General features: G+C 66.9%; 95 protein-coding genes and 1 riboswitch (1 of these 96 running past the window's edge). Of the genes, 37 read left to right on the plus strand and 58 right to left on the minus strand.

From position 1 onward, the window contains the following. Positions 1–102: 102 nt before the first annotated feature. A complete protein-coding gene (locus tag ACF8O7_RS09500) occupies positions 103–2,727 on the minus strand; it encodes a DUF349 domain-containing protein (RefSeq protein ID WP_026062569.1) in 2,625 nt (874 codons plus the stop codon). Between the two features lie 154 nt (positions 2,728–2,881). Then, on the minus strand, positions 2,882–6,694 hold the full coding sequence (locus tag ACF8O7_RS09505; RefSeq protein WP_392443204.1) for a DUF748 domain-containing protein: 3,813 nt from the start codon (positions 6,692–6,694) through the stop codon (positions 2,882–2,884). A 767-nt stretch (positions 6,695–7,461) separates the two neighbouring features. Between ACF8O7_RS09505 and ACF8O7_RS09510 the strand changes: the two genes are divergently transcribed. The 3 genes from ACF8O7_RS09510 (at position 7,462) to nrdR (ending at position 10,454) form a co-directional block, all read left to right on the plus strand. Then, positions 7,462–8,382, plus strand: a complete 921-nt coding sequence (locus tag ACF8O7_RS09510; RefSeq protein WP_016447496.1) for a lytic transglycosylase domain-containing protein — start codon at positions 7,462–7,464, stop codon at positions 8,380–8,382. A gap of 136 nt (positions 8,383–8,518) precedes the next feature. Next, a riboswitch (ZMP/ZTP riboswitch) is annotated at positions 8,519–8,694 on the plus strand. Between the two features lie 34 nt (positions 8,695–8,728). Next, the gene (gene glyA, locus ACF8O7_RS09515) at positions 8,729–9,976 is read left to right on the plus strand and encodes a serine hydroxymethyltransferase (protein ID WP_016447497.1); all 1,248 of its coding nucleotides are present in this window, start codon (positions 8,729–8,731) and stop codon (positions 9,974–9,976) included. A gap of 22 nt (positions 9,977–9,998) precedes the next feature. Continuing rightward, positions 9,999–10,454 carry a transcriptional regulator NrdR gene (gene nrdR / locus ACF8O7_RS09520; RefSeq protein ID WP_012206755.1) on the plus strand — a complete coding sequence of 152 codons (456 nt, stop codon included), beginning with the start codon at positions 9,999–10,001 and terminating at the stop codon, positions 10,452–10,454. A gap of 66 nt (positions 10,455–10,520) precedes the next feature. Here the strand turns inward: nrdR and aroC are convergent, their stop codons facing one another. Beyond that, complete coding sequence (gene aroC, locus ACF8O7_RS09525; RefSeq protein WP_016447498.1) at positions 10,521–11,618, minus strand: chorismate synthase; 1,098 nt, start codon at positions 11,616–11,618, stop codon at positions 10,521–10,523. Between the two features lie 325 nt (positions 11,619–11,943). On the opposite strand from aroC, the gene ACF8O7_RS09530 reads away from it, so the two are divergent. Continuing rightward, positions 11,944–12,315, plus strand: coding sequence for a helix-turn-helix domain-containing protein (locus ACF8O7_RS09530; protein WP_231574343.1), 372 nt, complete (start codon positions 11,944–11,946; stop codon positions 12,313–12,315). A 101-nt stretch (positions 12,316–12,416) separates the two neighbouring features. On the opposite strand, the gene ACF8O7_RS09535 is transcribed toward ACF8O7_RS09530, so the two are convergent. Then, positions 12,417–12,869 carry a CBS domain-containing protein gene (locus tag ACF8O7_RS09535; protein ID WP_012206758.1) on the minus strand — a complete coding sequence of 151 codons (453 nt, stop codon included), beginning with the start codon at positions 12,867–12,869 and terminating at the stop codon, positions 12,417–12,419. A gap of 106 nt (positions 12,870–12,975) precedes the next feature. Here ACF8O7_RS09535 and ACF8O7_RS09540 point away from each other — a divergent pair, with 106 nt between their 5' ends. Next, a complete protein-coding gene (locus tag ACF8O7_RS09540) occupies positions 12,976–14,274 on the plus strand; it encodes an O-acetylhomoserine aminocarboxypropyltransferase (RefSeq protein WP_017406117.1) in 1,299 nt (432 codons plus the stop codon). A 22-nt stretch (positions 14,275–14,296) separates the two neighbouring features. Then, positions 14,297–15,106, plus strand: a complete 810-nt coding sequence (locus ACF8O7_RS09545) for an alpha/beta fold hydrolase (protein ID WP_047326721.1) — start codon at positions 14,297–14,299, stop codon at positions 15,104–15,106. Positions 15,107–15,154: 48 nt separating this feature from the next. Here the strand turns inward: ACF8O7_RS09545 and ACF8O7_RS09550 are convergent, their stop codons facing one another. Beyond that, positions 15,155–16,630, minus strand: a complete 1,476-nt coding sequence (locus ACF8O7_RS09550) for an acetamidase/formamidase family protein (protein ID WP_034367320.1) — start codon at positions 16,628–16,630, stop codon at positions 15,155–15,157. A gap of 160 nt (positions 16,631–16,790) precedes the next feature. Between ACF8O7_RS09550 and ACF8O7_RS09555 the strand changes: the two genes are divergently transcribed. Beyond that, a complete protein-coding gene (locus ACF8O7_RS09555) occupies positions 16,791–19,223 on the plus strand; it encodes an acetamidase/formamidase family protein (protein WP_047326720.1) in 2,433 nt (810 codons plus the stop codon). A 13-nt stretch (positions 19,224–19,236) separates the two neighbouring features. Here the strand turns inward: ACF8O7_RS09555 and ACF8O7_RS09560 are convergent, their stop codons facing one another. After that, positions 19,237–20,058, minus strand: a complete 822-nt coding sequence (locus tag ACF8O7_RS09560; RefSeq protein ID WP_016451331.1) for an alpha/beta fold hydrolase — start codon at positions 20,056–20,058, stop codon at positions 19,237–19,239. A 216-nt stretch (positions 20,059–20,274) separates the two neighbouring features. Here ACF8O7_RS09560 and ACF8O7_RS09565 point away from each other — a divergent pair, with 216 nt between their 5' ends. Then, positions 20,275–20,628 carry an Mpo1-like protein gene (locus ACF8O7_RS09565; protein ID WP_016447505.1) on the plus strand — a complete coding sequence of 118 codons (354 nt, stop codon included), beginning with the start codon at positions 20,275–20,277 and terminating at the stop codon, positions 20,626–20,628. Here the strand turns inward: ACF8O7_RS09565 and ACF8O7_RS09570 are convergent. After that, on the minus strand, positions 20,625–21,977 hold the full coding sequence (locus tag ACF8O7_RS09570; RefSeq protein ID WP_034367315.1) for a YihY family inner membrane protein: 1,353 nt from the start codon (positions 21,975–21,977) through the stop codon (positions 20,625–20,627). The genes ACF8O7_RS09565 and ACF8O7_RS09570 overlap by 4 nt on opposite strands. Before the next feature lie 101 nt (positions 21,978–22,078). On the opposite strand from ACF8O7_RS09570, the gene ACF8O7_RS09575 reads away from it, so the two are divergent. Together ACF8O7_RS09575 and ACF8O7_RS09580 are read left to right on the plus strand one after the other, a co-directional pair. Continuing rightward, positions 22,079–22,477, plus strand: a complete 399-nt coding sequence (locus tag ACF8O7_RS09575; protein ID WP_016451330.1) for a DUF2069 domain-containing protein — start codon at positions 22,079–22,081, stop codon at positions 22,475–22,477. A 44-nt stretch (positions 22,478–22,521) separates the two neighbouring features. Continuing rightward, positions 22,522–23,952 (plus strand): FAD-binding oxidoreductase, encoded by a 1,431-nt coding sequence (locus ACF8O7_RS09580; RefSeq protein WP_016447508.1) that lies wholly within the window; start codon positions 22,522–22,524, stop codon positions 23,950–23,952. Positions 23,953–24,030: 78 nt separating this feature from the next. Here the strand turns inward: ACF8O7_RS09580 and ACF8O7_RS09585 are convergent, their stop codons facing one another. Next, positions 24,031–24,612: a hypothetical protein gene (locus tag ACF8O7_RS09585; protein ID WP_016447509.1), complete on the minus strand. Its 582-nt coding sequence runs from the start codon at positions 24,610–24,612 to the stop codon at positions 24,031–24,033. Between the two features lie 176 nt (positions 24,613–24,788). On the opposite strand from ACF8O7_RS09585, the gene ACF8O7_RS09590 reads away from it, so the two are divergent. From ACF8O7_RS09590 to ACF8O7_RS09600, 3 genes are all read left to right on the plus strand, one after another. Next, complete coding sequence (locus ACF8O7_RS09590) at positions 24,789–25,613, plus strand: thymidylate synthase (RefSeq protein ID WP_034400291.1); 825 nt, start codon at positions 24,789–24,791, stop codon at positions 25,611–25,613. A gap of 21 nt (positions 25,614–25,634) precedes the next feature. Then, positions 25,635–26,135 (plus strand): dihydrofolate reductase, encoded by a 501-nt coding sequence (locus ACF8O7_RS09595; RefSeq protein WP_016447511.1) that lies wholly within the window; start codon positions 25,635–25,637, stop codon positions 26,133–26,135. A 95-nt stretch (positions 26,136–26,230) separates the two neighbouring features. Beyond that, positions 26,231–27,313: a metallophosphoesterase gene (locus tag ACF8O7_RS09600; protein ID WP_016447512.1), complete on the plus strand. Its 1,083-nt coding sequence runs from the start codon at positions 26,231–26,233 to the stop codon at positions 27,311–27,313. A 196-nt stretch (positions 27,314–27,509) separates the two neighbouring features. Here ACF8O7_RS09600 and ACF8O7_RS09605 read toward each other — a convergent pair whose 3' ends face one another. The 4 genes from ACF8O7_RS09605 to hxpB form a co-directional block, all read right to left on the minus strand. After that, positions 27,510–30,116 (minus strand): TonB-dependent siderophore receptor, encoded by a 2,607-nt coding sequence (locus ACF8O7_RS09605; protein WP_392443210.1) that lies wholly within the window; start codon positions 30,114–30,116, stop codon positions 27,510–27,512. 274 nt (positions 30,117–30,390) lie between these two features. Continuing rightward, positions 30,391–31,425, minus strand: coding sequence for a FecR family protein (locus tag ACF8O7_RS09610; protein WP_392443212.1), 1,035 nt, complete (start codon positions 31,423–31,425; stop codon positions 30,391–30,393). Then, positions 31,422–32,042, minus strand: a complete 621-nt coding sequence (locus ACF8O7_RS09615; RefSeq protein WP_034367296.1) for an RNA polymerase sigma factor — start codon at positions 32,040–32,042, stop codon at positions 31,422–31,424. The genes ACF8O7_RS09610 and ACF8O7_RS09615 overlap by 4 nt, the downstream gene beginning before the upstream one ends. A 162-nt stretch (positions 32,043–32,204) precedes the next feature. Further along, positions 32,205–32,900 carry a hexitol phosphatase HxpB gene (gene hxpB / locus ACF8O7_RS09620; protein ID WP_392443215.1) on the minus strand — a complete coding sequence of 232 codons (696 nt, stop codon included), beginning with the start codon at positions 32,898–32,900 and terminating at the stop codon, positions 32,205–32,207. Between the two features lie 116 nt (positions 32,901–33,016). On the opposite strand from hxpB, the gene ACF8O7_RS09625 reads away from it, so the two are divergent. Next, entirely contained in the window at positions 33,017–33,526 is a 510-nt protein-coding gene (locus tag ACF8O7_RS09625) for a DUF1993 family protein (protein ID WP_392443217.1), read from the plus strand. A 28-nt stretch (positions 33,527–33,554) separates the two neighbouring features. Here ACF8O7_RS09625 and ACF8O7_RS09630 read toward each other — a convergent pair whose 3' ends face one another. The 3 genes from ACF8O7_RS09630 to ACF8O7_RS09640 all read right to left on the minus strand — a co-directional run bounded on the left by ACF8O7_RS09630 (position 33,555) and on the right by ACF8O7_RS09640 (position 39,617). Continuing rightward, a complete protein-coding gene (locus ACF8O7_RS09630) occupies positions 33,555–34,844 on the minus strand; it encodes an MFS transporter (RefSeq protein WP_392443220.1) in 1,290 nt (429 codons plus the stop codon). A gap of 124 nt (positions 34,845–34,968) precedes the next feature. After that, positions 34,969–38,601, minus strand: a complete 3,633-nt coding sequence (locus ACF8O7_RS09635) for a hydantoinase B/oxoprolinase family protein (RefSeq protein ID WP_392443222.1) — start codon at positions 38,599–38,601, stop codon at positions 34,969–34,971. Between the two features lie 233 nt (positions 38,602–38,834). Further along, complete coding sequence (locus tag ACF8O7_RS09640; protein ID WP_016447519.1) at positions 38,835–39,617, minus strand: putative hydro-lyase; 783 nt, start codon at positions 39,615–39,617, stop codon at positions 38,835–38,837. A 126-nt stretch (positions 39,618–39,743) separates the two neighbouring features. Between ACF8O7_RS09640 and ACF8O7_RS09645 the strand changes: the two genes are divergently transcribed. Then, the gene (locus tag ACF8O7_RS09645) at positions 39,744–40,673 is read left to right on the plus strand and encodes a LysR family transcriptional regulator (RefSeq protein ID WP_392443225.1); all 930 of its coding nucleotides are present in this window, start codon (positions 39,744–39,746) and stop codon (positions 40,671–40,673) included. On the opposite strand, the gene ACF8O7_RS09650 is transcribed toward ACF8O7_RS09645, so the two are convergent. Continuing rightward, entirely contained in the window at positions 40,670–41,626 is a 957-nt protein-coding gene (locus ACF8O7_RS09650; RefSeq protein ID WP_392443227.1) for a LysR family transcriptional regulator, read from the minus strand. The two genes, ACF8O7_RS09645 and ACF8O7_RS09650, sit on opposite strands and share 4 nt — an antisense overlap. Before the next feature lie 115 nt (positions 41,627–41,741). Between ACF8O7_RS09650 and ACF8O7_RS09655 the strand changes: the two genes are divergently transcribed. From ACF8O7_RS09655 to ACF8O7_RS09680, 6 genes are all read left to right on the plus strand, one after another. Continuing rightward, entirely contained in the window at positions 41,742–42,707 is a 966-nt protein-coding gene (locus ACF8O7_RS09655; protein ID WP_392443230.1) for a Bug family tripartite tricarboxylate transporter substrate binding protein, read from the plus strand. Positions 42,708–42,714: 7 nt separating this feature from the next. After that, positions 42,715–43,743, plus strand: a complete 1,029-nt coding sequence (locus tag ACF8O7_RS09660) for a 4-hydroxythreonine-4-phosphate dehydrogenase PdxA (RefSeq protein WP_392443231.1) — start codon at positions 42,715–42,717, stop codon at positions 43,741–43,743. 28 nt (positions 43,744–43,771) lie between these two features. Then, positions 43,772–44,944: an L-rhamnonate dehydratase gene (locus tag ACF8O7_RS09665; RefSeq protein WP_123690827.1), complete on the plus strand. Its 1,173-nt coding sequence runs from the start codon at positions 43,772–43,774 to the stop codon at positions 44,942–44,944. A gap of 11 nt (positions 44,945–44,955) precedes the next feature. Continuing rightward, positions 44,956–45,885, plus strand: coding sequence for a dihydrodipicolinate synthase family protein (locus tag ACF8O7_RS09670; RefSeq protein WP_392443233.1), 930 nt, complete (start codon positions 44,956–44,958; stop codon positions 45,883–45,885). Positions 45,886–45,979: 94 nt separating this feature from the next. Then, entirely contained in the window at positions 45,980–46,339 is a 360-nt protein-coding gene (locus ACF8O7_RS09675) for a DUF6916 family protein (RefSeq protein WP_392443236.1), read from the plus strand. Next, positions 46,329–46,853, plus strand: coding sequence for a GNAT family N-acetyltransferase (locus ACF8O7_RS09680; RefSeq protein ID WP_016447527.1), 525 nt, complete (start codon positions 46,329–46,331; stop codon positions 46,851–46,853). Before ACF8O7_RS09675 ends, ACF8O7_RS09680 begins: the two co-directional genes overlap by 11 nt. Here the strand turns inward: ACF8O7_RS09680 and ACF8O7_RS09685 are convergent. After that, positions 46,840–47,211, minus strand: a complete 372-nt coding sequence (locus ACF8O7_RS09685; protein ID WP_026062123.1) for a DUF6916 family protein — start codon at positions 47,209–47,211, stop codon at positions 46,840–46,842. The genes ACF8O7_RS09680 and ACF8O7_RS09685 overlap by 14 nt on opposite strands. A gap of 137 nt (positions 47,212–47,348) precedes the next feature. On the opposite strand from ACF8O7_RS09685, the gene ACF8O7_RS09690 reads away from it, so the two are divergent. Genes ACF8O7_RS09690 through ACF8O7_RS09705 form a run of 4 tightly spaced genes read left to right on the plus strand, consistent with a single transcriptional unit; the run spans position 47,349 to position 53,447 of the window. Further along, positions 47,349–47,822 carry a phage tail protein gene (locus tag ACF8O7_RS09690; protein ID WP_016447529.1) on the plus strand — a complete coding sequence of 158 codons (474 nt, stop codon included), beginning with the start codon at positions 47,349–47,351 and terminating at the stop codon, positions 47,820–47,822. Next, entirely contained in the window at positions 47,822–48,313 is a 492-nt protein-coding gene (locus ACF8O7_RS09695; protein ID WP_034367277.1) for a phage tail protein, read from the plus strand. Before ACF8O7_RS09690 ends, ACF8O7_RS09695 begins: the two co-directional genes overlap by 1 nt. Before the next feature lie 5 nt (positions 48,314–48,318). Continuing rightward, entirely contained in the window at positions 48,319–48,840 is a 522-nt protein-coding gene (locus tag ACF8O7_RS09700; protein ID WP_392443239.1) for a phage tail protein, read from the plus strand. Positions 48,841–48,848: 8 nt separating this feature from the next. After that, a complete protein-coding gene (locus ACF8O7_RS09705) occupies positions 48,849–53,447 on the plus strand; it encodes an IPTL-CTERM sorting domain-containing protein (protein WP_392443242.1) in 4,599 nt (1,532 codons plus the stop codon). 47 nt (positions 53,448–53,494) lie between these two features. Here ACF8O7_RS09705 and ACF8O7_RS09710 read toward each other — a convergent pair whose 3' ends face one another. After that, on the minus strand, positions 53,495–54,787 hold the full coding sequence (locus tag ACF8O7_RS09710; protein ID WP_279494716.1) for a hypothetical protein: 1,293 nt from the start codon (positions 54,785–54,787) through the stop codon (positions 53,495–53,497). Beyond that, positions 54,784–55,785 carry a tripartite tricarboxylate transporter substrate binding protein gene (locus ACF8O7_RS09715; protein ID WP_279494714.1) on the minus strand — a complete coding sequence of 334 codons (1,002 nt, stop codon included), beginning with the start codon at positions 55,783–55,785 and terminating at the stop codon, positions 54,784–54,786. Before ACF8O7_RS09715 ends, ACF8O7_RS09710 begins: the two co-directional genes overlap by 4 nt. A 151-nt stretch (positions 55,786–55,936) precedes the next feature. Here ACF8O7_RS09715 and ACF8O7_RS09720 point away from each other — a divergent pair, with 151 nt between their 5' ends. Both ACF8O7_RS09720 and ACF8O7_RS09725 read left to right on the plus strand, forming a co-directional pair. Beyond that, positions 55,937–56,848: a LysR family transcriptional regulator gene (locus ACF8O7_RS09720; RefSeq protein WP_012206792.1), complete on the plus strand. Its 912-nt coding sequence runs from the start codon at positions 55,937–55,939 to the stop codon at positions 56,846–56,848. Between the two features lie 51 nt (positions 56,849–56,899). Then, positions 56,900–57,619 (plus strand): Crp/Fnr family transcriptional regulator, encoded by a 720-nt coding sequence (locus tag ACF8O7_RS09725; protein ID WP_392443460.1) that lies wholly within the window; start codon positions 56,900–56,902, stop codon positions 57,617–57,619. Positions 57,620–57,632: 13 nt separating this feature from the next. Here ACF8O7_RS09725 and ACF8O7_RS09730 read toward each other — a convergent pair whose 3' ends face one another. The 3 genes from ACF8O7_RS09730 to ACF8O7_RS09740 all read right to left on the minus strand — a co-directional run bounded on the left by ACF8O7_RS09730 (position 57,633) and on the right by ACF8O7_RS09740 (position 63,193). After that, the gene (locus tag ACF8O7_RS09730) at positions 57,633–58,904 is read right to left on the minus strand and encodes an amidohydrolase family protein (RefSeq protein WP_034364142.1); all 1,272 of its coding nucleotides are present in this window, start codon (positions 58,902–58,904) and stop codon (positions 57,633–57,635) included. Positions 58,905–59,004: 100 nt separating this feature from the next. Further along, entirely contained in the window at positions 59,005–60,090 is a 1,086-nt protein-coding gene (locus tag ACF8O7_RS09735) for a fimbrial protein (protein WP_392443247.1), read from the minus strand. Between the two features lie 256 nt (positions 60,091–60,346). Then, positions 60,347–63,193 carry a site-2 protease family protein gene (locus tag ACF8O7_RS09740; protein ID WP_392443249.1) on the minus strand — a complete coding sequence of 949 codons (2,847 nt, stop codon included), beginning with the start codon at positions 63,191–63,193 and terminating at the stop codon, positions 60,347–60,349. A gap of 132 nt (positions 63,194–63,325) precedes the next feature. Between ACF8O7_RS09740 and xth the strand changes: the two genes are divergently transcribed. Further along, positions 63,326–64,102, plus strand: coding sequence for an exodeoxyribonuclease III (gene xth, locus ACF8O7_RS09745; RefSeq protein ID WP_016451300.1), 777 nt, complete (start codon positions 63,326–63,328; stop codon positions 64,100–64,102). A 15-nt stretch (positions 64,103–64,117) separates the two neighbouring features. Here xth and ACF8O7_RS09750 read toward each other — a convergent pair whose 3' ends face one another. The 32 genes from ACF8O7_RS09750 to surE all read right to left on the minus strand — a co-directional run bounded on the left by ACF8O7_RS09750 (position 64,118) and on the right by surE (position 98,109). Further along, complete coding sequence (locus tag ACF8O7_RS09750; protein WP_227472451.1) at positions 64,118–64,930, minus strand: hypothetical protein; 813 nt, start codon at positions 64,928–64,930, stop codon at positions 64,118–64,120. A 143-nt stretch (positions 64,931–65,073) separates the two neighbouring features. Continuing rightward, positions 65,074–66,642: a nitrogen regulation protein NR(I) gene (gene ntrC / locus ACF8O7_RS09755; RefSeq protein ID WP_016447542.1), complete on the minus strand. Its 1,569-nt coding sequence runs from the start codon at positions 66,640–66,642 to the stop codon at positions 65,074–65,076. Positions 66,643–66,687: 45 nt separating this feature from the next. Beyond that, a complete protein-coding gene (glnL, locus tag ACF8O7_RS09760; RefSeq protein ID WP_016447543.1) occupies positions 66,688–67,764 on the minus strand; it encodes a nitrogen regulation protein NR(II) in 1,077 nt (358 codons plus the stop codon). A 30-nt stretch (positions 67,765–67,794) separates the two neighbouring features. Continuing rightward, positions 67,795–68,298: a hypothetical protein gene (locus tag ACF8O7_RS09765; protein ID WP_017404153.1), complete on the minus strand. Its 504-nt coding sequence runs from the start codon at positions 68,296–68,298 to the stop codon at positions 67,795–67,797. A 180-nt stretch (positions 68,299–68,478) separates the two neighbouring features. Next, positions 68,479–69,894 (minus strand): type I glutamate--ammonia ligase, encoded by a 1,416-nt coding sequence (gene glnA / locus ACF8O7_RS09770; RefSeq protein WP_016447544.1) that lies wholly within the window; start codon positions 69,892–69,894, stop codon positions 68,479–68,481. Between the two features lie 225 nt (positions 69,895–70,119). Further along, positions 70,120–70,938, minus strand: a complete 819-nt coding sequence (locus ACF8O7_RS09775; RefSeq protein WP_212646520.1) for a molybdopterin-binding protein — start codon at positions 70,936–70,938, stop codon at positions 70,120–70,122. Beyond that, positions 70,935–71,834: an EI24 domain-containing protein gene (locus tag ACF8O7_RS09780; RefSeq protein WP_212646519.1), complete on the minus strand. Its 900-nt coding sequence runs from the start codon at positions 71,832–71,834 to the stop codon at positions 70,935–70,937. The genes ACF8O7_RS09775 and ACF8O7_RS09780 overlap by 4 nt, the downstream gene beginning before the upstream one ends. Before the next feature lie 15 nt (positions 71,835–71,849). Further along, complete coding sequence (locus ACF8O7_RS09785) at positions 71,850–72,830, minus strand: sterol desaturase family protein (RefSeq protein ID WP_013801177.1); 981 nt, start codon at positions 72,828–72,830, stop codon at positions 71,850–71,852. A 39-nt stretch (positions 72,831–72,869) separates the two neighbouring features. Continuing rightward, positions 72,870–73,688, minus strand: a complete 819-nt coding sequence (locus ACF8O7_RS09790) for a polysaccharide deacetylase family protein (RefSeq protein ID WP_017404151.1) — start codon at positions 73,686–73,688, stop codon at positions 72,870–72,872. Continuing rightward, entirely contained in the window at positions 73,688–74,959 is a 1,272-nt protein-coding gene (locus ACF8O7_RS09795) for a beta-propeller fold lactonase family protein (protein WP_212646518.1), read from the minus strand. Before ACF8O7_RS09795 ends, ACF8O7_RS09790 begins: the two co-directional genes overlap by 1 nt. Before the next feature lie 152 nt (positions 74,960–75,111). Beyond that, positions 75,112–75,636 (minus strand): phosphoribosyltransferase, encoded by a 525-nt coding sequence (locus ACF8O7_RS09800; RefSeq protein ID WP_012206807.1) that lies wholly within the window; start codon positions 75,634–75,636, stop codon positions 75,112–75,114. Positions 75,637–75,679: 43 nt separating this feature from the next. Beyond that, entirely contained in the window at positions 75,680–77,056 is a 1,377-nt protein-coding gene (locus ACF8O7_RS09805; protein WP_016451293.1) for an adenylosuccinate synthase, read from the minus strand. Between the two features lie 39 nt (positions 77,057–77,095). Then, positions 77,096–78,244, minus strand: a complete 1,149-nt coding sequence (locus ACF8O7_RS09810) for an ATP phosphoribosyltransferase regulatory subunit (RefSeq protein WP_212646517.1) — start codon at positions 78,242–78,244, stop codon at positions 77,096–77,098. 201 nt (positions 78,245–78,445) lie between these two features. Continuing rightward, on the minus strand, positions 78,446–79,336 hold the full coding sequence (gene hflC / locus ACF8O7_RS09815) for a protease modulator HflC (protein ID WP_016447552.1): 891 nt from the start codon (positions 79,334–79,336) through the stop codon (positions 78,446–78,448). Positions 79,337–79,348: 12 nt separating this feature from the next. Beyond that, on the minus strand, positions 79,349–80,743 hold the full coding sequence (gene hflK / locus ACF8O7_RS09820) for an FtsH protease activity modulator HflK (protein WP_392414698.1): 1,395 nt from the start codon (positions 80,741–80,743) through the stop codon (positions 79,349–79,351). A 71-nt stretch (positions 80,744–80,814) separates the two neighbouring features. Further along, positions 80,815–82,029 carry a GTPase HflX gene (gene hflX / locus ACF8O7_RS09825; RefSeq protein ID WP_016447554.1) on the minus strand — a complete coding sequence of 405 codons (1,215 nt, stop codon included), beginning with the start codon at positions 82,027–82,029 and terminating at the stop codon, positions 80,815–80,817. 67 nt (positions 82,030–82,096) lie between these two features. Next, the gene (hfq, locus tag ACF8O7_RS09830; protein WP_012206813.1) at positions 82,097–82,348 is read right to left on the minus strand and encodes an RNA chaperone Hfq; all 252 of its coding nucleotides are present in this window, start codon (positions 82,346–82,348) and stop codon (positions 82,097–82,099) included. Positions 82,349–82,450: 102 nt separating this feature from the next. Next, the gene (gene der, locus ACF8O7_RS09835; RefSeq protein ID WP_016447555.1) at positions 82,451–83,797 is read right to left on the minus strand and encodes a ribosome biogenesis GTPase Der; all 1,347 of its coding nucleotides are present in this window, start codon (positions 83,795–83,797) and stop codon (positions 82,451–82,453) included. A 15-nt stretch (positions 83,798–83,812) separates the two neighbouring features. Further along, positions 83,813–84,970: an outer membrane protein assembly factor BamB gene (bamB, locus tag ACF8O7_RS09840; RefSeq protein ID WP_016447556.1), complete on the minus strand. Its 1,158-nt coding sequence runs from the start codon at positions 84,968–84,970 to the stop codon at positions 83,813–83,815. A 20-nt stretch (positions 84,971–84,990) separates the two neighbouring features. After that, on the minus strand, positions 84,991–85,674 hold the full coding sequence (locus tag ACF8O7_RS09845; protein ID WP_016447557.1) for a tetratricopeptide repeat protein: 684 nt from the start codon (positions 85,672–85,674) through the stop codon (positions 84,991–84,993). Positions 85,675–85,744: 70 nt separating this feature from the next. Next, on the minus strand, positions 85,745–87,004 hold the full coding sequence (gene hisS, locus ACF8O7_RS09850) for a histidine--tRNA ligase (RefSeq protein WP_227472469.1): 1,260 nt from the start codon (positions 87,002–87,004) through the stop codon (positions 85,745–85,747). A gap of 184 nt (positions 87,005–87,188) precedes the next feature. Further along, the gene (ispG, locus tag ACF8O7_RS09855; protein WP_026062068.1) at positions 87,189–88,472 is read right to left on the minus strand and encodes a flavodoxin-dependent (E)-4-hydroxy-3-methylbut-2-enyl-diphosphate synthase; all 1,284 of its coding nucleotides are present in this window, start codon (positions 88,470–88,472) and stop codon (positions 87,189–87,191) included. Between the two features lie 2 nt (positions 88,473–88,474). Further along, a complete protein-coding gene (locus ACF8O7_RS09860) occupies positions 88,475–89,446 on the minus strand; it encodes a RodZ domain-containing protein (RefSeq protein WP_047472010.1) in 972 nt (323 codons plus the stop codon). Continuing rightward, positions 89,439–90,299, minus strand: coding sequence for a type IV pilus biogenesis/stability protein PilW (gene pilW / locus ACF8O7_RS09865; protein WP_174538864.1), 861 nt, complete (start codon positions 90,297–90,299; stop codon positions 89,439–89,441). The genes ACF8O7_RS09860 and pilW overlap by 8 nt, the downstream gene beginning before the upstream one ends. A 28-nt stretch (positions 90,300–90,327) precedes the next feature. Then, entirely contained in the window at positions 90,328–91,452 is a 1,125-nt protein-coding gene (gene rlmN, locus ACF8O7_RS09870) for a 23S rRNA (adenine(2503)-C(2))-methyltransferase RlmN (protein ID WP_392414699.1), read from the minus strand. A gap of 92 nt (positions 91,453–91,544) precedes the next feature. Then, positions 91,545–91,970, minus strand: a complete 426-nt coding sequence (gene ndk, locus ACF8O7_RS09875; RefSeq protein WP_016447563.1) for a nucleoside-diphosphate kinase — start codon at positions 91,968–91,970, stop codon at positions 91,545–91,547. A gap of 124 nt (positions 91,971–92,094) precedes the next feature. After that, on the minus strand, positions 92,095–93,492 hold the full coding sequence (locus tag ACF8O7_RS09880; RefSeq protein WP_392414700.1) for a pseudouridine synthase: 1,398 nt from the start codon (positions 93,490–93,492) through the stop codon (positions 92,095–92,097). After that, on the minus strand, positions 93,489–94,397 hold the full coding sequence (gene scpB / locus ACF8O7_RS09885) for an SMC-Scp complex subunit ScpB (RefSeq protein ID WP_392443252.1): 909 nt from the start codon (positions 94,395–94,397) through the stop codon (positions 93,489–93,491). The genes ACF8O7_RS09880 and scpB overlap by 4 nt, the downstream gene beginning before the upstream one ends. Positions 94,398–94,507: 110 nt before the next feature. Beyond that, positions 94,508–95,590, minus strand: coding sequence for an RluA family pseudouridine synthase (locus ACF8O7_RS09890; protein WP_046238192.1), 1,083 nt, complete (start codon positions 95,588–95,590; stop codon positions 94,508–94,510). Further along, positions 95,590–96,507: a peptidoglycan DD-metalloendopeptidase family protein gene (locus ACF8O7_RS09895; RefSeq protein ID WP_046984217.1), complete on the minus strand. Its 918-nt coding sequence runs from the start codon at positions 96,505–96,507 to the stop codon at positions 95,590–95,592. The genes ACF8O7_RS09890 and ACF8O7_RS09895 overlap by 1 nt, the downstream gene beginning before the upstream one ends. Positions 96,508–96,520: 13 nt before the next feature. Beyond that, on the minus strand, positions 96,521–97,309 hold the full coding sequence (locus ACF8O7_RS09900; RefSeq protein ID WP_016447568.1) for a protein-L-isoaspartate(D-aspartate) O-methyltransferase: 789 nt from the start codon (positions 97,307–97,309) through the stop codon (positions 96,521–96,523). After that, a complete protein-coding gene (gene surE, locus ACF8O7_RS09905) occupies positions 97,306–98,109 on the minus strand; it encodes a 5'/3'-nucleotidase SurE (RefSeq protein WP_016447569.1) in 804 nt (267 codons plus the stop codon). Before surE ends, ACF8O7_RS09900 begins: the two co-directional genes overlap by 4 nt. Before the next feature lie 117 nt (positions 98,110–98,226). Here surE and ACF8O7_RS09910 point away from each other — a divergent pair, with 117 nt between their 5' ends. From ACF8O7_RS09910 to ACF8O7_RS09930, 5 genes are all read left to right on the plus strand, one after another. Next, entirely contained in the window at positions 98,227–99,207 is a 981-nt protein-coding gene (locus ACF8O7_RS09910; protein ID WP_392414702.1) for an NADPH:quinone oxidoreductase family protein, read from the plus strand. Positions 99,208–99,265: 58 nt separating this feature from the next. Beyond that, entirely contained in the window at positions 99,266–100,864 is a 1,599-nt protein-coding gene (locus ACF8O7_RS09915; protein ID WP_043790780.1) for a GGDEF domain-containing protein, read from the plus strand. 60 nt (positions 100,865–100,924) lie between these two features. Beyond that, entirely contained in the window at positions 100,925–102,559 is a 1,635-nt protein-coding gene (locus tag ACF8O7_RS09920; RefSeq protein WP_392414703.1) for an alkaline phosphatase D family protein, read from the plus strand. Between the two features lie 137 nt (positions 102,560–102,696). Continuing rightward, positions 102,697–103,926, plus strand: a complete 1,230-nt coding sequence (gene gltS, locus ACF8O7_RS09925) for a sodium/glutamate symporter (RefSeq protein WP_392414704.1) — start codon at positions 102,697–102,699, stop codon at positions 103,924–103,926. 23 nt (positions 103,927–103,949) lie between these two features. Continuing rightward, positions 103,950–105,563, plus strand: coding sequence for a phospholipase D family protein (locus tag ACF8O7_RS09930; protein WP_392414705.1), 1,614 nt, complete (start codon positions 103,950–103,952; stop codon positions 105,561–105,563). Positions 105,564–105,579: 16 nt separating this feature from the next. On the opposite strand, the gene ACF8O7_RS09935 is transcribed toward ACF8O7_RS09930, so the two are convergent. Then, entirely contained in the window at positions 105,580–106,902 is a 1,323-nt protein-coding gene (locus ACF8O7_RS09935) for an NAD(P)/FAD-dependent oxidoreductase (protein WP_043790781.1), read from the minus strand. A 397-nt stretch (positions 106,903–107,299) separates the two neighbouring features. Between ACF8O7_RS09935 and ACF8O7_RS09940 the strand changes: the two genes are divergently transcribed. The 3 genes from ACF8O7_RS09940 to ACF8O7_RS09950 are packed head-to-tail and all read left to right on the plus strand — an operon-like array spanning position 107,300 to position 108,716. After that, complete coding sequence (locus ACF8O7_RS09940) at positions 107,300–107,575, plus strand: ParD-like family protein (protein ID WP_016447576.1); 276 nt, start codon at positions 107,300–107,302, stop codon at positions 107,573–107,575. After that, complete coding sequence (gene map, locus ACF8O7_RS09945) at positions 107,572–108,378, plus strand: type I methionyl aminopeptidase (RefSeq protein ID WP_016447577.1); 807 nt, start codon at positions 107,572–107,574, stop codon at positions 108,376–108,378. The genes ACF8O7_RS09940 and map overlap by 4 nt, the downstream gene beginning before the upstream one ends. Before the next feature lie 2 nt (positions 108,379–108,380). Further along, complete coding sequence (locus ACF8O7_RS09950) at positions 108,381–108,716, plus strand: SMR family transporter (protein ID WP_012206837.1); 336 nt, start codon at positions 108,381–108,383, stop codon at positions 108,714–108,716. A gap of 27 nt (positions 108,717–108,743) precedes the next feature. Here the strand turns inward: ACF8O7_RS09950 and ACF8O7_RS09955 are convergent, their stop codons facing one another. From ACF8O7_RS09955 to ACF8O7_RS09965, 3 genes are all read right to left on the minus strand, one after another. After that, positions 108,744–110,390, minus strand: a complete 1,647-nt coding sequence (locus ACF8O7_RS09955; protein WP_392414706.1) for an acyl-CoA synthetase — start codon at positions 110,388–110,390, stop codon at positions 108,744–108,746. Positions 110,391–110,861: 471 nt separating this feature from the next. Further along, positions 110,862–112,334, minus strand: a complete 1,473-nt coding sequence (locus tag ACF8O7_RS09960) for a hypothetical protein (protein WP_392414707.1) — start codon at positions 112,332–112,334, stop codon at positions 110,862–110,864. A 3-nt stretch (positions 112,335–112,337) separates the two neighbouring features. Further along, positions 112,338–113,675: an SPFH domain-containing protein gene (locus tag ACF8O7_RS09965; RefSeq protein ID WP_016451278.1), complete on the minus strand. Its 1,338-nt coding sequence runs from the start codon at positions 113,673–113,675 to the stop codon at positions 112,338–112,340. Positions 113,676–113,940: 265 nt separating this feature from the next. On the opposite strand from ACF8O7_RS09965, the gene ACF8O7_RS09970 reads away from it, so the two are divergent. After that, positions 113,941–114,029, plus strand: partial view of a response regulator transcription factor gene (locus ACF8O7_RS09970; RefSeq protein WP_016447581.1) — the start only. 637 nt of this gene lie beyond the right edge of the window; the window shows 89 of its 726 coding nt (coding positions 1–89); its start codon is at positions 113,941–113,943; its stop codon lies beyond the right edge, outside the window.

Below are 114,029 nucleotides of genomic sequence, written 5' to 3' on the forward strand. Positions count from 1 at the left end.
CTTGGGTGCCTCCATCCCAAGCACCATCAGGTATCGGCAGGGCCAAAAAAAAGGGAGCCGACGGCTCCCTTTCTTGACGATGAAGGTATCAACCCCACCCCGTCACTTGCGCAGCAGTTGCTTGAGCACGTTCTGCAGGCGGCGTGCGGTGGCGTCATCGCGTGCCGATGCCAGCACCCGCGCGGCATCGCTACCCCAGGTTTCCTGCGGGGCCGGATCGTTGCGGCGCGTCAGCAGTTGCAGCTGCAGGGCACGGCGGGCGCTCAGATGCTCTGCAGGCGTGGGCACGTCGGCAGCCATTTCAAGGCGCAGCAGGGCTTCACCCGCATCACCCTTGGGCGCCTGGGCCAGTGCCTGCGACCAGGCGCTGCGCACTTGCGCAGACACGCGACCGCCGAGCTGCTGGGCCGCCGGAATCTGCGTAGCGTCACGCGATTCCCAGGCTGCCATCAGCTGGGTCAGCGCTTCGCCATGGGCCTGGGCCGCGAGCTTGCGCAGAGCGTCCTGCGCATGCTCCATGGCTTCACGCTGGGCACGGAAGGCCGGATCGGCCAGGCGCGGACCGCGCTCTTCACGCGGTTCGCGGCCAAAGCGGCCATTGTCACGGTTGTCGCGTCCGTCCCTTCCATCGCGGCCACGGCCACCGTCGCGGCGGTCGCCAGGACGGGCAGCGCGCGCACCACCCTCTTCCTTCTTCATGCCGGGACGATCATCCCCGCGCACGGCAACCACGGGGCGCACCGGCGCCGGCTTCGCTTGCGATTCTTCCGAGCCGGCCGCAGCCACTGGCGCCTGTTCCGGCTGGGCAGCGTTGACGGAGGCATCGGCACGGCCGCGCAGCGCCTGCTCCAGAGCCTCCACCGCAGCGCGGATTTGCTGCACGTCACCCGATGTGTTGGCAGCTTCCACGGCCTGCGAAGCCTCCAGTACGCGGCGGTCGTGGTCGCTGAGCTGCACGGCTGCGGCCCGGGAACCACGCTCGCTGCCCTTGCGGTTGAAAGCCTCGTCCAGGGGCTTGCGGAAGGCGTCCCACAGCTTTTGCTCGTGCTTGCGATCCAGCGGCACGGCCTGTGCCTCGGCCTGCCAGCGCTGCTGCAGTGCCTTGACGGCATCGATGCGCAGGCTGGGTGCGGCGCCCAGCGCCGTGGCCTCGTCGATCATGGCGTGGCGGCGCTGCAGGCTGGCCTTTTGCGCAGCATGCAGCGGAGCCTCGGCCAGGGCCATGGCCTGCTTGAACTGGGGCTGCAGCTCGGCAAACAGTTTTTCACCGATATGACCGCTCTCGCGCCAGCGTTCAGCGAACTGGCGCAATGCGCGGGCCGCACCCTTGAGATCTTCGCTGGCGGCCTGCTGCGCTGCCCAGGCCTTGATCTCTTCGATCAGCGCCAGGCGCTGTGCCTTGGACTGGGTGGTTTCCGTGCGCAGCTTGTCGTGCCAGGACTCGACCACCTTGTGGGCCGCGTTGCAGGCTTCGTCAAACTTCTTCCAGAGAGCGTGGTTGGCCGCGCTGCCCTGGTCGGCCAGCTTCCACTGCTCACGCAGGCTGCGCAGGGATTCCTGGATCTTGCGACCGCCCAGCGCCTGGCCTTCAGGACGGTTCAGCAGAGCTTCCGCCTTGGCAACCAGCTCCTCACGCAGCTTGTCTGCGTTCTGGCGCGGCCAGCCTTCGGCTTCGCCTGCTGCCAAGAGGGCCTCGTGCACCTTGGTGACCAGTGCGTCGTCCACCAGACGACCATGGGCCTTGATGGCGGCACGCACGGCTTGCACGGCAGCGGAGCCAGCCTTGCTTTCGCCAGCAGCCGTCTCGGCCTGGAGCTGTTCCAGCGCCTGGGTCAGGGCAGCGCTGGCGGCAGCCACCTGCTCAGGCGACGTCTTGGCCTTGGGCTGCGCTGCGCTGCGGCCGGCAGGCGCTGGCTTGGACGGCTCGGCGGCCGCTGCCTCGGGAGGCAGGCCACGCGCCACACGCAGTTCATCGGCCCACACGGGCACGGTGGGCAGCGGGGCTGCTTCGTCCGCTGCGGCGGCCTCGGTCAGCGCAAGGGCAGACTGGAAGGCATCCCAGACAAGGATCAGCTGTGCGCTGGCGGCTTCCAACTGGGGCGGGAAGCGTCCATCCACGCTGGCCCAGTTGGCATCGCCGGTGAGCTCGCCGGCCTGCTCCTGCCAGCGGGCCACGTCGGCGCGCAGGTTGTCGAGCACAGCCTGGGCGTCGCGCCATGGCTTGGTGGACAGGACTTCGATGCGCTGGGCCAGCAAGACAGCCACTTCGCGCTGGACCTGCACGCGATGCTGCAGTTCCTCGATGGCCTTGACGCGCTCGGCCAGTTGGGCCTTGTACTGCGACAGCGGCTCACGCGACAGCGGGGCGCCTGCCTTGGCGGCGTCGCGCTGCCAGGCGATGGCGTCGGCGGCATTGAAGGGCGATGCGACCAGCAGTGCCTGGGCCTTTTCAGCCCATTCCACTGCGATCTTTTCCTGGTCCTTGGTGCGGCGGATTTCATCCAGACGCTCACGCACGGCGCGGGCCGCGCTCTTGTCGCGCGCGCTCAGCTCCTTGAGGACGTCCTGCAATTGCTCGACCGAAGGCTGGGTTGCCAGCCAGTCGCGGATGCGCGAGGCGCGATCACCCGAGGTTTCGGCGGAGAAGGCACCGCCCGTGAGCACATCCAAGGGGTGTTGTTCAGGATTCTTGGCAGAAGCAGGGCTCACTTCAGGTGCATCGGACATGGTGCTGCGGGGGGAAAGAGAAGACATGAATCAATCGTTGAATGCCTGGCTGCCGCGGGCCGCCAGACGCGGCCGGCCGGGCTGCATGCAGGCATGCTAGCCGGGCCGGGAAAACCATATTCTCGCCGTTATTTGAAGCGGAGCCAAAACCGGGCTACTGTGCGGACAGGCTGAGCTGGGCGCGCGGGCTCCATTCCTGGTCGTCGGAATCCAGTTTCGGGGCCCCGAGAAACAGGCGCTCGAGCGGCAACTGCTGCTGCGCCAGATAGTCGCGAACGGCCACGCCGCGCGCCAGCGCCAGCTCGCGCATGGCATCGTCGGGCACGGTGATCTGCTCCAGCAGCAGGCTGCGCATCTGGTCGGTGGGCAAGTCCTTGGCCATGCCGATGACATTGCGCGGCTTGGCAAAGTCGGCACGGCTGTAAAGCGCCTTGGTCAAAGCCGGCACTTCGGCAGCAGACAACTCGGTCACCGATTCTGCCGATTTGCCCTCGCGCAGCACCTGGCGGCGCTTCTGGGCCAGCAACAGGCGATCGAGTTCGGCCTGCTTCCAGGCCTCCTTGTCCTGGGCCTCGCGCGCCTCGCCGATCACGGTGAGCCTGAGGGCCGGGCGCTCCTTGAGGGAGGCGACCACCTTGCCCAGGCTTTCGCGGGCCTTGGCATCGATCTGGGATCGGCCCGGCGCAAAGGCCACCACGCCCGACTCACCGCTGCCGCCAAATGCGCCCGACAGCAGCGAGAACGGCGAGGTGACGGCCTTCATGATCAGGTTGCCGATGATCTTGAAGATGACTGGCGCCAACCTGAATTGCGGGTCGTTGAGCGAGCCGCTGACCGGCAGGTCCAGGTCGATGACGCCGTTGCGGTCGGCCAGCAATGCCACGGCCAGGCGCACGGGCAGCGAGGCCGGCGCACCTTCGACGGCTTCGCCGAAGGTGAGCTGGTGCAGCACCAGCTTGTTGCGCGCCGTGAGCTGGCCATCGGGCTCGATCTTGTAGCTGACATCCATGCTGAGCTTGCCGCGCTCGATGCCATGGCCCGCGTACTTGATGGAGTACGGCGACAGCGGCGGCAGCTCCAGATCGCGCATCTGGGCGCGTATGTCCAGGGCCAGCGGCTTGGCCAGCGGATTGACCTGCCCGGTAATCTCCAGCGAAGCCGTGCCCTGGGCGCGGCCGCGCAGCTCCACATCCGCCAGTTGCGGCCCCTGCTCCCCGGCCGGCTGTTCGGACGAGAAGGCGCTCAGGCGGCCGGCCAGCTCGCTGAGGTCAGCCGAGTAGTTGGGCTGGATGAAGTAGTCGGAGAACTGCACCTTGCCGCCCGTCAGCACGATAGGGCCGATCTTGATGACCGGTGCAGGCCCGGAAGCGGCCTTCGGCGAGACCGGCTCGGCAGGAGCCGCCGCGCCATCCGCAGCCGGCGCGGTGTTTTGCTCCAGTGACTGCTGAGACTGGGCCGACTTGACGATGTCCTGCAGATTGATGCGGCCATTGCGCTGCACGATCACGCGTGCGAAGAAGTCGCTGAGCGCCGTCTCGCGCACGCTCAGGCGCAGCGGCTGGGCGGGCTGCATCTGCAGGTCCAGGCCACGCACGGCCAAGGTTTTCCAGGCGACGAGTTCATCGCGCAGGCCCAGGCCCAAGGCAGCCGATCGAGCCTTGGCCCGGTCGGCCGTGGATTCGCTGAGCACGGCTGCCACGGCGCCTGCGGCCGTGCTGGGTGCGCCCTGCCCCGCAGCCTCACCCCCGGCTTGCACGGGCGAGGCCAGCGCGGAACGCATGCGCAGATCCACCAGTTCGACATCGCCCTGCACCATCAGCTCGGGGCCGGCAGGCTGGCTGGCAAAGCGCAGCTGACCCAGGAAATTGCCATCGGCGCGCACCAGCTCCACATTGAGCATGTCGGCAAAGTAGGGCTCCAGCGCGTGCAGCGGCAGGCTGCGCGCCTGCAGCCTGCCCTGAAGCGACAGTGGCGCCAGTCCCAGATCGCCGCGCAGGCTCAGCGATCCTGCCTGGACGCGCCGGCCCGAGCCGACCTGGGCGGACAGCTCCAGCGGCGTGGGAGCGGACTTGGCCGCCAGCGGCTCGATGGCGCCCAGGCGCAGGCGCAGCGAACTCAGATCCAGGGACACGGTGCGCGCCGAATCGGCGTTGCGCACGGGCGCTTCGTCACGCAGCGCAACGGCGCCACCGTCCACTTCCACGGCCTGCAGCCTCAGACCCCAGGGCCTGGGCTTGTCCTTGGCGGGGTCCGGCGTCGCAGGTGCCGAGGTTGCGGGTGGCAGCCATTGCTCATACATCCACCGGCTCTGGGCGTCGCGCGACACGCCCAGCTGCGGCTTTTGCAGCGCCAGGCGCCCCACGGAAACCTGCTGGCTGGCCAGATTGACCTGTACCTGCTCCAGCTGCAGGCGCGCGATGTCGACCGGCGCGGCCTTGTCCTTGAGGCTCAACTGCTCCACGCCCAGCTCGGCCACCTGCACCACCATGGCGGAGCCGCTCCAGCCCAGGCCGGCGTCGGTGCTCAGCAGGCCGGTCAGCTCCGGCTTGAGATGGGCAGACAGATACGGCGCCGCCAGTTGCAGAGGCAACTGGCGCGCGGAGACGGCCAGTTGCCCCTGCCTGTCGGTCATGGCGCCGCTCAGCCTCAGTTCGGCGGGTTTTGCGCCCTCTCCTGCCGCTGCAGACTGCACCTGCATGCCGGCATCAAATTGCAAAGGCTGCTCCAGCGGCCAGCGGACATCGCGCACTTCCAATGACAGCTGGCGCGCCTGAAGCGCCGCACCCGACTGGCCTGCGCCGGGCGACGCATCGCGCCAATGCACCGTGGCATCGGCAATGGCCAGCCTGTCCAGGCTCACCTTCCAGGGCTGAGGCGCATCGGAGGCAGGCTTTTCCACTGCCGGCCTGGAATCGGAGGCAGAGCGACTGCCCATCGCCATCCAGTTGATGCGGCCTTGCGCATCACGGGCCGCGAAAATCTCTGGAGCGCTCCACTGCACGGACTCCAGCTCCACCACCGACTGCAGGGGCTGCACGTTCTTGAGCACGGCCGCCAGGCGCTCGAAACGCAGCAGGGGCGCCTCATCGCGGTCAAGCAACTCGGCACCGGACAGGCTGACCTCGCCGGTGATCCGCACCACGGCCTGCTCGGCCTGCTCAAAGGAGATGTGCAGATTGGTATCCAGCACGCCGGAGCGCGGCTTGACGGGAGCATTGGCGGGCACATAGCCCAGGTAAGGCGTCAGGTCCACGCCCTGCCAGCTCAGATCGACGGCCGTCTGGCGCTGGTCGGTGAAAGGCGTGCTCTGGGCACTGGATTCAAAGCGGCTGCCGTTGAGTGCGAAGGACAGGTGCGGCAGCACCTTGATCTCGCGCTTGGACTCCAGATTGCTGATGAACGGCAGCTTCAGCTGCAGCTGATCCAGCATGTGCTCACGCTGCTGGACATCGTCCTGCAATTGCACGCGGCCGTCGCGCAGCGCAATGTTGTACAGCGCAAAGCCCAAGGGCTTGGCCGGCGGCGTATCGCTGGGCTCGGCCAACCGGGCCAGCACATCATCCACATCGAAGTGCCCCAGGCTCTGCTGCGTGAGGCGCAGCACCGGCGCATCGACTTCGATGGCATCCAGGACAGGTGCCAGCCTGAAGAGGGACTGGATACTGGCATTCACATAGATGCGGTCGACCTGCAGCTGTGGCGACGACGGCGCGGGTTCTGCCTGCCCTGCGCCCGCCGGCTGGCTTTTGGCAATGCGCAGATCACGCAGGGTCAGCTCCAGCGACCAGGGCCGGAACTCCACTGCCCCCACATGGACCTGGCGACCCAGCTTGACCGATGCCTGCTTTTCCAGCTGGCTTTTGGCGACAACGGGCACCAGCGCCCACAGCAGCAGCCACAGCAAAAGAAACGCTGCAAAGGCGATGGCCAGCCTGCGCAGCCAGCGGTGCTTGAAGAGAAATTGCATGGGGCTCTAATAACTAATACGGCGCCATCCTGGACAGAGGACGCAGCGGTGGCTGCATTGCATCAGAAATTGGGCTGGCAGCAAGACCTCAACCCGCATCACCGCACATTTCTTGACGTTGCAGTCACCCTGGAACGACAAAGCCCGGAAGCCTTGAACCGGCTTCCGGGCTTTACGGCAGGCACAAGTCCTGGCCGTTTTCCGCAGTCAAGGAGAGGATGGTCCTTGCTGCTCGGAAGCAAGAGATTGCTTCCAGGAAGGCCGCGGAAGAAGACTTGAACGACTGTGCCCGAACCATCGAACACCACTTTTACCCGTCTTCCACCTTGGCGAGACGACTGCAGGAGCAGTCGCCTCCAATATAGAAGGATGCAGGCCAGGCCTGCCAGTGCTTTTGCATTTCATTGCAATTTCATGAAGCCCTGTACAACCGCCGCAAGCGCCCCACATCGGTAGCACGCAACCTGCTCTCAAACACTCAGAAACTGTGTTTGCATCCATGGTTTGTTATTATTCATCGATCTAACAAACGCACTTCATAGTGTTGACCGTGTATTTGGTGAACTCCTAGAATCCGCCAGCGCTCGAATAGAGCGTTTTTTGTTTCTGCTGCCTCACGACTGAGCAGATCCCGCAGGCCTACAACGCAATGGTGCACCAAGCGCCAGCCTCCCGGATCCGCAGCACCCAATCCAGGGTGTCAGCCTCACCGGCCTTCGCTTCGGCGAAGGCCGTTTCGGGTTGGTGCCCCTAGAAAGGAAAAAGCTATGCCAGCGTCAGGAAAATTTTTCGCCGCCGCGCGAACGTTCGCCATCGATGTGGCCAACGGTTTTCTTGCCATCATCCACAACAGCTTCGCCCTTCTGGGCCTGGCTGTGGCCTTCCTGGCCATTACCTTGTTCGCCCGTCCCGACCTGCGCGATGCCGGAGAGAGCCAGCTGCGCTCCTGGCTGACCGCTCGCCAGATGGCCGAGCTGGGTGCGCCCGTCGAACTCGCGGCCAGCGACCGCGCGACGGCGACCAACCCGAAGAACCTGCCCAAGGATCAGGCGGCCGTGGCCTTCTGGCTCAGCAAGAAGTACCGCGTGGCGCCCGAGCCCATCGCGGCACTGGTCAGCGAGGCCTACGACCTGGGCAAGGTCAACCGCCTGGACCCGACGCTGATCCTGGCCATCATGGCCATCGAGTCCAGCTTCAATCCGTTCGCGCAAAGTGCTGTCGGCGCGCAGGGCCTGATGCAGGTGATGACCACGGTGCATACCGACAAGTACGAGAACTTCGGCGGCCAGAACGCCGCGTTCGACCCCGTCAGCAATCTGCGCGTGGGCGTGCGCGTGCTCAAGGAGTGCATTGAGCGCGCCGGCTCCATCGAAGGTGGCCTGCGCTACTACGTGGGCGCGGCCAACCTGCCCACCGACGGCGGCTATGCCGCCAAGGTGCTGGCCGAGCACCAGCGCCTGCGCATGGCCGCCGGCCTGCGTGCCGTGCCGCTGATGACCGCCAAGATCGAGCAGCCCAAGCAGGCCGTCCAGATCGCAGCCACCAAGCCGGCCACATCCACGGCCGAGGCAGCCGGACCTGCGGCCTCGGCTGCGTCCGCTGGCACCCCGGCAGTGCCGGTCAGCTCGAGCAGCATGTCCGCGCGCACCGAACAGGTGGCCCTGCAGACACAGGAGCCGGCGCTGTAACCGGAACCACCGACATGGCGCACGAAGCTGGCTAAGGCCAGCTTTTTTCATGCCTGCCTGCACCCGCTGATCTGCCAGGCAGGCGGCTTCGCCAACGCCCCTCGCCTGTCTTCGGCTCCATCAGCTCAGCTACACTAGCGGGGTACGCAACTGGCGATAGGCGCAGCCGCTTCACGCACCGCTGCCGCTGACGTGGAAACCAGCAGAAGGCCTGAAAAGAACCACCTTCTGTGAACCACCGGGGAGCGTACCGCCCAGCCTCCATGCGCACGCGGGATCTGGAGTGTTCCGCCGTTCGCCTGGGCAGCCCTTGGCCTCAAGGGAATTTCAAGTTCACAGGACTGCCATGTTTCAACGCACCAATACCGTCGAGAAGGTCGACGCCGAAGTCTTTGCCGCCATCCAGGCCGAGAACCTGCGTCAACAAGAACATATCGAGCTGATCGCCAGCGAGAACTACTGCTCGCCCGCCGTGATGGAAGCCCAGGGCTCCCAGCTCACCAACAAGTACGCAGAAGGCTATCCAGGCAAGCGCTACTACGGCGGCTGCGAGAACGTCGATGTGGTCGAGCAGCTTGCCATCGACCGCGTCAAGAAGCTGTTCGGCGCCGAGGCCGCCAACGTTCAGCCCAACTCCGGCTCCCAGGCCAACCAGGCCGTGCTCATGGCCTTTGCCAAGCCCGGCGACACCATCATGGGCATGAGCCTGGCCGAAGGCGGCCACCTGACGCACGGCATGCCGCTGAACATGTCGGGCAAGTGGTTCAACGTGGTCTCCTACGGCCTGAACGCCGAAGAAGCCATCGACTACGACAAGATGGAAGCGCTGGCGCGCGAGCACAAGCCCCGCATCATCGTGGCCGGCGCATCGGCCTACGCCCTGGCCATCGACTTCGAGCGCTTCGCCAAGATCGCAAAGGAAGTCGGCGCCATCTTCTGGGTGGACATGGCCCACTACGCCGGCCTGATCGCCGCGGGCGTGTACCCCAACCCCGTGCCCCACGCCGACGTGGTCACCACCACCACGCACAAGAGCCTGCGCGGCCCGCGCGGCGGCGTGATCCTGATGAAGGCCGAGCATGAGAAGGCCATCAACAGCGCCATCTTCCCCGGCCTGCAAGGCGGCCCGCTCATGCACGTCATCGCCGGCAAGGCCGTGGCCTTCAAGGAAGCACTGTCTCCCGAGTTCAAGGCCTACCAGGAGCAGGTCGTGAAGAATGCCAAGGTCGTCGCCGAAACGCTGACGGCCCGCGGCCTGCGCATCGTCTCCGGCCGCACGGAAAGCCACGTCATGCTGGTGGACCTGCGCGCCAAGGGCATTACCGGCAAGGCGGCAGAAGCCGCACTGGGTGCCGCCCACATGACGATCAACAAGAACTCCATCCCCAACGACCCCGAAAAGCCGATGGTGACCAGCGGCATCCGCGTGGGCACGCCCGCCATGACCACGCGCGGCTTCAAGGAAGAGGAAGCCCGCCTGACGGCCAACCTGCTGGCCGACGTGCTGGAGAACCCCAGCGACGAAGCCAACCTGGCTCGCGTGCGCGCCCAGGTGGCCGAGCTGACGGCCCGCTTCCCGGTCTACGGCGCCTGATTTGAGCGCATAGAGGCCTGCCATGAAGTGCCCGTTCTGCAGCCACCCGGACACCCAGGTCGTGGAGACCCGTGAGGCCGAGGATGGGGGCTTCATCCGCCGCCGCCGCCAATGCGGCGGCTGCGACAAGCGCTTCACCACCTATGAGCGGCCCGAGGTCAGCTTCCCCGCCATCGTCAAGAAGGACGGGCGGCGCATCGAGTACGAGCGCGCCAAGCTGCTGGGTTCGTTCAAGATTGCGCTGCGCAAGCGTCCCGTGAGCACGGAGCAGATCGATGCCGCCATCGAGCGCATCGAGGAACGGCTGCGCAACCTGGGCGAGCGCGAAGTGCTCTCCAGCCGCCTGGGCGAGATGGTGATGCGCGAGCTCAAGCTGCTCGACAAGGTCGGCTACATCCGCTACGCCAGCGTCTACCGCAGCTTCGAGGACGTGGACGACTTCAAGAACGTCATGGATGAAGTCCGCAATCCCGGCTGATCAGGCCGGCAGGACACAAGAAAGCCGCCCTTGGGCGGCTTTCTCTTTGGCGTCCTGGCAGCGCTTTCAGGGCGCCGCGGCAGGAATCGGCGCCAGGCCTGAATCGACGTCGCCGCACTGGGCGCGGTGGCGCAGGGCGTGGTCCATCACCACCAGGGCCAGCAACGCTTCGGCGATGGGCGCGGCGCGGATGCCCACGCAGGGGTCATGGCGACCCTTGGTGATGACTTCGGTGCTCTGGCCCTGGGTGTCGATGGACTCGCGCGGCGTGATGATGGAACTGGTGGGCTTGATGGCGATGCGCACCTCCAGATCCTGGCCCGTGCTGATGCCGCCCACGATGCCACCGGCGTTGTTGCTGCGAAAACCTTCAGGACTCAGCGAGTCGCCGTGCGTGGTGCCGCGCTGGACCACGCTGTCGAAGCCCGCGCCGATCTCCACGGCCTTGACGGCGTTCAGGCCCATCATGGCGTAGGCGACGTCGGCATCGAGGCGGTCATACAGCGGCTGGCCCAGGCCCACCGGCATGCCACTGGCCTGCACGCGCAGCGCGGCGCCGCAGGAGTCGCCCGACTTGCGCAGCGCATCCATGTATTCCTCGTAGCGGGACACATCGGCCACCGGCGCAAAGAAGGGATTGTTGCGCACATGCTCCCAGCTCTCGAAGGGCAGCGACAGCTCGCCCACCTGGGTCATGCAGGCGCGGAACTCGGTGCCGAATTTTTCCTTGAGCCACTTCTTGGCCACGGCGCCGGCCGCCACCGTGGGCGCCGTCAGCCGTGCGGAGGAGCGGCCGCCGCCGCGCGGATCACGGATGCCGTACTTCTGGAAGTAGGCGTAGTCGGCATGGCCGGGACGAAAGCTTTGCGCAATGTTGGAGTAGTCCTTGCTGCGCTGGTCGGTATTGCGGATCAGCAAAGCGATCGGCGTGCCCGTGGTACGGCCTTCGTAGACGCCCGAGAGGATTTCCACCGCGTCCGGCTCGTTGCGCTGCGTCACGAACTTGCTGGTGCCGGGGCGGCGGCGGTCCAGGTCGTGCTGGATGTCCGCCTCGCTCAGTGCCATGCCAGGCGGGCAACCGTCGATGACGCAGCCGATGGCCGGGCCATGCGATTCGCCGAAGTTGGTGACAGTGAATAGGGTTCCGAAGGTGTTGCCGCTCATAGGCCGATGATTATGCCCGGGTCGCCCCCAGGCGCCGCTCCCGCTGCAGCGGTGCATTGCGCAGGCAGCCATCTCCTGCAAAGAAACAATAAAACTATCAAATTACAAATATTGATAGCTAGAATTACAGAACATTGTTCTTCAACCGCCTGCGGACCATCCCTCAGGCACCAGCCGCAACTTGCGGGAGATTCGTGAAATGCAGACCTCTTCCGGCTCAACGCAACGCCAGGATCGCAGCGATCCTGCGAGCAGCACTCCACCGCCCTCACCCATCCTTCAACAGGATGCCGGTGACCAGAATCTTCACCCCACCCTGATGACCATGCTGCTGGTCTCAGCCAGGCCCGATGATTTCAGAACCCGCAACCGGCTTGCCCAGGCCAAGCAGTACATGCGGGCCCGGCTGGATGACCCCGAGCTCAAGCCGCTGCAGGTGGCCCAGGGCCTGGGCATGTCGCTGCGCAGCCTGGCGCGCCTGTTCGCCACCGAGGGACTGACTCCCAGCCGCTGGCTCTGGAACGAGCGCCTGGCCCAGGCCCACCTGCTGCTGCAGGCCGACAATGCGCGGCGCGTGACCGATGTGGCGATGGCCTGCGGCTTCACCAGTTTCTCGCACTTCAGCCGCGTCTTCAGGCAGGCCTATGCCGTGCCGCCCAGCGCATTGCTCAAGCCCCGGCGCAGCAGCGTGCATTGAACGGGCTTGCGCCCGGCCGTAAAAAAACCAAGGCCTGCGCCGCGTTCTGCGGTCGCAGGCCTTGCTGCATGGGCAGGGACGGTCTTGCCGCGACCGGATGATCAGTCCGCGCCCTGGCGCTCGCCTTCGGGCCAGTCGCGGATATAGGCCTTGAGCATGCGGTTCTCGAAGTTCTGGCTGTCCACCACGGCCTTGGCCACGTCGTACAGGCTGATCACGCCCATCAGCATGCGCTTGTCCATCACCGGCATGTAGCGCGCATGGCGGTCCAGCATCATGCGGCGCACCTCGTCCATGTCGGTTTCCATGGTGCAGGTCATGGGAGCGTCGTCCATGGCCGAGCGCACCAGCGTCTCGCCCACGCCGCCGTGCTTGACAAAGCCCTGGATCACTTCGCGGAAGGTCAGCATGCCGACCACGTCGCCGTGCTCCATGACCACGAGGGAGCCGATATCGCGCTCGGACATCACCTGCACCGCGCTGGCCAGGCTTTCGTCCGGCGACACCGTGTAGAGGGTGTTGCCCTTGACGCGCAGGATGTCACTTACTTTCATGCCGTATCTCCAAGATTGTCTGTGTCGCCGTGGTTGCGGCAAGCCCATGTCTGCCGGGAAATATAGCCCACAATGCCCGCTTGCCTTGACAACCATGGAGACAGGAATGCCCGGCTACTCGGATCCCGGCTTTGACACTCTGGCGCTGCACGCGGGCGCACAGCCCGACCCCGCCACCGGTGCGCGCGCGACGCCCATCCACCTCACGACCTCGTTCGTGTTCGAGTCCAGCGACCATGCGGCCTCGCTGTTCAACCTGGAGCGCCCAGGCCACGTCTACAGCCGCATCTCCAATCCCACGAATGCTGTGCTGGAGCAGCGCGTCTCGGCCCTGGAAGGCGGCGTGGGCGCCATCGCCGTGGCCAGCGGCCAGGCGGCGCTGCACCTGTCGGTGGCCACGCTCATGGGCGCGGGCAGCCACATCGTGGCCAGCACGGCGCTGTACGGCGGCTCGCAGAACCTGCTGCACTACACGCTGGCGCGCTTCGGCATAGAAACCACCTTCGTCAAGCCCGGCGACATCGACGGCTGGCGCGCCGCGGTGCGCCCCAACACCAAGCTGTTCTTCGGCGAGACGGTGGGCAACCCGGGCCTGGATGTGCTGGACATCCCCACCATCAGCGCCATCGCGCATGAGGCCGGCGTGCCGCTGCTGGTGGACTCCACGCTGACCTCGCCCTGGCTGATGAAGCCGTTGGAGCATGGCGCGGACATCGTCTACCACTCGGCCACCAAGTTCCTGTCGGGCCACGGCACCGTGGTCGGGGGCATCGTGGTGGATGGCGGCAGCTTCGACTGGGAAAAGTCGGGACGCTTCCCGGAGCTGACCGAGCCCTACGACGGCTTCCACAACATGGTGTTCAGCGAGGAAAGCAGCACTGGCGCCTTCCTTCTGCGCGCACGCCGCGAAGGCCTGCGCGACTTCGGCGCCTGCATGAGCCCGCACACGGCCTGGCTGATCCTGCAGGGCATAGAGACGCTGCCGCTGCGCATGGAGCGCCATATCCGCAACACCGAGAAGGTGGTGCAATTCCTGGCCAGCCATCCGCTGGTGGGCCGCGTGGGCCACCCGCTGCTCGATACCCATCCCTCGCACCAACTCGCCAAGAAGCTGCTGCCGCGCGGCGCAGGCTCGGTGTTCAGCTTCGACATCAAGGGCAACCGCAACCAGGGCCGCAAGTTCATCGAGACGCTCAAGGTCTTCAGCCACCTGGCCAACGTGGGCGACTGCCGCAGCCTGGTCATCCACCCTGCCAGCACCACGCACTTCCGCATGAGCGACGAGGCGCTGGCCCAGGCCGGCATCGGCCAGGGCACGATCCGCCTGTCCATCGGGCTGGAAGACGCAGACGACCTGATCGACGACCTCAAGCGCGCCCTCAAGGCGGCCGAGAAGGCCGCGTGAATCGGCAAGGGAGACACCAACAATGAAGATCGATGTTCACGGCCACGCCATCTACGCCTATACCGGCGGCAAGGCCTTCAATCCCGCACAGCCGACGGCCATCCTCATCCACGGCGTGCTGTGCGACCACAGCGTCTGGGCACTGCAAAGCCGTTACCTGGCCAACCACGGCTGGAACGTGCTGGCCATAGACCTGCCGGGCCACTGCCGCAGCGCAGGCGATGCGCCGGCCAGCGTGGAGGCGGCGGCGGATTTCATCGGCCAGCTCATGGATGCGGCAGGCATCGAGAAGGCCGCGCTGGTCGGCCACAGCTGGGGCAGCCTGATCGCCATGGAAGCGGCCGCGCGGCTGGGCGCGCGCGTCAGCCACCTGGTGCTGGTGGGCACGGCCTACCCGATGAAGGTCTCGCCCGCCCTGCTGGACTCCGCGCTCAGCACGCCAGAGCAGGCCATCCGCATGGTCAATGTGTTCTCGCGCGCCACGCTGGCGCCACCCAGCGGCGCAGGCAGCTGGGTGTTCGGCGCCGGCATGGCGCTGGGCCGGCGCGTGCTGGCCAGCAATGACCGCACCAACCTGCTGCACACCGGCTTCAAGGCCTGCGACAGCTACGCGGGCGGCGAGGCGGCCATGGCGGCGCTGCAATGCCCGGTCCTGTTCGCCCTGGGCGAGCAGGACCAGATGACGCCGCCCAAGGCCGCCAAGGGCCTGATCGAGGCGGCCCGGGGCGCGCAGCGCCAGGTCAGCATCGTGCACCTGCCCAGCGGCCACAACCAGATGACCGAGGCGCCCGACCAGACGCTGTTCGCCATCCGGGATTTCCTGGCGCGCTGAGACCGGCCGGGTCCTGCCCGCAGGGCAGGCACGCACTCACTCACGCACTCACGCCCCGCGCGCGGGGAAGATGCTCTTTTTCACGAGCGCGTGCACGCCCCAGTTGCCATCCACCACCTGGGTGATGCCGAAGTCCACGGCGATCGACATCAGCGAGATGGCCTCGTCCTCTCCCAGCCCCTGGGTGGTCATGAGGAAGTGGCGCATCTTGTGATAGGCGTCGCGCAGAGCCAGGTCCACGGAAGACTTCTTGAAGATCTGGTTTTGCGCATCCGGCCCCAGCTCCGCCAGGTAGTTGGCGTAGCTGAAGCCGTGCAGCAGCCATTCGTCCTGGGTTTCGAGCAGCGGATAGGCCAGTTCGGCCAGCGGCGTTCCAGGCAGGTCCGCCTTCTTGTGCAGGATCAACTGGAAGGTGCCGGTCAGCGAGCACTCGATGGCCGTGCCGCACAGCTCGGAGTCCCCCTGCGAGGCATGCGGATCGCCCACGGTGAAGTTGGCCCCTGGCACGGCCACGGGGAAATACATGGTCGCCCCCTTGCCGATGCGCCAGTTGTCGATGTTGCCGCCCGTGTGGTTGGGCGGAATGGAGCTGGCCATCTCCACCTCGGCCGGCGCCACGCCGATGGTGCCGAAATGCGGGCGCACGGGAACGCGGATATTGCGCAGCACGTTTTCGTTCTTGCTGATCGTGCGGTGGTCCACGGGCACGCCCGGATAGTCGATGGTCGGGTGGACCACGCCGAAGGGGTCGGTCTGCGGCGTCCAGCGGTAGTTGTAGACGGCGCGGGCCCAGTTGCGCTCGCCGGTCGCATCCACCTCGTAGATGGTGACCACCTCGCGCTTTCGGGGCTCGGTGAGCGTGTCGCCATAGTGAAAGCCCCAGTTCGCCGCCGCATTGCTGCCGAAGGTCCGGCCCTTGAACTGCGGGTTGCCCGAGGGGCGCGGCACCACATCAATGATGCGTACTTCCAGCACATCGCCGGGCTGGGCGCCCTTGATGCGTACCGGCCCCGTGCAGATGTGCACGCCCTGGCCCCCACCTGCGCCGTTCTTGGCATCCATGGGACCGGCACCCCGGCGATCGACGTTCTTGCGCTGGCTGTCCCAGTGGAACACGCTCTCGGCGCCCGGGTCGCCCCGGACCATGCGTTCGGCATCGTCATTGGCGTGGTGGGTCAGCGTCTCCATGGTCACGTAGTCACCCGATTCGACTTCGACCACCGGCTTGGCCGATCTGCTGAAGTAGCCCCAGAGCACGGTACTGGCAGAGGCGGGAATGTAGTAGTGGCTGGCCATGCCCTGGCCGGCCCGGGCGCCGGGCGCGCCCTGGGCAAAGGCCCGGGACGGTGCCATCGCACCGCTGATGGCGCCGGCCGAGACCGCGCCGCCACCGACCACCATGGCGTCGCGCAGGAAGGAACGGCGTGCAACCTGGAATTCCTCGCGGATCAGCGTCTCATCGGCTGGCGAAGCACCGTGCTGGCAGCCCGGGCCGCAGATATGTTCTTGGTGGGGGATGGTCATCGAAAATACTCCTGCTGTTGTGGATCGGTGCCGGCAGCGCCAGTGTCCAGGCGAGCATGTCCAGGCCGGTTGTTCCTGCGCGCACAAAAACTTGTCGCGGCTGCCATCCGGTGCGCCGGGCTTGGACAGGCAGTACGCGGCAGTTCATAGTTCGCCCCTGATGCACGACGATCCAAGACGCTTTTCCACCCACGCATTTCCCGATGCCTTGCGGCAGGCTGCGCTCAATGAGGCGCTGTCCAGGGCAGACATCCATGGCGAAGCGCCCACGCCACCGGCCACCCACCTGGCGCTGCGCAGCTCGCCACTGGGATCGGTATTCATTACGCTGGCCACCTCGCCACTGACGCTGCGGGCCGTGGCCAAGCGGCCGCGCGGCCCGGGCCTGCTGCTGTGCGCCTTGCTGCAAGGCAGCGCCGATGCGGTGGTCGAGGACGCCGCGTTCCCGCTCAAGGCCGGCTCCGCGCTGCTGCTGGAGTCAGACCGGGACTGGCAGCTGCAGTTGCCCGGCGACGGCCGCCTGCTGCTTGCGCGGCTGGAGTCCTCGAGCTTTCTGCTCCGCCTTCTGCGCTCGTGCCCGCCCGAGGCCAGGCACATCGGCGGGACAGGCGGTGTGGGGGCCATGTGCATGGCAATGGCGGCCTCACTGGCAGAGCAGATCGACACACTGGCACAGGACGATCTGCTGTCGGTGGAGGCCACGCTCACCGACATGCTGGTCACCTGCCTGACACCGCGCGCCGGCAATCCCGACCAGGAGCAGGCCGAGGCGACCGAGCCGCCCAGCGCCGTGCAGCTTGGCCATCTGCGCCGCATCTGCCGCGCCATCGAAACCCGGCTGGGCGATGCCGAGCTGTCCATCGATGCCATCGCCGAAGCCGAGGGGCTGTCCACGCGCTATCTGCAAAAGCTGTTCAAGGGAGCGGCCACCAGCTTCAGCACCTACCTGCGCGAACGCCGGCTGGAGCGCTGCCGCATGGACCTGAGCAACCGCTCGCTGCAGCATTGCTCCATTGCCGAGCTGTGCTTTCGCTGGGGCTTTGGCGATGCCGCCAACTTCAGCCGTGCCTTCACGGCCCGCTATGGCCTGTCCCCCAAGGCCTATCGCGCCAGTCCGGCGCGCGTGCAGGATGCGCCGCCCGGCCAGCGCGGACGCCCCTCGCCCGCCGAGAGCGCTGCGCAGGGTGCAGAACCGGCCGCAGCGCGCCTGGCACACAGCCCGTTCCAGGCCCTGCTGCGCGACCATGCACGCTACGCCCAGGCGCTGGCCCTTGTGCCCAAGCGCTCGGCGCACGCAGACAATGGTGGTGCGTCGCCCCAGCACTACTACCTTCCGGTCTCCGACAAGACCGTGCACTGGGGCTACCTGAGCCGTTCACTCAAGCCCGTGCTTTCGGTGCGCTCGGGTGACGTGGTGACCATGGAGACGCTGACCCAGCATGCCTCGGACGACTGGGAACGCATGATCGAAGGCGATCCGGGCGCCGAAAGCGTGTTCCACTGGACCGCAGCCCAGAAGGCCGTGGACCGGCGCGGCGCGGGCCCGATGGATGCCTCGATCTACGGCCGCGGCGCAGGCGAGGGCTTCGGCGTGCACATCTGCACCGGCCCCGTCTATGTGCATGAGGCCGAACCTGGCGACCTGCTGGAGATACGCATCCTCGACGTGCAGCCACGCCCCAGCTGCAGCCCCGCCCACCACGGCCGTGTCTTCGGCAGCAACGCCGCCGCCTGGTGGGGCTTTCACTACCGCGACCAGATCACGGAGCCCCGCCAGCGCGAAGTGGTCACCATCTACGAAATCGACCACGCACTGCCCGAGGAGCCCACGGCCCGCGCCGTCTACAACTACCGCTGGACGCCGCAGACCGACCCCTTCGGCGTGGTCCATCCGACCATCGACTACCCGGGCGTGCCCGTGGACCCCGCCAGCATCACCCGGCGCTTTGGTGTGCTGGACAAGGCACGCGTGCCGCTGCGTCCGCATTTCGGCATGCTGGCCGTGGCACCGCGAGAGGCCGGCCTGATCGACTCCATACCGCCGAGCTACTTCGGCGGCAACCTGGACAATTGGCGCGCGGGCAAGGGAGCCACCCTCTTCCTGCCCGTATCGGTGCCAGGCGCACTGTTTTCGGTGGGAGACCCTCATGCATCCCAAGGCGACTCGGAACTGTGCGGCACGGCCATCGAATGCTCGCTGACCGGCAGCTTCGAGCTGCGGGTGCACAAGCGCGCCGCGCTGGACAACCGCTTCCTTGCAGAGCTGGACCACCCTTTCCTGGAGACCGGCTCCGAGTGGGTGATACAGGGCTTCAGCTTCACCGACCACCTGGCCGAACTGGGCAGCCAGGCGCAGTCCCAGGTCTATCGCAAGTCATCGCTGGAAGGCGCCATGCGTGACGCCTTCCACAAGGCAAGGCGCTATCTGATGCTGGCCCACGGGCTGGACGAGGACGAGGCCGTATCGCTGATCTCCGTGGCCGTGGACTTCGCCGTGACGCAGGTGGTGGACGGCAACTGGGGCGTGCACGCCGTGATCAAGAAGAAGCTGTTTCCGCCGGAGCTCTCGGCGTCCGCCCAGGCCGGCCCATGAAGCCCACCCGGGATCAGACCCGTGCCAGGAAACGGGCGATGCGCTGGGCGATGCGCTCGGGCTGTTCGCGGTGGGGGACGTGGCCGCCACCGGCCACGATCTCCACCTCCACAGGGCCGCGCGCCCGGTCGCGGATGCGCTCGGGGTGGACCAGGGAGCCGAACTCGTCATGCTCGCCGTGGATGGCCAGCACCGGGCAGCGCACGCGCTCCAGCGCCTCGTCCAGCCGGTAGTCGGCAAACGGCTGCGACAGCCAGGTATCGACCCAGGCAGACAGCACCCAGGCGGCCTTGTCGCCGTGGTATTTCTCCAGGCGCGCCAGCTGGCCGGGCCGGGCGAAATCCTGTTGGGCCGCACGAATGCCCTGCAAGGTGCGATCTTCCACGAAGGCCTGGGCGGACTCCGTGACCACCGCCTTGCACTGCGCGCCGTATCGGGCCGCCACCATGGCGGCCATGCCGCCGCCCACGCTGTGGCCCAGCACGATGAAATCCCCAAGGCCCAGCCCCTGGTGCACTGCCGGAAACACGGTCTCTGCCTCCCGGGCCACAAAGCCCGGCCCCAGCGTGCCCGGATAGGGGTCGGACTGGCCAAAGCCCAGCCGGTCGTAGGCCAGCACATCGCGGCGCGTGGCCTCGGCCAGTTGCTGCGGGAAATCACGCCACAGCGCCACCGAACCCAGCGAGTCGTGCAGCAGCACGATGGGCGCGCGGGCCAGGGACTCTTCGCCGGCCGCCGGCGCCTGCCAGCGCCTGACGTAGATGCTGCCCTGGGGCGTGGAAATGCGGGTTTCGCTCAGGGATGCGGGGATGTCGGTCATGCAGGAGGAAGGCATCGAAAAACTCCATGCCGGTCAGCGCCGGCCCGGCAGACATCATGCGCCCGCATGCCGCCAGAGGGCGACACCGTGGCGACGCGCAGGGCGGAATGCGGCAGCTTTTGTCTCTCTCGGGGCAGCTTTTGCGAATCTGGGCGCGCGGGTTCCTCCGATGGTGAGCGGCAAGGCAGCAGCGTATAAGTTGACCCTACCCCATGCTTGCGAAGGCCTGCCATGTCACACGCTTCCGCTCCCCTGCCCGGCGCCGCACAGGCTGCCGTGGACCCGCGCCAGTTCAAGAGCTTTGCCGAGTTCTATCCGTTCTACCTGCAGGAGCACAGCAACCGCACCTGCCGGCGCCTGCACTTCGTGGGCTCCACGCTGGCGCTGCTGTGCCTGTTCGCGCTGTTCCTGACCGGCAATTTCTGGTTCCTGCTGGGCGGCCTGCTGTTTGGCTACGGCTTTGCCTGGATAGGGCATTTCGGCTTCGAGAAGAACCGGCCCGCCAGCTTCAAGCGCCCGCTCTACAGCTTTCGCGGCGACTGGGTGATGTGGCGCGACATCCTGACGGGCCGCATCCCGCTCTAGACCGGAGCCTGCGGCCTTTGCTCCAGCAGATCGGCCAGCGTCATGCCTGCCAGCCCCGTGCGATCCCACAGCGGCTGCACGGCCGGCGACGGCGCCAGCAGCAGACGCTGCACCAGCGGCTGCAGCGGCGTGCGATGGGGCTCCACCAGCAGCATGTAGCGGGGCTCGGGGCCTTCGCTGGCCGCCACAGTGCCGGGGGCCTGCACCGTGCCCACCCAGTCCAGCACCGACAGCGCCTGCAGCACCGGATCGATCTGCTGCCAGTCCACACGCAGGCGCCGCGCCAGATCACTGGCGTACAAGCCCTTGGCGGGCGACTCGCGCTCCTGTGCGAGGTACTGCAGGATCTCCACGGCCATCTCGAACTGCCAGCCCTGCTGGCCCGGCATGCGCTGCACGCCCGCCATCACGATGGGCAGGTAGGCCGTGACCACGGCGCCCAGCAGCACGATGACCCAGGCCATGTAGATCCAGATCAGCAGGATGGGCAGCGTGGCGAAGGTGCCGTAGATGACCGAATAGGTAGGCACCGAGGCCAGGTACAGGCCCAGCGCCTTCTTCGCCAGCTCCATGCAGGTGGCCACGAACAGGCCGCCCACCCAGGCATGGCGCCAGCGCACCGCCGTGTTGGGCACGTAGTGGTACAGGCCCGCCATGCCAGCGGCCAGCGCCAGGTACTCGATGGAATCGAAGATGAAGCGCAAGCCTTCGGGCAGCGCATTGACCAGCCCGCGCGAGGCCGACATCACATAGGACGACAGCACCAGGCTCAGGCCCAGCACCAGGGGGCCCAGCGTGATCGCCGCCCAGTAGATCAGCACGCGCTGGCCCAGCGGCCGCAACTGGCGCACGCGCCAGATGTTGTTGAGCGTGCGGTCAATGGTGAGGATCAGCGCGACCGCCGTGATCACCAGAATGGAAAAACCGGCCATGCCCAGCTGGCTGGCCTTGGAGGCGAACTGCGTCAGATAGCCCAGCACCTGGCGCGCGATGGTCTCGGGGATCAGGCTGTCGATCAGCCAGCGCTCCAGCACGATCTGCACGCGGGAGAAGATGGGAAAGGCCGTGAACAGCGCCAGCGCCACCGTGAAGAACGGCACCAGGGCCAGCACCGTGGTGAAGGTCAGGCTGCTGGCGGTCACGCCCAGCCGGTCCTCGCGAAAGCGTTCGCGCAGCGTGTGTGCGGTATTGCGCCATGGAAAGCAGCGCCAGCGTTCGCGCCACGATCTCGGCACCGCAGGCTCGGGCGGCTCGGCCAGGGACAGGCCGCGCTCCCGGGCAGGAACGGGCAGCGCCAGGGAGCCATCCTCCAGGCCATCGACGGGCTCCTTTTCGGGGCCGCCGCTCATCGCCCCATCTCCGCCGCAAGGCGCATGTCTGCAGCGGGCGCGGCCATCCAAGCAATCACATGTTCAAAGGTCAAGACCATGGCCGATATGATGCCACCCCGATGACTGATTCCATTTCTCGCCCCGGCGCCGATGTCGCCGCCACCCGCTGGCTGGCGGTCTCCAGCCTCATGGGCCTGATAGTGCTGAGCCTGGCCTGGGAACTGTGGCTGGCGCCCATGCGGCCCGGGGGCTCCTGGCTTGTGCTCAAGGCCCTGCCGCTGGCGATTCCGCTGATCGGCCTGCTCAAGCACCGCATGTATACCTACCGCTGGGTCAGCCTGCTGGTGTGGATCTATTTCACCGAGGGCGTGGTGCGCGCCTGGAGCGACCCCGCGCCCGGGCGCTGGCTGGCGCTGCTCGAAGTTTTCCTGTGCCTGATGCTGTTCACCGCCTGCGCCCTGCATGTGCGCTGGCGCCAGCGCAGCGCGCGCCGCGCGGCCCAGGCGGCCGGCGGCTGAGCCCCCCGTTTTCATGCCTTCACGTCTTTGAAAGAAGTTGCAACATGACTGCACTGCTTGAACGCCTGCGCCAGATCGTCGGCGAAGCCCATGTCCTCACCGAGGGCGACCTTGTGGCCTACGAACAGGATTGGCGCCGCCGCGTGCGCGGCAAGTCCCTGGCCGTGGTACGCCCGGCCAGCACGGCCGAGGTGGCCGCCGTGGTGCGCGAATGCGCGGCCGCAGGCACCAGCATCATCCCGCAGGGCGGAAACACCGGCCTGTCGGTGGGCTCCACGCCGGACGACAGCGGCACGCAGGTCGTGCTCAGCCTCACGCGCATGAATGCCGTGCGCCACATCGACCGCGACAACCTGAGCTTCACCGTCGAGGCCGGCTGCATCCTGCAAAGCCTGCAGGAGCTTGCCGAGAAAGAGGGCCTGCTGTTCCCGCTGTCGCTGGCCGCCGAAGGCAGCTGCACCATTGGCGGCAACCTGGGCACGAACGCGGGCGGCACCCAGGTGGTGCGCTACGGCAACACGCGCGAACTGTGCCTGGGCCTGGAAGTGGTCACCCCGCAGGGCGAGATCTGGGACGGCCTCAAGGGCCTGCGCAAGGACAACACCGGCTACGACCTGCGCGACCTGTTCATCGGCAGCGAAGGCACGCTGGGCATCATCACCGCCGCCACCATGAAGCTGTTCCCCCAGCCTGCGGCCCAGCTCACGGCCTTCGCCGCCGTGCCCTCCATGGAAGCGGCCGTGCGCCTGCTGGGCATGGCGCACCAGTACCTGGGCGCGGGCCTGACGGGCTTCGAGGTCATGGGCCAGTTCGCTCTGTCGCTGGTGATCAAGCACATGCCCCAGCTGCGCGTGCCCTTTGCCGGGCTGATCGGCGCGCCGCCCTACTACGTGCTGGTCGAGAATTCGGACAGCGAGTCCGAGCAGCATGCGCGCGAGCGTTTCGAGGCGCTGCTGGAGCTGGCCTTCGAGGACGGCTGCGTGCTCGACGCCGTGGTGGCCGAAAGCCTGTCGCAGGCCCATGAGCTGTGGCACATCCGCGAAAGCATTCCGCTGGCCCAGGCCGAGGAAGGCCTGAACATCAAGCACGACATCTCCATCGCCGCATCGCGCATCCCCGCCTTCGTCGAGCACACCGATGCCGTGCTGCAGCGCGAGATCCCTGGCGTGCGCCTGGTCAACTTCGGCCACCTGGGCGACGGCAACCTGCACTACAACGTGCAGGCGCCCGAGGGCGGTGACGCCAAGGCCTTCCTCAACGAGCGAGAGCACCTGGTCAACCACCTCGTCTATGAAGCCGTGGCCGAATTCGGCGGCTCGTTCTCGGCCGAGCACGGCGTGGGTGCGCTCAAGGTGGACAAGCTGCAGAAGTACCAGTCCCCCGTGGCGCTGGGCATGATGCGCGCCATCAAGCAGGCGCTGGACCCGCAGGGACTGATGAACCCGGGCTGCATCCTGCCAAGGCAAGCCTCCTGAGCGCAACGCCGCCCCTTCTGGGGCAGCGCCGGGTTTGCACGCGCCGTCCTGAGCCAGGAGCGGCCCGTGCCTGCCTTGTCAGGAAACCGGTTTGGCCTCGATATTGGCCATCGTCTTGTTGACCTGTTCGGGCCAGGCGATATCGGCGCCGGCCGCATCGGAGAAGTCGGACTGTTTGCCGCCGGTGAGCAGCCACACGCGCAGGGCATTGCGGGCGGGATCGATCACGATGGCGCCCATTTCCTCGCCGCCCTGGTGCGGGCGCAGGCCGACGATGCTCCAGACATCTCCTTCCTTGGTCAGCGGGCCCACGGTACGCATATTGCTCAGCAGGGTCGGGTAGCTGGTGCCCAGCAGCGCCTTGAGCCGGTCGGCCAGCACACCCTGCTCCAGGTAGTTGGTGCCGTCGTAGGGATACTTGCCCACGTACTCGGCCAGGCTGTCCAGGCCGGGCTCCCCCGCCTTGGCGGTGGAGGGCATGCGCGTGCGCGCGGGAAACGCCAGCACCAATTCCGGAGCTGGCGCAGCCACATCGAGTGCGACGGACTGCGCGGCCTTGGGAGTCGGGACGGAGGGAGAACGCGGATCGCAGGCTGTCAGCGCCAGCATGGCGACACCCAATGCAACGGCGGCCTGCCAGGGGGAGAGCATGGAAGACATGCGCAAGCTCCTTGTCAAAGCGGATGCGAAAAAAGCGGTGACGCCGGTGCGAAAGCCTGGGCAATGCACCGGCACCAGTCTGCGGGCATTTTCGCACCCGGGGCGCAAGACCTTGTTTCAAGGGGCATGGATACCGTCGGACAAGGCGCCGTATTCATCAAGGGATAATCCGGAAGATGAACACGACTCCTGCGCCCCGCCCAGCCCGCTCCCAGTACGAAGATTTCATGCGCCATGTGTACGAGCACGGCGTGTCCAAGACCGACCGTACCGGCACGGGCACGCGCAGCGTGTTCGGCCACCAGATGCGCTTCGACCTGTCCGAAGGCTTTCCGCTGGTCACCACCAAGAAGGTGCACCTCAAGTCCATCATCCTGGAACTGCTGTGGTTCCTGCGCGGCGACAGCAATGTGCGCTGGCTGCAGGAGCGCGGCTGCACCATCTGGGACGAATGGGCCCGTGAGGACGGCGACCTGGGCCCGGTCTATGGCGTGCAATGGCGCAACTGGCCGACGCCGGACGGCGGCCACATCGACCAGATCGCCGAAGTGGTCAAGCAGCTCAAGAGCAACCCGGACAGCCGCCGCATCATCGTCAGCGCCTGGAACGTGGCCGACCTGCCGCAGATGGCGCTCATGCCCTGCCACGCCTTCTTCCAGTTCTACGTGGCCGACGGCAAGCTCAGCTGCCAGCTGTACCAGCGCAGCGCGGACATCTTCCTGGGCGTTCCCTTCAACATCGCCAGCTACGCGCTGCTGACCCACATGCTGGCCCAGCAATGCGACCTGGAGGTGGGCGACTTCGTCTGGACCGGTGGCGACTGCCACATCTACAACAACCACTTCACCCAGGTCGAGACCCAGCTGGCGCGCCAGCCCTTCGCCTACCCGACGCTGCAGATCAAGCGCCGGCCCGACTCCATCTTCGGCTACGAGTACGAGGACTTCGAGGTCGTCGGCTACCAGCACCACGAGCCCATCAAGGCCCCCGTGGCCGTCTGAGGCAGCAGAAAGACCCGCCCGATGGCCATCCATCTCATCTACGCACGCGCCGCCAACGGCGTCATCGGCAAGGACAATGCCATGCCCTGGCACCTGCCCGAGGACCTGGCGCACTTCAAGCAATTGACCCAGGGCTCGGCCGTGGTCATGGGCCGCAAGACCTGGGACTCGCTGCCGGCCCGCTTCAGGCCGCTGCCCGGGCGCACCAACATCGTGGTCACGCGCCAGGCGGACTGGGCACCCGAGCCAGCCGCCCCCGGCGTGCTGCATGCCACCAGCCTGGAGCAGGCCCTGGCGCTGGGCCGCCAGGCATCCGCCGACGTGTGGGTCATGGGCGGTGCCCAGATCTACGCCCAGGCCCTGCCGCTGGCCGACAGCATCGAGGTGACTGAAATCGAACGCGACTACGAAGGCGACGCCTTCGCACCCACGCCGGGCCCCGAGTGGCAGGAAGTCTCGCGCAGCCGCCATGTGGCAGCCAATGGCCTGCCCTACAGCTTTGTGCGCCTGCAACGGCGCTGACACGGTCCTGTCGCAAACGGGGCTGGCGGGCACGGCGGGTCTGTGCAAATAATGTCGGTTTTCCAAGCCTGCGCCGTCTTTTGCATCTTTCCGCCATGAGCCTCGTCCAGCCCCTGCCCCCCGGTCCGCTCGACATCGTCGGCGACATCCATGGCGAAGCCGAAGCGCTGGAGCATCTGCTGGGGCATCTGGGCTACGACGCGCTGGGCCGCCATCCCCAGGGCAGGCGTCTGGTCTTCGTGGGCGACTTCTGCGACCGGGGTCCAGACAGCCCGGGCGTGCTGGCCCGCGTGGTGCCCATGCTGGAGTCGGGCCATGCGCTGGCCGTGCTCGGCAACCACGAAATCAACCTGCTGCGCGAGGATGCCAAGGACGGCTCCGGCTGGTTCTTCGACAGCCGCGTGGCCTCCGACACACCCAAGTACGCCCCGTTCGCACGCATGCCGCTGTGCGATATCCCCGACACCCTGGCCCTGCTGGAACGCCTGCCGATCGCCATGGAGCGCGAGGACCTGCGCGTGGTCCATGCGGCCTGGCGCCCGCAGCAGATCGCCATGGCGCGCGAGCTGCCACCGGGCAGCGCGCGCAGCGCCTATGACCACTTCGAGGCCGTGGCCGCCCAGCAGGCCCAGGTCAACAAGGTGGCCGAGCGCATGCGCGCCGAGCGCCGGCAATGGCCGCACGACCTGGAAGACCGCAACTGGCTGCCGCCCTTCCTGCCCGCACACAGCGAAAGCGAACTGGCCAAGGCCATGGTCAATCCGCTGAAGGTGCTGACCTCGGGCGTGGAGCGCGAATGCCGCAATCCCTTCTACGCGGGTGGCAAGTGGCGCTTCGTCGAGCGCGTGGCCTGGTGGAACGAATACGAGGATGCCCAGGCCGTGGTCGTGGGCCACTACTGGCGGCGCCTGAATCGCGGCGGCCCGTCCTTCCACGGCGCCCAGGCCGAGAACCTGTTCGGCCAGACCGGTCCGCTGTCCTGGCATGGCCGGCGCGGCAATGTGTTCTGCGTGGACTACTCGGTCGGTGGCCGCTGGAATGCCCGCCTGGCGGGCGAGGACCCGCAGCAGCGCTTCAAGCTTGCCGCCATGCGCTGGCCTGAGCGCCGCCTGGTGTTCGACGACGGTGCCCAGGCGGACAGCGAGGAGTTCGGCGTTGCGGCGGCCGCTGCCGCATAGCACGCGCCAGATACGCGGCGCTTAGCGTCAGCAGCAGCGAGCGCGGTGCGCCGTAGCAGTTGTTGCCCGACACCGTGTTGAACGAAGGCACGTAGCAGCGCCTGTCCAGCAGGTTGCTGGCGTTGGGCGCCACGCCCAGAGGGTGTCCGCCCCCCTCCGAAGAGAGGGGGAAGCGGCGCAGCCGCTCAGGGGTGCCTCAGAACGTTCCGCGCAGCGTCAGCATCACATTGCGTGGCTCGCCATACCAGTTGTTGCCGCCGCTGGTGCCCACTGTGCGGTAGTAGACCTTGTCGAACAGGTTGTTCAGGTTGAGCACGGCCTGCCAGTTGCGGTTGATGCGGTACTGCACGCTGGCATTCCACACGGCATAGCCGCCCTGGCTGAACTTGAAGGGCACGGCCGCGCCGTCGAACTTGCCCGTGTCAGGATTGAAGGCATTGGCCGAGCCGCTGACGAAATGCGCGCTCTGGATATTGGCGCCGCCGCCAATCGTCCATTGCGACAGCTCGCCCGGCAGGCGGTAGGTGCTCCACAGCTTGAACAGATGCTTGGGCGTGACGGAGTGGTAGATGCCTTCGATGCCCGGCGTCTTGTTGTGGTTGCGGTTGAAGGTGTAGCCGGCAAACAGCTGCCAGCCGCGCGCCAGCTCGCCCGAGATCTCGCCTTCCACGCCCTGGCTGACCACCTTGCCCTTGCTCAGCCAGCAGCAGTTCAGGCCCGCGTCCCCGATGTCGGTGTTGGGGTAGGAGGGATCGGCCACGGCCTCGCCATTGCGCTCTATGCGGTACAGGGCCATGGAGGCCATCAGCCGGCCCTCGTTGAACTCGCCCTTGGCGCCCAGCTCGAAATTGCGGCCCTTGATGGGGTCCAGCGGCGTGCCTGGCAAGGGCCCACCCAGCTTGTCGGCCTGGGACTTGTGGATCTCGGCGACGCTGCCGTAGGCCGTCCAGCGGTCGTCAATGTCGTAGACCAGGCCGCCATAGGGCGTGAAGATACCGCTCTCGCTATTGGACGACACGATGCGGCTGGTGAGATTGCCGGCCTGGTCGAAGCGCAGCCAGGGTGTCTGCGTTGCATAGCTGGCGCGGCGCGCGCCGACGATGGCGGTCAGGCGGTCCGTCAGGCTCAGGTTGAGCCGGCCGTACAGGCCCTTCTGCGTGGCGCCATAGCCCGCGAAGCTGCGCGTCTTCCAGACGAAGCTGGGCAGGGGAATGGCGCCCGGGTCGAAGCCGAACACGTTGATGCCCCCCGGCATGTCCACCTCGGACAGAAAGGTGTCCTGCGTGTCACGGATCTTGGCCCAGTCCGCGCCCAGCAGCAGCCGGTGCCTGCGCCCCAGCAGGGAGAACGTTCCGCTGACGTTGGCATCCAGCGCCTTCTTGGTGGAATAGAAGTCGTTGGAGAAGCCGTTGAGCGTGGCTCCCAGGCCCGTCGTCGGATCGACCGCGCCGGTGACGTCGGCCAACCGGCTGTCGCTGTCCACCTTGACATAGTTGGCATGGGCGCGGACTCGCCAGTCGCCCTCCAGCTTCTGTTCCAGCTGGGCAAACAGCTCCTTGTTGGTCCTGTCGTAATGGCCCCAGCCCGCCATGAGTGCCGTATGGCGCGGCAGGTGCAGATCGTCGCCATTGGCCGCGCGCGGCAGGCCACCGCGCCAAGGCAGGCTGGCCGACTTGTCGTAGCTGCCGCCCAGGGTCAGCTTGGTCGCAGGCGTGAGATCGGCTTCCACGATGCCGTAGAGCAAGGTGTTGCGCGCATCGGCGTAGTCATAGAAGAACTCGCGGTCGCTGTGCGCCAGCACGGCGCGGCCGCGCACCCGGCCATCGGCAGCCAGGGGGCCCGCCACATCAAGTTCTGCACGGCGCTGGTTCCAGCTGCCCACCGAGGCCGAGGCCAGCACCTGCGGCTGTGCCGTGGGGCGCTTTCTCACCAGGTTGATGGAGCCGCCGGGCTCGCCATTGCCGCTGTACAGGCCGTCCGCGCCGCGGATCACCTGCACGCTGTCGTACATGGCCATGTTGGGGTCGAAGGTGCCCTGGCTGAAGGCGTCCACCGCCGCTCCGTCGATCTGGACATTGCTGATCTGGAAGCCCCGCGCGTAGAAGCTGTTGGCCGTGCCGCCCAGGCCGCCCGAGCCCGCGTAGTCCACCGTCACGCCCGTGGTCTGCTGCATCACGTCGCCCACGGAGACCAAGCCCTGGTCCTCAATGCGCTGGCGTGTGACCACGGAGATGGACTGCGGCGTCTCGCGCACGCTCTGCCCCTTGCCCAGCGACACGCGCGAGGCCGCATAGGAGCCCGAACCCTCCGTGGTATCGCCAGCGTGTGCCTGGGCCGTGACCAGCACCGTGCCCAGCGCAGCATCGGCTGCCGGCGACGGCTCCCTGAGCGGCGCCTTCAGCGTGTAGGCGCCCGGTACGGCGTCGATCACGGTCACGCCCGTGCCGGCCAGCAGCCGGTCCAGCGCCTGGCGCGGCGTGAAGCGGCCCTGCAAGGCCGGCGAAGTGCGGCCTGCAACGATCTGCGGATCGAACAGCACCTGGTGCTGGGCCTGCTGCGTGAACTGGCGCAGCGCGCCGGCCAGCGGCTGGGGCGCGATGCTGAAGGCCAGCTCCCCTGCCTGCCCCGCCTGCACGGACGATGGCTGCTGCGCCTGCACCGCAGGCTGCGCCAGCGCAACCAGGGCTGCGGCCACCAGCGACGGCATCCTTGCCCGCCGCCATGGCCTGCCACTGTGCTGAAACTCTCCTCCCCAAATGCCCGCGCCCATGGCGGCGCTGCCGTGTTCTTTTCCTGCTTGCATCCCTGCTCCTGCTGCACTGTGTCCATTGCCCGCTGTCGCGGTGTGCGCGGTGGGTGGCAGGCAGACAGTTGAGCGTCCACCCGCCACGCGCGTGCGCGGCCGTCGCGGTTGTTGGCTGAGCTGTGCACTGGGCAGCGGCCTGGCTGGCAACCATGGAGGCGAGAAAGCCCGCTCTCCATGAAGGTAAAACCCGCCTTCGCGCCAAAGTGGGAATGTGGCGAAACCAGGAAAACGGGTAATTTACATTTATTTACAAAAAGAAGAGAAAGAGCACTCAGTTCGCCGAGATCCGCCAGCCGCCTTGCGCATCGCCCTGCACACGCACCGGCAACAAGTGCGGCAGCGAGCGCAGAAACACCTCGGGCTTGCCGGTCAGCGCCACGCCGGACACGGACAGCGCGGCCAGCCGCGCATCGCCATCCACCCGTACGGGCTGGCCCAGGTAGCGCGACAGATCGGCGGCGACCTCGGCCAGCGTTGCCTGCTGGAACACCATCTGGCCGCTGCGCCAGTCGCCCACCGTGTCCGCGCCGGCCGCCAGCGGATGCTGCGTGCCGTCGCGGGCATCGACGGACATGCCGGCACCCGCGCCCAGCAGCAGGCGCCTGCCGTCCGCCGCATGGCGGTCGGGACGCAGTTCCACCTTGCCCTCCAGCACCTTCACCACCAGCGCGGGCGGCCCGGCGCGCACATTGAAGGCCGTGCCCACCACGCGGACCTGGCTGGCGCCGCTGTCCACGGTGAAGGGCCGCGAGCGGTCGGCGGCGACCTGGAAGAAGGCCTCGCCCTGGTCCAGCACCGTCTCGCGGCGGCGCGGGTAGTAGCGCACCTGCAGCCTGGAGGAAAAATTCAGCGTGACCCGCGTGCCATCGGGCAGTTCGGCCTCGCGCACCTCGCCGGGGCCGGTGGACATCTCGATCACATGGCTTGCGTGGTTGTCCCAGGCATACCAGCCGCCGCCCAGGGCCAGCGTCGTGACCAGAGCCACCGACAGCAACGCCGGCATCAGGCCGCGGCGTGTGCGCTGACGTGCCGGCGCGGGCAAGTGGGCCTGTGTCTGCGCACGCGGCCCGCTCGCCCTGGCTTGCGGCGCAGCAGCCGCGTCGCAGGCCAGCACCGGCCTGGGCAACTGCTGCAGGTCCAGCACCGTGCGCCCCAGGCTCTCGAAGATGCTGCGGTGCTGCGGGTCGGCGGCCAGCCAGGCGTCGAGTTCGCGCTCGTCGGCGCCGGTCCAGTCGGCTTCACGGCGGCGGGCGAAGTAGTCGGCGGCGCGGGCGTGCAGTTGCAGGCGTTGCGGGGTCAGCGTCATTCCCGGCCCTCCCCGTCCGTCGCGGCCTGCGCCAGCAGGCCCTGCATCAGGCGCATGTCTTCGGCGCTGCCGTACTGCACGCGCAGCTCGCAATAGGCCATGGCCAGCGTCACATGGTTGTGCACCATGCGGCGCGAAATGCCCATGCGCTGCGCCACCTCGGTCTGCGTGAGCCCGTCGATGCTGTGCAGCACGAAGGCCTCGCGGCGACGCTCGGGCAGCTCGGCCATGGCCTGCTCCAGCCGGCACAGGCGCTCGCGGTGGTGCGCCGCCTGAAGGGGGTCCGACCCCTCGCCGGCCGGCAGTTGCTGCGCCAGTTCCATGTGTTCATCCAGCGAGACCGATTCGCGCCCCGGCGCGCCCGCCGAGCGGCGCCAGGCATCGTGCGAGACATGGCGGGCGATCACGCGCAGATAGGGCTCCTGCTCCTCGGGCGGCAGGGCCTTGCCCGAGGCCGCATAGCGCACGAAGACCTCCTGCACCGCATCCTCGGCATCCTCGCGGTTGCGCATCTGCCGGCCCAGCAGGCGGCGCAGAGGCTGGTGCCAGCGCGCATACACGCGGGCCAGCAGCGAGGGGGCGGCATCATCGTCCGCGCCTGGCACGCGCGCGCTCACGGGCAGGCTCCCGGCACAGCGGTCAGGACGCAGGCAGGCACGCCAGCATGGGAAACGGACAGGACGAAGAAGAACGGCACGGGCGGCGATTGTACTGAGAATGGTTCTCATCAACACCCTTGCGGCCGACACGCGCCATGCGATGCGGGTGCTGCGGATGCCTTACCGGCCCGCTGCCCCATGCAGCGCCACCAGCGTGGGCACCACCCAGTTTGGCGCAGGCTGCGCCCCGTCGAAGCACTGGTCCTCGGACGGCACGGCGATGACGGTCATGCCGGCCTGCCGCGCCGCATGTGTTCCCGAGACCGAGTCCTCGAACACCAGGCAGCGCCCGGCCGGCACGCCCAGGCGTTGCGCCGCGAAGTAATAGATGTCGGGCGCGGGCTTGCCGCGCACCACCTGCTCGGCCGAGACGATGGCGTCGAACGCCGGCCGCAGGCCCAGCGCATCCAGGGTGTGGTGGCACAAAGACAAAGGAGAGTTCGAAGCCAGCGCCACGCGCCAGCCCAGGGCGCGGCAGGCGCTCAGTGTTTCGCGCACGCCGGGCAGGGCCTGTCCATGCGCGCTGACCAGGGCCGCCACGCGCGCGACCACGCGGCTCTCCAGCTCGCGCTGGCTGGGCCTCTGCCAGGGCCGGTGGGCATACCAGTGCGCGGCAACCTGCGCCGTGGTCATGGGCGCCGTCACGCGGGACATCTCGGCCGTGATGTCGATGCCGACCTCGGCAAAGGACTCGCGCTCGGCACGCTTCCAGAAGGGCTCGGAGTCTATGAGCAGGCCGTCCATGTCGAAGATGGCGGCGCCGAATCCGGCCTGGCCAAGGCCCGCGAACGAGGGAGCGGCTTCAGGGATTTGCATGGCGCGCATGCTAGCGCAGGCGGCAAGTGAAAGCAGTTGCTGTTAGCCTGTGCCGGCTGGCGACGGATGCAGGTGCATGCGATTGCCAGCCCTTCACAATCCTTAGCGAGCCCGCAATGACCAGCCCCCTGTACACCGCCTCCATTCCCGTCCTGCAGCAGATGCTGAAGGCCCTGTCCGACGTGCTCAAAAAGGCCGAGGAACACGCCGCGCAGAAGAACATCGATCCCGACGCCCTGCTGCAGGCCCGCCTGTTCCCCGACATGTTCCCGCTGGTGCGCCAGGTGCAGATTGCTGCGGACTTCGCCAAGGGCATCGCCTCGCGCCTGGCCGGCGCCGAGGTACCTTCGTGGCCCGACACGCAGACCAGCTTTGCCGAACTGCAGGCGCTGATCGCCAAGGCGCTGGACCATGTGGGCTCGTTCGCACCCGAGCAGTTCGCGCAAAGCGAGTCCCGCGAGATCGTGCTGCGCCCCGGCACGCCCAAGGAAAAGACGCTGACCGCCAGCGCCTACCTGCTGCACTACGGCCTGCCGCAGTTCTTCTTCCATGTGACCACCGCCTATGCCCTGTTGCGCCACAACGGTGTCGAGGTCGGCAAGCGCGACTACATGGGCAGCTACTGAGCGTGCCGTGGCCGGTCTGGCCAGCGCTTCACTGCGCGGCCAGGTCCCGGCCTCGCGTCTCCGGCAGGCACATGGCGAACATCACCACCATCACGTAGCCGGCCGTGGCGCAGATGCCGATGGCCGTGCCCAGCGACAGTCCCAGCCGGTCGCTGAACACACCCACCAGCGCGGGGAAGGTGGCCCCGATGCCGCGGCCGAAGTTGTAGCAAAAGCCCTGGCCGGAGCCTCGCAGTTCGTTAGGGAACAGCTCGGCCAGGAAGGCTCCGGCGCCGCTGAAGATGCCCGACATGAAAAAGCCCAGCGGAAAGCCCAGCACCAGCATCCAGGCATCGGTGATGGGCAGCAGCGTATAGGCATAGGCCAGGCTGCCGGCGCCGATGGCGAACAGCGTGAAGGCCAGGCGCCGGCCCAGCCGGTCGGAGGCGTAGGCACCGCACAGGTAGCCTGCAAAGGCGCCGAAGATGAACATGAACTGGTAGCCGCCCGAGCCCAGCACCGTCAGGTGGCGCTCGTTCTTCAGGAAGGTGGGCAGCCACACGGCAATGGCGTAGTAGCCGCCCTGCATGCCGGTGAACATCAGGCTGGCCAGCACCGTGGTCTTGAGCATGCCGCCCTTGAAGATGTCCAGGAAGTGCCCGCTGCGCTCGCCCCGGCCCACGGCGGCGCGGGTCTTCAGGTAGACCTCGGGGTCCTTGACGGTGCGGCGTATGTACAGGATCAGCAGGGCCGGCAGCAGGCCCAGCAGGAACATGGCCCGCCATGAGATCTCGGGCGGCAGAAACGAGAACAGCGCCATGGACACCAGCACGGCCGCGCCCCAGCCTATGGACCAGCTGCTTTGCACCAGGCCCACCGCCTTGCCCCTGAAGGCCGGCCGTATGGTCTCGGCGATCAGCACCGAGCCCACGGCCCACTCGCCGCCAAAGCCCAGGCCCTGCAGCGTGCGGGCCAGCAGCAGTTGGCCCGGTGTCTGCGCCAGGCCGCAGGCGAAGGTGAAAAGAGCGAATACGAGGATGGTCCACTGCAGCACACGCACGCGCCCGTAGCGGTCCGCCAGGATGCCGGCCATCCATCCGCCGATGGCCGAGGCCACCAGAGTCGAGGTGCCGATCAGGCCGACCTCGGTCTTGCTCATGCCCCACAGCGACAGCAGGATGGGGGTGACCAGGGGCAGCGTGTAGTAGTCGAAGGCGTCCACGGCATAGCCGCCGAACGAGGCCGTCAGCGCCCGCTTTTCCTTGGGCTCGAGCTGGCCCAGCCAGTGGCCCCGGGGCTGCTCGGCGGCCAGGGTCCTTGCGTTGTCAAGGCTTGTCATTTGTTGTCTCCTTGCACTTCGGCTGCGCGAAGCGTCTTGCATTCAATGGCACTCCATCGGTTGTGATCCGGGCCTGGCCGGGCGGCCCTCCCCCGCCCGCGCCATGCCCCCTGCTGGCGGCGTGTCAGGCCGCCGTTCCGTAGCCGCCGCCCCCCGGCGTGCAGACTTCGAAGATGTCGCCCGGCTGCATGTGCACGGCGCCGATGTGGTCCAGTTCCTCGACCTGGCCATCGGCACGCAGCACACGGTTGATGCCCGGCTGCCCCGGCTGGCCACCTGCCATGCCGAAGGCCGGATTCAGGCGCCCGTTGGACAGGATGCTGGCCGTCATGGGCTCCAGGAAGCGCACGCGCCGCACGCCGCCGTTGCCGCCGTGCCAGCGCCCGCCGCCGCCCGAGCCGTCGCGGATCTCATAGCTGTCCAGCATCACGGGGAAGCGGAACTCCAGCACCTCCGGATCGGTCAGGCGCGAATTGGTCATGTGCGTCTGGACGACGCTGGTGCCGTTGAAGCCGCGCTCCACCCGGCCCTCGGCGTCCAGCACCGCGCCCGCGCCGCTGCCGCCGGCAATGGTTTCGTAGTACTGGTGGTGCGCATTGCCGAAGGTGAAGTTGTTCATGGTGGGCTGGCTGCCCGCCATCACGCCCAGCGCGCCGAACAGCGCGTTGGTGATGCAGGTGGAGGTCTCCACATTGCCCGCGACCACCGAAGCGGGCGGGTTGGGGTTGAGCATGCAGCCTTGGGGGATGATGACTTTCAAAGGCTTGAGGCAGCCCGCGTTGAGCGGGATGTCGTCGTCCACCAGCGTGCGGAACACATAGAGCACGGCCGCCATGCACACGGCGCGCGGCGCATTGAAGTTGTTGGTCTGCTGGACGCTGGTGCCCGAGAAATCGATGACGGCACTGCGCTCGGCCGTATCGACGGTGACGGCCACGCGGATCTGCGCGCCGTTGTCCAGCTCCAGCGTGAACTGCCCGTCCCTGAGCCGCGTGATGACGCGGCGCACCGACTCCTCTGCGTTGTCCTGCACATGGCCCATGTAGGCCTGCACCACGGGCAGGCCGAACTGCGCCACCATCTTGTGCAGCTCCTGCACGCCTTTTTCATTGGCCGCGATCTGGGCCTTCAGGTCGGCCAGGTTCTGCTGCGGGTTGCGGCTTGGGTACTCGCCGCTTTGCAGCAGCTCGACCATCTCCTGGGCGCGCAGCACGCCGCGATCGACCAGCTTGAAGTTGTCGATCTGCACGCCCTCTTCCTCGATGCGCGTGGAAAACGGCGGCATGGAGCCCGGCGTGATGCCGCCCACATCGGCATGGTGGCCCCGGCTGCCGACGTAGAAGGTCGGAGATGCCTCGCCGGCGATATGGACCGGCGTGATGACGGTGATGTCCGGCAGATGGGTGCCACCCTGGTAGGGGTCGTTGAGCACGTAGACATCGCCCTGGGCCATGCGCCCGGCGTTCCTGCGGATCACCGTCTGGATGCTTTCGCCCATGGAGCCCAGGTGCACAGGCATGTGCGGCGCGTTGGCGATGAGATGGCCCCGGGCATCGAACAGCGCGCAGCTGAAATCCAGCCGCTCCTTGATGTTCACCGAATAGGCGGTGTTCTGCAGCTGCAGGCCCATCTGCTCGGCGATGTTCATGAACAGGTTGTTGAAGACCTCCAGCAGCACAGGGTCCACCGTCGTGCCGGCCGCGTACTCGACCTTGCGCGGCACCACCCGGTCCAGCACCAGGTGATCCAGCCCGGTGAGCCTGGCCGACCAGCCAGGCTCGATCACGGTGGTGGCGTTGCGCTCGGCGATGATGGCCGGGCCGGCAATGACGTCGCCGGGCCGCAGGTCCTCGCGCACCACCAGGGCCGCGCCATGCCAGGCGCCGCCGGAGTACATGCGCACGGTTTCGCGGCGCGGATGCTCGCGCGGCGGATGCTCCGGCTGCAGCGGCTCGCCGGGCGCATCGCCCGCAATCACGGCTTCGACCGACACGGCTTCCACCACCAGCCCCTTGCCCGCCATCAGAAAGGCGAAACGCTGGCGGTAGGCCGACTCGAAAGCCGACTGAATGCCCGGCAGGGAGCCAAAGGGCACGACCAAGGCGGAATCGGAGCCCTCGTAGCGCACATGCACGTTGTGCCGCACCTGCACAGGGCCTGCGCCGACCTGCCGGCGCTCCAGCTCCGCCTGCGCACCCGTGCCCAGCGCATCCAGGCATTCGGCGATCAGCGGCAGGGCCTCGGCAGTCAGCGCCAGCTCCATGGCCTGCTCGCGGATCACGGTCTGGTCCGCCAGGCCCATGCCATAGGCGCTGAGCACGCCGGCCAGCGGATGCACGAACACGCGGGACATGCCCAGCGCATCGGCCACCAGGCAGGCATGCTGGCCGCCCGCGCCGCCGAAGCACTGCAGCGTATAGCGCGTGACGTCATAGCCGCGCGCCACGCTGATCTTCTTGATGGCGTTGGCCATCTGCTGCACGGCGATGCGGATGAAACCCTCGGCCACGTCCTCGGGAGTGCGCCCCGTCTGCCGCGCCAGTTCCTCGAAGCGGGCACGCACGGCCTCGCCGTCCAGTCGCTCGTTGGCGGCAGGCCCGAACACGCTGGGAAAGTAGCGCGGCTGGACCTTGCCGACCATCACGTTCGCATCGGTCACGGCCAGGGGGCCGCCGCGGCGATAGCTCGCCGGGCCGGGATGGGCACCCGCGCTCTCGGGTCCCACGCGAAAGCGCGAGCCGTCATAGGCCAGCACCGAGCCGCCGCCGGCGGCCACGGTGTGGATGCTCATCATCGGCGCGCGCATGCGCACGCCGGCCACCTGGGTCTCGAACTCGCGCTCGAAGGCGCCTGCATAGTGGCTGACGTCGGTGGATGTGCCACCCATGTCGAAACCGATGACCCTGTCGTGCCCGGCCAGGCCCGCCGTGCGCGCCATGCCCACGATGCCTCCGGCCGGCCCGCTCAGGATGGCGTCCTTGCCCTGAAAACTGCCCGCGTCGGACAGCCCTCCGCAAGACTGCATGAAGAACAGCCGCACTCCCGGCATCTCTGCAGCCACCTGCTGCACATAGCGGCGCAGGATGGGAGACAGGTAGGCATCGACCACCGTGGTATCGCCCCGGCTCACGAACTTCATCAGCGGACTGGTCTCGTGCGAAGTGCTGACCTGCGTGAAACCCAACTGCCGCGCAATGCGCGCCGCCATCTGCTCATGCCGCGTATGGCGGTAGCCATGCATGAAGACGATGGCCACGCTGCGCAAGCCGCGCGCATGGGCTGCGGCCAACGCCGTGTGCAGGTGCAGCCCGTCCAGCTCGCGCAGCACCTTCCCATGGGCATCCACACGTTCCACGGCCTCGACCACCTCGCTGTAGAGCAGTTCGGGCAACTGGATATGGCGGTCGAACAGGCGCGGACGGTTCTGGTAGGCGATGCGCAGCGCATCGCGAAAGCCCCGCGTGGTCACCAGCAGCGTGGGCTCGCCCTTGCGCTCCAGCAGCGCATTGGTGGCCACCGTGGTGCCCATCTTCACGCACTCCACCTGATCGGCGGGGACCGGCTCGCCCGGCGCCAGCCCCAGCAGGTGGCGGATGCCGGCCACGGCCGCGTCCCGGTACTGCTCGGGGTTCTCCGACAGCAGCTTGTGCGTGACCAGGCTGCCATCGGGCCGCTTGCCCACCACATCGGTGAACGTACCGCCACGGTCTATCCAGAATTGCCAGCGCCTGTCATGGGGAATGGAGCGTTCTTGCATGGTGTCGGAACCCGTTTGTCTCGAAGTTGAAGTCAGGAAAACCGTGGCCTGGAGCACGGCCCTCCGCCGGTGCCCACCACTGGCGTCCAATCTAAAAGTGCCCCTGGACCGCGTCCATCGAGAAGTTTTCGCCCCCTCTGTTCACGAAAACTGAACAGGAGCGGCCCCTTGCCGGCCAGCGACGCAAAGAAAAAGGCCCGCCGAAGCGGGCCCCAAGCCAGGCAGGCAGGCCGTCAGAACGCGGCCAGATGGCTGTTGCGCAACTCCGTCACCAGCATGTGGCCCGGCTCGTGCGTGATGGCGAATGGCAGGGCCGCCGAGCGTATGGCCTGCTGGGGCGTCACGCCGCAGGCCCAGAACACGGGAATCTCTCCCGGCCTGAGCGCCATGGGCTCGCCGAAGTCCGGCCTGTCGATGTCGGCAATGCCTATCTGCGCGGGATCGCCCAGGTGCACGGGCGCCCCATGCACGCTGGGAAAGCGCGAAGTGACCTGGATGGCGCGGATGGCGTGGGCCGCCGTCATGGGCCGCATGCTGACCACCATGCTGCCGCCGAAGCGGCCGGCCCGGCCGTTGGGAATACTGGAGATGAACATGGGCGCGCCCCGGCCTTCATCGATGTGGCGCACCGGCACGCCCGCCTCGCGCAGCGCATCCTCGAAGGAGTAGGAGCAGCCGATGACGAAGCCCACCAGGTCGTCGCGCCACAAATCCGTGAGGTCATTCACCTGCTCGGCCCTGTGACCATCGCGAAACACCCAGTACGAGGGCAGGTCGGTCTTCAGATCGATATCGCCCAGTTCGGGCACGCGGCTGCTGCCGGGCTCGGTCACGCCGATCAGCGGGCAGGACTTGGGGTTGAGGCGAGCAAAGCGCAGGAACTCCTCGCTGCACTCGCGCGGCAATATCGCCAGGTTGCCCTGGGTGTAGCCGGGGCACTGCCCTGCCGTCTGCCCGCGAAAGCGGCCGGCGCGCACCTCCTGTCGGAACTCGGTCGGATGGGTCCAGTGCGTCATGGGTGAGCCTCTATTGAGTGGAGATGCCTCCCAATGTAAAAAGCAGCAGGCCACCGGTCCACTCAGGAATTGTGCGCAGCCTCTCCCAGAAAAACTGAACAGCCACCGCAGCCCGCGCAGACACCCATGAACATCCGCTTTCTGGAAACCTTCGTGCTGCTGGCACGCATCGGCAGCGTGCGCCGCGTGGCCGAACTGGTCCACGCCAGCCCCGGTGCCGTCTCCATGCGCATACGCGGGCTGGAGTCGGACCTGGGCGTGACCCTGTTCCACTGGGACCGCAAGACGCTGCAGATCACCGATGCCGGCGCCCGCTTGCTGCGGCATGCGGAAGCCGTCATCGAAGCCACACGCACCCTGGAGCGTGCCGCCAGGTCCGACGACGCCATCGGCTGCCGCCTGCGGGTCGGCGTGCTGGAGACGGCGGTACACACCTTCCTGCCCGAATTCGTCAAGGCGATGGGCACCAGCCTGCCGCACATCGAGCTGGACCTGACCGTCGATCTGAGCACCCACCTGTCGGAGCAGATGATGCGGCGCGACCTGGACCTGATCGTGCGCACCGGCAGCGGCGTGGACCCCCAGTTCGCCGTGGTCGAGAACCTGCTGGAGGTGCCCGTGCACTGGATTGCCAGGCGGGGCCTGGTACCCAGGAAGGATGGACTGCACAAGGCGCTGGGCAAGCAATTGCTGACCCAGATGCGCGGCACCGGCCCCTACGAGCAGGCCGTGGCCATGGCACAGCAGCTGGCCGTGCAAAGCGGCATGGTCTCCAGCGACCTGCGCATCTCGGGATCGCCCTCGCTCGCGGCCCTGGTCTCGCTGGTGCGCGAGGGCCTGGGCGTCGCCATCATGCACGGCATGCTGGTGGCGCCGCAGCTCGAAAGCGGGGAGCTGGTGGAGCTGGAGCTGCCCACGCCGCCTTCCTTTCGCATCACCACCTGGTACCCCAAGAGCCCGTCGCCCGGCGTCACCGACACCGCCCAGGTGCTGCGCCGCGTCTGCAAGAGCTACTGCAAGCGGGTCAGCCCGCATCTGGCGCGGTACATCGGCTAGGGCGCGGATGCCGGCGGCGGCTCCTGCCCATGCAGCAGCGCCAGAAAGCTGGCGGCCGCCTGGCTCAGCGGCCGGTCGCGGCGCACCAGGCTGCCGTAGGCCTGCAGGTTGCGGCGCATGCGATAGGGCAGGATGCGGACCATGCCGTGCGCGGCGCTGTCCCGGGCCACGGCCTGCGGAATCACGGCGATCAGGTCGGAGTTGCGCACCAGGTTCATGGTGGTGAGGATGGAGCCCGTCTCGATCAGGCCGCGCGGCAGCGGCAGGCCGTGGGCCTGGAATTCCTGGTCGATCAGTGCGCGCATGGGACTGCCGGGCGGCTGCAGCACCCAGCCATGGGCCTGCAGCTGCGCAAAGCCCACGCTGCGGGCACGCGCCAGCGGGTGGCCGCAGCCCACGATGATGGACAGGGCCTCGTCATCTATGGTGCGGAACAGATGGGCGGGATCGGCCTGCCCGGTCTGCCGGCCCACCACCACCTCCAGCACGCCGTCCTGCAACTGCGCCAGCAGCCGGTCGCTGGTGTCCACGGCCACCTCGATGGACAGCAGCGGCCACTGGCGCTTGAGCGCCAGCAGCGCCTGTGTCAGCCGCCCCGGCGAGGCCGCCATGATGCTGCCCACGGCCAGCCGCCCCGCGCTGCCCTCGCGCAGTTCCTGCAGCTCGCGGTTCAGCGCCTCCATGCCGCCGCGCAGGTGGCGGAAGTAGCCCGTCACGCGCTCGCCCGCCGCGTTCAGCTGCAGGCCGCGCCCCACGCGGTCGAACAGGGGCAGGCCCAGCGCGCTTTCCAGCTCATGCAGCATCTTGGTGGCGGCCGGCTGGCTCAGTCCCAGCTCGGCTGCGGCGCCGCGCAGCGTGCTCTTCTGGTCGATGGCCAGCATCAGCGCCACCTGCCGCATGCGCAGGCGGTTGAGCAGTTGCGGCGTGCTGTCCCTGCGGTCGATGGAGCCCATAGGAATATCCCGCGAATTGATTACCCAAGGTTATTGATTCATCAGCAACTTTCAGTTTACGGCAATCAATCATCTGCCTAGCATGGGTCCACAACAAAAGCACCGGAGACAAGACATGCAACGCCGCCCCCTGCTGCTGGCCGCAGCTGCCCTGCTGCCCGCCATCGCCCTGGCCCAAACCCCACCGGACTGGCCCACGCGGCCTGTGCGCATGCTTGTGGGCTCGGCCCCGGGCGGCGGCACCGACGCCATGGCCCGCGCCGTGGCCGACCGGCTGGCGCCGCTGCTGCGCCAGCCGGTGATCGTGGAAAACCGCCCCGGCGTCTCCAACACCCTGGCCGTGGACATGACGGCCAAGTCCACGGACGGGCACACCATGGTGATGGGAGTGGTCACGGCCCATGCCATTGCCCCGCACCTGCTCAAGCTGGGCTACGACAGCAACCGCGACCTGGTGCCGGTGGCCTATGTGGGCGCAGTGCCCAATGTGCTGGTGGTGGGCAACAATCTGCCCGCCAACTCGGTGCAGGAACTGGTCGCCCTGGCCCGCAAGGAGCCCGGCAGGATCAACTTCGCCAGCAGCGGCACGGGCAGCACCCAGCACATCGCGGCCGAGATGTTCAAGGACGCGGCCGGCATTGAACTGACCCACGTGCCCTACAAGGGCAGCGCCGCCGCCCTGGTGGACCTGGTCAGCGGCCAGGTGCAGATGAGCTTCGACACCATGCCTTCGGTGATCGGCCAGATCAAGGCCGGCAAGCTGCGCGCCCTGGGCGTGACATCGGCCCGGCGCAACGCCCAACTGCCCCAGGTGCCCACGCTGGCCGAGGCCGGCCTGCCCGGCGTGGAGATAGGTGCCTGGTACGGCATCTACATGCCAGCGGCCACACCCCGCGCCGTGCAGGCCCGGGTGCACGACGAGGTCAACAAGGTGCTGGCCCTGCCCGAGACGCGCACGCGCCTGGAGGCCGTGGGCGCCGAGCTGCAGCCCATGGGCCAGGCGGAGTTCATCGCCTTGCACAACGCCGAGTACCAGCGCTTTGGCGAAATCATCCGCAAGAACCACATCAAGATCGACTGAGCCGCACATGCCCGCATCCGAACTTCCCGTCGTCGCCCTGACCCTGGGCGATCCCGCCGGCATAGGCGCCGAACTGATCGCACGCCTGCTGGCGCGGCCCGAGGCCATGCAAAAGGCCAACATCGTGCTGGCCGGCGACCCCTGGCTGTGGCAGCAGGGCCAGCGCATCGCGGGCCTGCAGGTGGCCACCACACCCATCGCCAGCATGGCCCATGCACGTGGCCGCACCGATACCGCCCTGCCCGCCTTCCTGGCCCTGGACACGGTGGCCGCCGATGCCGTGCACCCAGGCCGTGCCGAAGCCGCAGGCGGGCGCTCGGTGCTGCAGGTGCTGGACCGGTGCATGGACGCGGCCCAGGCCGGCCAGATCGACGCCATCTGCTTTGCGCCGCTCAACAAGCAGGCCATGAAGCTGGGCGGCCTGCGCCATGAGGACGAGCTGCACCACTTTGCCGAGTACCTGGGTGTGAGCGGCTATTTCTGCGAATTCAACACGCTGGGCGATCTGTGGACCTCGCGCATTTCGTCCCATGTGCCGCTCAGGGACGTGGCCGGCTATCTGAGCCAGGAGCGCATCGCGCAGGCGGCCGAGCTGATCTACCGCGCGCTGCTGGCCAGCGGCATGGCGGCCCCCAAGGTGGCGATTGCGGGCTTCAACCCGCACAACGGCGACGGCGGCACCTGCGGGCGCGAGGAGATCGACATCATCGCGCCGGCCGTGCGCGCGCTGCAGGCCCGCGACTGGCCCACGCCCGACCCGTTCCACGGCCCCTTCCCGGCCGACACCATCTTCCTGAAGGCCCAGGCCGGCGAGTACCAGGCCATCGTGACCATGTACCACGACCAGGGCCAGATCGCCATCAAGCTGCTGGGCTTCTCGCGCGGCGTGACCGTGCAGGGCGGCCTGCCGATCCCCATCACCACGCCGGCCCACGGCACGGCCTATGACATCGCGGGCCAGGGCCGGGCCAGCGTGGAGGCCACCTGGCAGGCCTTCCTGATCGCCTGCCGCATGGGCGCCGCGCGCCTGTGCTGACTGACTTCACTCCCTCGCCATCACCATCATGAAAATCAAATCCGTCCGCGCCCGCGTCTACGAATGGCAAGGCAAGACCGTGCCGCCCCAGGGCAACTTCTGCTCCAACGCCATGGACCTGCTCTATGCGCCGCAGGAGACCATGTCCACCTTCCGCTTCCATTCCTGGACGGTGGTGGAGATCGAGACCGACGACGGCATCGTCGGCCTGGGCAACGTGGCGCTGGCGCCGCGCATCGCCAAGGCCATCATCGACGAGTACCTGGCGCCCCTGGTCATCGGCCAGGACCCCTGGGACTACGAATACCTGTGGCAGCGCATGTACCGCGCCACACACGCCTGGGGCCGCAAGGGCGTGACCATGGCCGCCATCTCGGCCGTGGACCTGGCCATCTGGGACATCCTGGGCAAGAGCGTGAACAAGCCTGTGTTCAAGCTGCTGGGCGGGCGCACCAAGGAAAGGATTCCCTGCTACTACAGCAAGCTCTACCGCACCGACCTCAAGGCCATGCAGGAAGAGGCGCAAAAATTCCTGGACCAGGGCTTCAAGGCATTCAAGATGCGCTTCGGCTACGGTCCGGCCCATCTGCAGGAAGGCGTGCGCGAGAACCTGCGCTCGGTCGAGGCCGTGCGCGAGGTCATAGGCTACGACTGCGACCTGATGCTGGAGTGCTACATGGGCTGGAACCTGGAGTACGCCAGGCGCATGCTCCCCAAGCTGGAGAAGTTCGAGCCGCGCTGGCTGGAGGAGCCCGTGATCGCCGACGACATCGACGGCTATGCCGAACTCAGCCGGCTCACCAGCATTCCGATCTCGGGCGGCGAGCACGAGTTCAGCCTCTACGGCTTCAAGCAGCTGCTGGACAAAAAGGCCGTCAGCGTCGTGCAGTACGACACCAACCGCGTGGGCGGCATCACGGCGGCGCACAAGATCAATGCGCTGTGCGAGGCGTTCAGCGTGCCCGTGATCCCGCATGCGGGCCAGATGCACAACTACCACCTGACCATGAGCACGCTGGCCTCGCCCATGGCCGAGTACTTCCCCATCTTCGACGTGGAGGTGGGCAACGAGCTGTTCTGGTACATCTTCGACGGCGAGCCCGTGGCCGAGAACGGCTTCCTGCAGCTCAGGGACGATGTGCCGGGCCTGGGCCTCACGCTCAAGACCGAGTACCTGGACCAGTTCCGCATCGTCGAATGAGGGAGCACGCCATGCCCGGAATTTCTCGGCCGCGCTACAGCGGCATCTTCCCCGTGGTCCCCACCACCTTCCACGAGGACGGCACGCTGGACCTGGCCAGCCAGAAGCGCTGCCTGGATTTCATGATCGACTCGGGCGTGGATGGCCTGTGCATCCTGGCCAACTTCTCCGAGCAGTTCCTGCTGGCCGATGACGAGCGCGAGGTCCTCACGCGCACGGCGCTGGAGCATGTGGCGGGCCGCGTTCCCGTGATCGTCACCACCACGCACACCTCATCGCGCGTGTGCACCGAGCGAAGCCGCCGCGCGCAGGACATGGGCGCGGCCATGGTGATGGTCATGCCGCCCTACCACGGCGCCACCTTCCGCTTCGGCGAGGCCCAGATCCAGGGCTTCTTCCAGGCCGTGTCCGATGCCATCGCCATTCCCATCATGGTGCAGGACGCGCCCGCCGCAGGCACGCCGCTGTCCCCCGCCTTCCTCGCGCGCATGGCCCGCGAGATCGAGCAGGTCTGCTACTTCAAGATGGAAACCGCAGGCGCCGCCGGCAAGCTGCGCGAACTCATCGCCCTGGGCGGCGAGGCCATCGAAGGCCCCTGGGATGGAGAGGAAGCCATCACCCTGCTGGCCGACCTGCAGGCCGGCGCGACGGGATCGATGACGGGCGGCGGCTTTGCCGACGGCATACGCCCCATCATCGAAGCCCACAGAAACGGCGACCCCGACACCGCATTCACCCTCTACCAGCGCTGGCTGCCCCTGATCAACCACGAAAACCGCCAGGCCGGCTTCCTGGCCGCCAAGGCGCTGATGAAGGCCGGCGGCGTGATCGCCTGCGACGCGCCGCGCGCGCCCTGGCCGCCCATGCACCCCGAGGTGCGCCGCCAGCTGCTGGACATTGCGCGGCGGCTCGATCCGCTGGTGCTGCGCTGGGGGGGTTGAGGCAGTTGAGGTCTCAGCAGAAGGAAACCGCCGCCTGTGCATGGGCTATGCTGCCGCTCTGTGCCTGCCAGCCCCACCGATCAGACTGCCGCCCATGTCCGCAACCTCTTTGTCCCCGTCCAACGTCGAACTGGACGACGCGCTGTATGCCAGAGTCCTGTCCTGGAACGACGCCCAGCCCCTGGCCCAGCAGACCATGAGCTTCTTCATGCGCGAAGGCGAGCACACCATCGGCATCGACATGCAAGTGCTCAGCGCAACGCAGACATCGGCCGACACGCCCGGCATGCTGCAGTTCTCCCTGGTGTTTCGCGGTCCGCGCCAGCCGCAGCTGCCGCAGCGCACTTACCGCGTGCGCCATGCGCAGCTCGGTGACTACGCCATCTTCATCACGCCCATTGCGCAGTCGGCAGGCCATGTCGATTACGAGGCCTGCTTTTCCCATGCCGTCTGAGCCGTTCGTGCCCGAGCTGCCGCCGCTGTATCTGGAGGATGTGCGGCTGCGCCTGGCCGAAGAAGCCGACTACGCTTTTCTCCGCGCCCTGTACCGCCAGGTACGCGCTGCCGAACTGGCGCCCGTGCCCTGGAGCGAAGCCGAAAAGCATGCCTTCTGCGATTCGCAGTTCGCTTTGCAGGACCAGCACTACCGCAAGCACTACGCACACGGCGCGTTTTTCGTGATCGAGAGGGCAGGTCTGCCTATAGGCCGGCTCTACCTCAATCTCGCACCCGGGCCGTTGGGAGTGATGGACATCTCGCTCGACGCCGCTGTTCAAGGCCAGGGACTGGGCACGGCCCTCATGCAATGGCTGGCCGGCTGGGCAGATCAAGAAGGGCGCGACATGCAGCTGTTCGTGGAAGCCAACAATCCAGCCCGGCGCCTGTATAAGCGCCTGGGCTTTGTCGAGCAGGACCAGGAAGGCATCTACCTGCGCATGCGCAGGACCGCGGCGCTCAGCCGCGGTTGAACACGGCTTCCAGCAGACCGCCTCGCGCGTCGCTGGGGCTCAGGAAGACGGCGTGGCTTCCCAGAGCCGGATGAGAGATTTCCCAGGTGTCCTGCAGCAACGCGCCAGGGCGGGACAACTCGAACAGTGCGCTGAAAGAGCGGTCGCCATGCAGTGTGTGCGGCAGCGCCGCCAACGAAACCAAACGTAACTCGGAAACTTCTCCTGCTATCGAGAAGCTATGGCCCAGCAGCGGCTGAAAGTGGCTGCGGCGCAACTCCATGCCAGCCGCACAGGCGATCACTGGAATCCCGGAAACGGCCGCTGCAGCGGGAAAGGCCCCTGCAACCTGCATGAAAGCACGGCGTCCTGTCTTCATCGTGGCCCTTCCTGCCCAAGCAACAGAAGCAAAATATTTTTGCTGCGAAACAGGTTGCCATACTAAACTATTTTGCAATTATTAACGTTTACTAACCCCACCCTGTCATGGCTCAACCCTTTGTTGGGGAAATCCGCATGTTTGCCGGCAACTTCGCGCCGGCAGGCTGGATGTTCTGCGAAGGGCAGCAAATGCCCATCTCGGAATACGAAACCCTTTTCACTCTGATCGGCACGACATACGGCGGTGATGGCCAAAGCACCTTCGCCCTGCCAGACATGCGTGGCCGCATCCCCCTGCACGCAGGCAACGGATTCCCGCTGGCTCAGGCCGCTGGAGTCGAAGACGTCACGCTGACCGTCAATCAGATTCCAGCCCACACGCACGGCGTTCCCGCGTCCTCGGGCACAGGCTTTCTGGCCTCGCCCGCCGACGCAGTGTTTGCCAAGCACAGGGATCACAAGGCCTTTGTGAACGGCGTCCCCGCCACGCCCATGGCTGCATCGATGGTGAGTTCGGTAGGAGGGTCGCAGCCGCATACCAATATGCCGCCCTTCCTTTGCGTGAACTTCATCATCTCGCTGTTCGGCATCTATCCCTCCCCCACCTGATGTCTACCCCCTTTCTCGGAGAGGTTCGCGTCTTCTCCTTCAACTTCGCCCCCAAAGGCTGGGCTCTTTGCAATGGGCAGTTGCTGCCCATCAACCAGAACCAGGCACTGTTCTCGCTGCTGGGCACCACCTACGGTGGCGACGGGCAGACCAACTTTGCACTGCCCGACCTGCGCGGCCGCATGCCCATGCACATGGGAGCCGGCCATACGCTGGGAGAGAGAGCAGGCGAGCAAACCCACACCCTGACCCTGCCAGAGATACCGCAGCACAGCCACGCCATGGCCGCTTCCGGCACCACGGGCCAGGCGACATCGGGCAACGGCAACCTGCCTGCAGCGGCGCGCGGCCACTATGCGCAAAGCGGCAATACGACCATGCCCGCCCTGTTGGCCAATGTGGGCGGCAGCCAGCCACACCTCAATATGCCGCCCTATCTGGCACTGAGCTTTTGCATGGCCATGCAAGGCCTCTTTCCTTCTCCGACCTGAAGACCATGTCCGATCCCTTCGTCGCCGAAATCCGCCTTGGCGGGTTCAACTTCGCACCCAAGGGCTGGGCCTTTTGCAATGGTCAGCTCATACCGCTTTCTCAGAACACGGCGCTGTTTTCCCTGCTGGGAACGGCATATGGTGGAGATGGCAAGTCCAACTTCGCGCTTCCCGACTTGCAGGGCCGCATGCCCATGCACCCGGGCCAAGGACCTGGACTGTCACTGCGCGATCTGGGCGAATCCGGCGGTGTTGAAACCGTGACGCTGCAGGCATCGGAAATTCCCGTCCACAGCCATCTGGCCCGAGCGGGCACGCCTGCGGATCCCGCTGTAGCAAGCCCGGCAGGCGCCGTCCTGGGCACCGCACCGACGCGCCCCTACATCGCGCCAGCCTCCAACACCTCTGCGGTCACCATGGCTCCCCCTCAACCTGCGGGCGGCAGCCAGCCACACAACAATCTTCCGCCCTACCTGGTCATGAACTCCATCATCGCCTTGCAGGGCATCTTCCCCGCACGGAGCTGAGTACACCTATGCGCAGTTCCATTGCGGCCCTGACCATGTTGGCCCTGATCACGGGGGTCCAGGCCGATCCCCTGGTCCAACGCGAATTCTCCGGCAGGGACAACCGCTTCATAGAGATACCCGGTGCCGGCTTTCGCGCCATGGCCGCAGGCAAGCGCATCAGTTTCGATGCGCAAGGCATGAGCATCGACCTGCCCGGCCAGATCAACGGCGTGCAAGGCCGGTCGGTGGCCGCATCCGGCGTGGCCCGGAGCCTGAGCCTGCGCCCGGATTCGCGCCTGCGCTACAGCTTCGAGAACGCATCGATGTCGGCCCCGCAGGGCCTGCACCCTTCGCCCACGCTCTACCACTGGCTGGTCGGCGAAGCCGCGCAATGGCGCACGGGCCTGCGCAGCTTCGGTGCCTTGGGCTACCGCAGTGTCTGGCCCGGCATTGATGCCGTTTTCCAGGGCGAGCCCGGCGGTCTGAAGTACCAGTTTGAACTGGCTCCTGGTGCCGATGCCGCACAGGTCTGGCTGCGCGTGGAAGGTGCGACGGATGCACGCATCCTGCCCACGGGAGCGCTGCAGTGGAGCATAGGCAACGACCTTTTCACCGACGATGCACCGCTGGTCTACCAACCCCGGGGCAATGGCCGCGTGGACGTGCCCGCCCGCTATCGGCTGGAGCAGGTGGACGCCACCACCTGGCGCGTGGGCTTTGAGCTGGGCAGCCATGACAAAGGCCTGCCGCTGGTCATCGATCCGGCCTGGACCGGCTACTCGGGCCTGGTCGGAGGCAACTCGGCCGACCAGGTCAACGCCGTGGCGCGAGACAGCGACGGCAACACCTACGCCTGTGGCGTGACGCAATCGTCCGACCTGCCCAACGCGGGCAGCAGCAAAGGTGGCGAGGATGCCTTCGTCGTCAGATTCGATCCCAAGGGTGTCCCCATGAGCGTCACTTATGTGGGCGGATCGGAAGACGACGCCTGCAACGGCCTGGCCGTGGACATACAAAACCGCATCCACCTGGCGGGCAGCACGGAATCCACCGGCTTCCCCCTGCTTGGCACAGATGCCAACCAACGCTTTCGGCGCAGCAAGAGCACGACGGATAGGGATGCCTTCGTCATGCGCCTGGCACCAGACGGTGCCGGCATTCTGTATTCGGGCCTGATTGGTGGAACGGGTGACGATCAGGCCAATGCCCTGGCTCTGGACACCCTTGGCCGGGTCTATGTGACCGGATTCACGGAAGGCAAAGGCTTTCCTGCCGTGAACGGGCCGCAGCTCAACCACGGCTCCGGCCCTGCGCAGTCAGAAATGCGGGATGCCTTCGTGGCCCGCATCGACGCTTCAGGCAGCGGGCTGGAGTACGCCGGATACATCGGCGGCGACGGCGGTGCCGACATCGGATATGCCATTGCCGTGGACAGCACCGGCGCGGCCTATGTGGCAGGCGCTACCGACTCTGTCTCGGGACTGCCGGGCGCCACGGGCCTCAGGACACAAATCAATTCGCGCGCCATCGATGGATCAGACGGCTTCGTCGCCAAGATCCGGGCCGACGGCAGCGCCTTCGACTACTTCACGCTGCTGACAGGCTCGGGGGCCGGTGCGGACCGTGCACTGGCACTGAACCTGATGTATGACGGCTCACTGCTCGTGGGCGGGGAGACCGGGTCAGACAACTTTCCTGCCGACAACGGCGGACTGCGCAAGGGCCTAGGGCCGCAGACCGCGCGCAGCACCGGCATGGACGGCTTTGTGCTGCGTCTGAATGCATCAGGAGACCAGGTGCTGGACGCCACCTACCTGGGTGGCAATGGCTACGACAGCGTGGAAGGGCTGGCCGGCGACGGCGTGCAGTGGTTCGCCACGGGCAGCACCAGCAATGGCGCAGGCTTTCCCGTCAAGGCACAAAGCGGCCTGTCCACCACTCCAGGAGGCAAGCAGGACGGCTTCCTGGTCAGCATCGCAACCAGCGATCCGAACAACTGGAACTATGCAGGGTTCCTGGGCACCTCGGAAAACGAGGCCATGCGCAGCCTGGCCGCAACCAATGTGCAGGGCAGGACCCTTCTTTCCGTGGGCGGCGCCACCACCACATCGGGCACCAACGGCCTGACCAACCCTGCGAACAGCGCCCTCAGCGCAAACGAGAGCCTTTCGAATGGTCTGGTATTTCGCATCGATCCTTTCGGCCCACCTGCGGCCATGGCGGTGCTCACTGGCTCTCAACAGTCCACCCGCATCCAGCAGCCTTTTGCCACGCCGTTGTCGGTCAAGGTCACCGACATCGACGACCAGCCGCTTGCCGGCATCATGGTGGACTTCAATGCGCCTGCCGCATCGGGGCCATCCACCACCTTTGCCACAAGAACCTCGGTCACGACCAACGACCAGGGCATCGCATCGCTGAGTGCCACAGCCAACCTGTTCGCCGGCAGCTATACCGTGACGGCGCAGGCAGGGGCGGCCAGCACCTCGTTCTCGCTGACCAATGACAAGAGCCCGCAGGCTGCACTGACGGCAAGTGCAGCACTGCAGACCCTGCCCTATGCCGGCACCACCACGCTGAGCGCCAACGGCGGCTCTGGCGCAGGCGCCATCAGCTACGCCGTAACTGCAGGCGCGGCCTATTGCACCCTGACAGGCAACACGGTCACAGCCACGGCTGTGGGCGATTGCACCGTGACGGCGACCAAGGCGGGAGACGCCAGCTACCTGGCCGCCACGACCACCGTGGACATCTCGGTGATCAAGGCCCAGCAGCCTGCGCTGACGGCGACGGCAACACCCAGCACGCTGGCGGCCTTCAGCACGGCCGCGCTGTCAACCAGTGGCGGCGCAGGGTCCGGCGCCGTGGGCTTTTCCATCACGGATGGAGCCGCCTTTTGCTCCGTCAACGGCAACACGCTCACTGCGGAAGGCACGGGCTCCTGCACAGTGACCGCCACCAAGCTGGGCGATGCCAACTACCAGGACACGCTGGCCACCACCGTGGTGACCGTGACCCCTGCAGCCCAGGTCACCCTGAGCGTGCAGTCCACGCCTTCGACCCTGACCTTCGGCGCCACGGCAACCCTGGCGACCACTGGGGGTTCGGGCAGCGGCGCCGTCACCTACGCCGTGACGGGTGGTGCCCAGTTCTGCGCGGTGACGGGCAACCAGTTGAGTGCCATTGGCGCCGGCAGTTGCACCATCACGGCCACCAAGGCTGGCGACATCAACCACCAGGCCATCAGCGCCAGCACCACCGTCATCGTGGCCAAGGCTGGACAGACAGCACTGTCGGTGCAGGCCAGTCCTGCAGCCATCAGCTTTGGCGGCATTTCGCAACTGAGCACCACGGGCGGCTCGGGCACCGGCGCCATCGGCTTGAGCGTCGCGGGCCCCTGCAGCATCGCGGGCTCCACGCTCACCGGCCTGGGTGTCGGAACCTGTACGGTCACGGCCACCAAGGCAGCGGATGCCGACCATGAAGAGGCCACGGCCAGCACTTCGGTGACGGTGTCACAGGCAAGCCAGGTGGCCCTGTCCGTGGTGGCATCACCCGCCAGCATTCCCAAAGGCGACTCCAGCACGGTCACCGTCACTGGCGGCAGCGGCAGCGGTGTGCTCACGCTGGCGCTGACGGCAGGCGCTGGCAACTGCACGCTGTTCGGCAACACCGTCACCGGCACGGCCGTAGGCAGCTGCACGGTGACGGCGACCAAGGCGGCCGATGCCAACCATGCACAGGCCACCGGCTCGGTACAGATTGCAGTCGGCAAGGCAATCCAGAACATCACCTTCGATTTCTCGTCCCTGCGTTATCTGAGCCCCCAGGCCCTGTCGCTGGCAAACGCCGCCGCAACCAACTCCAACCTGCCGATCAGCTTCAGCAGCCTCACTCCTCAGACCTGTGTGGTCACGGGCACCTCGCTGCGGCTGATGCGCACGGGAGATTGCACGCTGCAGGCCAGCCAGGCCGGCGATGCCGAGTACGCCGCGGCAACGCCCGTGAACCAGACCTTCACGATCACCCTGCCCCCCCACTCTCTGAGCACCATCACCGGTACCGTGGGCGGAACGACGGTCTCAGCAGAGATTGCTGCGGGAAGCCCATGGGTCTTCACACCCATGGGAACAGGCCCGGCGCAGACTGCGGGCTTCATCCCGCTGCAGGGGCACATCAGGTCACCTGCCGACGCACCGCCTGCCAATCTTCAGTTCCCGCTGGGCCTGTTCGATTTCGCTGTCCACAACGGTGCGCCGGGATCCACGGTGAGCATCAAGCTCACGTTCCCGAACAATCTGCCCCGCAATGCACAGTACTGGAAGTACGGCCCCACGTCCGACAACGCAACGCCGCACTGGTATCACTTCACCGGCGCGCAGTTCAACGCCAGCGACAACAGCGTGACGCTGACGATTGAGGACGGCAGGAACGGCGATGACGACCTGGATGTGAACGCCTTCATCAGTGACCCGGGTGGCGTGGCCGTGCTGGCCGCCGCTGCCGGCGGCAGCCCCGCGGCCATTCCCACGCTTTCGCAATGGGGCCAGTGGACGCTGGCAGCGCTGATGCTGGGCGTCGCAGCCCTGGCCGGACGCCGCACGCGAATGCGCAAGCCGCGCTGAGTCGTACGCTGTAGCCGGGGCTGCTCACGCGCCCCCGACTACCCGAGTCAAGCCTCCACGATCCCCGACACATCCAGCACATACATCTGCCGCTGGTGCTCGTGCACGGAGTCGATGCAGACCTGGCGCCCGTCACGGCTCCAGCGCGGGTGCAGGTCGCAGCGGTTTTCCTTGCTGAGATCGGGCGAGGCGTAGAAGCTGCCCAGGTCGTGGCGCTCGCCCGTGTGCATGTCGTACAGGAAAAGGAAGCGCTCGTGCGTTCGGTCGTCGGGATAGGTGTCGCTGAGCAGCCAGCGCGTGTCCACGGGCGAGAAGCTCATGTGGCCGTTCTCCACCAGCACGCCTGCGCCCACCACCTGCACGTCACCGCCGTCCACATCGTCATAGAGGTGATAGTGGATCTCCCCGGCATGCGGGCCCCACACAATGATGTGGCTGTCGTCCTGCCATAGCGGATGCGAGATCTGGTATTCGGACTTTTCGTAGTCGAACGTGCCCACGGCCATCGGGTCGAAGTCGTCGGCCAGCTGGGGCAGCGGATGGTCCGAGCATTCGAGCAGGCGCATGTCGGACCCATCAGGCGCCATGGTGATGAGGCGGTGCAGAAAGCAGGTTTCGTCCTTGACGCGTTCGGTCCAGCGGTGCAGGAAAAGAATGCGCGAGGAAGACGGGTTGACCTCGATATGGCTGACCCAGTGGATGGCCTTGTCCATCGATGTGCGGTGATGAAATGCCTTGAGGCGCGCATAGCTGGCCAGCAGCCTTGCCTCGCCCGTCGCGACCTCCATGCGCCAGATGCCGTCGTCCTCGGGCGCCAAGGGCAACGCGAAAGGACCACCCTCTTCGCTGTAGCCAATGGTTTCGTGCGTGATGTAAAGGCGCCGGTAGTCCACGCACAGCGCCCAGGCACTGCTGGGCGCCACCACATACACAGGCATGGGCAGGGTGCGCCGCTCGCCGCTGTCCACATCGATGACCACGGAGCCGAACCCCGGATAGCGCCCCCCGGAATCTGCCGTCCTGTCGTTGTGGATCAGCTGGCGGCCCGCCAGCCCGTCAAGCCACTGCAGTTGGCTGCCCATCTGCCAGTTCCAGGCGCCGGTCTCGCCCACGGCGTGGAAGCGGTCGCCGTTTTCGGTATCGAAGTAGCCGATGGACGCCCGCGCCTGGGGCGTGAGGTACTGGTCCATCCACGGCGTTTGCTGCGCCAGCACCAGGCGATTGCTGCGGTCCCAGCTGGACTTGTTGTAGTAGCCGAAAAAGTGGTGCTGGCGGCCATCGCCCAGGCGGCGGCAGGGGACGAAGGATGCGGGGGTTTTCGAAGTCATGGAGCGTTTCATTGGGCGGAGATGTGGCCTTCGGCGATCACGCGGTCCCAGCGCTGCTTTTCGCGGGCAACGAAGGATTGCGCCTCAGGCAGGCTGTTGGCGACGGCGCTCATGCCCTGCTCTTGCAGGCCCTTGCGGAACTCGGGTGTGGCCACGACCTTTCGGATGTCGTCATTGAGCTTTTTGACGATGGCCTCGGGCACCTTGGAGGAGACGGCCACAGTGGTCCAGGAGGTGGCCACAAAGTCCTTGAGCCCGGACTCGGCCGCCGTGGGCACGTCCGGCAGGGCCGGCAGTCGCTGGCTGCCCGTGACGGCCAGCGCCTTGAGCTTGCCGCCGCGTATGTGCGACAGCACCGTGGGCGGGTTCTCGAACATGAGCTGGATCTGGCCGCCCAGCAGGTCGTTGATCGCGGCCGAGCTGCCGCGATAAGGCACGTGCACGATGGGCGCGCCCGCCTGCAGCTTGTACAGCTCACCCATCATGTGCACCGACGAGCCCACGCCGGCCGAGCCGAAGTTGACCGTGCCAGGCGCCTTTTTGGCCAGCGCCGTCAGCTCGGCCAGGTTGCTGGCGGCAAGGCTGGGCGTGGCCACCACCACATGCGGCATCTCGGCCAGCACGGTCACCACGCGCAGATCCTTTGCGGGGTCATAGGCCAGCTTGCTGTATACGCCATAGGCGGCATGCAGGCCGATGGAGCCCACCATCAGCGTGTAGCCGTCGGCCGGCTGATCGGCCACATATCGGCCTCCCAGATGACCGCCCGCGCCGGGCTTGTTTTCCACCACCACCGGCTGGCCCCAGAGCCGGCTCAGGCGGTCGGCCAGCATGCGTGCCTGCACGTCAGAGCTGCCGCCTGCAGTGAACGGCACGATGATGCGCAGCTGGCGCCCCGGCTGGGGAAAGCCATCCTGCGCGATGGCGGCGACTGGTGCCGTGCCAGCCAACGAGGCGGAGATGGCCGCAGCGAGCATGGCGGCTTTGCGGCCTGCGCTTGTCTTGATCATGGAATCCTTTCGATGGCGCTGCCGCGCCTGGGCAAACGATGCAATGAGGCCAGTGTAGAAAGCGGGGCATCTTTGGAAAAATGCATTTTTCCGTGGCCTCTATACAGAAAAGATATACATTGCCAGCCACCCCGAGCAGGACCGAACCGCCATGTCCAGACCCCTGAGCTCCCGAGAGATCGAGGCCTTCCGCGCCGTCATGCAGACCGGCACCACCACGGCCGCCGCGCGGCTGCTGCACACCACGCAGCCTTCGGTCAGCCGGCTGCTGGCCCAGATGCAGGCGGCCGCAGGGCTCAAGCTGTTCGACATGCACAAGGGCCGGCTGCGCCCCACGGCCGAGGCCGTGGAACTGTTCGCCACCGTGCAGCAGCATTTCCTGGGGCGCGAACGCATAGAGCGCGACCTGGCCGCACTGCGCCAGTCCGGCGCCGGCACGCTGCGCATAGGCTGCACGCCGGCCCTGGGCCTGAGCGTGATCCCGGCCGTGGTGCGCAGCTTTGCACAGCGCTACCCGGGCACCCACATCAGCCTGCAGACCCTGGGCTCCACGCCCTTGCGTGAGGGCCTGCTGCATGGCCACTTCGACCTGGTGGTCAGCACCATGGCGCTGAGCACGCCTGAGCTGGACGCCACCGTGCTGCACCGCAGCCGCGCCGTCTGCGTCATGCACCCGGACCATGCGCTGGCCACGCGCACGCGGCTGCATGTGCGCGATCTGCAGGGCCAGCTGCTGCTGACGCTCAACGCCGATGACGACATCTACCTGCAACTGCGCAGCACCATGCAGGAGCAGGGCATAGAAGCCGGCTCCACCATGGAGACCACCTACTCCTCCACCATCTGCAGCCTGGCTGCACAGGGACTGGGGCTGGGCGTGGTCAACCCCTACGTGGCCTCGGTGTTCGCGCGCGACCTGCGTGTGCTGCCACTGCTTCCAGCCTGCGCGGTGGAGGTGGTGCTGGCCCTGCCGCCCCAATACGCGCCCACCGAAAGGGCTGACTGCTTCGTGCAGTTGCTGCGCGAGCAATTGCACGCCTATCCGCAGGCCCGCACGCCCTAAAATTGCGGCCGATTGGAGACAAGCGGTTTGCAAACGAGTACCCACGAGCCCATGCTCACCCCCGCCGAGCGCGAGGCCATCAATTCCGGCCAGTGGTTCTGCAGCCTTTCGCCCTCGCTGCGCCATGACATCCTGCGCCAGACCACGGTCCGGCGGCTCAAGGACGGGGCACTGATCTATGCACGCGGCGATGTGCCGCACAGGTGGTATGCCTGTGCGCAGGGCGCCGTGCGCATGAGCTCGACCAGCCTGTCGGGTCGGCAGACCACGCTGGCCTATGTGGAGCCGGGCGCCTGGTTCGGCGCCATGTCCACCTTTCTTGACGAGCCGCGCACGCGCGATGCCTATGCCCACGGCGACATCACGCTGCTGTGCGTGGACAAGGAGAGCTTCCACGCCATCCTGGCCACGCATGTGGAGTTCTACGACGCCCTGCTGCGCCTGCAGGCCCACCGCATACGCCAGACCTACGGGCTGGTGGAAGACCTCAACACCCTGCCCCTGCGCGCACGCCTGGCCAAGCAGCTGCTGCACCTGTCGCGCAGCTACGGCACACAGGTGCTGGACGACCCGCGCGAGCTGCGCATAGGCCTGCAACTGGTGCAGGAGGAGCTGGCCCAGTTGCTGGGCGCCTCGCGCCAGCGCGTGAACCAGGAGCTCAAGCGCATGGAGCGCGACGCCTGCATTCGCGTGGAAGCCCAGGGCCTGGTGGTCAGGGACCTGGTGGCCCTGCAGACCATCGTGCGTGAGGCCAGCCTGGCCGGCGCCTGAGGCCGGCGCCGGTTCAGCGCCGCCAGTCGATTCTTGCCGGGCGGCCCGGCAGATGCAGCGCAGCCGTTGCAGCAGGCGCCTCGGCCAGCAACCGGCCCTTGCGGAACACCTTCAGGCGCGTGGCGCGCAGCCGTATCGCCTCGGCCGCATCGCGCGCCTGCAGCAGCACGAAGCTGGCATCGCAGCCGGCCTCGATGCCATAGCAGTCAAGGTGCATCACACGCGCCGCGCGCGTGGTCACGGCGTCGAAGCAGTCGCGCATGCCGTCCTGGCCGGTCATCTGCGCCACATGCAGGCCCATGTGGGCGACCTCCAGCATGTCGCCCGAGCCCATGCCGTACCACGGGTCCATCACGCAGTCATGGCCGAAGGCCACGTTGACGCCTGCGGCCAGCAGCTCGGGCACGCGCGTCATGCCGCGGCGCTTGGGATAGCTGTCCTGGCGGCCCTGCAGCGTGATGTTGATCAGCGGATTGGCAATCACGGCCACGCCGCTTTCGGCGATCAGCGGCAGCAGCTTGCTCACGTAGTAGTTGTCCATGCTGTGCATGGAGGTGCAGTGCGAGCCCGTGACGCGGCCCTGCAGGCCCAGGCGCTGCGCCTCGAAGGCCAGGGTTTCGATGTGGCGCGACAGCGGGTCGTCGGACTCGTCGCAGTGCATGTCCACCAGCAGGCCGCGCTCGGCCGCCAGCTCGCACAGCAGCCTGACGCTGTCGGCACCCTCGGCCATGGTGCGCTCGAAGTGGGGAATGCCACCCACCACGTCCACGCCTTTGTCCAGCGCCCGCCGCAGGTTGGCGACGCCGCCGGGCGAGCGCAGCACGCCGTCCTGCGGAAACGCCACCAGCTGCAGGTCGATATAGGGAGCCACCTGGCGCTTGACCTCCAGCAACGCATCGACGGCCAGCAGGCGGGCATCGCTGGTATCCACATGGCTGCGGATGGCCTGCAGCCCCTTGGCCGCCGCCCAGTCGCAATACTCCAGCGCGCGCGAGATCAGCGCCTCGGCCGTGAGCAGCGGCTTGAGCTCGCCCCACAGCGCTATGCCCTCCAGCAGCGTGCCGCTGCGGTTGACGCGCGGCAGGCCGTGGCTCAGCGTGGCATCCATGTGGAAATGCGGATCGACGAAGGGAGGCGACACCAGCTGGTGCTGTGCATCGACCACCTGGTGGGCAGGCGCTGAAAGGCCCGCCGCGACCTCGACGATGCGCCCGCCCTGCACGGCGATGGACATGTCCTGGCGGCCGTCGGGCAGCGTGGCGTGAATGACGAGTAGATCAAGCATCTGCGTATTCTGCGGGCATGGCCGCACACCCGCAGACTTGCCTGACCACGCTGAATGGCCTGCCAGCGGTCAGACCGAAAGCGCAAGGGATCAGGGGGAACTACTGGTAGCTGATGGTGAAGGTCGCCGCCGCATTGGCACTGCCTATGGTCACTTTCTCTTCGGTCTTGACATAGCGCGCCGTCAGCGGGATATCCAACCGCTCCTGCCCGTAGGCAACAGACCCTGCAAACCATTGATTCCTGTTGCCGGCGGCATTGGAGTCCGGGCCAAAGCCCAGTATCTGGTCATCCTTGCGGATCTGCACACCCACACCTTTTGCCACCGAGGTTTTCGACAGGGTCAAAACATTCCCGATATTTCCAGGATTTGCCACATCCGTCAGGGTGACATAGGCGTTGGTCAACGAACCTGGAATGCCGCCCTTGCACAACAACGAGATGAGGAAGGAGCGGGGAGCACCGGTTGAGCCGATTGAGGTGAGTTTTTGAGTGACAGTCTGGGCCATGCGCACGGGCTCCGGCGCCTGTGGGGTACAGGTGGGCACCCTGGGCCGGAGGACGACAGGCGAGGAAAAGCTGTATTGAGCGAGAAGCTGGCCAAATGCATCAGTCGCGCGTTCGTACATGAAATCGCTGTCCAGCACGCCACCTGCAGTGATATCGCCATCTGCGGTCTTGATCAACTCAACTTTGACATCGGAAAACTGATATGCAAAAGATCCGGGGTGATCGGAATGCTGCGAAGTACTTACAGGCGCAGCACCATACATATTCGAAACCCTGATTCCAATACCTTCGACTGTCGTCGGGTATATATTATTGACTGGTGTAGATTTACCTACAATATAGCCCGTGACCATTGGATTACAATTCATCAATCTAGCGCCAACCCCATTACTCATTACCGCTATAGCGGTTTTTGAGTAAATCACCGTGTTCTTGGCCACATTGGGATTGAATTCTGGAGGATTGAAATTACTGAACACATACTTGTAATAGCCTGACCCATCACTTGTATCTTTAATTGCGCATGCGGACCATGCGGAGGTGGCCATCATTGCCAAAATAAATATCGTGACAGCCTTGTTTATCCTGCAAAAAGCACCTATGAATATATGCATCCTGAATACCTCCGGATAATAAAAAATTCCAAGGCCGCATTTCCTTGGTAAATTTTCAATCATAGGCACCTTTCATCCGAGATGAAATCAGATCAATCTGATTCAAGGTCTGCCCGGTGCCATGAAGGTCGTGGCGAGGCAGGCGATGGACATGTCCTGGCGGCCATCGGGCAGCGTGGCGTGAATGACGAGTAGATCAAGCATTTGCGTATGCTGCGGGCAGGGCCCGGCGCTCTCTCTTTCGGTTGGGTTTCATCAGGGCCTGCGGATAGCTGGCCCTGCGCTGCCGGCATGCGCGCGCCCTCCCCGACGATACCTATCAGGGGCACAGTCCTGCGGCCTGCGCAGACTCGTGCTGGAGCCTGCGCTCCAGGTTTTGCCAGTCGCTATGAAGGTCGCGCGCCACGCGCGGGCGCCTGCAAAGCGCAACGTGGCGCGCCTGGGACAGCGGCTGCAGCGCGGCCAGTGCCTGCAGGCGCAGGGCATCGTCGTTCAGCAGTTGCGCGGCGGCCAGCCGGGCCTGGGCGATTCCGATTTCGGCATATGCACGGGGTGCAGGCAGCTGTTGCGCCAGGGCCTGGCGCACTTCGGCGGCATCACCCATGCCTATGGCAATCCAGAGCCAGGCGATCCAGCTGTCCTGGGAGGCGTAGTGGCCGGCCTTCTTCGGCGGGGTGCGCTCCACGCTTTGGCGGGCCAGTGCCACGGCAGCGCCAGTCTGGCCGTGCTCGGCCATGAACCGAGCATGCAGGGTTTCGGCCTGCATCAATGAGAAGATTTTCCATTCACGGCGCTGAGCCGAATCCGCAGTCACGGCATGTGCAGCTTGCGGCGCTGCCTGAAGCGCGGCCTGGAGCGCGATCACATTGGCCTGCAACTGGGCTTGCGCCGCTTCTGGGTGGCCGCTGGCATCCAGCAACCGGGCGAGCTTGATGCGCGCGTGCAGCAGCAGGAAATCGTCCGGCGCATCGGCGTCGGCGCGGCGGATCTCCACGGCTTGCACCATCCGATCAAGCCTTTGCGCCACGGTCTGATCAGGCGGTCCCCAGAACGCAAGAACTTCCTGCACGCTGGCCAGCACCCGGCGTGCAGGGCCTGGCACGTCCTGCAGGTCGGCCACCAGTCGCTGGCGCAAATTCGCTGCCTGCTCGGCGGTATCCGCCGTGTCGGCCATGCCTTTCAATGCAAGGGCACGCTGCAGATCACTCTGTGCCCGGGACTGCGTCATCGCCCAGGCCGATTGGTAAAGTGCTTTGGCGCGCGCCTCGGCCAGAGGATGGTCGTCCATGAGTTGCAGTTCCCCGGCGGCTTCCAGGTAGATCTCCACCCGTTGCTCTTGGGCAGACGGGGGCAGTTGGTCGGCCTGGGCCAGGCGGGCCTCGATCGCGGCCAGGTGCTGCTCCGGTACGTAATCACGGCGGGCAGACAGCTCCACATCCCACAGCGCAGCAAGAACCTGCCGCCCCTGCGGCGCAGCTTGATGAATGCCCATGACCATGGCCACCGGCAGCAGCAGGCAGGCCAGGTAGATTGCCAGGCCCGCTGCGCCTTCGGCCCAACCGGGCGCACGCGATTGCAAGGAGGGCAGCAGTGCGCCTGCAGCGGCCGCGCGCCGGACAAAGGGCCAGCGCGCAAAAGCGGGTTGCTGCAGCACGCCGAATGCGCGGTGTACGGCATCGGCCTCGCTGACCGGGGCCTGGCATGCCTCCTGTTGAGGAAGCGTGTGCAGGGTGCGATGCACGGCCCGCTCCAGTTGCATCACACGCCATTGCCACGGCAGCCCCATCAGCAGCACGCCGGTGAGGATGGAGATCAGGGGGTCCCGGCTGAACCAGGCCAGCCCACCCAGCGCGGCCATGCCCGCCAGTGCAAACACCAGCCGCATTGCGGGCAGGCGAGCGAACAGCAGGCTCTCCACCACGCGGCCGCCATCCAAAGGCGTGAGGGGCAACAGGTTGAATGCGTTGACGACCAGGGTCAGCAGCAGCAATTGCATGGTCCAGGCGGGTGGCTGCGGGAGCAGGCCCCAGCCTACGGCAGCCAGCGCTCCCACAGCCAGCAACAGCCCAGGCATGGGACCGGCCAGATAGACGCCCACTTTTTGCAGCGGCGTGGCATCCGCCTTTTCTCCGGTGGCCATGCCGCCCAGGCCAGGAATGAAGAAGACGGATTGCCGCTGGTAGCCCGCCCAGCGCATGGCCAGCCAATGCCCTCCTTCATGCACGGCGATCACCACCAGAAGCATCCACGCCATGTCCCATGAAAACAGCACGGCGCCCGCTGCCAGGAACAGCGCCGCCGTGATCCAGAAACTGCGGTGGCGCTTGTGCGCCATGCCCAGCCCGCGCTGCACGGCTTTCTGGTAGCGAAAGCGCAGCGCCTCGGACACTTGCCGGACCTGCGGCCCATGAAGGCATGCACCGGCAGATGGGCTGGCGGGCACCGCCCTGTCTTCCTTGCGCACCTGGCGCAAGGCACGCCAGGCCAGCCGCAGCGACTCGCGCCAGCTGAGCCGCCAGAACCCGGGCCCGGCAGGCAGCGCACGGCCCTGGGCCACCAGTGCAGGGACTTGGCTCCGGCCCCACTCATCCAGGCGCTGTACCGCCTGGTCAAGGCCCTGGACCACGGGAGCCCGGTCGCCGGACAGGCGCTCGGCGTAGGCGGCCCAGGCCGATGCGGTATCGGGCTGGGCATCGTCCAGGTAGGTCCAGCCGGGCGGCGCAGGCAGGCTTGTCTGAGGCAGGCCATTGAAGCCCATCCAATTGCGCCCGTCGGCAAAGAATGTGAGCCAGGTCACGGAGCCCACGGTGCGGCCATGCCTGGCGCTTCCCGCCTGTTCGGCCTGGACCATCGCCCAGGCCCGCCCGTCGGCATGGACGAACAAGTCCACCTCCAGAGGAAGGTCGGGATCCATGGCCTGCGGATGCGTGCCCTGCAGGCTGGCACACCAGGTGAAGCCCAAGGCTTGCAACTCCGGCCGCATGGCATCCAGCACCGCCCGTGATTCGGGCTCCAGTGCCTGGCGCTCCACCACGGCCATGGGCGCAGCACGCAGGCGCAGGCGCATGCAGTTCAAAGTGGCCAGCAGCAGCGAGAGCGCATACAGCAAGGGAATCGCGCCCAGCAGCGCCAGCCAGGGCGCGGCTTGTGAGAGCCAGTTCATCATCTTGAATAGTCTTGTCGATGGAGTGTGACGGTTCTGATGTGCCCTCCCAAAAGCTCCTCCAGGCAGATCAGCATCGGGATCGTAGCCTTGCCACCCGTGATGCGACAATCAAATCAAAGGACCATTCTTCAAATGAAAATCGCCACCTGGAACGTCAATTCCCTGTCCGTGCGCCTGCCGCAGGTGCTGGCCTGGCTGCAGGCCAACCCTGTCGATGCGCTGGCGCTGCAGGAGCTCAAGCTCACCGACGACAAGTTTCCGCTGCAGGCGCTGCAGGAGGCCGGCTACCACGCGGTCAGCCATGGACAGAAGACCTACAACGGCGTGGCCTGGCTGACGCGCACGCCGGTGCACGACGTGGTGCGCAATATCCCGGGCCTGGATGACGAGCAGGCCCGCATCATTGCCGCCACCCTCGATGCCGAAGGCGGCCCGGTGCGCCTGATCAACGGCTACTTCGTCAATGGACAGGCGCCGGGCACCGACAAGTTCGCCTACAAGATGCGCTGGCTGCAGGCGCTGCAGGACTGGGTGAAAAGCGAGATGGCAGCCCATCCGCGCCTGGTGCTGGTGGGCGACTTCAACGTGGCCCCCGAGGACCGCGACTCCTACGATCCCATCGGCCTGAAGGACACGATCCACCACACGGTGGAAGAGCGCACGCATTTCCAGGCGCTGCTGCAGCTGGGCCTGACCGATGCCTTCCGCATGTTCGACCAGCCCGAGAAAAGCTATTCGTGGTGGGACTACCGGATGCTGGGTTTCCAGAAGAACCGGGGCCTGCGCATTGACCATATCCTGGTCAGCGAGGCCTTGCGTCCCAGCGTCACCGCCTGCATCGTGGACCGCGCGCCGCGCAAGAACCCTCAGCCCAGCGACCATGCGCCGGTCGTCGTGACATTGGGCTAGGTTTTCGGACTTGCGCTACAGCATGTAGCGGCGCAGCCAGTGGATGGCCTCGATATGGCCGCGCAGCATCAGGGACTGGCGGTGGAGAATCTCGCTGAGCGCCCTGGGCAGGCGTGCCTGCTCGGCGGCCTCATAGGCGCTGAGCCATTGCTGCTGGCAGGACTCGGCCTGGTCCAGCACGTAGTCCGCGCCCTCTTCCCTGCCCAGCAGCCCGTCCCAGAAGGCGTTGCGACGCAGTGCGGCACGGCTGTCGCGCACGGGCAGCACCACGCCGCCGTTGGCGTCGATGGCGCGTTCCAGGTCATCGACCAAGACCTGGCTGGCATTGAAGTGGCGCGCCAGTACCTGGCCTATCAGTCCCTGGGGCATGGGATCCATGCATTCGCCCAACCGGACATGGGCCTGGCGACCCAGGGCCAGCACGGCATTGAGCAGCGCCGTGGTCTGCAGTTCCAGCGTGGAAGCCGCAGGCTGTGCGGGCGTGCGCCGGCGCGCCTGCAGCCAGGAGGCCTCCACGGCCTCACGCACCTGGTTCCAGTGCAGCAGGCTGCCGCCCCGTTCCTGCTCCCAGCGTTCTTCCAGTCGGGCTTCTGCGGACTCGAAATCCTGCTGCGCGTGTTCCGGCGACAGGGAAGCCTTCCAGCCCAGTGCATAGGCGGGCCGGTATTGGTCGTAGCCGCGCCCCGGCACGAAGTACGGCTCCAGGAAATAGCGGTCATGCCAGTACGCATCGACCGGCTCGCCGAGCTTGCGCGGTGTCGATGGGTACATCACGCCCGGGCGGGCGGGTTTGGCCTTTTGCCAGAGGTTGGAGAGGACTGTGGGCACGATAGGTCGGGACGTAGGCCGTTCCAGCGAAGAGGACTCCATTGTCCCAAGCCCGGGCGGTACGGCCCGTCAGCACCCCGGGCGCCGGCCTGTAGGAGCCGGACCCTTGCCAAGGCAAGGGCCCGGCCGCCCGCCGGCTTGCCTTACTCGAAGGCGTCCTCGTCCATGCCCAGCTCCTGCAGCTTGCGGGTGATGGTGTTGCGGCCTATGCCCAGGCGCTGGGCGGCCTCGACCCGGCGGCCGTGGGTGACGGCCAGGGCCGAGCGGATCAACTGCGCCTCGAAGCGGCGGGACAGCTGGTCCCAGACCTCGCCATGCCCCTGGGCCTGGGTGTGCTCCAGCAGCTGGCGCGCCTGCTGCCCCAGCAGATGCACCCAGTCCAGGTCGGACGTGGCCAGCCCCCCGTCATGCGGCTGGGCCAGCGACGGGGCTGGCATGGCGATGCGGCCCACTCCCTCTTCCGCCACGGCCGGCGCATGCGACAGCACCACCGGTGCGGGCACGCCGGCACTGCCGCCGCCCACGGGTGGCGCGGCCTCGCCCAGCACCTCGGGAGGCAGGTCCTTGACCGAGATGACCTGGGCTGGCGCCATGACGGTCAGCCAGTGGCAGATGTTCTCCAGCTGGCGCACGTTGCCGGGAAAGGCGAACGACTGCAGCCGCTGCATGGCATCGACCCCCATGCGCTTGGGCTCCACGCCCAGCTGCCGCGCGCTTTGCTGCAGGAAGTGGCGTGCCAGCATGGGCACGTCTTCGTTGCGCTCGCGCAGCGCGGGCAGGCGCAGGCGGATGACGTTGAGGCGGTGGAACAGATCCTCGCGGAAGGCGCCGTTGCGCACGCGCTGCTCCAGGTCCTGGTGGGTGGCGGCGATGACGCGCACATGTGCCTTGACGGCCTGGTGGCCGCCCACGCGGTAGAAATGCCCGTCCGACAGCACACGCAGCAGGCGCGTCTGCAGGTCGAAAGGCATGTCGCCGATTTCATCGAGAAAGAGCGTGCCGCCCTCGGCCTGCTCGAAGCGGCCGCGCCGTTGCGTCTGGGCGCCCGTGAAGGCGCCGCGCTCGTGGCCGAACAGTTCGGACTCCAGCAGGTCCTTGGGGATGGCGGCGGTGTTGATGGCCACGAAGGGGCCGCCCGCCACGGGCGAGTGCTTGTGCAGCGCGCGCGCCACCAGTTCCTTGCCCGAGCCCGACTCGCCCGTGACCAGCACCGTGACCTGGCTCTGGCTGAGCCGGCCGATGGCGCGGAACACATCCTGCATGGCAGGCGCCTGGCCCAGCATCTCGGCCTGCAGCGGGGCCTGTGCCTCGGCCACGTCCTCGCGCAGGCTTTCCTCGACGGCGCGGCGGATGAGCTCCACCGCCTTGGGCAGGTCGAAGGGTTTGGGCAGGTACTCGAAGGCTCCGCGCTGGAAGGCCGAGACGGCACTGTCCAGGTCGGAGTACGCGGTCATGATGATGACGGGCAGGCCGGGCTGCTGGGCGCGGATCTGCTCGAGCAGTTCCAGGCCGGAGCCGCCGGGCATGCGGATATCGCTGACCAGCACCTGTGGTGGCTGGCGCGCCGGGTCGCTGGCATCGACATCGGACAGTGCCGTGAGCACGTCGCGCGCCTGAACGAAGCTGCGCGTTGCCCAGCCTTCCCGGCCCAGTGCCTTTTCCAGCACGAAGCGGATGGAAGGGTCATCATCCACGATCCAGATCGGTTTCATTGGTGGTGCTTCCTTCCCTTGTTGCAGTGTTGACTTCCGTGGGCCTCAAGGCAGGGGAATGAGGATGCGGAAATCCGTGCGGCCCGGCTGGCTTTCACATTCGATCAGCCCCTGGTGGCGCTGCACGAAGGTCTGCGCCAGCGTCAGCCCCAGTCCCGAACCGCCATCCCTTCCCGATACCAGCGGATAGAAGATCCGCTCCTTGATGGCATCGGGAACGCCTGGCCCGTTGTCGATCACATGCAATTCCAATGCCAACCGGTAGCGTTGGCGACCAAAAGTTACCTGGCGCGCCACACGGGTTCTCAAAATGATCTCGGCATCGCCGGCAGCGATGCGTTCGTGCAAGGCCTGCGCCGCGTTCTGGACGATGTTGAGCACGGCCTGGATCAGCTGTGCGCTGTCGCCCCGGAACTCGGGAATGGAGATGTCGTAGTCGCGCGTAATGGTCAGCCCTGCAGGATGCTCGACCAACACCAGCGAACGCACGCGCTCGCAGACTTCGTGGATGTTGACGTCACCGACCTCGTGCGGATGGCGGTGCGGCGCCAGCAGCCGGTCGACCAGCGCCTGCAGACGGTCGGCCTCGTGGATGATGACTTCGGTGTACTCGCGCAGCTCGGGCGCGTCCAGATCCATCTGCAGCAGCTGGGCCGCGCCACGGATGCCGCCCAGCGGGTTCTTGATCTCGTGGGCCAGGTTGCGGATCAGCTCCTTGTGCGCCTGGGCCTGCTCGCGCAAACGCTCCTCGCGGTCCTGGCGTGCCTGCTGCTCCAGCGGCCAGAACTCCACCAGCACATGGCCGGGCCGCTCGGCCAGGGAAACCGTGACGTGCACAGGAAGCGCATCGCCCCCCACGCGGTGCAGGCTGGCCTCGAAGCGCAGGGCGGCGAAGTCGTTGTCCTGGGCGCCGCGCAAGGCCTTGTCCAGCAAGGCCGGCTCGGTGAAGCAGGCTGCCAGCTCGCTGCCTTCGAGCATGCGGCGCGACAGGCCCAGTGCGTTCTCAAGGGCCGCGTTGGCGAAAAGCACGGCGCCTTGCTCGTCGAGCACGGTCATCAGCGTGCACAGCAGATCAAGCGCCTGATAGGAGGCCGGGGGCGCCGGCCGGTCGTCCTGGATCATGGCCGGGCTCGCATGGGCCGCTCGGGCCCGTCAGTTCTTGGGAAGTCGATCCAGTTCGCGGCGGATGCCGGCGACATCGCCTTCCTGCCGCGAGATGCTGCTCTTGAGCTGCTCGACACGTTCCAGATAGCCCTGGGGATTGCGCAACTCCAATGCGGTGCGCTGGGGATTGCCATCGTTGTACTCCTGACGCAGCTGTGTCAGCTTCTCCTGGGCGCGGGCCAGCTCGCTTTCGAGGATGGTCCGCGCATCGGAGTCGCGGGCCTTCTGGGCGCTGCTGTTGACCTTGGCCGGAGCGGGCGATCCTGCCGCAGGAGCGGCGGAGGTGCGCGGCGCCTGGCCGCCGCCCGAGGCCGCCGGCTTGCTGCCGCCATGGATCACCGTCACATGCCCGCCGTCCACCGGCTTGCAGTCCTTGGCCTTGGCCTGGCTGACGTTGTTGGTGTACTCGTTGCCGCAGCGGTAGATCACGTCCTGGGACCAGGCTCCTGCCGACAGCAGCGGCAGCAGCAGCGACACAAACAGTTTCTTCATTCCATTCCCTCGGGTAGCCAGATCGGAAGGGCCCGGCTTGTCCGGGCAAGTATCGCTCCATCTTCCGGGCTGGACGTCATTTCTTGAGCGGGACAACCCCTTTTGGTTCCGCGCCCAGCATACCCAGGTCCTGGCCGAAAGCAAAAAAGGCGGCTTGCGCCGCCTTTTTGCCGACCCGCCTTACAGCGAGAAGTACATGTCGTACTCGACCGGGTGCACGGCCTGACGGTAACGGGTCACTTCGCCCATCTTCAGCTCGATGTAGGCATCGAGCATGCTGTCCGAGAACACGCCGCCCTTGGTCAGGAACGAACGGTCTGCGTCCAGTGCTTCCAGGGCCTGGTCCAGGCTGTGGCAGACCGTGGGCACCAGCTTGTCCTCTTCCGGGGGCAGGTGGTACAGATCCTTGGTCGCGGCTTCGCCGGGATGGATCTTGTTTTCCACGCCGTCCAGACCTGCCATCAGCAGGGCCGAGAAGCCCAGGTAGGGGTTCATCAGCGGATCGGGGAAGCGTGCCTCGACGCGGCGGCCCTTGGGATTGGCCACGTAGGGGATGCGGATCGATGCCGAGCGGTTCTTGGCCGAGTAGGCCAGCTTGACCGGAGCCTCGAAGCCGGGCACCAGGCGCTTGTAGCTGTTGGTGCCGGGGTTGGTGATGGCGTTCAGGGCACGGGCGTGCTTGATGATGCCGCCGATGTAGTACAGCGCGAAGTCGGACAGGCCGGCATAGCCGTCACCTGCGAACAGGTTCTTGCCATCCTTCCAGACGGACTGGTGCACGTGCATGCCGGAGCCGTTGTCGCCCGGATAGGGCTTGGGCATGAAGGTGGCGGTCTTGCCGTAGGTGTTGGCCACGTTCCAGATCACGTACTTCATGACCTGTGTCCAGTCGGCGCGCTCCACCAGGGTCGAGAACTTGGTGCCGATCTCGTTCTGGCCGGCGCCCGCCACTTCGTGGTGGAACACTTCGACGGGAATGCCCAGCTGCTCGAGCAGCAGCACCATCTCAGCGCGCAGGTCCTGGGTGCTGTCCACGGGCGGCACGGGGAAGTAGCCGCCCTTGTTGCGCGGACGGTGGCCGCGGTTGCCGGACTCGAACTTGGCGCCGGAATTCCAGGGGGCTTCGTACTCTTCGATTTCGTAGAAGGTGCTGCCGGGTTCGGTGTTCCAGCGCACGCCGTCGAAGATGAAGAATTCAGGTTCGGGACCGAAGTAGGCGGTATCGCCCAGGCCCGAGGCCTTCAGATAGGCTTCGGCACGCTTGGCCACCGAGCGGGGATCGCGGTCGTAGGCCTTGCCATCGCCGGGTTCGATCACATCGCACTGCAGGAACAGCGTGGTCTCTTCAAAGAAGGGGTCGATGTTCGCGGTGGCGGGATCGGGCATCAGTTGCATGTCCGATGCTTCAATGCCCTTCCAGCCTGCCACCGACGAGCCGTCGAAGGCGTGGCCCGAGGTGAACTTGTCTTCGTCGAAGTGCGACACCGGCACCGTGACGTGCTGCTCCTTGCCACGGGTGTCCGTAAAACGAAGGTCCACGAATTTGACCTCGTTCTCCTTCACCATGTTCAACACGTCTGCAACGGTCTTTGCCATCAGATCTCTCCTGCCAATCTGGCTGATCAAAAAAGATAAATACTATTAAGCAGTTTGCGTGCCAGGCTGCATCCATTGAGTGCATGCCCGCAGACTGGCACCTGCTTGGCGCGCCAGCCCCGTGATTCTGCCGCCTTGCGTGGGCGTTGTGGATGACATTGCAGCTTGGCCCGGCCCGAGTGACCACTCACCAAATCGGTGCAGATTTGGATGAAGGGCCGCAAATCAGATATTGCGCACCAATTCAGGGCCAAGACTTGCACCAAATGAGTGCAGACCTTCCAGCAGCGTGGGCCAGGCCTTGGTGACGGCACCAGCTTCGCCCTTGACACCAAGTTCTATGTGCCGGCCGTGCTTGGAATCATCCACGCTGGGCAGGCTGAACACCTTGACGCCCGGGTGGTCGCGCTCTATGGCCACCATCAGCGGCGTCAGCGTGGCTTCCATGCCGCCGTAGACGATGACCGAATGCTCCCGCTGCACCGTGCTGTGGAAATGCTTGGCATAGCGCTGCTCAAGCACCCACTCGACCATGGGCCAGGCCATGACCGGGAAGCCGGGCACGAAGTGCACCGTGCCGCTGGCGCCCGAACAGGAAAAGCCCGGGATCTTGTTGTAGACGTTGGGGATGATGCGCGCGCCTTCGGGGAAGTTGCCCATCTGCAGCCGGTGCAGGTTGTCGGCCCGCTGGGGCTCGTAGGGCTTGCCTTCCTCGGTGGCCACATCGCGCATGCGTTCGCGGATCAGGGCCACGGCTTCCGGGTGCAGGGCCAGCGGCACGCCCAGGGCCTCGGCCGCGCATTGGCGCGTGTGGTCGTCGGGCGTGGCGCCTATCCCGCCAAAGCTGAAGAGCACGGCCTGCGATGCGAAGGCGCGGCGCAGGGCGTCGGTGATGCGTGCCCTATCGTCACCCACGTACTCGGCATGGGCCAGGGACAGGCCACGCGCGCCCAGCAGCTCGATCAGCTTGGGAAGGTGCTTGTCGGCACGCTTGCCCGACAGGATTTCGTCTCCGATGATGAGTGCGCCAACTTGAAGGGTCATGTGGTCTTTTCTTGCGGGGTGGGGGGAACAGGGGCTGTGCCGGCGCCTTGCGGCGCGTCGGGAGCGTAGGGAATGATGGGTGCTTCGGGCAGCGCCGGCTCCTCCTCGCGCATGCGCTGCAGCGCCGCCAGGCAGAAATGGGCAAACCACAGCGAGGAGAAGGCGAAGATCAGCGCATAGATCCAGATGGCCACCGGAATCAGTATCCAGAAGGCTGCAACGAAGACCACGCCCGAGGCCCAGACAATGGCCGGAGCCGCCCCCAGGTAGCCACAGACCACGCCCATGAGCATCAGCGCCAGGCGGTGGCGCAGGAACAGGCTGCGGCGTTCTGGCTTGCTGGCGTGGGCAGACAGCGCGTCGAAGGCCATGACGCGGTAGGTCAGCCAGCCCCAGATCAGCGGGGGGATCACCACCACCAGGGGAGGCACGAACCACAATGGAACCGATACCAGCAACGCGATCAGGGCGATCAGCGAGGAGCCGGCCGACCACAGCAGGCTGCCGATCAGGGTGGCACCCTGCCTGCGCTCGAGTGCCGGAAAGCGCCGTTGCGCCACCAGCTCGACCAGGGCCGGCGTCATGAACAGCGCCACCAGCAGCAGCGAGACCACGACCAGCACCGGCGTGACCGAGAGAACGACCAGCACCGGCGCCACCAGCTCGGGCAGCGATTGCACGCCCATCCAGGACCAGACCGTGTGCAGCCAGCCCACGCCCTGCAGGACTCCTTCCGTCCAGACCACGGCATCGGCCCAGAAGAAGTAACCCAGCAGCCAGGCCGTGATGGCCATGAAGAGCAGGGGAAACAGCGACCATGCAATCACCCGCTTATGCAGGCAATACGCCGTCGCACGCCAGAAGGAATCGAGTAGCAAGCCCATGCCGGCAAGCATACCCCGAGCCCAGCCTCAAGCGCGACCCATCAACCTTAGGAACCCACGCCATTGCTGGGCCCAAAAGCCCTGGCCGTAGTCGCGCAGCTGGCCCTGGGCATTGGGCTGGACCTGGTCGCGCACGCCGGTGGGATCGAAGCGCAGCTCGAAATTGGCGGTGCCGAACAGCATGTCCCACCAGGGCAGGAGCACGCCGAAGTTGTTGCCATGCGCCTTCTTGTTGCGCACGGGCGCCATGGGCTCGTGGCCAATGCCGATGGCGTGGTGGCGGCGGTGAAAGCGCGGGCTGATCCACAGCCGCTCGCCGATGGTGCCGAACCAGACGCGCAGGTTGGCATGCTGGAAGCTCTCGCTGAGCTGGGTGAAGGCCACGATGGCCACGAACTGGCCTGGAGCCACGCCGATGAGCTGGGCCACGAGCACGATGATGGTGTCGCGGATCACATCGTCGAGCAGGTGATTGCGGTTGTCGCTCCAGACCGTCATCTGGCGTTGCGAGTGGTGCAGCGCATGCAGCTTCCACCACCAGCCGATGCTGTGCTGGCCCCGGTGTATCCAGTAGTCGAGGAAGTCGAAGGCCAGCAGGTAGATGATCAGGCTGACCCAGGCCAGATCGGTCACGCCGGGCCAGACACCGTCCAGGTGAAAGCTCGGCAGGCCCCAGACATGCAGGCGGCCCATGAGCTCGTCCCACAGCGGGTCCAGCGTGAAGAACAGCGCCAGCCTGAACAGGCCCAGCCGGTGCACCACGGTATAGATGATGTCCACATGGATGGCGCGCCGGTCGGTAACGGGCTCGACGGGCCGCCAGTACTGCAGCGGCGCGATCACGGCCACCATGATGAAGATCTGCAGCAGGCCCACCAGCAGCCAGCCTGTGGCGTCGTAGGCATCCTCCAGCAGGCTGGCCTGTCCCAGCCAAAAGAGCACAGGCTGGACAACGCCCTCGAACAGGCGCTGCTGCGCATTACCGAACCACTGAATCCACCAGTCCACACCACGCTCCCATCGCCCGCCGCGCTGCGCGCGCGGACGTCATGCGAATTTTGCTATCCAATCCCGATAGTCGGGATGCTCCCGCAGCGTGCGGAAACAGAACCCCTGCTTGAGCAGGCCCGTGATCAAAGGTTCCAGCACGGCCGGTGCCCAGGGGTCCTTGCGTGACCAGATGCCCAGATGGGCCAGCAGGATGTCGCCGCTGCGGATGTTCTTGAGCGCCTGGGCCAGCAGCTGCGCATTCGGGTAGCGGTCGCTGGGCAGCTCGTCGCCCAGAAAGCCTGCGCTGGACCAGCCCACATGCATGTAGCCGCCCTGCCGCGCGGCGTCCAGCAGCGCGGGCGAGGTCTTGCCGCCGGGCGCACGGAACAGCGGCAGGGGCTTGCGCCCGGTGATCTGCTGCAGCCGCTGTGCAGCCCTGCGGATCTCGTCGCAATAGCCTGCCGCATCGACCGTGAAGTTCTCGTTGGCGCGTGGCCCGGCCGAGGGGCGCACGCGAAAGCCCGTGACCGGACCGTTCTTCGAGGCACGCAGATCACCGCGCCAGTACATGTGGTCGTAGGTGTGCGAGGCGAACTCATGGCCTTCGGCGGCGCGTGCGCGCCACCAGGGCGCCCAGGTCTCGCCCAGGCTGCCGTCGCCTTGCTGCGTGCGCTCGTTGGCGGCAAAGAAGGTCACTGGCACGCCATGGCGCTTGAGCACCTCGGCCACCAGGTCGGCAATGCCCATGTGGCCCGTGTCGAACGTCAGGTACACGGTCTTGGCGCAGCCCGTGCCCTGCCCTGCGGCCATCGAGGGGCGCAGCAGGCTGAAGGCGGCGGCGCCAGCCAGCGATTGCGCAAAGAGTCTGCGGTCCATCAGCGCTGCGCGTGGGCCAGTGTCCAGACACCGTGGGGCGACTTGCCGACCTTGACCTGCTGGACCACCTTCTTTTCGACGGTGTCGATCACCGACAGCTTGCGCGCCCAGCGCGAGCTGACCAGCAGGTAGCGGCCGTCGGCGGAAACGTCCATGCAGTCCGGGCCTCCCGGGGCCGGGTAGCTGGCCACGACCTGGTTGGTCTGCATGTCGATCTTGCTGATGGTGTTGGCCACGCGGTTGCTCACATACAGGTGGCGGCCATCGCCGGCGGCACGCATGGCGTGGGCGCCAGCGGCTGTCTTGATGCGGGCCACGCTGCGCGGCTCGGGGCCGGTGATGTCGAACACTTCCACGCCATCGCTGCCGGTCAGGCCGATGAACAGCTTGGTGCCGTCCGGGCTGCCATAGAGATCGGCCGGCATGGGGCCGGTGGGCACGCGGGCCTTGATGGTCTGCGTGGCGATGTCGATGGCCACCAGGGCATCGCTGTCCTGCATGGTGGAATAGATGGTCGTGCTCCTGGCATCGATCCAGAGATGGCTGGGCGTCTTGCCCGTGGGCACGCGCTTGACCAACTGCGGGTTCTGGCCATCCCAGCGGTAGATGTCGATGTGGTTGAGGCGGTTGGCCGCCGTGACGAACCACTTCATGTCCGGGCTGAAGCGCAGGTGATAGGGGTCGATGATGTCGCGGATCACGCGCTGCACCTCGCCCGTGCGCGGATCGACCAGGGTCAGAGTATCGCCCAGCGCATTGGCCACGACCAGCGATTTCTCGTCAGGCGTGAGGTAGAGGTGGTGCGGCTCCTTGCCCGTGGGAATGCGGGCCGTCTCCTGCCAGGTGACCGGGTCCACGATGCTGATGTTGGCATCGAGCGAGTTGAGCACGAAGATGGGCGTGGGGCCCTGGGTCTGCGGCGGCGGCGTGACACGCGCAACAGGCGCAACTGGCGCTACCGAGGCAGCAGAGGCCGCAGGCACGGAAGGCGCGGCGGGAACGGCAGCGGCCTGAGCCGATGCAGCCTGCGCCTGGGCGGCTGCAGGCGTGGCTGAGGCCGCACGGGCCGATTTGGATCCGGGCAGGGACGCCACGGCCAGCCAGGCCAGCGCACCGCCGCCCACAACCAAAGCCACAGCCGCGCCCAAGCGCCCGACGGAAAGACGTTTCACAAAGCACCACCTTCTGAGAATCTGCGCAGTGTAGCCGCGCCATTCAGCCCTCGGACGCTCTAGGGCATCGGCTTTTAAAGCTGTGCAAAAAACCGACATTTACGCGACGTTGGCCCGAGATATCGCGACAAGCGCGCCAACCCATGACTTGCATCAAGGCATGACGACAACGCATGAAAACGCAGGCCACAACGACAAAGGGAGCCGGCTGGCTCCCTTTGCAGGCAAGGACCTTGAAAGCGCAACGGCTCTCAGATCTTCCACTTTTCCATGAGCTTTTCGGGACGCAGCGTGTCGTAGTGCTCGAAAGGCTGGTGGATCCAGGGGTTGGTCGGCAGGTAGTCCACCGAGTAGTCGGGCGTGAACGCGGACAGGCCCTTGGTCCAGATCACGGCGCTGCGCAGCTCGGTGATCGGCGGATAGTTGGTCTTGAGCATGGCGATCACGGCATTCAGCGTGTGGCCCGAATCGGCCAGGTCATCGACCAGCAGCACGCGACCGGCAATCTCGCCCTTGGGCGTGGTGATGAAGCGCGCGATGTCCAGATGGCCCTGCACCGTGCCGGCTTCGGCGCGGTAGGAGCTGGTGGACATGATGGCCAGCGGCTTGTCGAAGATGCGGCTGAGCATGTCACCGGGACGCAGGCCGCCACGGGCCAGGCAGAGAATGGTGTCGAATTCCCAGCCGGACTGGTGCACTTTGATCGCGAGCTTTTCGATCAGTCCGTGGTATTCGTCGTAGCTCACATACAGGTGTTGACCGTCTTCCGTCAGCATGGAATGGCTCCTGGTTCAATCTTGGGGTTCAGCCGCCAGTGGTTCACTGGGCGGCGTAGGGGTTTTGCATCAGGATGGTGTGATCCCGGTCGGGGCTGGTCGAAACCATGGCGATGGGCACGCCCGTCACTTCCTCGATGCGCTCCAGATAGCGGCGGGCATTGGCCGGCAGCTTGTCGTAGTCGGTCACGCCCACGGTGGAATCGGTCCAGCCGGGGATGGACTCATAGATGGGCTTGCAGCGGGCGATCTCGTCGGCGCCCATGGGCAGCAGGTCGATCTTTTCGCCGTCCAGCTCGTAGCCCACGCACAGCAGCAGTTCCTGCAGGCCGTCGAGCACGTCGAGCTTGGTGATGCACAGGCCCGACAGGCCGTTGACCTGGGCGCTGCGCTTGAGCAGCGCGGCGTCAAACCAGCCGCAGCGGCGCGAGCGGCCGGTGGTCACGCCCTTTTCGGCGCCCACGGTGCTCATGTGCCAGCCCGGCGTGCCTTCCTTTTCCCAATCCAGTTCGGTGGGGAAAGGACCGCCGCCCACGCGGGTGCAGTAGGCCTTGGTGATGCCCAGGATGTAGTGCAGCATGCCGGGGCCCACGCCCGAGCCTGCAGCCGCATTGCCGGCGACGCAGTTGGACGAGGTGACATAGGGATAGGTGCCGTGGTCCACATCCAGCAGCGTGCCCTGCGCGCCTTCGAACAGCAGGTTGGCGCCTTCGGCGTGCGCGGCGTTCAGCTCGCGGGAGACATCGGCCATCATGGGCAAAAGCTGCTCGGCATGGCGCATGGCCTCTTCGTACACCGCGTCGAATTGCACTTCGCCATCCTTGATGTACGGCTTGAGCGCGTCACCGAAGGTGAAGTTCTTCGAACCCAGCACGTTGACCAGGATGTGGTTGTGCAGGGCCAGCAGTTCGCGCAGCTTGGTGGCGAAGCGCTCGGGGTACTTGAGGTCCTGCACGCGCAGTGCGCGGCGGGCAATCTTGTCTTCGTAGGCGGGGCCGATGCCACGGCCGGTGGTGCCGATCTTCTCGGTGCCGCCCTGCTCGCGCGCCGCTTCGCGCGCCACGTCCAGCGCCGAGTGGAAGGGCAGGATCAGCGGGCAGGCTTCGGACACGCGCAGGCGGTCGCGCACTTGCACGCCGGCCTTCTCCAGGCCTTCGATTTCCTCGAACAGCTTGGCGGCCGACAGCACCACGCCGTTGCCGATATAGCACTTCACGCCGGGGCGCATGATGCCGCTGGGAATCAGGTGCAGCGCGGTCTTCACACCATTGATGACCAGCGTGTGGCCCGCATTGTGGCCACCCTGGAAGCGGACCACGCCCTGGGCGCTTTCGGTCAGCCAGTCCACCAGCTTGCCCTTGCCTTCGTCACCCCACTGGGTGCCGACCACGACCACGTTGCGACCTTTGGTAGCTTTCATATTCAAATCCGATGAAATCCGAAGAAATTGACAAATGCGTCAGATGGCTTGCACGGCCCACTGCCCGGCAACCTGCACGAGCTCACGGTCGCAGTGGAACTCGTCCACTTCGCTTTCATGGCCTGGCAGCACGCAGACCACGGTCTCGCCCTGCCGGCGCAATGCCGCGATGGCGGCTGCCACCTGGGGATCGTCGCCCCAGGGCGCACGGATGGCAGCCTTGAGCGGGCGCTCGGGCACAACGGCCACGAGCTGCTTGATGTCCAGGCTGAAGCCGGCGGCGGGCCGGTTGCGGCCGAAGACCGCGCCCACCTCGTCATAACGGCCGCCGCGCACCAGCGCGTCGCTGGCACCCGGAACATAGATGGCGAAGCGCGTGCCGCTGTAGTAGGCATAGCCGCGCAGATCGGCCAGATCAAAGCTCACGTTCACGCCTTCCAGGCGCTGGGCAAGCCAGCGCAGCTGGTCCAGCAGAGGCTGCACGCCTGCCGTGCGCGCCAGCAGCTTCTCGGCGCGGTCCAGCACCTCGATGCCGCCGTACAGCTGCAGCAAGGCCATCAGGCCTTCGCGCGAGGCGATGGGGAAGTCCTGGGTGAGGCGCTCGAGTTCGCTCGCATCCTTGGCGGCCAGCGCGGCATGCACGCCGCGCAGCACCTGCATGTCCACCATCACGCCAGCCAGCAGGCTGCGCACGATGCGCACATCGGCCAGATCGACGTTGATGTCGGTGACGCCTGCGCTGCGCAGGCAGTCCAGCGCCAGGTGCAGTGCCTCCAGGTCGGCTTCCATGCCCTGGTGGCCGTAGATTTCGGCACCGAACTGCAGCGGCTCGCGCGTGGCGCGGGGACGATCAGGGCGGGCATGGACGACGGGGCCGCAGTAGCACAGGCGCGTGAGGCCCTTGCGGTTGAGCAGATGGGCGTCGATGCGAGCCACCTGCTGCGTGGTATCGGCACGCAGGCCCATGGTGCGGCCCGTCAGCTGGTCGATGAGCTTGCAGGTCTGCAGGTCCAGCGCCTCCCCTGTGCCGGTGAGCAGGGATTCGAGGTATTCCAGCATGGGCGGCATGACCAGTTCATAGCCATAGCCACGTGCGGTATCGAGCAGGCCTCGACGCAATTCTTCGATGTGCCGGGCCTCGGAAGGCAAGACATCGGCGATGTGATCCGGCAGGACCCAAGCAGACATGGAAAAAGGGGGAGGCTGTTAAAAACGTGATTCTACCGGCTGTTGCGGGCCAGCCCAAATTGGGGGTGTCCCAAGGCCCACGAGGAGCGTTCGGTATTCCGAATCGATTCGGTGTGCGGGCGCCAGCGGCAGCGCAAGAAAAAACGGCGCCCCAACAGGGGCGCCGTGCATGGGCCGGGCGGCGTTGCCGCTCAGGCGTTCTTACTTTCCAGAGCTGCCGCCGTTGCGGTAGGCCTTGAAGAAGTCGGTCTGCGAAGGATCGAGCACAAGCACGTCGCTCTTCTTGGCAAAGCTGGACTTATAGGCCTCCAGGCTGCGGTAGAACTGCGCGAACTGCGGGTCCTTGCCAAAGGCGTCGGCATAGGTGCGGGCGGCTTCCGCATCGCCCTCGCCCTTGAGCTTCTGGGCATCGCGGTAGGCGTTGGCGATGGTGATCTCGCGCTGGCGATCGGCCTCGGCGCGGATCTTCTCGCCTTCGGCGGCGCCGGTGGAGCGCAGCTCGTTGGCCACGCGCTTGCGTTCGGCCTCCATGCGGCGATAGACCGATTCCGTGATGGTCTCGGCATAGTCCACGCGCGTGATGCGCACATCGACCACGTCCACGCCCCAGGGCTTGGCGCCGCGCACGGTCTCCAGCACTTCGCGCTTGACGTCGTTCATCAGCGCGTCGCGCTTGCTGGACAGAAGCTCGCGCACGGTGCGGCGGTTGATTTCCTCCTGGAAGGCGTTGCGCACCACGCGGTTGAGCTGCATGGCACCGGCCGACTCATCCAGGCCCACGTTGCGGATGTACTCCGACGGATCGGAGATGCGCCAGCGCACGTACCAGTCGATGACCACGCGCTGCTTTTCGGCAGTGAGCATGGGCTCGGTGTCGGTGCTGTCCAGTGTGAGCAGGCGCTTGTCGATGTAGCGCACGTTCTGGAACGGCGGCGGCATCTTGATGTTCAGGCCCGGCTCGGTGATCACTTCCTTGATCTGACCCAGGGCATAGACCACGCCGAACTGGCGCTGATCGACGACGAACAGCATGGAGCTGAGCAGCGCCAGCGCCAGAAGAATGCTGGTGATGAAAAATCCAACTCGGTTCACTTGGGCTGCTCCTCAGCGTGCTTCGCGGTCACGGCTGCGACTGCTGTCGCGGCTGCGCGCATCGTTCGAAAGGCCGGGAATGGCGGCAGGCGCAGGCGCCTGGGTGCTGGGGGCAGCCGAGCCATCGGCTGCCGGCACATTGCCGCTCACGCCTTGCATGATCTTGTCCAGCGGCACGTACAGCAGGTTGGAGCCCTGGCGCGATTCCACCAGCACCTTGGTCACGTTGCCGTAGATCTGCTGCATGGTTTCCAGATACATGCGGTCGCGTGTGACCTGGGGCGCCTTCTGGTACTCGGTGAACACCGAGCTGAAGCGCTGCGCATCACCCTGGGCCTGGGCCACGATGCGGGCCTTGTAGCCATTGGCCTCTTCCAGCAGACGTGCCGCCGAGCCGGCTGCGCGGGGCACCACGTCGTTGGCATAGGCCTGGGCCTCGTTCTTGGCGCGCTCGCGCTCCTGGCCGGCACGCAGCACGTCGTCGAAGGCGGCCTGCACCTGCTCGGGCGGACGCACGCCGCCTTGCTGCAGGTTGATGCCCACGACTTCCACGCCCACCTTGTAGCGGTCCAGGATGGTCTGCATCAGGTCGCGCACGCGCGGCGCGATCTGGTCTCGCTCCTCGGCCAGCGCCGTGTCCATCTTCATCTTGCCGACGACTTCGCGCACGGCGGTCTCGGCGGCCTGGACCACGGCCTCGGACGGGTTCTTGCTCTCGAACAGCCAGGCACGCGCGTCACTCAGACGGTACTGGACGGCGAACTTGATCTCGACGATGTTCTCGTCCTCGGTGAGCATGGCCGACTCGCGCAGGCCCGTGCTCTTGATGATGGTGTCGCGCCCCACGTCGGCCGAGCGGATCTGCGTCACGAACACCAGTTCATGGCGCTGGATCGGGTACGGCAGGCGCCAGTTGATGCCGGCACCCACCGTGCTCTTGTACTTGCCGAACTGGGTGATGACGGCCTGCTGGCCTTCCTGGACGATGAAGATGCCCGTGCCCATCCAGATGATGAAGGCAATGCCGGCAATCAGGCCCACGCCCATGCCGGCACTGCGCATGTCCGGCGGCTGGCTGCCACCGCCATTGCGCACGGGCGGCTGCCCGCGGCCACCGCCCGGCTTGCCGCCGAACAGGCCCGAAAGCTTGCGGTTGAGGTCACGCCACAGCTCGTCCAGATCCGGCGGCTGGCCACCCCCACCCGAGGAGGGACGGTTGTCACGGCTGTCGCGGTTGTCGCGTGCGGGTTCCGCAGGCGGCGGCGCAGCGGGACGGTCGGCATCGGGGCACGAGGCATCGTCGTTCTTGTCGTCGCCACGTCCCCAGCGCGGATCATTCAGGTTGAACATCCCGCGAAGGCGCTGCGGCAGCATCGCCCAGCGATGGGCGCGTTGTGAAAGATTCATGCGAGAAGTCTCGGTTTCTTCGGTAAAGACAGGGACCCAATCGGCATTTTGCCCAATCAGGGCGCTAGCCCCTAGTATTCGGCGTCCTGCCCAGGGGGCATCGCGCCATCCACCTCCCCTTCGCCCCGCTCTTCACCACCATGCGCTTCGGCGTATTCCGCTTCTGCGCGCAGTGCGTGGTCGGCCAGCAGCTGCCGCAGCTGCGGCAGCCCCTCACCGGAGCGGGCGCTGACAAACACCCGTGAAACAGGTAGCCCGTCAAGCTCGTACTGGTCCTGCAACTGCGCTGGAAGCCGCTCTTCATCGACGGCATCGAGCTTGTTGAAAACCAGTACCAGAGGCACCTCCTGGGCACCGATTTCCTTCAGAACTTTCTGGACTTGTTGGATTTGTTCCGGGAAATTCGGATTGGAGGCGTCAACCACATGCAGCAGAAGATCGGCATCGATCGCCTCCTGCAACGTGGCCTGGAATGCATCGACCAGCCCGTGCGGCAGATCGCGGATGAAGCCCACGGTGTCCGACAGGGACACCGATTGCCGGGCCTCGTTCAAATACAGCTGGCGCGTGGTCGTGTCCAGCGTGGCGAACAACTGGTCGGCCGCATAGGCCCGCGCCTTCACCAGCGCGTTGAACAGCGTGGATTTGCCGGCATTGGTGTAGCCGACCAGCGAGATGTTGAAGATGCCATGGCGCTCGCGCCGGCGGCGCTGCGTGGCGCGTTGCTTCTTGACCTTCAGCAGCCGTTCCTTGGTGCGCTTGATCGATTCGTCGATCATGCGGCGATCCAGCTCGATCTGCTTTTCACCAGGGCCGCCGCGCCCGCCGATGCCGCCCATCTGGCGCTCCAGGTGGGTCCAGCGGCGCACGAGGCGCGTGGCCACGTATTGCAGGCGCGCCAGCTCCACCTGCAGCTTGCCTTCATGGCTGCGGGCGCGCTGGGCGAAGATCTCCAGGATCAACAGGGTGCGGTCGTTGACCGGCATCTGCAGATGGCGCTCCAGATTGCGCTGCTGGGCCGGGCTCAGGGCCTGGTCGAACAGCACTTCCTGGGCACCGTGCATCTGGGCGAGCATGCGGATTTCGTCGGCCTTGCCGCTGCCCACGAACAGCGCCGCATCGGGCACCTTGCGCTTGCAGGTCAGGCGTGCAACGGGACGCAGGCCGGCCGTGCCGGCCAGCAGGCCCAGCTCTTCCAACTCGCCATCGAAATGGGGAAAGCCGAAATCCACGCCCACCAGCAGCACTGGCGTTGGCGTGGACCGGTCAAAAGATTCAGAACTCAAGAAAAACCTCTCCCGAAGGGTGAGGAAGCTCCCCGGCTGTGCGGGGAGGCATCAGGGCGCAGCGAGCTCAAGCGCTGGCGTCGCTGCCGGCAGCTTCGGCCGTGGAGAAGTTCACGGCGCGGCCGGGAACAATGGTGGAGATGGCGTGCTTGTAAACCATCTGGGTGACGGTGTTGCGAAGCAGAACCACGTACTGGTCGAAGGATTCGATCTGGCCTTGCAGCTTGATGCCGTTGACGAGGTAGATGGACACCGGCACATGTTCGCGGCGCAGCGCGTTCAGGAACGGGTCTTGGAGGAGTTGGCCTTTGTTGCTCACGATATTCTCCGTGTTCGAAGAGTGTTGTTGTAAACCGACACCTTACCACAGTGTTTTGGGCCCCCTGTCTGCACAAGGGTTTTCCCCAAATTCCGTGGCTTGTTATTTGTCCTTGTCGGCGAAAGGATTATGAGAGGTTTTCAACTCGATCCGCAACGGCGTGCCGACCAAATTGAATTCCTTTCGGAACCGCCCCTCGAGGAAGCGCTTGTAGGCCTCCGTCACATGCTCGAGCGAATTGCCGTGTATGACGATGACCGGCGGGTTCATGCCGCCCTGGTGCGCGTAACGCATCTTGGGTCGGTAGATGCCTGTCTTCTTGGGCGTCTGGAACTGCACGGCTTCCATCAGCAGGCGCGTGAGCACCGGCGTGGGCATCTTGCAGGTGGCTGCCTTGTGCGCCTGGATGATGGAGTTCCACAGCGGACCCAGGCCCTGGCGCTTTTCGGCCGAGATGAAGTGCATGGGAGCGAACTTCAGGAAGGACAGGCGCGTCTCGATCGAGCGCTCCAGCATCTGGCGCTGGTAGTCGTCCACCGCATCCCATTTGTTCACGGCCAGCACCACGGCGCGGCCGCTTTCCAGCACGTAGCCGGCAATGTGCGCATCCTGGTCGGTCACGCCCTGCGTGGCATCGATGAGCAGCAGCACGACGTTGGCGCTCTCGATGGCCTGCAGCGTCTTGACGACGGAGAACTTCTCGATAGCCTCGAACACCCGCCCCTTGCGGCGCAGGCCTGCCGTGTCGATGAGTTCGAACTTCTGGCCGGCGCGCTCGAAGGGCACGGAGATGGCATCGCGCGTGGTGCCCGGCATGTCGAAGGCGACCAGTCGCTCCTCGCCCAGCCAGGTGTTGATCAGCGTGGACTTGCCGACGTTGGGGCGGCCGGCCACGGTGAGGCGGATGGGCTTCTGGGCCACATCGTCGAAGGGGTCGTCTTCCTCGGGTTCGGGCAGGTTGAGCTGGCCCAGGGCCAGGTCGACCAGGCCGCGCACACCCTGTCCGTGCGCGGCGGAAACCGGCAGCACTTCGCCCAGGCCCAGTTCGTAGAACTCGGTCAGCTGCACGCCTTCCTTCATGCCCTCGGCCTTGTTGGCCACGAGCACGCAGGGCTTGCCCAGGCGGCGCAGGTACTTGGCGATGTCATGGTCCTGGGCAGACATGCCCAGGCGCGCATCGACGACGAAGACCACGACGTCGGCCTCGGCCACGGCCTGCTGCGTCTGGCGCGCCATCTCCTTGAAGATGCCGCTGGATGCATCAGGCTCGAAGCCGCCGGTGTCGATCACGATGTATTCGTGCTTGCCCTGGCGGCCCTGTCCATAGTGGCGGTCACGCGTGAGGCCCGCGAAATCCGCGACGATTGCATCCCTCGACTTGGTCAGCCGATTGAACAGCGTCGATTTGCCCACATTGGGTCGCCCTACCAGGGCAATAACTGGCTTCATTCCCGAAAATACCTATCAATCCGGCCGGAAGCCGTACACAGTTCCGCTGCGGCTTACCACCACCAGCGTATTGGCAGCCGATACCGGGGGCGAGGCCACACCGGAGTCGTCCGTCTTCAATCGTGCCAGCGCCTGTCCGTCCGTCTTGGACAGCAGGTGCACCACACCATAGTCATCACCAAACACCACCGAACGGCCCAGCATCAACGGCGCCGTCAGGCGGCGGTGCTGCAACTGGTCGATGGACCACACGCGCGAGCCGTCGCCGCGGCGCCAGGCCTGGACGGTGCCATTGCTTTCGGCGCCGAACACGGTCTCGCCATCGCCGTCGATGCCGTCGGCACCCTTGGACGGCTGGGTCCAGCGCACCGATGCATTTTGCGTATCCACACAGCCCACGGCAGCCTGGAAGGCGCGCGCGCAGACGCTGTCGCCGACACGGCTGACGCGGCCGACGAGGTCCACCAGGCGCTCCACGTCATTGGTGCCGCGCGGGCTGGCCAGCGGGGCCTCCCAGCGCACGGCACCTGTGTCGGGATCGATGCCCACCATGCGGCCCGACAGGCCGGCCACCAGGGTGTTGCCCACGGCGATCAGAACGCCGGGCTGGCGCAGCACCAGCGGTTCGCCAGGGCGCTGCGCGGTCCACAGCTTGCGGCCATTGGCGGCATCGAATGCGGCCAGCGAGCGGTCGGCCGCCAGCACGAAGACGCGGCCGCCCGCCACCAGCGGCGGCGTGTAGGCGGCTGCGGGCAGCGGCTGCTTCCACAGCTGCTTGCCTTGCGAGTAGACGATGACCTGGTTGCTGCGCGTGAGCACGGCCTGGCGCTGGGCGTCGCCACCCACGCCGGCAGTCAGCGGCTCGCCAACGGTGAAGCGCGACAGCTGGCTGCCATTGCGCGCATCGAGGGCCGTGACGCTGCCGTCCTTGGCCGCGATCAGCAGCGTGTCACCCTGCACATGGATGTCGGTGGCCAGCGGCACTTCGGCGCCCAGCTTGGCCGTCCAGGCCTGGTGCACTGCCAGCAGGCCGGGGTTGGCCCCCAGTTCCTTGGGCTTGGGCTTGGTGTCGCTGCTGAACCACGAGGAGACCGTGGAGCAGCCGCCCAGGGCACCGGCCAGCAGGCCCAGAGCCATCCAGCGCGCAACGCCACGCGGGCGCGAGATTGCCATCAGTTGATCTGCCGAAGTTTTCAAGGTTGCTTCTCCGAGGTCGAAGTCTTGGCCTGTGCCAGCACGGTGGGCGTGGCGCCCAGGGCGTTGAGCTTGAATTCGATCAGGCGTCCGTAGTCCACGCCCTTGTCCAGGAGCGCATGGGCGCGCTGGTAGGCATCGATGGCCTCGGCCGTCTTGCCCTGGGCCGCAAGAATGTCACCGCGGCGGTCGGCCACGATGCCGGCGAAGGATTCGGGCATGCTGCCATCCAGCGCCTTCAGGGCTTCGTCGTACTGCTTTTGCTGCTCCAGCACGGCGCTCAGGCGCAGCTTGGCCAGGGCCTTGTAGCCTTCGTCGCCCTTGTCGGCCACCCAGGTCAGGGCTGCCTTGGCATCATCGAGCCTGCCTTCGTCCACTGCGGCCTTGGCCAGCAGCAGGCCGGCCTGGGCTGCCTGCGTGGTGCCGGCGTACTTGTCCTTGAGATCGGCAAAGGCCTGGCCGGCGCGCGCCGCATCCTTGCCTGACAGCGCCACATCGACGGCATGCGCCAGAGCGGCAGCCTGGGTGGCCTGGCGCTTTTCCCAGTACTGGTAGCCATTCCAGCCGGCAAAGCCGACAAAGATGACCACGAGCACACCCGTGATCAACGTGCCCCAGGTATTCCAGAAATGCTTGAGCTGCTCTATCTGCTCTTGTTCTTCGAGATCGAAATGGTTTGCCATGAATCGCCTGTGTCGCCTTGTGTATGGAGGACGCCGCTGGAGCGGTGGCCTGGAAAGCTGCGGATGACGGTCAAACCGCCGATTGTAGGGTGGCAGCCCATTGGGCCGCATCGGCCAGGGCTTGCTGCACCTGCTGGCCCGTGCCGTCGCGCAGCGACTTGACGGTGACCAGGCCCTGCTGCAGCTCGTCGGAGCCGAAGATCAATGCGAAATGCGCGCCACTGGCGTCGGCCTTCTTGAACTGCGACTTCATGCTGCCCAGGCCTTCGGAGCTGGCCGCATGCATCTGCACGCGCACGCCGGCCTCGCGCAGTTGCTGCAGGGTGCGCAGGGCCACGGGCATGGCCGACACGTCGGGAACGATGGCGTAGGCATGCAGCGTGGGCGCGGGGATGTCGGCGCCCAGCTCCTTGACGAGCTCCAGCACGCGCTCCACGCCCAGCGCCCAGCCCACGGCCGGCGCGCTCTTGCCGCCCACCTGCTCGATCAGGTAGTCGTAGCGGCCGCCGGCGCAGATGGTGCCCTGCGCGCCCAGCATGTCGGTGATGAACTCGAACACCGTGAGGTTGTAGTAGTCCAGGCCGCGCACCAGGCGCGGATTCACGGTCCAGGGCACGCCATTGGCGTCCAGGATGGCCTTGAGTCCGTCGAAGTGGGCCAGCGAGCCCTCGCCCAGGAAGTCCAGCAGGCGCGGCGCCCCGTTGACCATGGCCTGCATGGCGGGATTCTTGGTGTCCAGCACGCGCAGCGGGTTGCTGTACATGCGGCGCCTGGCCTCCTCGTCCATCACGTCCTGGTGCTGCTCCAGGTAGGCGATCAGGGCCTGGCGGTGGGCCTGGCGCTCCTCGGGCTGGCCCAGGCTGTTGATTTCCAGGCGCCACTGCGTCAGGCCCAGCTGCTTCCACAGGGAGACGGCCAGCAAAATGAGCTCGGCATCGACATCGGGGCCGGCAAAGCCCAGGGCCTCGGCACCGATCTGGTGGAACTGGCGGTAGCGGCCGCGCTGCGGGCGCTCGTGGCGGAACATGGGCCCCATGTACCACATGCGCTTGCCGCCGTCGTACAGCAGGTTGTTTTCGATGGTGGCGCGCACCAGGCTCGCCGTGCCTTCTGGGCGCAGCGTCAGGCGCTCGCCATTGAGCTTGTCCTCGAAGGAGTACATCTCCTTTTCGACGATGTCCGTCACCTCGCCGATGCCGCGCACGAACAGTTGCGTGTGCTCGACGATGGGCGTGCGCACGTTGCGGTAGGCAAAGCGCGCCATCAGCTCGCGCACCTGCGCCTCCAGCCATTCCCAGCGAGCGGACTCGGCGGGAAGAATGTCGTTCATGCCTTTGACGGCGGAGAGTTTTTCGGGTTTGGCCACGTTGTTCTCGTTCGATGAATGCTCGGAAACAGGAGCGGACCCCGCCTTTTGCGCTCCATGCCCCCACGCGCATTCCGCGTGAGACCCCATGAAACAAAGCGTGGTGTGCTATCTATTTTGCAATAACTGCAATGCCTGGCGCAGCCGCTCAGGCGGGTGCGGCAGCGGTGGCGCCATAGGTGCGCGCCACATAGTCTTCGACCAGGGTCTGGAATTCCTCGGCAATGCGCTCGCCGCGCAACGTCAACGCCTTCTCGCCGTCAATGTAGACGGGGGCAGCGGGCGCCTCGCCCGTCCCGGGCAGGCTGATGCCGATATTGGCGTGCTTGCTCTCGCCAGGGCCGTTGACGATGCAGCCCATCACGGCCACCTTCATGGCCTCGACGCCGGGGTACTTCATGCGCCACAGCGGCATCTGGCCGCGCAGGTAGTCGTCGATGCGCTTGGCCAGCTCCTGGAAGGTGGTACTGGTGGTGCGGCCGCAGCCAGGGCAGGCCGTGACGCTGGGCACGAAAACGCGCAGGCCCAGGGCCTGCAGGATTTCGGAGGCAACCACCACTTCCTGCGTGCGCGCCTCGCCGGGCTGGGGCGTGAGCGAGACGCGGATGGTGTCGCCAATGCCTTCCTGCAGCAGCACGGACAGCGCGGCAGCCGAGGCCACCGTGCCCTTGGTGCCCATGCCGGCCTCGGTCAGGCCCAGGTGCAGCGCATAGTCGCAGCGCTGCGCAAGGGCCCGGTAGACCGAGATCAGGTCCTGCACGCCGCTGACCTTGCACGACAGGATGATGTTGTCGCCGTTCAGCCCCATGGACTCGGCCAGGCGCGCGGAATCGACAGCCGAGGAGATCAGCGCCTCGAACATGACCTGGCGCGTATCCCAGGGCTGGGCGCGGCGCGAGTTCTCGTCCATCAGGCGCGCCATCAGCTCCTGGTCCAGCGAACCCCAGTTGACACCGATGCGCACGGCCTTGTCGTAGCGGGCTGCCGCCTCGATCATCTGGCCGAACTGCCTGTCCTTTTTCTCGCCCTTGCCGACGTTGCCGGGGTTGATGCGGTACTTGGACAGCGCCTCGGCGCAGGCCGGGTATTCGGTGAGGAGGCGGTGGCCGTTGTAGTGGAAGTCGCCCACCAGCGGCACGTACTCGCCCATGCGGTCGAGCTGCTCGCGGATGTAGGGCACGGCAGCGGCTGCCTCGGGCGTGTTGACGGTGATGCGCACCATCTCCGAGCCGGCCTGGGCCAGCTGGCGCACCTGTATGGCCGTCTCGACCGCGTCCACCGTATCGGTGTTGGTCATGGACTGCACGCGCACAGGCGCATCGCCGCCCACGGTGACGACATTGTTGCGCCAGACCACGCGGGCCTGGCGGGACTTGCGCGGCAGCGGCGAGGCAATCGCTATCGGCTGCTGCGTGGATAGGAAATCTTGCACGGTCACTTCACCTCAAAGCGGGCCACGTTGTCACGGGTGGTCTTGGCCACTTCCAGCAGCTCACCACGGACGCGCACTTCGGTGCCGCTGGCATTGCCGACGATGACAGACAGCGGCAGCGCACCTTCGGCGCCAACCGACTCACCTGCAGCCAGCGTCTTTTGCAGCACCACGCGGCCGTTGGCATCCTTGACCTGCACCCACGATTGTGCGCTGGCCTTCATGACCAGCACGCCACCAGGCGTTTGCGCGGCCTGGGTTGCAGGAGTCGCCGCTGCGGCATCGGCGGGCACATCGCCAGGCACGCCAGCTGCGGGAGCCGCTGCTGCAGGCGCCTGGACGGCTGGCGTGGCTGCAGGCGCTGCAGGTGCTGCAGGCGCCGCCCCTTCGGAGGCTGGCGCCGTCACTGCGGGCGCCACAGGCTCCTGGGCAGCCACGGGCTCGGACACGGTTGCGGCCGGCGACACCAGGGCAGCGGCGTCGGAAGAGCCGGCCTGCGGCTCCTCGGCATCGCCTTCGTGCTTGGGCAGGAAGTACACGGCGGCGGCGGCCGCCAGCAGCAGCAGCACGATGATGGCGACCTTGCGCGAACCGTTTTCGCGGCCCAGCGGTGTTCCGGTGGCCTTGAAGGAGCGCTCCTTGAACGTGGCATTGATGCTGCCGCGATCATCGGCCAGGCTCTTGAGCTGGGTGCGCGGCAGCAGGGCCAGCACCGAGGCCGAGTCCACGCGCAGCGTGCGGCAGACGCTTTGTGCCAGGGCCCGCATGAAGACATGGTCCTGGAAGGCGGCATAGTCATCCGCCTCCAGGGCCTCCAGCTTGGGGGCCGGCACCTTGAGCGCCGCCGCCAGTCCGGCCAGCGACAGGCCTGCCGCCTCGCGCGCCTGGCGCAGCAGCGTGCCCGCCGTCATGGAAGTTTTGGCGTTCTCGCCTTGCGTACCTGCTTCGTCATGCACCGCCAACACCTCACTCATTGAATGCTCCACGCTCGTAGGCCAGCCATTGGCGGGACTCCGGGAAGCGCTGGTGCAGCTGGTCGGCCAGCTGCCGCATCGCTGCAGATTGCTGCAGCGCCCTCTCTATCTTGATGCCCAGCCACAGGCTTTCCGCGTTGGACTGGGGGCTGCTGTTGAGGCGGCGGATGTAGAACTGCGCCCTCTTGGCGTCGCCCCCCTGCAGCATCACATTGCTCAGGTGATAGGCTATCACCGGGTTGGCGGCGTCGAGTTCATAGCCCTTGAGCAGCGCCTGCTGGGCCTCGACCAGCAGACCGGCCTGCTGCAGGCACAGGCCCTTGGCCATCCATGTCTTGGGACGCTCCAGGTAGCCGGGCTGGGCCAGTGCCTTGTCCAGCCATTCCTGGGCCTGCACATACTGCTTGCGCTGGCACAGCAGCCATCCGTAGTTGTGCTGCAGGTCACCGTCCTGGGGGCGCAGCGACATGGCCTTGCGCAGGCTGGCATCGGCCTGGTCCCAGTCCTGGTTGCGCATGTAGATCAGGGCCAGCAGTCCATAGCCATCGGCGGAACCGGGGTCGGAGGCCAGCGCCTGGTTTACCTCTTCCAGGGCCACATCGATGCGGCCGGCCTGGAAGTAGGAAGCCGCCAGCTCCAGGCGAATGGCCGCGCGGCGACGGGGATCGACCTCGGCGGCCGAGGCCATCGAGGCATTGGAGACGGACGAAGCATTGCCGGAGCCTGAATTCGCCGAAGGCACCAAAGGTTGCTTGCCGGCGCAGCCGGCCAAGGCAAGGACCAGCACCGGCACTGCCCAGCGCATGCATCCACCGATACCCCCCGATCGCAGCCGCCGAGCCACTGACTTCATGAACTGTCCCTTTGTTCCGTAGGTCCTCTCAAGGCATCTGCTTGAGAACAATGGTGCGCTGCTTTGCCATGCGCTCGGCAGCGCGCGTGCGGTCCTTGACATCGCCAGCCAGCTGTCCGCAGGCTGCGTCGATGTCGTCGCCACGTGTCTTGCGCACCGTGGTCACAATGCCGGCATTGCTCAGCAGGCTGGCGAACTCCGTCACCCGCGCTGCAGGTGAACGCAGCAGGCCCGAGGCCGGGAAGGGGTTGAACGGAATCAGGTTGAACTTGCACCAGCTGCGGCCGTCGCCACGTGCGCGGACCAACTCTATCAGTTGGCGCGCATGCTCGGGCTGATCATTGACGCCATCGAGCATGCAATATTCGAACGTGATGAAATCGCGCGGCGCGAACTCCAGGTAGCGCTCGCAGGCATCGAGCAGCTCGTGGATGGGGTACTTGCGGTTCAGCGGCACCAGCGGGTCGCGCAGCTCGTCGTTGGGCGCATGCAGCGACACGGCCATGGCCACGGCGCAGTCCTGCGACAGCCTGTCGATCATCGGGACCACGCCCGAGGTGGACACGGTCACGCGGCGGCGCGAGAGGCCGTAGCCATGGTCATCCAGCATCACGCGCAGCGCCGGCACCAGGGCCGTGTAGTTCTGCAGCGGCTCGCCCATGCCCATCATCACCACGTTGGAGATGACGCGCTCGCTGCCCGTGCCCAGGCGCTTGCGCAGCGCATGCTCGGCATACCAGAGCTGGGCCAGGATCTCGCCCGTGCTGAGGTTGCGGCTGAAGCCCTGGTGACCCGTGGAGCAGAAGCGGCAGCCCACGGCACAGCCGGCCTGGGACGACACGCACAGCGTGCCCCGGTCATCTTCGGGAATGAAAACGGATTCGACGGCATTGCCGCCCCCCACGTCGAACAGCCACTTGACCGTTCCATCGGCAGACACATGCTCGGTCAGAACCGGCAGGGCCGTGATGTGGGCACGCGCCTTGAGCTTTTCGCGCAGGGACTTGGCCAGATCGCTCATCTGGTCGAAATCGCTGGCGCCTCGCTGGTGGATCCAGCGGAACAGCTGCGTTGCGCGGAAACGCTTCTCGCCGAGCTGTTCGCAATAAGCGGCCAGTCCGTCGAGATCAAAATCTAGCAAATTGGTATTCATGTCGGCAGGCCGGTGCCACGCCGCTCTCGGCTCTTCCGCGGCAGGCATGGCCTGCACCGGACAGACCATGACGGCCGCGGAAGACGCGGGGATCAGCGCGAGTAGACGTTCATGCCGGGGAAGAAGAATGCCACTTCCACGGCTGCAGTTTCAGCGGCGTCAGAGCCGTGCACGGCGTTGGCGTCGATGCTGTCGGCGAAGTCGGCGCGGATCGTGCCCTTCTCAGCCTTCTTGGGGTCGGTGGCGCCCATCAGTTCACGGTTCTTCAGGATGGCGTTCTCGCCTTCCAGGGCCTGGATCATCACGGGGCCGGAGATCATGAAGTCCACCAGGTCCTTGAAGAAGGGACGCTCCTTGTGGACGCCGTAGAACTGCTCGGCTTCGCCGCGCGACAGGTGCACCATCTTGGCGGCGATGACCTTCAGGCCGGCGGCCTCGAAGCGAGCGTAGATCTGGCCGATCACGTTCTTGGCAACGGCGTCGGGCTTGATGATGGAAAGAGTGCGTTCGATGGCCATTTGAATGGTTCCTAATCAGGGTTACTATGGATTTTTGTCAATTGGACAAAACCGTTGATTCTAGCTGTGCCATCAAAGTCCTTGATGACATGGTGCTGCCAAAGGGGAGGCTGACCGCCGTATTTCAGCGGCGCCCTCCCGGCTTGCGCTTGGCGTTCTGGCGTGCACGCGACAGGCTGTCGGAGCCGATGTAGCCCACCGATGTACGCATCGGATCGGGCTGCTGGCTGCCACCTGTCTTGCCCCGCCCGCCTGCACCGCCCTGCCCTCTGCCCTGGCCGCCGTCCGCCTTGCCACCCTTGGCAGCGGGCTTGGCACGCGGGCCGTCCAGCATGGCATTGGGTGCCGGGCGATTGCCGTCGAAATAGCGGCCGCCGCCTTCGCGGCGGACGGTGTTGCGGTCGGCCGGGCCACCACGGCGGCCTCCGGCCGCGGGCTTGGGTGCAGCAGGCGCACGCGCCTGCATGCCTGCCGCGGAGGCCAGGGACTGGATGTCGGCCTGGTCCAGCTCCACCCAGGCGCCGCGCTTGAGGCCGCGCGGAAGCACCATGGCGCCATAGCGGATGCGGATCAGCCGGCTCACGGCATGGCCCACCGCCTCGAACATGCGGCGCACTTCGCGGTTGCGGCCTTCGGAAATGGTCACGCGGTACCAGCAGTTGGCGCCTTCGCCGCCGCCATCCTCGATGGAGCCGAAGGCGGCCACGCCGTCTTCCAGCTGCACGCCATCGGTCAGGCGCTGCTTTTCTTCCTTGCTGAGCGCGCCCAGCACGCGGGCCGCGTACTCGCGCTCCAGGCCGAAGCGCGGGTGCATCAGGGAGTTGGCCAGCTCGCCCGAGCTGGTGAACAGCAGCAGGCCTTCGGTGTTCAGGTCCAGGCGGCCAACGGACTGCCATTTGCCATGCTGCAGGCGCGGCAGCTTGCGGAACACCGTGGGGCGGTTCTGGGGGTCGTCGTGCGTGACGACTTCGCCCACGGGCTTGTGATAGGCGATGACACGCGCCGGCGGCGGATCGATGCGAAAGCGGATGGGCTGGCCGTTGACCTTGATCTGGTCGCCGAACTGGATGCGCTGGCCCACGTGGGCAGGCTCGTTGTTGACCGAGATGCGGCCTTCAAGAATGAGCTGCTCCATTTCAAGGCGCGATCCCAGCCCGGCCTGGGCCAGCACCTTGTGCAGCTTGGGCGAATCGACCTGGGGCAGCAGCACGCGCTTGGCAGGCGCGGCATCGTCGCGCTCTTCGGCGGCGTCGAGCTCGCCCGAGATGACGTCCGCAAAACCGTAGCCTTCGGCAGACCCTGAGTCGCTTGACTCTGATGCATCAGCCGTCACCAGCTCCTGCTCGGTGTCTTCGGCAGGCACCGCCTCGGCGGCCGGACGCGGCTTGCGCGCAGGCCTGGCGCCAGGCCGGGACTCGGCCTTGGGAGCGCGCGAGCGCGCGGGGCGGGCCTTGCGCTGTGCGCCAGCCTCGTCGGACGCCGGCTGGGCGTCCTGGTCCTTGGAGATATCACTACCCGTCATGGCTTTCCTTCTTCGGCCTGCAGTGCAGCGCCGTCCGTATCCGTTGTGTCTGTCGTATCCGCGGTGTCCGCTTTTTCCGCTGTGTCTGCGGTCTGCGCAGCTTCTGCGGCACTCGCGGCATCTGTCCCATCCGGTGTCTCAGCCTCGCCCGAGGGCGCCTCTGGCAAGAGAGCGGCAAGGGCGTCGTCCTCACCGTCCTCGACCAGCTCCGTCTCATCGGCCTGCAACGGCACCTGATCCAGCAATTCCTCGCCCACGTCCTGCGCGCCGATGACTGGCGGCACTTCGTCGGGACCCCAGCCTTCGGTCGGCGGGGCGTCACCGGCTGGCGCACTCTCTTGCACCTCAGGCTCGCCCGACTCCTCCAGCGCCTTGAACAGGCTTTGCTGGGATTCAGGCTCCTCAAGCATGGGCAACTGGTCCAGCGACTGCAGGCCCAGGTCGTCCAGAAACTGGCGCGTGGTGGCAAACAAAGAGGGCCGGCCCACGGTTTCCCGGTGGCCAATCACCTCGATCCAGCCCCGGTCTTCCAGTTGCTTGATCAGCAGGCTGTTGACCGTCACACCGCGTATGTCCTCGATATCACCGCGCGTCACCGGCTGACGGTAGGCGATGATGGCCAGCGTCTCCAGGGTCGCACGGGTGTAGCGTGGCGGCTTTTCAGGATGCAGCCGGTCCAGGTACACCCGCATCTCGGGCCGGCTCTGGAAGCGCCACCCGGACGCCACCTGTACCAGCTCCACGCCCTTTTGCGCCCAGTCCTTCTGCAGGTCCAGCAGCAGGTCCTTCAGCGTGTCGGAGCCCAGCACGTCATCGAACAGCGAGCGCAGCTCACGCAGCGTGACAGGCTGCGGCGCGCAGATCAATGCAGTTTCCAGGACCCGCTTGGCATCTACCGTATTCATGGCTCAGCGTCTCGGGAACAAAGGCGCGCGTGCCACCAGGGGTGGCAGCCAGGGTGCGCCGAATCAAAGAAGAGGAAGCAAGCGCTCCACAGATGCCATGCGAGAGATGGTCAGAGGCTTTCGGCGGGATTGTAGCTCAGCCCCCAATTTTCCAGCGCCTGCGCCATGTCGGCGGGCAGCGGCGCATGCAGCACCAGGGCCTGGCCCGTCATGGGATGGGTGAAGGCCAGCCGGAAGGCGTGCAGGGCCTGGCGCGTCATGCCGCCAGCGTCCTTGCCGCCGTAGACGGCATCGGCCACCAGCGGATGACCCAGAGAGGCCATGTGCACGCGGATCTGGTGGGTGCGGCCCGTATGCAGCGTGCAGCGCACCAGGCTGACTTCTTCGTTGCCGGCCAGCAGGTCGATGTCGGTGCGCGCGGTCTTGCCCGCATGCTGGGCCAGGTCGACCACGGCCATGCGCAGGCGGTTGCGCGGATCGCGGCCGATGGGCGCATCGACCTCGCGGTGCTTGCGCGGGCCCCAGGCCTTGTGGGCCAGCGCCAGGTACTGCCGGCTGACATCGCGTGCGGCGATCATGGCCACCAGCGCATCCATGGCGGCGCGGCTGCGCGCCACGACCATGAGGCCGCTGGTGTCCTTGTCCAGGCGATGGACGATGCCGGCGCGCGGCACCTCGCGCGCCTTGGGGTCGCGCCCCAGCAGGCCGTTGAGCAGGGTTCCCGTCCAGTTGCCGGGCGCCGGGTGCACGACCAGGCCAGCCGGCTTGTTGACGACTAGCAGGTGCTCGTCCTCATGCACCACGTCCAGCGCCATGTCCTCGGGCTGGAAGGCCATGCTCTGCTGCGTGGGCCGCATCTCCAGCACCATGCGGTCGCCGGCCGCGACCTTGGCGGAAGGCTTGCCCAGCACACGCCCGTTGAGGGTGACCGCGCCCTGCGCAAGCAGCTGCTGCAGATAGCTGCGCGAGAACTCGGCCACGCATTCGGCCAGCACCTTGTCGGCGCGCAGGCCGTGCTGGGCGGGCGGCACGGTGATTTCGCGCAGCTCGGCGGCGGCGGCCTCGACCTCGCCACCTTCGGCGTCGGCCTCGTCCTGGTCCTCGACCGATTCCGGCAGCGGTTCGCCGGGCGCAGAAGAAACAAGCCCCTGCGGGGCAGGGGCTTGTCCGGTTTGCCTGGTGCTGCGGCTCATCAGCGCGAAGGCAGGTAGCGCGAAGGATCGACAGGCTTGCCCTGGCGACGCACCTCGAAGTGCAGCTTCACGCGGTCGGCGTCGGTGCTGCCCATCTCGGCGATCTTCTGGCCCTTGCGCACGGTCTGGTCCTCCTTGACCAACAGCGTCTGGTTGTGCGCGTAGGCCGTGAGGTAGGTGTTGTTGTGCTTGAGGATGATCAGGTTGCCATAGCCACGCAGGCCGGCGCCGGCATAGACCACGCGGCCATCGGCAGCGGCCATCACGGGGTCGCCGGCCTTGCCTGCGATGTCATAGCCCTTGTTGCGCGCCTCGTCGAAGCCGGCAATCAGGCTGCCCGAGGCAGGCCAGATGAAGTCCACATCGTCGGCGCCCTTGCCGGCTGCGGGTGCAGGAGCCGGTGCCGGGGTCGGCGCGGGTGCAGGCGTTGCGGTGGAGCTGCCAGACGATGCCGAGGATGCCACGGGCGGCAGCGGCGTTGCCACCACCGGCGAGCCGCTGGGCGTGGAAGAGGAGGACGAGGACGAGGACGACGACGAAGAACGTGTGCTGCCGCTGTCCGAACTTGCCATGGACGAGCTGGTCGGCGGCACGACGCGAACCACCTGACCGACTTCGATCAGGTTGGGGTTCTCCAGATTGTTCCAGCGCGCGATGTCCTTCCAGCTCTGGCCGGTCTCCAGGCCGATGCGGATCAGCGTGTCACCAGGCTTGATGGTGTAGTAGCCGGGCTTGCCGGCGTTCTCGACGCCGGGCAGCGGCTTGACGGCCGCCGATGGCGAGGAAGAGGTGGAAGTGGAGGTGGATGTTCCGCGGTCCTCCACGGGAGCCCTGTTCACTTGGGATGTGCAGCCTGCCAGAACCATGCCGGCCAGCACCACCGTTCCCCAAGCCCCAAGACTTCGCGATACCAACATAAGTTATTCCCTTCTAGGCGATGCCCGATTTTAGGGGGACAAAGTTCACGGCCTCCAAAATCGATTGCGTAAACCCGTGTGAACTCTTGTCAATCACCAGCAGTGCCTGCTTACCCCCCGTAACCACCATGGGCGCGACAAGCCGCCCGCCCACGGCCAGCTGGTCGCACCAGGCCGAGGGCATGCTCTCGCCGCCGGCGGCCGAGATGATGCCCGCGTACGGAGCGCCGCTGCCATAGCCTTCCATGCCGTCTCCAAAGATCAGATGGACATTGGTCAGGCGCCAGGGCCGCAGGTTGCTGCGCGCTTTCTCGTGCAGGCCGCGCAGGCGCTCGATCGAATAGACCTCGCGTGCCACGCGCGCCAGCACGGCCGCCTGGTAGCCGCAGCCGGTGCCGATCTCCAGCACGCGGCCCAGGCCCGACTTCGCGGCCTCCGAACCCAGCAGCAGCTCGGTCATGCGGGCGACCACGCTGGGCTTGGAGATCGTCTGGCCCAGACCGATGGGCAGGCTGGTGTCCTCATAGGCCTGGTTGACCAGGGCGCTGTCCACGAAGCGGTGGCGCTCCACCGCTCCCATGGCAGCGAGCACGGCCGGCGACTGGATGCCGGTGGCGGCCAGTCGCTGCACCATGCGCGCGCGCACGGCGGCCGAATCCATGCCGATGCCCGAGGGCTGTTGCGGGGCACGGGCGGCGGCGGTGGCCAGCGCGGAGCGCGCGGGCACTGCGCGCGAGGCCGGCGCAGGGTTCTGCACCGAGCGCGCCACCCACGAGGGAACTCCGGGACGGCGCTCGCTCACGGTTGCACCGCCCCGCCCTGGGCAGGCAGCACGGCCTGACTGGCCGATGCCAGCCTGGCCGCCGTCTGCGCCCAGTAGCCCAGGTTGTCATGGTCGGTCAGGTCCACCTTCAGCGGCGTGACAGACATGTGGCCGTGGGACGTGGCGTGGAAGTCCGTGCCCTCCGAGTCATCCATGGCCGCGCCTGCGCTGCCTATCCAATACATCATTTCGCCGCGCGGGCTCTCCTGGGTGATGACGCGCTCGGCCGCATGGCGGCGGCCCAGCCGGCACAGCTTGAGCGGCTTGAGCGCGGACAGCGGCATGTTGGGAATGTTCACGTTGAGCAGCCAGGGCGACAGGCCGATCAGTTCCTGCGACTGCATGTCCATGACCAGCTGGCGCGCGGCGGCGGCGGCAGCCTCGATCTCGGACCAGCCCTTGTCCACCTGGGAGAAGGCAATGGCGGGAATGCCGAAAAGAAAGCCCTCCATGGCCGCGCCGACGGTGCCCGAGTAGATGGTGTCGTCGCCCATGTTGGCGCCGTTGTTGATGCCGGAGACCACCAGGTCGGGCCGGTAGCCCAGCAGGCCGGTCAGGGCGATGTGCACGCAGTCTGCCGGCGTGCCGTTGACATAGCGGAAACCGTTGTGGGCCTGGTGCACGTACAGCGGTGCATTCAGCGTCAGGGCGTTGGACTTGGCACTGTTGTTGTGCTCCGGCGCCACCACCTCGACGTCTGCCACCGTGCGCAGCGCCTCGTACAAGGCCTGGATGCCGGGCGCCTGGTAGCCGTCGTCGTTACAAATGAGAATCTTCATGGATACAGCAGGGATTGCGGGCGATTGTAGGCGGGCGTCTCGTCGCCCGAGGGACAGGAGGCATTCCCGCCACACTCCTATCATCGGCCAGGCATTCAATCACAGGAGACAACCACCATGCACGCTTGGCTTTGCACAACGCCCACGGGCGTCGATCAACTGCAGTGGACGCAGCTGCCCGCACCCGCGCCGGGCCCTGGACAGGTACTGCTCGAAGTGAAGGCGGCCAGCCTGAACTTCCCCGATCTGCTGATCGTGCAGAACAAGTACCAGATGAAGCCTGAGCTGCCGTTCGTGCCGGGTTCGGAATACGCGGGCGTGGTCCAGGCCGTGGGCGAAGGCGTGAGCCACCTCAGCGTGGGCCAGCGCGTGGCCTGCCTGTCGGGCACCGGGGGCTTTGGCACCCATACGCTGGCACCGGCCGCGCTGTGCATGCCGCTGCCCGATGGATTCAGTTTCGTCGATGCAGCGGCCTTCATCATGACCTATGCCACCTCGCACCATGCGCTGATCGACCGTGGCCAGCTGCGCGAGGGCGAGACCGTGCTGGTGCTGGGCGCGGCAGGCGGCGTGGGCACGGCCGCCATCCAGATCGCCAAGGCGGCAGGCGCACGCGTGATCGCGGCAGCCTCCACCGACGAAAAGTGCGCGCTGTGCAAGGCACAGGGCGCCGATGCCACCATCAACTACAGCCAGGGCGACCTGCGCGCGGCCATCAAGGAGGCCACCGACGGCAAGGGCCCCGACGTGGTCTACGACCCCGTGGGCGGCGACTTCGCCGAGCCTGCCTTCCGCTCCATCGCCTGGCGCGGCCGCTATCTGATCGTGGGCTTTGCCGCTGGCCCCATCCCGGCCCTGCCGCTGAACCTGCCGCTGCTCAAGGGCGCATCGCTGGTGGGCGTCTTCTGGGGCGAGTTCTCCCGGCGCGAGCCCAAGGCCAACGCGGCCATGATGCAGGAGCTGGCCCAGTGGTACGGCCAGGGAAAGATCAAGCCCGTGATCGACCGCACCATGCCCATGGCCGAGCTGCACGCGGCCTACGCACGCATGGGATCGCGCCAGGTCCAGGGCAAGCTGGTCATGGTCAACGAGCAGTGAACCAGGCGCCGGCCATGCCACACTGGAGGGCATTGCATTCTGAAACAACTGCCCACCCATGGCCGAGCGCTCCGCTTCCGAACTGGCACGCGAAACACTGCGGCAACTGGCGCTGAACCGCCTGCCGCCCACCCCGGAAAACTACACCCGCCTCTATGAGCAGGCAGCCGGCGAACCCGGCCCCGCCAGCTTTCCCCAGGGGCCGCTGCGCCACGTCCATGCGCTTTTGCCTGCGCAGACGCCCGGACAGAAGCGCCTGCGCGACCAGTTGGGCGCCGCCATAGAGCGCAGCGACTGGCAGGGCCTGCAGCAGGTCATCACCGCCTATGCCAACGCGGCCCTGCAGCCGCCAACCCATGAGGCCAGGCCCGTGGAATTGCCCGTGCCGCCGCCCCTGCAGGCTTTGCCCGAGGATCTGACGCAGCAGCTGGCGCGGCGCTTCGAGGCCTTCTTTGCGCTGCTGAACACCCAGGAAGCCAAGACCCGGCAACTGCATCAGCAGCTCATGGAACAGCTGCAGGCACCGCCCGTGGACGCCAAGGCCCTGGCGCGGCGCCTGCATGACCAGCACTACCAGCTGTCGTTCTCCATTGCCGACCAGCTCCAGGTCCTGCAGCTGGTGCAGGAGCTGCTGCAGACCCTGATCCAGCATCTGGCCCAGGACCCCACGCACGGCAGCTGGCTGGTGCCGCAGCTCACGGCCATCGAGCAGGCCATCACGCCGCCGCTGTCACCCGCGCCCCTGGTGGATGCGCGGCGCGAGCTGCAGACCGTGATCCACCGGCGCATGCAGCTGCAGGACGGCATGGCCGCCGCGCAGCAGGCGCTCAAGGACATGCTGGGCGGCTTCGTCCAGCATCTGGCAAAGATCACGAGCAGCAACGAAACACTGGGCGCCCGCATGGAGGAAGCCGCGCGCCAGCTGGACGGCATCCAGCGCCTGGAGGATGCCGCCCCGCTGCTGCAACAGGTGCTGGAGGCCACCCGCACCATGGCCGCCGGCAGCCGCGTGGCCCAGGAAGAGCTGCAATCGCTGCGCAGCCATGTCGATGCCTGCGAGGCGCGCATAGAGGCCCTGCAGCAGGAACTGGACGAGGCCGCGCGCCGTGCACGCCACGATCCGCTGACCGGCCAGCTCAACCGCCTGGGTGTGAGCGAGGCGCTGGACCGCGAGGTGGCGCGCGCCCAGCGCCATGGCCAGCCGCTGAGCGTTGCCCTGCTCGACATGGACGGCATGCAGGCCCTCAATGCCGAGCTGGGGCATGCCATGGGCGATGCCGCCCTCATCCATGTGGCCCAGCTGGCACGCCAGGGACTGCGTCCCGAGGACGTGGTGGGCCGATACGAGGGCCAGGCCTTCGTGCTGCTGCTGCCCCAGACACCGGAGACTGCGGGCGCCCAGGCGCTGCAGCGCCTGCTGCAGTTGCTGGAGCAGACGCCTTTGCCAGCCTCTTCGCAGACGCCAGGCCAGCCGGCCCCCCGGCCATTGAGCTTCAGTGCGGGCGTGGCCCAGCTGCAAAGCCACGAAAACGGCATGGACGTGCTGCGCCGCGCGGATACCGCCATGCTGCAGGCCAAGGAGCGCGGCAAGCACAGCATTGCCACGGCATCAGGCGCACAATGGCAGCCAGTTGGAAATGCAGGCGCCGGCCTTTGATCCACCGAGGCCACGCTCCGTATCTCCCCGCTTTCTTGCGCCACCTGCCCCCGAACCGCCATGCCCCTGCCCTTCAGCGCCCCCGTCCCTGCACCGCGGCGCCAGTTTCTGGTCGCAGCGGGCCTGGCCACGGTGCTGGGCCAGCTGCCCGCATGGGCTCGCCTGGGCGAGCGGCCTGCGCACAACCCCTTCACGCTGGGCGTGGCCAGCGGCGACCCCGAACCCGACAACGTGCTGCTGTGGACGCGGCTCACGCCGCCGCTTGCACAGCTGGGCGAGACCGACACCACGGCCATGCCTGCGCTCAAGATCCGCTGGGAGCTGGCGCACGACCCGCTGTTCCGCCAGATCGTGCGCAGCGGCGAGGCCATGGCCCAGCCCGAATGGGGCCACGGCGTGCATGTGCAGGTGGGAGGGCTGGCGCCTGACCGCTGGTACCACTACCGCTTCATGCTGGGCCAGGCCGTGAGCAGCACGGGCCGCTGCCGCACGGCGCCCGCGCCCGGCAGCATGCCCCAGCGGCTGCGCCTGGCCTATGCCTCCTGCCAGCGCTGGGAGCACGGCTACTACGCGGCCTGGCGCCAGGTGGTGCAGGACGCGCCGGACCTGGTGCTCTTCCTGGGCGACTACATCTACGAGTACGCCACGCCCGCCATGACGCTGGGCCTGGCCCGCACCCACAACCTGCGGGCCGCGCAAAGCCTGCAGGATTACCGGGACCGCTACGCCCTGCACAAGAGCGACCCGCTGCTGCAGGCAGCGCACGCCATGTGCAACTGGTCCGTGGGCTGGGACGACCATGAGGTGGAGAACAACTACGCCGGCGACCAGGGCCAGGGCGATGCCGGGCGCTTCCTGGCCCGGCGCATGGCTGCCTGGCAGGCCTTCTACGAGAACATGCCGCTGCGCGCCAGCGCGCTGACCGGCGCGGGCGCCCAGCATGGCGGCGGCGGGCTGCAGCTGTACCGCAGCCTGCAGTGGGGCCGGCTGGCCCGGCTGCATTTTCTGGACGGCCGCCAGTACCGCAGCGCCCAGGCCTGCCGCGCCGAGGGAGCGGCAGACAAGGGCAGCGTGCGCCCTGCGCAATGCGCAGCCCTGTCGGATACGGCGCGCAGCTTCCTGGGCTGGACGCAGGAGCAGTGGCTGTACCGCCAGCTGGCCGAAGATGCCCGCCAGCACGCAAGCGAGGGACCGCGCTGGAGCATCCTGGCTCAGCCCACCCTGGTGTCCACGCACCGGCCGCCCTCGGGATCGCAGGCCACGGACAGCTGGGACGGCTACCCGGCCGCGCGCCAGCGCCTGGTGCGCCACCTCACGCCGGGCGCCCAGCCCACGCCGCGCAACAGCGTGCTGCTGGGCGGCGACCTGCACCAGAACTATGTCTGTGCCGTGCACGCAGACCCCGAGGCCGCGCCCGAGCGGCGCAATCCCGTCGTGGCCAGCGAGTTCTGCAGCACCTCCATCACCTCGCGCAGCGGCACCACCCAGGCCAAGGTCGATGCCATCGTCGACCACAACCCGCAGGTGCTGTACGCACGCTGCGAGGAACGCGGCTACGGGCTGGCCGACATCACGCCCGAGCGCTGGACCAGCGAGCTGCGCGCCGTGGCCAACCCGATGCGAGCCGACAGCCGCATCTACACGCTGGCCCGCTTCACCGTCGAGGACAGGCGGCCCGGCCCCGTAGCCAGCTGACAGGGCACTGACGCAGGGCACGACCAAAGGGCACTTTCAGCAGGCCTGGCAATCAGTGGCTATCCTGACATCGCCCCCCGGCATGCCGCCTATCGTATGGTGCGCTGCCTTGCCCCGCCCACCGGAACACGGAAGCCATGCACCTGACTTTCAGCGCCTACTACACCCTGATCTTCGCCGCCCTCGTCCTTTTGCTGGGCAAATGGCTGGTACGGCACCTGCGCCTGCTGCGCGAATTCAACATCCCCGAGCCCGTGGCCGGCGGCCTGGTCGTGGCCGTCGCCCTGTTCGTGCTCAACCAGACCCTGGGCTGCACCTTCAGCTTCAGCAGCGAGCTGCAGATGGCCTTCATGCTGGTGTTTTTCTCGTCCATCGGGCTGAGCGCCAATTTCGCCAAGCTGCGCGAAGGCGGCCGTTCGCTGCTGCTGTTCCTGGCCGTGGTCGCCGTCTTCATCAGCCTGCAGGATCTGGTCGGCGTGAGCCTGGCCAAGATGCTCGGGCTCGATCCGCTGTTCGGGCTGATCGCAGGCTCCGTCACCCTGACGGGCGGCCATGGCACGGCAGGTGCCTGGGGCCAGGTTTTCGAGCGCGAATACGGCATCCAGGGCGCGGTCACCCTGGGCATTGCCTGTGCCACCTTCGGACTGGTGATCGGCGGCCTGATCGGCGGCCCGCTGGCCAAGGCCCTGATCACGCGCCGTAGGCTTGCCGTGCATGACCCCGCAGCCGCCCCCGAAAAACAGCCCCCGCTGGGCGAAAGCGCAAGCCACGGCGGCTTCGAGAACCCCGAGCAGACGCGCCTGATCACCACCAGCGCGGCCATAGAAACACTGGCCCTGTTCGCGGGCTGCCTGGGTTTTGCCGAGTTCATGACGCAATTCACCGCCGGCACCCTGTTCTCCCTGCCCACCTTCGTCTGGGCGCTGGCCGGTGGCGTCCTGATCCGCAACACGCTGGACTATGTCTTTCACTTCCAGGTATTCGACCGGGCCATCGACGTCTTCGGCAATGCCTCGCTGTCCATCTACCTGGCCATGGCCCTGCTGTCGCTCAAGCTGTGGGAGCTGGCGGGGCTGGCGGCACCGCTGATGGCGATCCTGGCGGCCCAGACGCTGGTCATGGGCCTGTATGCCGCGCTGGTGACCTTCCGCATCATGGGCAGCAACTACGATGCAGCCGTGCTGGCCGCCGGCCACTGCGGTTTCGGCATGGGTGCCACGCCCACGGCCGTGGCCAATATGCAGGCCATCACCAACCAGTACGGCCCATCGCACAAGGCCTTTCTCATCGTCCCTATGGTGGGCGCCTTCTTCGTCGACATCGTCAATGCCACCGTGATCCAGCTGTTCATACGCTGGCTGCACTGACCACCACGAACACCGAACGCACCATGCCCCTGCTGCGCCGTGCCCTTGCCGCCACCCAGGCGCTCGTCCTGACCCTGCTGCTGGCAGGCTGCAGCCTGCCGCCCCTGGCCGGCCGCAGCGAATCCACGGCACTGCCGCCCGAGGCCGCCCAGGCCATGCTGCTAGGCCAGGCGCTGGCACCGCTGCTGGACCAGCATCCGGGGCTCACCGCAATCCACGCGCTGTCCGACGCACGCAATGCCTACGCCGCGCGCGCCCTGCTGGCCCGCGTGGCACAGCGCACGCTGGATGTGCAGTACTACATCTGGCGCGGCGACACCACGGGCCACCTGCTGCTCGACGAACTGCGCCGCGCCGCCGACCGGGGCGTGCGCGTTCGCCTGCTGCTGGACGACGGCGGCACGGCAGGACTGGACACCCAGCTCGGCGCCCTGGACCAGCATCCGCAGATCGAGGTGCGGCTGTTCAACCCCTTTGCCCAGCGCACGCCCAAGGCGCTGGGCTATGTCACGGATTTCTCGCGCACCCAGCGGCGCATGCACAACAAGAGCTTCACGGCCGACAGCCAGGCCAGCATCGTGGGCGGACGCAACATAGGCGACGAGTACTTCGCGGCCACCGACGGTGTGCTGTTCGCCGACCTGGACGTGGTGGCCATGGGGCCGGTGGTGGCCGACATTTCACATGCTTTCGACCAGTACTGGGCCAGCGCGTCGGCCTATCCCGCTGCCAGCCTGCTGCCGCCGCTGCCCGACTATGCGGTGGCGCGCGCCTACGAGGCCCTGGCCACCGAAGTGCAGCGCCCCGAAGCCCAGGCCTATGTGCACGCCGTGGCGCAAAGCCCGTTCACGCGCGAGCTGCTGGCCGGCCGCCTGCCACTGCAATGGGCCCGCGCCACCCTGGTCAGCGACGACCCGGCCAAGGTGCTGGGCCAGGTGCCCAAGGAGGGCCTGCTGATCACCCAGCTGACCCCGGCCATCGGCCAGCCGCAGCGCCAGCTGGACCTGGTCTCACCCTACTTCGTGCCCACCGAGGCCGGCGTGCGCGCCCTGGCCGGCCTGCGCCGCCAGGGCATTGCCGTGCGCGTGCTCACCAACAGCCTGGAGGCGACCGACGTGGCCGTGGTCCATGCCGGCTATGCCCGCTACCGGCGCCCGCTGATCGAGGAAGGCGTGCAGCTGTACGAGCTGCGCCGGCAGATCGGCAGGCAGGACGACGAACCCAGCCCGGGCCCGCGTTCGCCCGCAGCGGCATCGGCAGGGAAAGCGGGGGTGGGCTCAGGCAGCCGCCCCGGCAGCTCGGGCTCCAGCCTGCATGCCAAAACCTTTGCGGTCGATGGCGAGCGCATCTTCGTGGGCTCGTTCAACTTCGACCCGCGCTCGGCCCACCTCAACACCGAGATGGGCCTGCTGATCGACAGCCCCGAGATGGCTTCGCAGATGAGCCGCATGCTCGACCAGAGCCTGCCGTCCACCGCCTACCACGTGCAGATCGATGCACAGGGCCGCCTGAGCTGGACCACGGAAAGCGGCACGCCGCCTGCGCCGCTCACCACCACCACCGAGCCCGGCAGCAGTGCATTCAAGCGCCTGATGCTGCGCGTGCTGGGCTGGCTGCCCATCGAGGGGCTGCTTTGATGCCGGGCCCGGCCGCTCAGTCCAGCCGGATCGACGGGCGCAGGCGCGAATTCATCAGATCAATCAGCCACAGCAGCCCGCCGCGCCAAAAGCCGTAGATGCGGGCCTGGTGCGAGCGGTACAGCATGATGTGGCTCAGCATGGCCATGCGCCCGCGGATCACGCCGCCGTTGAACAGGCCGAATTTGCCCAGCGATCCATAGGCGTCGTAATGGGCCAATGACACCAGGGCACCAAAGTCGCGGTAGGCAAAGCCTTCGGGACGGAAACCCGGCTCCTTCAGCAGGCGCGGCAGCGTCTCCACCAGATAGCGGGCCTGCTGGTGCGCCACCTGGGCGGTGGGCGGCAGCGGCACGCTGGCCCCGGGCAGGGTGAAGCTGGCGCAATCCCCCACGGCGTAGACATGGGGGTCGCTGGTCTGCAACTGGCCGTTGACCTTGAGCTGGTTGCCTTGCGTGGTCTCCAGGCCCAGCTGCGCCAGGAAGGCCGGGGCCTTCACGCCCGCTGCCCAGACGCGCAGGCCTGCGGGGACGAACTCGCCGCTGGCCAGCACGAACCCCTCTTCGCTGGCCGACTGCACGCGGCCGTTGACGATCACCGAAACGCCCAGGGCCTGCAGCCGCAGGCGCGTGGCTTCGGAAATCTCTTCAGGAAAACCGGGCAGCAGGCGCGGCCCGGCCTCGATCAGCACGATGCCGAAGCGCGCGGCCTCGCCCAGCGCGCCGTAGGCCCGAGCGCTCTCGGCCAGCTGCACCAGCTCTGCCGCCAGTTCCACGCCCGTGGCGCCGCCGCCCACGATGGCCACGCGCAGCTGCTCGCCGCTGGTCATGCAGCGCACCATGCGCAGGCGGATCTCGCTGTTGAAGGCATCGGCCTTGCGGCGCGAGTCGATCATGAAGCAGTGCTCGTCCACGCCCGGCGTGCCGAAATCATTGGCGCCGCTGCCCACGGCGATCACCAGCCTGTCGTAGGCAATACGCCGGCCCGGCACGATCTCGCGGCCATCGGGCGCCTCGATGGGGGCCAGCAGCACCTCGCGGGCCTCGCGGTCCAGGCCGCACATTTCGCCGGGCTGGTAGGCAAAGCTGGCGTCGCTGGCCTGGGCCAGGTAGGTGGTCTGCTGCTGGGCCAGGTCGCGCGTGCCGGCCGCAATGGTGTGCAGCATGGGCTTCCAGACATGGGCCGAATCGCTGTCCACCAGGGTCACCGAGCCGATGGCCCCCGTGCGCCCCTTGCCCAGCGCCGTGGCAATCTCCAGCCCCGCCACGCCACCGCCCACGACGACGATGCGCGCCCCGCCCGATGCCGTTGCCGAACCCGCTTCTTGTTCCTTGCCCATTGCTGCTCCCTGCCGGAAGGCCCGGCCGGCCGCACCATGCGCCGGCTTGCAGGACATTCGCTTCCAGACAGTCTTGATTCTTGTCAGTTTGGGTAGCAGGCGACTTGCTAGGGGTAAGCCCCAGATCTGCAACAGATATCTGATAGAAGACCGCCGATCACACCGAGCAGGGTCTTGTACAGGACCGCGCCGCAGGAAAAACATCACCTCTGTCGGAGGGCCAGCCGGACCTGATCATTGCGCTATCAACACAAGAGCATCCGCCCCGTCCGTCACGCAGCATCGCCGACGACATGACGGCCTGCATCTGCAGGCCTGCACGAATGCCCCGCTGCCGGGCCCGCGATTTGCGATTGTCAATATACGAAACGTATATTCCCCGTATGATCGCCACCCCATGGGAATCGTCAAAATATCCGACCAATTGCACGACCAGATCCGCCTGTCCAGCGCGGCCCTGGGTCGATCCATCAACGCCCAGGCCGAGCATTGGCTGCGTGTCGGCCAGTTGGCCGAACACCATCCCCATCTCGACTACGCAGGCATCTGCGCCCTGCTGCTGCAAGAGGCCGCGGCCACGCTGAAGCTGGGCGAGCCCGAAGCGGCGCCGGCTCCCGCCGATACGGCAGCGCGCCGCCCGCGCCCCGTGCGCCTGTCGGAAGGCCTGCAATGAGGGGCGCCAAGCTGCGCAGCGTCCCGCTGCACGATGCCCTCGATATCGGGCAATCACGCAAGGCCGGTGGCCTGGCCGCCCGCGTCCTGCAGATGCTGGTGCCCCACGTGCAGCCGGGCGTCAGCACCGAGCACCTGGACAGGCTCTGCCATGACTTCATCGTCGACGAACTGCGCTGCGTGCCCACCAACGTGGGCTACCACGGCTTTCCGAAGACGGTCTGCACCTCGCCCAACCACGTGGTCTGCCACGGCATCCCCGACGCCCGTCAGATCCTGCGCGAGGGCGACATCCTCAATGTCGATGTGGCCGTGACCACGCCCGAGGGCTGGATCGGCGACACCAGCCGCATGTACTACGTGGGCCAGCCCTCCAACCAGGCGCGCCGCCTGGTGGAGACCACCTACGAGGCCCTGCTGGCCGGTATCCGCGCCGTGCGCCCCGGCGCCACGCTGGGCGACATCGGCCATGCCATCCAGACCGTGGCCCAGCGCGAGCGCTTCAGCGTGGTGCGCGAGTACTGCGGCCACGGCATCGGCAAGGTCTACCACGACGACCCTCAGGTGCTGCATTACGGCCAGCCCGGCCAGGGCATGGTGCTGGAGGCCGGCATGATCTTCACCATCGAGCCCATGCTCAACGCCGGCAAGGCTGCCACGCGCGAACTGGCCGACGGCTGGACGGTGATCACCAACGACAAGTCGCTGTCCGCCCAGTGGGAGCACATGGTGGTGGTGACCGACACGGGCTTCGACGTGCTCACGCGCTGGCCCGAGGGCACGGGCAACTACGCGGCCATCTGAGCATGGCGTCCAACTACCTGTACCTGGGCCTGGCCATCGTCGCCGAGGTGGCGGCCACCTCCTGCCTCAAGCAGTCCGAAGGCTTCACGCGGCTGTGGCCCAGTGTGGTCACGGTCCTGGGCTACGCGCTGGCCTTCTACTTCCTGTCGCTGACGCTGCGCACCGTGCCCACGGGCGTGGCCTATGCGATCTGGTCGGGCGCGGGCATCGTGCTGATCTCCCTGGTTGGCTGGCTCTGGCAGGGCCAGACGCTGGACCTGCCCGCGCTGGCGGGCATGGGCCTGATCGTGGCGGGCGTGCTGGTCATCCAGCTGTTTTCCAAGACGGCCGGACACTGAGCCGCTGCCCGCGCTGCGGCCCGGCCCTCAGCCCGTGATGGCCTGGACCGATCCGGCCTGGCGGCGCAGCTCGAACTTCTGGATCTTGCCCGTGCTGGTCTTGGGCAGCTCGCCAAAGACCACGGCGCGCGGCACCTTGTAGCCGGCCAGGTGCTTCTTGCAGTGGGCCACGATGTCTTCGGCCGTGGTCTGCGCGCCGGCCTTCAGCTCGATGAAGGCGCAGGGCGTCTCGCCCCACTTGGGATCGGGTTTGGCCACCACGGCGGCGGCCAGCACGGCCGGGTGGCGGTAGAGCACGTCCTCGACCTCGATGGACGAGATGTTCTCCCCGCCCGAGATGATGATGTCCTTGCTGCGGTCCTTGATCTGTATATAGCCGTCCGGATGCTGCACGGCCAGGTCGCCCGTGTGGAACCAGCCGCCGCGGAAGGCCTCGTCCGTGGCCTGCGGGTTCTTCAGGTAGCCCTTCATGGCGATGTTGCCCTGGAACATGATCTCGCCCATGGTCTGGCCGTCATGGGGCACGGGTTCCATGGTCTCGGGATCGAGCACGCTGGCCGAGCGCTGCAGGTGGTAGCGCACGCCCTGGCGTGAATTGAGGCGCGCGCGTTCGCCGATGTCCAGCCCATCCCAGGCTGCATGCTTTGCGCAGACCGTGGCCGGGCCGTAGACCTCGGTCAGGCCGTAGACATGGGTGATATCGAAGCCCAGCTGCTCCATGCCCTCGATCATCGAGGCCGGCGGCGCGGCGCCTGCCACCATGGCCTTGACTCCGGCGGGCACTCCCTCCTTCATGGCGGCCGGCGCATTGACCAGCAGGCCGTGCACGATGGGCGCGCCGCAGTAATGCGTGACGCCGTGGTTGCGGATGGCGTCGAAGATGGCCTGCGCCTCCACCCGGCGCAGGCAGACGTTGACGCCGGCGCGTGCCGCCACCGTCCACGGAAAGCACCAGCCGTTGCAATGGAACATGGGCAGGGTCCACAGGTAGACGGCGTGCTTGGGCATGTCCCACTCCAGCACATTGCTGATGGCATTGATGGCCGCACCCCGGTGGTGATAGACCACGCCCTTGGGGTTGCCCGTGGTGCCGCTGGTGTAGTTCAGCGCAATGGCGTCCCACTCGTCGGCGGGCAGTTGCCAGTCGAAACCGGCATCGCCGCCGGCCACGAAGTCGTCGTAGTCCAGGCTGCCCACCTGCTCGGCGGCCGGGCCGTACAGCGCGTCCTCGACCTGGATCACCAGCAGCGGCGCGCTGCGCTGGCGCAGCTTCAGCGCCTTGGCCACCACGCCCGTGAACTCCGGGTCCACGATCAGCACCTTGGCCTCGCCATGGTCCAGCATGAAGGCAATGGTTTCCGCATCCAGCCGCGTGTTCAGCGCATTGAGCACGGCCCCCGCCATGGGCACGCCGAAATGCGCCTCCACCATGGGCGGCGTATTGGGCAGCATCACGGCCACGGTGTCGTTCTTGCCCACGCCCGCCTTGTTCAGGCTGCTGGCCAGCTGGCGGCAGCGCGCATAGGTCTCGCCCCAGTTGCGACGCAGCGTGCCGTGGACCACAGCCATCCGCTCGGGATAGACCTCGGCCGTGCGGGCGATGAAGCCCAAGGGGCTGAGCGGCGCATGGTTGGCGCTGTTGCGGTCCAGGTGCTGGTCGTAAATGTGGGTCATCGTGGTCTCCGGTTCGCTGGGTTTTCTGGTGAGATGCCCGCCTGCCGCCGCAGGCTGGCGAAACCTGAAGATATAGCAAGACAGGCTTACACAAGCTTGATGCGCATCCACCCGGATCGCCACCGCACAGGCCCGGATAACCAAAGCGGCATGCATGGTCTTTGCAGAGCATCAAAACTTTCAGAATTTCATGAAAATTGAAAATACCTATGCAGAACAATCACTTGACCTGCCTGCAGGCGCGCCTGTGACTGTCCCCCAGGCGACTGCACAACCAGGGTCCTCTATAAGACATCATTTATCAGATGACTCGGCCGCGCGGCCCCGGCTTCACTCGTAGAATCGCCGCTTGGATTCGCCGGCCAGCACCGCTGGAAGGCGAACAAGGAGTTCCTAGAGGAGTCGCCTGGCAACGCTCCAGGCATCGTTGGAGACGAGCCTGCACCCCACCGGTGCAGGCTTTTTTTTGCTTCAGCGCAGGCTCAGGGACTGGCGCTTCCAGGCCGGGTCCTGCCAGCGCTGGAACAGCGGCAGGGCAGACACATCGCCGGTCACGCGCTCGGTGGCCAGGCCGTCCAGCCGCACCACTTCGAAGCTCTTGCGGTAGCGGCCCTGGCCACGGGCCTCGCGCGCCACCAGCATCAGCTGGCCGCCAGGCAGCCAGCCCGCCCATTCGGCCACGCCGGTCTCCGGCGCGGTGGCGGCGGGGGGAAGCACATCGGCCAGCCAGCCGCCTTCGGTCTTGCGCAGCACCCACAGTTCGCGCCAGCCTTCCAGCGGCTGCACGGCCAGGGCCACGGCCGTGCCCTCGCGGTTGGTGCTGGCCGATGCGGCCCACACCACGCCATAGGTGCAGCGGCGCAGCAAAGGGGCCTTGGCGCCGTGCTGGGCGTCCACCAGCAGCACGCAGGTTTCGCCGGCAGCACCGGGCTCGGTCAGCAGCGTCGGGCGGGCTCCGGCAGCAGGAGCCGCAGCAGCAACAGGCGCCAGCGCCCAGCGCACGGCGCTCACCCGCATGGCCGCGTCGTTGTAGGCGCTCTGGTCTTCATCGGGCAGCTCGGACTTGCTGACGCTCGTGAACTCGGCCAGCGCCCGGGCGGCCGATGCCGCCACGGCAGGGTCGGCCATGCTCTTGCGCGCCTGCTGAAAGGCCAGCGCCGCCCACACGCTGGCGCGACGCATCTGCACGCGGCCGCGCAGGTAGGGCGGCAGGCCGGTCACATCCACGCGCTCCAGCACATCGGCCTGCCAGGCATGCATGCGGGCGCGCTCATGGGCCGGCAGATCGGGGTCCACGCATTCGGGCCGTGTCAGCGCCAGGGCGGCACGGGCGCGCTGCGGCGCGTCGGCGGCCGGCATGGCGAGCACGCGGCGGAAGAATTCCCCTTCGTAGCAGACCTGCATGCGGCCTTCGACCTCATGGGTCGCAAAGCGCAGGCCGTAGCCGCTGGCCACATCCAGGTGGGCCGACAGCGTGGCGCCCGAGGTCTTGCCGGGCGCAGCGGCGGAGGCGCGCCGCGCCAGCCGGTCGGCAAAGCCGCCCAGTGCGTCGAAGGCCTGCGCGCCTTCGGCGCCAGCCAGGGTCCTGGCGGGCGCGGCCTGCAGGTAGGCGGCCGCCAGGCCGATGCCCAGCGCCTCGGCACCGGGCGTATCCTGCACGAAGCGCAGCACGGCCAGCAGCGCGGGGGCATCGGCCTCTGTCAGGGCCACACGGCGCACATCGCTGGCGCGGATGAAGCCGCCGCGCTCGCGCTTGTGGTCCCAGACCTGGAGGTAGTCCAGGCGTTCGCCCCTGATCTCCAGCACCTCGCCCTGCCACAGGCTGGCCTGCTGCTGGGCGCCATCGCGCGGCGCGGCGCGCAGGCTGGCCTGGTCCTGCACCACGATGGCGCTGCCCATGCCGGTGGCCAGCGCTGCGGCGGCCAAGGTCGATACGGTCAGCATGGCTTATTGCTCCTGAACGGCTGCGTTGGCATCTTCGGCCGCCACGGAGGCTGCGCCGGCCTGTGCATTGCGGCTGCCGCCCAGCAGAGCCGCGCCGATGAAGTCGCCATTGGTCGGCGGGGGCGCGATGATGACCTGGATCTTGTCCGAGAGCTTGTCGGCCAGCGTCTTCTGGATGAGCAGCGGGTAGCGCGTGACCAGGGTGCCTTCGCGCGCCATCTGCTCGGCGTTGACCTTGCCCAGGCGGTCCATGCGGAAGGCCTCGGCCTCGGCCAGCTTCTGGCGTGCATCAGCTTCGCCGTTGGCCTCGATGCGGCGGGCCTGGGCGCTGCCCTCGGCAGCTTTCACGCGGGCCACGCGCTCGGCCTCGGCTTCCAGCTGGCGCTGCTCGATCTGGCGCTGCTTGAAGGGCAGCACATGCTTCATGGCCTCTTCCTGGGCACGCGCCGCAATCACCTGCTCGCGTGCGGCGGCTTCGGCGGCCACTTCGCGGCGCACCTTGTCGGCATTGGCGTCCAGCTCGGTTTCCTTGACGCGCTTGTCCTTGAGCTCCAGCGTGTAGCGCATCTTCTCGGAGGCCAGCTCCTCGGCCAGCAGGCTGTCCATGCCGCGGCGGTACTCGGCGGGCAGGTCCACCTTGCCGATCTGGATGCTGCGCAGCGTCACGCCGTCGGCCGCCAGGCGCGTGCGCAGTTCGGTTTCCATGATCTGGGCGATCTCGGCACGCTTGGTCGAGAAAATCTCGCGCACGGTGTAGCGTGCGAACACCTTGTAGACCAGGCCCTGCACGGCGGGCTCCACGATGTCGCCGCCTATGTCCAGAGGCAGGTTGCCGGCCTTGACGGCGGGCGATGCGGGATCAAGCGCATAGCGCACGTTCAGGTCCAGACCCAGGGACAGGCCCTCGACCGACTGCAGGGGTGCGCTGCCATTGGCCTGGCGCATGGCCTCCGGACGGTAGCTCTGGTCGCGCAGGGAGAACACGCGCACCGTGTGCAGGCCCGGAACCACCCACACGCTGCCATCGCGCCACAGGCTGACGGAGCCCGTGAACTGGTTCAGGCGCACGCCCAGCGTGCCCTGCTCCAGGTGCTGCACGGGCGGGTTGCGCACCACCACCAGGCCGGCCGCCACCACCACGGCGCCGATGGCCAGCCAGCGCACGGTACGTGCCGTGGGCAGCAGGACTGCCCAGTCCACGGGCTGGCGGCGGGGCGCGTTGCCCGGCAGCGTGCCGGCGTCGGCTGCAGGCTCGGAGAAATCGGCGGTGCCGGCTCCGTCCAGGCGGGCGGACTTGCGGCCTGTCAGGGCCTGCATGATGCGGTTCCAGGTGGCTTTCATGGTGTTCTCTCTCTCGGCTGTGATGGCTGTTGTTGGCTGTTGTTGGCTGTTTCTGAGGCACCGGAAACAGGGGTGGCTCATTGAGGACCGATTGTTCGGATCCACCCCGGAAGCAACAACGCAGCGCACGGACCAAAGCGCTCACACCGGCGGCGCAAACGCTCCGGCCCCGGAAGAAAAACTCACACCCGGGCCGGCGCAGGGCCGAGATAATCCCGCGAACACCGCCACGGCGGCCTCCCCGACCCCACCACTGCACAGCCCCATGACCCGTATCGCCGTGATCGAAGACGACCTTCCCACCAGCAACCAGTTGGCGGGATGGATACGCAGTGCGCGCAGCGGCATCGTGAT

This window comes from Delftia sp. WSY_16, assembly GCF_043104415.1.
Taxonomy (GTDB): domain Bacteria; phylum Pseudomonadota; class Gammaproteobacteria; order Burkholderiales; family Burkholderiaceae_C; genus Comamonas; species Comamonas tsuruhatensis.

Bases quoted from the DNA above. Each gene is read 5' to 3' on its own strand.
- ACF8O7_RS09920 (WP_392414703.1), top strand. From the start codon at position 100,925: ATGCCCCTGCCCTTCAGCGCCCCCGTCCCTGCACCGCGGCGCCAGTTT.
- ACF8O7_RS09510 (WP_016447496.1), top strand. From the start codon at position 7,462: ATGCCAGCGTCAGGAAAATTTTTCGCCGCCGCGCGAACGTTCGCCATC.
- ACF8O7_RS09635 (WP_392443222.1), bottom strand. From the start codon at position 38,601: ATGCAAGAACGCTCCATTCCCCATGACAGGCGCTGGCAATTCTGGATA.
- ACF8O7_RS09845 (WP_016447557.1), bottom strand. From the start codon at position 85,674: ATGGCAAACCATTTCGATCTCGAAGAACAAGAGCAGATAGAGCAGCTC.
- ACF8O7_RS09730 (WP_034364142.1), bottom strand. From the start codon at position 58,904: ATGCTTGATCTACTCGTCATTCACGCCACGCTGCCCGACGGCCGCCAG.
- ACF8O7_RS09735 (WP_392443247.1), bottom strand. From the start codon at position 60,090: ATGATTGAAAATTTACCAAGGAAATGCGGCCTTGGAATTTTTTATTAT.
- ACF8O7_RS09930 (WP_392414705.1), top strand. From the start codon at position 103,950: ATGCCCCTGCTGCGCCGTGCCCTTGCCGCCACCCAGGCGCTCGTCCTG.
- rlmN (WP_392414699.1), bottom strand. From the start codon at position 91,452: ATGAATACCAATTTGCTAGATTTTGATCTCGACGGACTGGCCGCTTAT.
- ACF8O7_RS09555 (WP_047326720.1), top strand. From the start codon at position 16,791: ATGCACGACGATCCAAGACGCTTTTCCACCCACGCATTTCCCGATGCC.
- der (WP_016447555.1), bottom strand. From the start codon at position 83,797: ATGAAGCCAGTTATTGCCCTGGTAGGGCGACCCAATGTGGGCAAATCG.
- ACF8O7_RS09895 (WP_046984217.1), bottom strand. From the start codon at position 96,507: ATGTTGGTATCGCGAAGTCTTGGGGCTTGGGGAACGGTGGTGCTGGCC.
- ACF8O7_RS09630 (WP_392443220.1), bottom strand. From the start codon at position 34,844: ATGACAAGCCTTGACAACGCAAGGACCCTGGCCGCCGAGCAGCCCCGG.
- ACF8O7_RS09700 (WP_392443239.1), top strand. From the start codon at position 48,319: ATGTCCGATCCCTTCGTCGCCGAAATCCGCCTTGGCGGGTTCAACTTC.
- ACF8O7_RS09940 (WP_016447576.1), top strand. From the start codon at position 107,300: ATGGGAATCGTCAAAATATCCGACCAATTGCACGACCAGATCCGCCTG.
- surE (WP_016447569.1), bottom strand. From the start codon at position 98,109: ATGAAGATTCTCATTTGTAACGACGACGGCTACCAGGCGCCCGGCATC.
- ACF8O7_RS09500 (WP_026062569.1), bottom strand. From the start codon at position 2,727: ATGTCCGATGCACCTGAAGTGAGCCCTGCTTCTGCCAAGAATCCTGAA.
- ACF8O7_RS09540 (WP_017406117.1), top strand. From the start codon at position 12,976: ATGCCCGGCTACTCGGATCCCGGCTTTGACACTCTGGCGCTGCACGCG.
- ACF8O7_RS09800 (WP_012206807.1), bottom strand. From the start codon at position 75,636: ATGCTGACGGAAGACGGTCAACACCTGTATGTGAGCTACGACGAATAC.
- ACF8O7_RS09585 (WP_016447509.1), bottom strand. From the start codon at position 24,612: ATGTCTTCCATGCTCTCCCCCTGGCAGGCCGCCGTTGCATTGGGTGTC.
- ntrC (WP_016447542.1), bottom strand. From the start codon at position 66,642: ATGAAACCGATCTGGATCGTGGATGATGACCCTTCCATCCGCTTCGTG.
- aroC (WP_016447498.1), bottom strand. From the start codon at position 11,618: ATGAGCGGCAACACCTTCGGAACCCTATTCACTGTCACCAACTTCGGC.
- ACF8O7_RS09600 (WP_016447512.1), top strand. From the start codon at position 26,231: ATGAGCCTCGTCCAGCCCCTGCCCCCCGGTCCGCTCGACATCGTCGGC.
- ACF8O7_RS09740 (WP_392443249.1), bottom strand. From the start codon at position 63,193: ATGATGAACTGGCTCTCACAAGCCGCGCCCTGGCTGGCGCTGCTGGGC.
- ACF8O7_RS09505 (WP_392443204.1), bottom strand. From the start codon at position 6,694: ATGCAATTTCTCTTCAAGCACCGCTGGCTGCGCAGGCTGGCCATCGCC.
- ACF8O7_RS09690 (WP_016447529.1), top strand. From the start codon at position 47,349: ATGTTTGCCGGCAACTTCGCGCCGGCAGGCTGGATGTTCTGCGAAGGG.
- pilW (WP_174538864.1), bottom strand. From the start codon at position 90,299: ATGAAGTCAGTGGCTCGGCGGCTGCGATCGGGGGGTATCGGTGGATGC.
- ACF8O7_RS09650 (WP_392443227.1), bottom strand. From the start codon at position 41,626: ATGGGCTCCATCGACCGCAGGGACAGCACGCCGCAACTGCTCAACCGC.
- ACF8O7_RS09680 (WP_016447527.1), top strand. From the start codon at position 46,329: ATGCCGTCTGAGCCGTTCGTGCCCGAGCTGCCGCCGCTGTATCTGGAG.
- ACF8O7_RS09575 (WP_016451330.1), top strand. From the start codon at position 22,079: ATGACTGATTCCATTTCTCGCCCCGGCGCCGATGTCGCCGCCACCCGC.
- ACF8O7_RS09950 (WP_012206837.1), top strand. From the start codon at position 108,381: ATGGCGTCCAACTACCTGTACCTGGGCCTGGCCATCGTCGCCGAGGTG.
- ACF8O7_RS09910 (WP_392414702.1), top strand. From the start codon at position 98,227: ATGCACGCTTGGCTTTGCACAACGCCCACGGGCGTCGATCAACTGCAG.
- ACF8O7_RS09625 (WP_392443217.1), top strand. From the start codon at position 33,017: ATGACCAGCCCCCTGTACACCGCCTCCATTCCCGTCCTGCAGCAGATG.
- glnL (WP_016447543.1), bottom strand. From the start codon at position 67,764: ATGATCCAGGACGACCGGCCGGCGCCCCCGGCCTCCTATCAGGCGCTT.
- ACF8O7_RS09535 (WP_012206758.1), bottom strand. From the start codon at position 12,869: ATGAAAGTAAGTGACATCCTGCGCGTCAAGGGCAACACCCTCTACACG.
- ACF8O7_RS09645 (WP_392443225.1), top strand. From the start codon at position 39,744: ATGAACATCCGCTTTCTGGAAACCTTCGTGCTGCTGGCACGCATCGGC.
- ACF8O7_RS09765 (WP_017404153.1), bottom strand. From the start codon at position 68,298: ATGAAGAAACTGTTTGTGTCGCTGCTGCTGCCGCTGCTGTCGGCAGGA.
- ACF8O7_RS09655 (WP_392443230.1), top strand. From the start codon at position 41,742: ATGCAACGCCGCCCCCTGCTGCTGGCCGCAGCTGCCCTGCTGCCCGCC.
- ACF8O7_RS09805 (WP_016451293.1), bottom strand. From the start codon at position 77,056: ATGAAAGCTACCAAAGGTCGCAACGTGGTCGTGGTCGGCACCCAGTGG.
- ACF8O7_RS09530 (WP_231574343.1), top strand. From the start codon at position 11,944: ATGCTGCTGGTCTCAGCCAGGCCCGATGATTTCAGAACCCGCAACCGG.
- ACF8O7_RS09725 (WP_392443460.1), top strand. From the start codon at position 56,900: ATGCTCACCCCCGCCGAGCGCGAGGCCATCAATTCCGGCCAGTGGTTC.
- map (WP_016447577.1), top strand. From the start codon at position 107,572: ATGAGGGGCGCCAAGCTGCGCAGCGTCCCGCTGCACGATGCCCTCGAT.
- ACF8O7_RS09935 (WP_043790781.1), bottom strand. From the start codon at position 106,902: ATGGGCAAGGAACAAGAAGCGGGTTCGGCAACGGCATCGGGCGGGGCG.
- gltS (WP_392414704.1), top strand. From the start codon at position 102,697: ATGCACCTGACTTTCAGCGCCTACTACACCCTGATCTTCGCCGCCCTC.
- ACF8O7_RS09660 (WP_392443231.1), top strand. From the start codon at position 42,715: ATGCCCGCATCCGAACTTCCCGTCGTCGCCCTGACCCTGGGCGATCCC.
- ACF8O7_RS09605 (WP_392443210.1), bottom strand. From the start codon at position 30,116: ATGCAAGCAGGAAAAGAACACGGCAGCGCCGCCATGGGCGCGGGCATT.
- ACF8O7_RS09795 (WP_212646518.1), bottom strand. From the start codon at position 74,959: ATGTCGGTTTTTTGCACAGCTTTAAAAGCCGATGCCCTAGAGCGTCCG.
- ACF8O7_RS09955 (WP_392414706.1), bottom strand. From the start codon at position 110,390: ATGACCCACATTTACGACCAGCACCTGGACCGCAACAGCGCCAACCAT.
- nrdR (WP_012206755.1), top strand. From the start codon at position 9,999: ATGAAGTGCCCGTTCTGCAGCCACCCGGACACCCAGGTCGTGGAGACC.
- ACF8O7_RS09545 (WP_047326721.1), top strand. From the start codon at position 14,297: ATGAAGATCGATGTTCACGGCCACGCCATCTACGCCTATACCGGCGGC.
- ACF8O7_RS09860 (WP_047472010.1), bottom strand. From the start codon at position 89,446: ATGAGTGAGGTGTTGGCGGTGCATGACGAAGCAGGTACGCAAGGCGAG.
- glnA (WP_016447544.1), bottom strand. From the start codon at position 69,894: ATGGCAAAGACCGTTGCAGACGTGTTGAACATGGTGAAGGAGAACGAG.
- ACF8O7_RS09610 (WP_392443212.1), bottom strand. From the start codon at position 31,425: ATGACGCTGACCCCGCAACGCCTGCAACTGCACGCCCGCGCCGCCGAC.
- ACF8O7_RS09915 (WP_043790780.1), top strand. From the start codon at position 99,266: ATGGCCGAGCGCTCCGCTTCCGAACTGGCACGCGAAACACTGCGGCAA.
- ACF8O7_RS09560 (WP_016451331.1), bottom strand. From the start codon at position 20,058: ATGCCTTCCTCCTGCATGACCGACATCCCCGCATCCCTGAGCGAAACC.
- ACF8O7_RS09810 (WP_212646517.1), bottom strand. From the start codon at position 78,244: ATGTCTGCTTGGGTCCTGCCGGATCACATCGCCGATGTCTTGCCTTCC.
- glyA (WP_016447497.1), top strand. From the start codon at position 8,729: ATGTTTCAACGCACCAATACCGTCGAGAAGGTCGACGCCGAAGTCTTT.
- ACF8O7_RS09640 (WP_016447519.1), bottom strand. From the start codon at position 39,617: ATGACGCACTGGACCCATCCGACCGAGTTCCGACAGGAGGTGCGCGCC.
- ACF8O7_RS09775 (WP_212646520.1), bottom strand. From the start codon at position 70,938: ATGACCCTTCAAGTTGGCGCACTCATCATCGGAGACGAAATCCTGTCG.
- ACF8O7_RS09705 (WP_392443242.1), top strand. From the start codon at position 48,849: ATGCGCAGTTCCATTGCGGCCCTGACCATGTTGGCCCTGATCACGGGG.
- ACF8O7_RS09570 (WP_034367315.1), bottom strand. From the start codon at position 21,977: ATGAGCGGCGGCCCCGAAAAGGAGCCCGTCGATGGCCTGGAGGATGGC.
- ACF8O7_RS09780 (WP_212646519.1), bottom strand. From the start codon at position 71,834: ATGCTTGCCGGCATGGGCTTGCTACTCGATTCCTTCTGGCGTGCGACG.
- ACF8O7_RS09710 (WP_279494716.1), bottom strand. From the start codon at position 54,787: ATGAAACGCTCCATGACTTCGAAAACCCCCGCATCCTTCGTCCCCTGC.
- xth (WP_016451300.1), top strand. From the start codon at position 63,326: ATGAAAATCGCCACCTGGAACGTCAATTCCCTGTCCGTGCGCCTGCCG.
- ACF8O7_RS09695 (WP_034367277.1), top strand. From the start codon at position 47,822: ATGTCTACCCCCTTTCTCGGAGAGGTTCGCGTCTTCTCCTTCAACTTC.
- ACF8O7_RS09880 (WP_392414700.1), bottom strand. From the start codon at position 93,492: ATGACGGGTAGTGATATCTCCAAGGACCAGGACGCCCAGCCGGCGTCC.
- ACF8O7_RS09580 (WP_016447508.1), top strand. From the start codon at position 22,522: ATGACTGCACTGCTTGAACGCCTGCGCCAGATCGTCGGCGAAGCCCAT.
- ACF8O7_RS09715 (WP_279494714.1), bottom strand. From the start codon at position 55,785: ATGATCAAGACAAGCGCAGGCCGCAAAGCCGCCATGCTCGCTGCGGCC.
- ACF8O7_RS09675 (WP_392443236.1), top strand. From the start codon at position 45,980: ATGTCCGCAACCTCTTTGTCCCCGTCCAACGTCGAACTGGACGACGCG.
- hflK (WP_392414698.1), bottom strand. From the start codon at position 80,743: ATGAATCTTTCACAACGCGCCCATCGCTGGGCGATGCTGCCGCAGCGC.
- ACF8O7_RS09965 (WP_016451278.1), bottom strand. From the start codon at position 113,675: ATGAAAGCCACCTGGAACCGCATCATGCAGGCCCTGACAGGCCGCAAG.
- ACF8O7_RS09665 (WP_123690827.1), top strand. From the start codon at position 43,772: ATGAAAATCAAATCCGTCCGCGCCCGCGTCTACGAATGGCAAGGCAAG.
- hisS (WP_227472469.1), bottom strand. From the start codon at position 87,004: ATGAACGACATTCTTCCCGCCGAGTCCGCTCGCTGGGAATGGCTGGAG.
- ACF8O7_RS09890 (WP_046238192.1), bottom strand. From the start codon at position 95,590: ATGAGCCGCAGCACCAGGCAAACCGGACAAGCCCCTGCCCCGCAGGGG.
- ACF8O7_RS09685 (WP_026062123.1), bottom strand. From the start codon at position 47,211: ATGAAGACAGGACGCCGTGCTTTCATGCAGGTTGCAGGGGCCTTTCCC.
- scpB (WP_392443252.1), bottom strand. From the start codon at position 94,397: ATGAATACGGTAGATGCCAAGCGGGTCCTGGAAACTGCATTGATCTGC.
- ACF8O7_RS09590 (WP_034400291.1), top strand. From the start codon at position 24,789: ATGAACACGACTCCTGCGCCCCGCCCAGCCCGCTCCCAGTACGAAGAT.
- ACF8O7_RS09960 (WP_392414707.1), bottom strand. From the start codon at position 112,334: ATGCTGACCGTATCGACCTTGGCCGCCGCAGCGCTGGCCACCGGCATG.
- ACF8O7_RS09790 (WP_017404151.1), bottom strand. From the start codon at position 73,688: ATGGACCGCAGACTCTTTGCGCAATCGCTGGCTGGCGCCGCCGCCTTC.
- ACF8O7_RS09720 (WP_012206792.1), top strand. From the start codon at position 55,937: ATGTCCAGACCCCTGAGCTCCCGAGAGATCGAGGCCTTCCGCGCCGTC.
- hxpB (WP_392443215.1), bottom strand. From the start codon at position 32,900: ATGCAAATCCCTGAAGCCGCTCCCTCGTTCGCGGGCCTTGGCCAGGCC.
- ACF8O7_RS09550 (WP_034367320.1), bottom strand. From the start codon at position 16,630: ATGACCATCCCCCACCAAGAACATATCTGCGGCCCGGGCTGCCAGCAC.
- ACF8O7_RS09565 (WP_016447505.1), top strand. From the start codon at position 20,275: ATGTCACACGCTTCCGCTCCCCTGCCCGGCGCCGCACAGGCTGCCGTG.
- bamB (WP_016447556.1), bottom strand. From the start codon at position 84,970: ATGGCAATCTCGCGCCCGCGTGGCGTTGCGCGCTGGATGGCTCTGGGC.
- ACF8O7_RS09670 (WP_392443233.1), top strand. From the start codon at position 44,956: ATGCCCGGAATTTCTCGGCCGCGCTACAGCGGCATCTTCCCCGTGGTC.
- ndk (WP_016447563.1), bottom strand. From the start codon at position 91,970: ATGGCCATCGAACGCACTCTTTCCATCATCAAGCCCGACGCCGTTGCC.
- ACF8O7_RS09595 (WP_016447511.1), top strand. From the start codon at position 25,635: ATGGCCATCCATCTCATCTACGCACGCGCCGCCAACGGCGTCATCGGC.